The organism is Gordonia sp. NPDC057258, assembly GCF_042668985.1.
Lineage (GTDB): Bacteria > Actinomycetota > Actinomycetes > Mycobacteriales > Mycobacteriaceae > Gordonia > Gordonia hongkongensis.
Genome location: NZ_JBHUXZ010000010.1, coordinates 1 through 115,343, shown reverse-complemented (window position 1 = coordinate 115,343; position 115,343 = coordinate 1). Strand labels below are relative to the sequence as shown.

Annotated in this window: 98 protein-coding genes, 1 tRNA gene, 1 other RNA gene and 2 pseudogenes (1 of these 102 running past the window's edge); 40 read left to right on the top strand and 62 right to left on the bottom strand. The window is 67.0% G+C overall.

Translation table 11 applies throughout. The features are described from left to right. On the top strand, nt 1-339 hold the 3' end of the coding sequence (locus tag ACFUEJ_RS10035; RefSeq protein WP_388029013.1) for a PucR family transcriptional regulator. It extends 984 nt beyond the left edge of the window; 339 of the gene's 1,323 nt are visible here — the last part of the coding sequence; its start codon lies beyond the left edge, outside the window; it ends in the stop codon at nt 337-339. Nucleotides 340-360: 21 nt separating this feature from the next. On the opposite strand, the gene ACFUEJ_RS10030 is transcribed toward ACFUEJ_RS10035, so the two are convergent. The 3 genes from ACFUEJ_RS10030 to ACFUEJ_RS10020 form a co-directional block, all read right to left on the bottom strand. Next, complete coding sequence (locus ACFUEJ_RS10030; protein WP_388029011.1) at nt 361-2,097, bottom strand: SulP family inorganic anion transporter; 1,737 nt, start codon at nt 2,095-2,097, stop codon at nt 361-363. A 73-nt stretch (nt 2,098-2,170) separates the two neighbouring features. After that, the gene (locus ACFUEJ_RS10025) at nt 2,171-2,647 is read right to left on the bottom strand and encodes a hypothetical protein (RefSeq protein WP_388029009.1); all 477 of its coding nucleotides are present in this window, start codon (nt 2,645-2,647) and stop codon (nt 2,171-2,173) included. Nucleotides 2,648-2,748: 101 nt separating this feature from the next. After that, nucleotides 2,749-3,345 (bottom strand): TetR/AcrR family transcriptional regulator, encoded by a 597-nt coding sequence (locus ACFUEJ_RS10020; RefSeq protein ID WP_388029007.1) that lies wholly within the window; start codon nt 3,343-3,345, stop codon nt 2,749-2,751. A gap of 36 nt (nt 3,346-3,381) precedes the next feature. On the opposite strand from ACFUEJ_RS10020, the gene ACFUEJ_RS10015 reads away from it, so the two are divergent. Next, nucleotides 3,382-4,338: a DMT family transporter gene (locus ACFUEJ_RS10015; RefSeq protein ID WP_388029004.1), complete on the top strand. Its 957-nt coding sequence runs from the start codon at nt 3,382-3,384 to the stop codon at nt 4,336-4,338. Nucleotides 4,339-4,366: 28 nt separating this feature from the next. Here the strand turns inward: ACFUEJ_RS10015 and ACFUEJ_RS10010 are convergent, their stop codons facing one another. Then, nucleotides 4,367-6,151 (bottom strand): DUF3556 domain-containing protein, encoded by a 1,785-nt coding sequence (locus tag ACFUEJ_RS10010; RefSeq protein ID WP_388029002.1) that lies wholly within the window; start codon nt 6,149-6,151, stop codon nt 4,367-4,369. Between the two features lie 261 nt (nt 6,152-6,412). Here ACFUEJ_RS10010 and ACFUEJ_RS10005 point away from each other — a divergent pair, with 261 nt between their 5' ends. After that, a complete protein-coding gene (locus tag ACFUEJ_RS10005) occupies nt 6,413-9,652 on the top strand; it encodes an SNF2-related protein (RefSeq protein WP_388028999.1) in 3,240 nt (1,079 codons plus the stop codon). Between the two features lie 13 nt (nt 9,653-9,665). Here ACFUEJ_RS10005 and ACFUEJ_RS10000 read toward each other — a convergent pair whose 3' ends face one another. After that, on the bottom strand, nt 9,666-10,637 hold the full coding sequence (locus ACFUEJ_RS10000; RefSeq protein WP_388028997.1) for a hypothetical protein: 972 nt from the start codon (nt 10,635-10,637) through the stop codon (nt 9,666-9,668). Nucleotides 10,638-10,756: 119 nt separating this feature from the next. On the opposite strand from ACFUEJ_RS10000, the gene ACFUEJ_RS09995 reads away from it, so the two are divergent. After that, nucleotides 10,757-11,686 (top strand): hypothetical protein, encoded by a 930-nt coding sequence (locus ACFUEJ_RS09995; RefSeq protein WP_388028994.1) that lies wholly within the window; start codon nt 10,757-10,759, stop codon nt 11,684-11,686. Between the two features lie 16 nt (nt 11,687-11,702). Here the strand turns inward: ACFUEJ_RS09995 and ACFUEJ_RS09990 are convergent, their stop codons facing one another. Continuing rightward, entirely contained in the window at nt 11,703-12,428 is a 726-nt protein-coding gene (locus ACFUEJ_RS09990) for a GNAT family N-acetyltransferase (RefSeq protein ID WP_388028991.1), read from the bottom strand. A 180-nt stretch (nt 12,429-12,608) separates the two neighbouring features. Here ACFUEJ_RS09990 and ACFUEJ_RS09985 point away from each other — a divergent pair, with 180 nt between their 5' ends. Continuing rightward, nucleotides 12,609-13,154 (top strand): hypothetical protein, encoded by a 546-nt coding sequence (locus ACFUEJ_RS09985; protein WP_065631195.1) that lies wholly within the window; start codon nt 12,609-12,611, stop codon nt 13,152-13,154. Nucleotides 13,155-13,284: 130 nt separating this feature from the next. Here ACFUEJ_RS09985 and ACFUEJ_RS09980 read toward each other — a convergent pair whose 3' ends face one another. Both ACFUEJ_RS09980 and ACFUEJ_RS09975 read right to left on the bottom strand, forming a co-directional pair. Then, a complete protein-coding gene (locus tag ACFUEJ_RS09980) occupies nt 13,285-13,803 on the bottom strand; it encodes an OsmC family protein (protein ID WP_388028988.1) in 519 nt (172 codons plus the stop codon). Between the two features lie 254 nt (nt 13,804-14,057). Further along, nucleotides 14,058-14,282: an amphi-Trp domain-containing protein gene (locus tag ACFUEJ_RS09975; RefSeq protein WP_065631193.1), complete on the bottom strand. Its 225-nt coding sequence runs from the start codon at nt 14,280-14,282 to the stop codon at nt 14,058-14,060. A gap of 174 nt (nt 14,283-14,456) precedes the next feature. Here ACFUEJ_RS09975 and ACFUEJ_RS09970 point away from each other — a divergent pair, with 174 nt between their 5' ends. After that, nucleotides 14,457-15,125, top strand: coding sequence for a hypothetical protein (locus ACFUEJ_RS09970; RefSeq protein WP_137849988.1), 669 nt, complete (start codon nt 14,457-14,459; stop codon nt 15,123-15,125). On the opposite strand, the gene ACFUEJ_RS09965 is transcribed toward ACFUEJ_RS09970, so the two are convergent. Genes ACFUEJ_RS09965 through ACFUEJ_RS09955 form a run of 3 tightly spaced genes read right to left on the bottom strand, consistent with a single transcriptional unit; the run spans nt 15,109 to nt 17,608 of the window. Beyond that, a complete protein-coding gene (locus ACFUEJ_RS09965) occupies nt 15,109-16,176 on the bottom strand; it encodes an HNH endonuclease (protein WP_137810112.1) in 1,068 nt (355 codons plus the stop codon). The genes ACFUEJ_RS09970 and ACFUEJ_RS09965 overlap by 17 nt on opposite strands. A gap of 10 nt (nt 16,177-16,186) precedes the next feature. Next, nucleotides 16,187-16,666, bottom strand: a complete 480-nt coding sequence (locus tag ACFUEJ_RS09960; protein WP_065631191.1) for a hypothetical protein — start codon at nt 16,664-16,666, stop codon at nt 16,187-16,189. A 60-nt stretch (nt 16,667-16,726) separates the two neighbouring features. After that, the gene (locus tag ACFUEJ_RS09955) at nt 16,727-17,608 is read right to left on the bottom strand and encodes a hypothetical protein (RefSeq protein WP_159369879.1); all 882 of its coding nucleotides are present in this window, start codon (nt 17,606-17,608) and stop codon (nt 16,727-16,729) included. A gap of 389 nt (nt 17,609-17,997) precedes the next feature. On the opposite strand from ACFUEJ_RS09955, the gene ACFUEJ_RS09950 reads away from it, so the two are divergent. From ACFUEJ_RS09950 to ACFUEJ_RS09940, 3 genes are all read left to right on the top strand, one after another. Next, on the top strand, nt 17,998-20,664 hold the full coding sequence (locus ACFUEJ_RS09950; protein WP_388028983.1) for a PD-(D/E)XK nuclease family protein: 2,667 nt from the start codon (nt 17,998-18,000) through the stop codon (nt 20,662-20,664). A 1-nt stretch (nt 20,665) separates the two neighbouring features. Further along, on the top strand, nt 20,666-23,896 hold the full coding sequence (locus ACFUEJ_RS09945) for an exodeoxyribonuclease V subunit beta (RefSeq protein ID WP_065631187.1): 3,231 nt from the start codon (nt 20,666-20,668) through the stop codon (nt 23,894-23,896). Between the two features lie 211 nt (nt 23,897-24,107). After that, nucleotides 24,108-24,848 (top strand): hypothetical protein, encoded by a 741-nt coding sequence (locus ACFUEJ_RS09940; protein ID WP_388028980.1) that lies wholly within the window; start codon nt 24,108-24,110, stop codon nt 24,846-24,848. Nucleotides 24,849-24,914: 66 nt separating this feature from the next. Here ACFUEJ_RS09940 and ACFUEJ_RS09935 read toward each other — a convergent pair whose 3' ends face one another. From ACFUEJ_RS09935 to ACFUEJ_RS09920, 4 genes are all read right to left on the bottom strand, one after another. Next, nucleotides 24,915-26,021, bottom strand: a complete 1,107-nt coding sequence (locus tag ACFUEJ_RS09935) for a protein kinase (RefSeq protein WP_388028977.1) — start codon at nt 26,019-26,021, stop codon at nt 24,915-24,917. An 84-nt stretch (nt 26,022-26,105) separates the two neighbouring features. Continuing rightward, nucleotides 26,106-26,657 (bottom strand): LppP/LprE family lipoprotein, encoded by a 552-nt coding sequence (locus tag ACFUEJ_RS09930; RefSeq protein WP_137810106.1) that lies wholly within the window; start codon nt 26,655-26,657, stop codon nt 26,106-26,108. Between the two features lie 89 nt (nt 26,658-26,746). Continuing rightward, nucleotides 26,747-28,243: an ADP-ribosylglycohydrolase family protein gene (locus ACFUEJ_RS09925; RefSeq protein WP_388028973.1), complete on the bottom strand. Its 1,497-nt coding sequence runs from the start codon at nt 28,241-28,243 to the stop codon at nt 26,747-26,749. A 43-nt stretch (nt 28,244-28,286) separates the two neighbouring features. Beyond that, entirely contained in the window at nt 28,287-29,555 is a 1,269-nt protein-coding gene (locus ACFUEJ_RS09920; protein WP_159369884.1) for a VWA domain-containing protein, read from the bottom strand. A gap of 144 nt (nt 29,556-29,699) precedes the next feature. Here ACFUEJ_RS09920 and ACFUEJ_RS09915 point away from each other — a divergent pair, with 144 nt between their 5' ends. The 3 genes and pseudogenes from ACFUEJ_RS09915 to ACFUEJ_RS09905 all read left to right on the top strand — a co-directional run bounded on the left by ACFUEJ_RS09915 (nt 29,700) and on the right by ACFUEJ_RS09905 (nt 33,913). Beyond that, nucleotides 29,700-30,419, top strand: a complete 720-nt coding sequence (locus tag ACFUEJ_RS09915; protein WP_065631181.1) for an NUDIX hydrolase — start codon at nt 29,700-29,702, stop codon at nt 30,417-30,419. Nucleotides 30,420-30,544: 125 nt separating this feature from the next. Next, nucleotides 30,545-32,224 (top strand): nuclease-related domain-containing DEAD/DEAH box helicase, encoded by a 1,680-nt coding sequence (locus ACFUEJ_RS09910; protein WP_137810103.1) that lies wholly within the window; start codon nt 30,545-30,547, stop codon nt 32,222-32,224. A gap of 86 nt (nt 32,225-32,310) precedes the next feature. Further along, nucleotides 32,311-33,913: pseudogene (locus tag ACFUEJ_RS09905) on the top strand (alkaline phosphatase D family protein). A 67-nt stretch (nt 33,914-33,980) separates the two neighbouring features. On the opposite strand, the gene ACFUEJ_RS09900 reads toward ACFUEJ_RS09905, so the two are convergent. The 18 genes from ACFUEJ_RS09900 to ACFUEJ_RS09815 form a co-directional block, all read right to left on the bottom strand. Then, nucleotides 33,981-35,753 carry a penicillin-binding transpeptidase domain-containing protein gene (locus ACFUEJ_RS09900; protein ID WP_065631179.1) on the bottom strand — a complete coding sequence of 591 codons (1,773 nt, stop codon included), beginning with the start codon at nt 35,751-35,753 and terminating at the stop codon, nt 33,981-33,983. Between the two features lie 99 nt (nt 35,754-35,852). Further along, the gene (locus ACFUEJ_RS09895) at nt 35,853-36,779 is read right to left on the bottom strand and encodes a serine hydrolase (RefSeq protein ID WP_065631178.1); all 927 of its coding nucleotides are present in this window, start codon (nt 36,777-36,779) and stop codon (nt 35,853-35,855) included. After that, on the bottom strand, nt 36,776-37,654 hold the full coding sequence (locus tag ACFUEJ_RS09890; RefSeq protein WP_388028967.1) for a LysR family transcriptional regulator: 879 nt from the start codon (nt 37,652-37,654) through the stop codon (nt 36,776-36,778). The genes ACFUEJ_RS09895 and ACFUEJ_RS09890 overlap by 4 nt, the downstream gene beginning before the upstream one ends. 191 nt (nt 37,655-37,845) lie before the next feature. After that, nucleotides 37,846-39,618, bottom strand: a complete 1,773-nt coding sequence (gene nuoN / locus ACFUEJ_RS09885; protein ID WP_388028964.1) for an NADH-quinone oxidoreductase subunit NuoN — start codon at nt 39,616-39,618, stop codon at nt 37,846-37,848. Next, nucleotides 39,618-41,222, bottom strand: a complete 1,605-nt coding sequence (locus ACFUEJ_RS09880) for an NADH-quinone oxidoreductase subunit M (protein WP_388028961.1) — start codon at nt 41,220-41,222, stop codon at nt 39,618-39,620. The genes nuoN and ACFUEJ_RS09880 overlap by 1 nt, the downstream gene beginning before the upstream one ends. Continuing rightward, nucleotides 41,219-43,132, bottom strand: coding sequence for an NADH-quinone oxidoreductase subunit L (nuoL, locus tag ACFUEJ_RS09875; RefSeq protein ID WP_388028959.1), 1,914 nt, complete (start codon nt 43,130-43,132; stop codon nt 41,219-41,221). The genes ACFUEJ_RS09880 and nuoL overlap by 4 nt, the downstream gene beginning before the upstream one ends. Nucleotides 43,133-43,142: 10 nt before the next feature. After that, nucleotides 43,143-43,442, bottom strand: coding sequence for an NADH-quinone oxidoreductase subunit NuoK (gene nuoK, locus ACFUEJ_RS09870; RefSeq protein ID WP_058251017.1), 300 nt, complete (start codon nt 43,440-43,442; stop codon nt 43,143-43,145). After that, nucleotides 43,439-44,227 (bottom strand): NADH-quinone oxidoreductase subunit J, encoded by a 789-nt coding sequence (locus ACFUEJ_RS09865; protein ID WP_137810097.1) that lies wholly within the window; start codon nt 44,225-44,227, stop codon nt 43,439-43,441. Before ACFUEJ_RS09865 ends, nuoK begins: the two co-directional genes overlap by 4 nt. Continuing rightward, nucleotides 44,224-44,787, bottom strand: a complete 564-nt coding sequence (nuoI, locus tag ACFUEJ_RS09860; protein ID WP_388028956.1) for an NADH-quinone oxidoreductase subunit NuoI — start codon at nt 44,785-44,787, stop codon at nt 44,224-44,226. Before nuoI ends, ACFUEJ_RS09865 begins: the two co-directional genes overlap by 4 nt. Then, nucleotides 44,780-46,060, bottom strand: coding sequence for an NADH-quinone oxidoreductase subunit NuoH (gene nuoH, locus ACFUEJ_RS09855; protein WP_388028954.1), 1,281 nt, complete (start codon nt 46,058-46,060; stop codon nt 44,780-44,782). Before nuoH ends, nuoI begins: the two co-directional genes overlap by 8 nt. Next, nucleotides 46,057-48,474 carry an NADH-quinone oxidoreductase subunit G gene (locus ACFUEJ_RS09850; protein WP_065631170.1) on the bottom strand — a complete coding sequence of 806 codons (2,418 nt, stop codon included), beginning with the start codon at nt 48,472-48,474 and terminating at the stop codon, nt 46,057-46,059. The genes nuoH and ACFUEJ_RS09850 overlap by 4 nt, the downstream gene beginning before the upstream one ends. Continuing rightward, nucleotides 48,471-50,696: an NADH-quinone oxidoreductase subunit NuoF gene (gene nuoF, locus ACFUEJ_RS09845; RefSeq protein ID WP_388028951.1), complete on the bottom strand. Its 2,226-nt coding sequence runs from the start codon at nt 50,694-50,696 to the stop codon at nt 48,471-48,473. The genes ACFUEJ_RS09850 and nuoF overlap by 4 nt, the downstream gene beginning before the upstream one ends. Beyond that, nucleotides 50,693-52,006, bottom strand: coding sequence for an NADH dehydrogenase (quinone) subunit D (nuoD, locus tag ACFUEJ_RS09840; RefSeq protein WP_065631169.1), 1,314 nt, complete (start codon nt 52,004-52,006; stop codon nt 50,693-50,695). Before nuoD ends, nuoF begins: the two co-directional genes overlap by 4 nt. After that, nucleotides 52,006-52,713 (bottom strand): NADH-quinone oxidoreductase subunit C, encoded by a 708-nt coding sequence (locus ACFUEJ_RS09835; protein WP_065631168.1) that lies wholly within the window; start codon nt 52,711-52,713, stop codon nt 52,006-52,008. The genes nuoD and ACFUEJ_RS09835 overlap by 1 nt, the downstream gene beginning before the upstream one ends. Next, nucleotides 52,710-53,264 carry an NADH-quinone oxidoreductase subunit B family protein gene (locus tag ACFUEJ_RS09830; protein ID WP_004021558.1) on the bottom strand — a complete coding sequence of 185 codons (555 nt, stop codon included), beginning with the start codon at nt 53,262-53,264 and terminating at the stop codon, nt 52,710-52,712. Before ACFUEJ_RS09830 ends, ACFUEJ_RS09835 begins: the two co-directional genes overlap by 4 nt. A gap of 38 nt (nt 53,265-53,302) precedes the next feature. Further along, a complete protein-coding gene (locus tag ACFUEJ_RS09825) occupies nt 53,303-53,707 on the bottom strand; it encodes an NADH-quinone oxidoreductase subunit A (protein WP_004021559.1) in 405 nt (134 codons plus the stop codon). 162 nt (nt 53,708-53,869) lie between these two features. Then, complete coding sequence (locus ACFUEJ_RS09820) at nt 53,870-54,277, bottom strand: hypothetical protein (RefSeq protein WP_211538677.1); 408 nt, start codon at nt 54,275-54,277, stop codon at nt 53,870-53,872. A gap of 75 nt (nt 54,278-54,352) precedes the next feature. Further along, a complete protein-coding gene (locus tag ACFUEJ_RS09815; RefSeq protein ID WP_388028946.1) occupies nt 54,353-55,429 on the bottom strand; it encodes a D-alanine--D-alanine ligase family protein in 1,077 nt (358 codons plus the stop codon). A gap of 69 nt (nt 55,430-55,498) precedes the next feature. Between ACFUEJ_RS09815 and murF the strand changes: the two genes are divergently transcribed. Next, a complete protein-coding gene (murF, locus tag ACFUEJ_RS09810) occupies nt 55,499-56,812 on the top strand; it encodes a UDP-N-acetylmuramoyl-tripeptide--D-alanyl-D-alanine ligase (protein WP_388028944.1) in 1,314 nt (437 codons plus the stop codon). Between the two features lie 43 nt (nt 56,813-56,855). On the opposite strand, the gene ACFUEJ_RS09805 is transcribed toward murF, so the two are convergent. After that, nucleotides 56,856-58,280, bottom strand: a complete 1,425-nt coding sequence (locus ACFUEJ_RS09805) for a glutamate decarboxylase (RefSeq protein WP_211538680.1) — start codon at nt 58,278-58,280, stop codon at nt 56,856-56,858. Between the two features lie 46 nt (nt 58,281-58,326). Next, nucleotides 58,327-59,091 (bottom strand): MerR family transcriptional regulator, encoded by a 765-nt coding sequence (locus tag ACFUEJ_RS09800; RefSeq protein WP_247451047.1) that lies wholly within the window; start codon nt 59,089-59,091, stop codon nt 58,327-58,329. 224 nt (nt 59,092-59,315) lie between these two features. On the opposite strand from ACFUEJ_RS09800, the gene ACFUEJ_RS09795 reads away from it, so the two are divergent. Next, nucleotides 59,316-60,209: an SGNH/GDSL hydrolase family protein gene (locus ACFUEJ_RS09795; RefSeq protein WP_065631162.1), complete on the top strand. Its 894-nt coding sequence runs from the start codon at nt 59,316-59,318 to the stop codon at nt 60,207-60,209. Nucleotides 60,210-60,403: 194 nt separating this feature from the next. On the opposite strand, the gene ACFUEJ_RS09790 is transcribed toward ACFUEJ_RS09795, so the two are convergent. The 3 genes from ACFUEJ_RS09790 to ACFUEJ_RS09780 form a co-directional block, all read right to left on the bottom strand. Next, the gene (locus ACFUEJ_RS09790; RefSeq protein WP_137810090.1) at nt 60,404-61,321 is read right to left on the bottom strand and encodes a hypothetical protein; all 918 of its coding nucleotides are present in this window, start codon (nt 61,319-61,321) and stop codon (nt 60,404-60,406) included. Between the two features lie 10 nt (nt 61,322-61,331). After that, nucleotides 61,332-61,697, bottom strand: a complete 366-nt coding sequence (locus ACFUEJ_RS09785; RefSeq protein ID WP_137810089.1) for a TauD/TfdA family dioxygenase — start codon at nt 61,695-61,697, stop codon at nt 61,332-61,334. Between the two features lie 471 nt (nt 61,698-62,168). Beyond that, the gene (locus tag ACFUEJ_RS09780; protein WP_388028940.1) at nt 62,169-62,672 is read right to left on the bottom strand and encodes a hypothetical protein; all 504 of its coding nucleotides are present in this window, start codon (nt 62,670-62,672) and stop codon (nt 62,169-62,171) included. A gap of 91 nt (nt 62,673-62,763) precedes the next feature. On the opposite strand from ACFUEJ_RS09780, the gene tgt reads away from it, so the two are divergent. Continuing rightward, nucleotides 62,764-64,032 carry a tRNA guanosine(34) transglycosylase Tgt gene (gene tgt, locus ACFUEJ_RS09775; RefSeq protein WP_159369894.1) on the top strand — a complete coding sequence of 423 codons (1,269 nt, stop codon included), beginning with the start codon at nt 62,764-62,766 and terminating at the stop codon, nt 64,030-64,032. Between the two features lie 13 nt (nt 64,033-64,045). On the opposite strand, the gene ACFUEJ_RS09770 is transcribed toward tgt, so the two are convergent. The 5 genes from ACFUEJ_RS09770 to ACFUEJ_RS09750 form a co-directional block, all read right to left on the bottom strand. Next, nucleotides 64,046-65,743 (bottom strand): DUF222 domain-containing protein, encoded by a 1,698-nt coding sequence (locus tag ACFUEJ_RS09770; RefSeq protein ID WP_388028938.1) that lies wholly within the window; start codon nt 65,741-65,743, stop codon nt 64,046-64,048. A gap of 316 nt (nt 65,744-66,059) precedes the next feature. Further along, entirely contained in the window at nt 66,060-66,344 is a 285-nt protein-coding gene (locus tag ACFUEJ_RS09765; protein WP_238995000.1) for a hypothetical protein, read from the bottom strand. 18 nt (nt 66,345-66,362) lie between these two features. Then, complete coding sequence (locus ACFUEJ_RS09760) at nt 66,363-66,977, bottom strand: SDR family oxidoreductase (protein ID WP_388028936.1); 615 nt, start codon at nt 66,975-66,977, stop codon at nt 66,363-66,365. A gap of 49 nt (nt 66,978-67,026) precedes the next feature. Continuing rightward, nucleotides 67,027-67,980, bottom strand: a complete 954-nt coding sequence (locus ACFUEJ_RS09755; protein ID WP_159369895.1) for a carbohydrate kinase family protein — start codon at nt 67,978-67,980, stop codon at nt 67,027-67,029. Continuing rightward, nucleotides 67,977-68,636 carry a class II aldolase/adducin family protein gene (locus ACFUEJ_RS09750; protein WP_078111809.1) on the bottom strand — a complete coding sequence of 220 codons (660 nt, stop codon included), beginning with the start codon at nt 68,634-68,636 and terminating at the stop codon, nt 67,977-67,979. The genes ACFUEJ_RS09755 and ACFUEJ_RS09750 overlap by 4 nt, the downstream gene beginning before the upstream one ends. 265 nt (nt 68,637-68,901) lie before the next feature. On the opposite strand from ACFUEJ_RS09750, the gene ACFUEJ_RS09745 reads away from it, so the two are divergent. Both ACFUEJ_RS09745 and ACFUEJ_RS09740 read left to right on the top strand, forming a co-directional pair. After that, nucleotides 68,902-70,368 (top strand): hemolysin family protein, encoded by a 1,467-nt coding sequence (locus tag ACFUEJ_RS09745; protein ID WP_388028933.1) that lies wholly within the window; start codon nt 68,902-68,904, stop codon nt 70,366-70,368. After that, nucleotides 70,361-71,374, top strand: a complete 1,014-nt coding sequence (locus ACFUEJ_RS09740) for a hemolysin family protein (protein ID WP_137808680.1) — start codon at nt 70,361-70,363, stop codon at nt 71,372-71,374. The genes ACFUEJ_RS09745 and ACFUEJ_RS09740 overlap by 8 nt, the downstream gene beginning before the upstream one ends. Before the next feature lie 27 nt (nt 71,375-71,401). Here ACFUEJ_RS09740 and gluQRS read toward each other — a convergent pair whose 3' ends face one another. Next, nucleotides 71,402-72,310, bottom strand: coding sequence for a tRNA glutamyl-Q(34) synthetase GluQRS (gluQRS, locus tag ACFUEJ_RS09735; RefSeq protein ID WP_078111808.1), 909 nt, complete (start codon nt 72,308-72,310; stop codon nt 71,402-71,404). Nucleotides 72,311-72,448: 138 nt separating this feature from the next. Between gluQRS and ACFUEJ_RS09730 the strand changes: the two genes are divergently transcribed. Both ACFUEJ_RS09730 and ACFUEJ_RS09725 read left to right on the top strand, forming a co-directional pair. Further along, nucleotides 72,449-73,501: an ATP-dependent DNA ligase gene (locus ACFUEJ_RS09730; protein WP_078111975.1), complete on the top strand. Its 1,053-nt coding sequence runs from the start codon at nt 72,449-72,451 to the stop codon at nt 73,499-73,501. Between the two features lie 2 nt (nt 73,502-73,503). After that, nucleotides 73,504-74,604, top strand: a complete 1,101-nt coding sequence (locus ACFUEJ_RS09725) for a DNA polymerase domain-containing protein (protein WP_078111807.1) — start codon at nt 73,504-73,506, stop codon at nt 74,602-74,604. Nucleotides 74,605-74,623: 19 nt separating this feature from the next. On the opposite strand, the gene ACFUEJ_RS09720 is transcribed toward ACFUEJ_RS09725, so the two are convergent. Continuing rightward, nucleotides 74,624-75,472, bottom strand: a complete 849-nt coding sequence (locus tag ACFUEJ_RS09720) for an NmrA/HSCARG family protein (protein ID WP_078111806.1) — start codon at nt 75,470-75,472, stop codon at nt 74,624-74,626. 78 nt (nt 75,473-75,550) lie between these two features. Here ACFUEJ_RS09720 and ACFUEJ_RS09715 point away from each other — a divergent pair. The 5 genes from ACFUEJ_RS09715 to ACFUEJ_RS09695 all read left to right on the top strand — a co-directional run bounded on the left by ACFUEJ_RS09715 (nt 75,551) and on the right by ACFUEJ_RS09695 (nt 81,330). Next, a tRNA-Ser gene (locus ACFUEJ_RS09715) sits at nt 75,551-75,639 on the top strand. Nucleotides 75,640-75,786: 147 nt separating this feature from the next. Beyond that, nucleotides 75,787-75,881, top strand: an RNA gene (gene ffs / locus ACFUEJ_RS09710) — signal recognition particle sRNA small type. Between the two features lie 71 nt (nt 75,882-75,952). Further along, nucleotides 75,953-77,227 carry an aminotransferase class I/II-fold pyridoxal phosphate-dependent enzyme gene (locus ACFUEJ_RS09705; protein WP_058251038.1) on the top strand — a complete coding sequence of 425 codons (1,275 nt, stop codon included), beginning with the start codon at nt 75,953-75,955 and terminating at the stop codon, nt 77,225-77,227. A gap of 88 nt (nt 77,228-77,315) precedes the next feature. After that, nucleotides 77,316-78,824 (top strand): glycosyltransferase 87 family protein, encoded by a 1,509-nt coding sequence (locus ACFUEJ_RS09700; RefSeq protein WP_058251039.1) that lies wholly within the window; start codon nt 77,316-77,318, stop codon nt 78,822-78,824. Nucleotides 78,825-78,867: 43 nt separating this feature from the next. Further along, entirely contained in the window at nt 78,868-81,330 is a 2,463-nt protein-coding gene (locus ACFUEJ_RS09695; protein WP_078111805.1) for a DNA polymerase III subunit gamma and tau, read from the top strand. A 108-nt stretch (nt 81,331-81,438) separates the two neighbouring features. Here the strand turns inward: ACFUEJ_RS09695 and ACFUEJ_RS09690 are convergent, their stop codons facing one another. Next, nucleotides 81,439-82,761, bottom strand: a complete 1,323-nt coding sequence (locus ACFUEJ_RS09690; protein WP_388028928.1) for a class I SAM-dependent methyltransferase — start codon at nt 82,759-82,761, stop codon at nt 81,439-81,441. After that, nucleotides 82,758-84,140, bottom strand: coding sequence for an FAD-binding oxidoreductase (locus ACFUEJ_RS09685; protein WP_058251142.1), 1,383 nt, complete (start codon nt 84,138-84,140; stop codon nt 82,758-82,760). The genes ACFUEJ_RS09690 and ACFUEJ_RS09685 overlap by 4 nt, the downstream gene beginning before the upstream one ends. A gap of 82 nt (nt 84,141-84,222) precedes the next feature. Here ACFUEJ_RS09685 and ACFUEJ_RS09680 point away from each other — a divergent pair, with 82 nt between their 5' ends. From ACFUEJ_RS09680 to ACFUEJ_RS09645, 8 genes are all read left to right on the top strand, one after another. Then, nucleotides 84,223-84,660, top strand: coding sequence for an SRPBCC family protein (locus tag ACFUEJ_RS09680; RefSeq protein WP_058251042.1), 438 nt, complete (start codon nt 84,223-84,225; stop codon nt 84,658-84,660). Between the two features lie 124 nt (nt 84,661-84,784). Further along, entirely contained in the window at nt 84,785-85,705 is a 921-nt protein-coding gene (locus ACFUEJ_RS09675) for a pseudouridine synthase (RefSeq protein WP_189340148.1), read from the top strand. Then, nucleotides 85,702-86,031: a hypothetical protein gene (locus ACFUEJ_RS09670; protein ID WP_058251043.1), complete on the top strand. Its 330-nt coding sequence runs from the start codon at nt 85,702-85,704 to the stop codon at nt 86,029-86,031. The genes ACFUEJ_RS09675 and ACFUEJ_RS09670 overlap by 4 nt, the downstream gene beginning before the upstream one ends. Next, nucleotides 86,009-86,425, top strand: a complete 417-nt coding sequence (locus ACFUEJ_RS09665) for a YbaB/EbfC family nucleoid-associated protein (protein WP_388028923.1) — start codon at nt 86,009-86,011, stop codon at nt 86,423-86,425. The genes ACFUEJ_RS09670 and ACFUEJ_RS09665 overlap by 23 nt, the downstream gene beginning before the upstream one ends. Nucleotides 86,426-86,492: 67 nt before the next feature. Further along, nucleotides 86,493-87,104: a recombination mediator RecR gene (gene recR, locus ACFUEJ_RS09660; protein WP_058251045.1), complete on the top strand. Its 612-nt coding sequence runs from the start codon at nt 86,493-86,495 to the stop codon at nt 87,102-87,104. Nucleotides 87,105-87,148: 44 nt separating this feature from the next. Continuing rightward, entirely contained in the window at nt 87,149-88,780 is a 1,632-nt protein-coding gene (locus ACFUEJ_RS09655; protein WP_058251046.1) for an alpha/beta fold hydrolase, read from the top strand. Between the two features lie 14 nt (nt 88,781-88,794). Then, nucleotides 88,795-89,337: a (d)CMP kinase gene (locus tag ACFUEJ_RS09650; protein WP_091344307.1), complete on the top strand. Its 543-nt coding sequence runs from the start codon at nt 88,795-88,797 to the stop codon at nt 89,335-89,337. Between the two features lie 84 nt (nt 89,338-89,421). Further along, nucleotides 89,422-90,144, top strand: a complete 723-nt coding sequence (locus ACFUEJ_RS09645) for a uracil-DNA glycosylase (protein ID WP_388028918.1) — start codon at nt 89,422-89,424, stop codon at nt 90,142-90,144. A gap of 80 nt (nt 90,145-90,224) precedes the next feature. Here the strand turns inward: ACFUEJ_RS09645 and ACFUEJ_RS09640 are convergent, their stop codons facing one another. Then, a complete protein-coding gene (locus ACFUEJ_RS09640; protein WP_247451078.1) occupies nt 90,225-90,947 on the bottom strand; it encodes a type 1 glutamine amidotransferase in 723 nt (240 codons plus the stop codon). Next, nucleotides 90,944-92,245 (bottom strand): MurT ligase domain-containing protein, encoded by a 1,302-nt coding sequence (locus tag ACFUEJ_RS09635; RefSeq protein ID WP_259935284.1) that lies wholly within the window; start codon nt 92,243-92,245, stop codon nt 90,944-90,946. Before ACFUEJ_RS09635 ends, ACFUEJ_RS09640 begins: the two co-directional genes overlap by 4 nt. Before the next feature lie 75 nt (nt 92,246-92,320). Here ACFUEJ_RS09635 and ACFUEJ_RS09630 point away from each other — a divergent pair, with 75 nt between their 5' ends. Further along, on the top strand, nt 92,321-93,403 hold the full coding sequence (locus ACFUEJ_RS09630) for an alpha/beta hydrolase (RefSeq protein ID WP_078111801.1): 1,083 nt from the start codon (nt 92,321-92,323) through the stop codon (nt 93,401-93,403). On the opposite strand, the gene ACFUEJ_RS09625 is transcribed toward ACFUEJ_RS09630, so the two are convergent. Both ACFUEJ_RS09625 and trxA read right to left on the bottom strand, forming a co-directional pair. After that, the gene (locus tag ACFUEJ_RS09625; RefSeq protein ID WP_388028914.1) at nt 93,392-94,384 is read right to left on the bottom strand and encodes an EamA family transporter; all 993 of its coding nucleotides are present in this window, start codon (nt 94,382-94,384) and stop codon (nt 93,392-93,394) included. The genes ACFUEJ_RS09630 and ACFUEJ_RS09625 overlap by 12 nt on opposite strands. A 75-nt stretch (nt 94,385-94,459) precedes the next feature. Further along, nucleotides 94,460-94,822 (bottom strand): thioredoxin, encoded by a 363-nt coding sequence (gene trxA, locus ACFUEJ_RS09620; protein WP_058251053.1) that lies wholly within the window; start codon nt 94,820-94,822, stop codon nt 94,460-94,462. 103 nt (nt 94,823-94,925) lie between these two features. Between trxA and ACFUEJ_RS09615 the strand changes: the two genes are divergently transcribed. Further along, nucleotides 94,926-95,807 carry a LysR family transcriptional regulator gene (locus ACFUEJ_RS09615; RefSeq protein WP_137808664.1) on the top strand — a complete coding sequence of 294 codons (882 nt, stop codon included), beginning with the start codon at nt 94,926-94,928 and terminating at the stop codon, nt 95,805-95,807. A gap of 83 nt (nt 95,808-95,890) precedes the next feature. Here ACFUEJ_RS09615 and ACFUEJ_RS09610 read toward each other — a convergent pair whose 3' ends face one another. From ACFUEJ_RS09610 to leuA, 6 genes are all read right to left on the bottom strand, one after another. After that, nucleotides 95,891-97,042, bottom strand: a complete 1,152-nt coding sequence (locus ACFUEJ_RS09610; protein ID WP_058251055.1) for an acyl-CoA dehydrogenase family protein — start codon at nt 97,040-97,042, stop codon at nt 95,891-95,893. A 51-nt stretch (nt 97,043-97,093) separates the two neighbouring features. Further along, nucleotides 97,094-97,765 (bottom strand): TetR/AcrR family transcriptional regulator, encoded by a 672-nt coding sequence (locus tag ACFUEJ_RS09605; RefSeq protein ID WP_058251056.1) that lies wholly within the window; start codon nt 97,763-97,765, stop codon nt 97,094-97,096. Then, nucleotides 97,758-98,951 carry an acetyl-CoA C-acyltransferase gene (locus ACFUEJ_RS09600; protein ID WP_068972280.1) on the bottom strand — a complete coding sequence of 398 codons (1,194 nt, stop codon included), beginning with the start codon at nt 98,949-98,951 and terminating at the stop codon, nt 97,758-97,760. Before ACFUEJ_RS09600 ends, ACFUEJ_RS09605 begins: the two co-directional genes overlap by 8 nt. Before the next feature lie 176 nt (nt 98,952-99,127). Then, nucleotides 99,128-99,448: a putative quinol monooxygenase gene (locus tag ACFUEJ_RS09595; protein WP_058251058.1), complete on the bottom strand. Its 321-nt coding sequence runs from the start codon at nt 99,446-99,448 to the stop codon at nt 99,128-99,130. A 137-nt stretch (nt 99,449-99,585) separates the two neighbouring features. Next, on the bottom strand, nt 99,586-100,605 hold the full coding sequence (locus ACFUEJ_RS09590; RefSeq protein WP_058251059.1) for an LLM class flavin-dependent oxidoreductase: 1,020 nt from the start codon (nt 100,603-100,605) through the stop codon (nt 99,586-99,588). A gap of 104 nt (nt 100,606-100,709) precedes the next feature. Next, a complete protein-coding gene (leuA, locus tag ACFUEJ_RS09585; RefSeq protein WP_058251144.1) occupies nt 100,710-102,560 on the bottom strand; it encodes a 2-isopropylmalate synthase in 1,851 nt (616 codons plus the stop codon). 357 nt (nt 102,561-102,917) lie between these two features. Between leuA and ACFUEJ_RS09580 the strand changes: the two genes are divergently transcribed. Next, nucleotides 102,918-104,321: an MFS transporter gene (locus ACFUEJ_RS09580; protein WP_259935289.1), complete on the top strand. Its 1,404-nt coding sequence runs from the start codon at nt 102,918-102,920 to the stop codon at nt 104,319-104,321. Nucleotides 104,322-104,419: 98 nt separating this feature from the next. On the opposite strand, the pseudogene ACFUEJ_RS09575 reads toward ACFUEJ_RS09580, so the two are convergent. From ACFUEJ_RS09575 to ACFUEJ_RS09565, 3 genes and pseudogenes are all read right to left on the bottom strand, one after another. Beyond that, nucleotides 104,420-105,325: pseudogene (locus tag ACFUEJ_RS09575) on the bottom strand (glycoside hydrolase family 16 protein). Nucleotides 105,326-105,384: 59 nt separating this feature from the next. Then, nucleotides 105,385-105,963, bottom strand: a complete 579-nt coding sequence (locus tag ACFUEJ_RS09570) for a nitroreductase family protein (RefSeq protein ID WP_388028905.1) — start codon at nt 105,961-105,963, stop codon at nt 105,385-105,387. Between the two features lie 40 nt (nt 105,964-106,003). After that, a complete protein-coding gene (locus ACFUEJ_RS09565) occupies nt 106,004-107,620 on the bottom strand; it encodes an MFS transporter (RefSeq protein WP_388029052.1) in 1,617 nt (538 codons plus the stop codon). Nucleotides 107,621-107,741: 121 nt separating this feature from the next. Between ACFUEJ_RS09565 and ACFUEJ_RS09560 the strand changes: the two genes are divergently transcribed. Then, complete coding sequence (locus ACFUEJ_RS09560; RefSeq protein WP_388028902.1) at nt 107,742-108,404, top strand: TetR/AcrR family transcriptional regulator; 663 nt, start codon at nt 107,742-107,744, stop codon at nt 108,402-108,404. A 247-nt stretch (nt 108,405-108,651) separates the two neighbouring features. Here ACFUEJ_RS09560 and ACFUEJ_RS09555 read toward each other — a convergent pair whose 3' ends face one another. Continuing rightward, the gene (locus ACFUEJ_RS09555; protein ID WP_388028899.1) at nt 108,652-109,953 is read right to left on the bottom strand and encodes a hypothetical protein; all 1,302 of its coding nucleotides are present in this window, start codon (nt 109,951-109,953) and stop codon (nt 108,652-108,654) included. Between the two features lie 148 nt (nt 109,954-110,101). On the opposite strand from ACFUEJ_RS09555, the gene ACFUEJ_RS09550 reads away from it, so the two are divergent. Together ACFUEJ_RS09550 and ACFUEJ_RS09545 are read left to right on the top strand one after the other, a co-directional pair. Then, nucleotides 110,102-111,367 (top strand): aspartate kinase, encoded by a 1,266-nt coding sequence (locus tag ACFUEJ_RS09550; RefSeq protein WP_065630659.1) that lies wholly within the window; start codon nt 110,102-110,104, stop codon nt 111,365-111,367. Nucleotides 111,368-111,401: 34 nt separating this feature from the next. After that, nucleotides 111,402-112,424 carry an aspartate-semialdehyde dehydrogenase gene (locus ACFUEJ_RS09545; protein WP_137808657.1) on the top strand — a complete coding sequence of 341 codons (1,023 nt, stop codon included), beginning with the start codon at nt 111,402-111,404 and terminating at the stop codon, nt 112,422-112,424. On the opposite strand, the gene ACFUEJ_RS09540 is transcribed toward ACFUEJ_RS09545, so the two are convergent. Further along, nucleotides 112,421-113,140 carry a FadR/GntR family transcriptional regulator gene (locus ACFUEJ_RS09540; RefSeq protein WP_137808656.1) on the bottom strand — a complete coding sequence of 240 codons (720 nt, stop codon included), beginning with the start codon at nt 113,138-113,140 and terminating at the stop codon, nt 112,421-112,423. The two genes, ACFUEJ_RS09545 and ACFUEJ_RS09540, sit on opposite strands and share 4 nt — an antisense overlap. Nucleotides 113,141-113,265: 125 nt before the next feature. Here ACFUEJ_RS09540 and ACFUEJ_RS09535 point away from each other — a divergent pair, with 125 nt between their 5' ends. Then, a complete protein-coding gene (locus ACFUEJ_RS09535; RefSeq protein ID WP_165630715.1) occupies nt 113,266-113,784 on the top strand; it encodes a gluconokinase in 519 nt (172 codons plus the stop codon). Next, nucleotides 113,784-115,178, top strand: coding sequence for a GntP family permease (locus ACFUEJ_RS09530; RefSeq protein WP_165630714.1), 1,395 nt, complete (start codon nt 113,784-113,786; stop codon nt 115,176-115,178). The genes ACFUEJ_RS09535 and ACFUEJ_RS09530 overlap by 1 nt, the downstream gene beginning before the upstream one ends. The last annotated feature ends 165 nt before the right edge of the window (nt 115,179-115,343 follow it).

Here is a 115,343-nt window from a genome sequence, read left to right as displayed (position 1 = left end):
GCGGCGAGTCGGGTGATCGGATTCGGCGACCGAGGTGTGGCCGTGGTGTCCCTGCTGGCGCAGGACCTCGAGTCGACGCGGGCGTGGGTCCACGAGGTCCTCGGCGGACTCGCCGAGGACTCCCCGAACGCGAACATGCTGCGGGAGACGCTGTCGGTGTATTTCGCCACCAAGGAAAGCCACCTCCACACCGCTGAACGGCTCAACCTCCACCGCAACACGGTGAAGTATCGCGTCGGCAAGGCGCTCGCCGAGGTCCCGGCGGACCGCGACCGCCTGGATCTCGCTCTGGCGCTGACGGTGTGTGAATTCCTCGGGCCGGTGATCTTCGCGCACTGAGGGGCGTCCGATGTCGCGGTGTCAGATCCCGTCGTTCGACTTCTGGACGTCTCGGCGGGGTTGCCCGGTGATCTCGTCGATCTTCGCTCCCGTCGTGGGCGCGAAACGCGAGTCGTCGAAGCGAGGCCTGCCGTCGACGCGTAAGTCGTACCGCCGGAGTTTGTCCCGCACCGGATCTTTCATCTCCGCGAAGACGAGTTCGATGTCGTGGGTGCGGAGGTAGTCGTCGAGTTCGACGAGTTCGTCGACAGCGGTGGCGTCGATGTCGACGATGGGCTCGGCAGCGAGGATCACGGTGTGCAGTTGCCGCCCGGCCGCCCTTGCGTCGCGGACCATGCCGCGGACGTAGTCGTCGAACATGCCGCCGTTGGCGAAGAACAACGGGGCGTCGAATCGGATGATGAGCACACCGTCGATGCGTTCGGCCTCGGGATGGCGGGTCACATCGTGGTAGCCGCGCAGTCCCGGAACCCGCCCCAACTCTGTCCGGTACGGTCGCCACGCGAGATTCACGAAGGCGATGAACGACAGGCCGATCGCAACCAGGATGCCTTGCAGGACACCGATCAGCGCGACACCGAGGAACGCGGCGATCGACAGCGCACCCTCGACCCAGTTTGCGCGGAACAGCGCCACCACGCCGGAGATGTCGATCAGCGAGATGGCCGCGGCGATCACGACGGCGGCCAGCGCTGCTGACGGAAGGTAGGCGGTGACTCCCGGTGCGACGAAGATGAACACGACGATCAGAAGCGCCCCGACCACCGCGGCGAGTTGGGATTTGGCGCCGGCCTGTTCGGCCACCGGGGTGCGGGAGGACGACGCCGAGATCGCGAAGCCGCTCAGGAAGCCGGTGGCGATGTTCGCGGTGCCGATGGCCGCCATCTCCTGGCTGCCGTTGACCTGGTCACCCGCACGCGCGGCGAATGTTCGCGACAGCACGCTGGTGTCCGCGAACGCGATCAGCGCGATACCGACGGCCGGGCCGATCAGGCTGATGACGTCGTCGAGGGTCACGCCTTCCAGGGACGGCGACGGGAATCCGCGGGGCATCGCTCCGACGACCGGCATGTCATCGGACCAGCCGAAGACCGCGACTGCGATGATCGAGGCCACCACGGCGACCAGGACTCCCGGAATGGCTTTGCGCCAGAACTTAAGTGCGAAGATCAGGACCAGGCACGACACCCCGATGACCGTCGGCAGCAGTTCGGCCTCCCCGGACGCGACACCCTTGACGATGTCGATCGCCTCCTGGATGACCGAGTCACCGTCGACGCTGAAGCCCAGCAGCTTAGGCAGCTGGCTGAGCACGACGACAAGTGCGATGCCGTTGAGGTAGCCGATGCGGATCGGTTTGGACAGCAGGTCGGTGACGAAGCCGAGCCGGAGGAGGCCGCCGATCAGGAGGACCAGACCGACCTCGATGGCGAGCACGCCGGCCAAGGCGATGCGCTCGGCGTCGAACGCGGCGAGCGGAATGATCGACGCCGCGATGATCGGGGCGAGCGACGAGTCGGGCCCGAGGACCAAGATGCGGGACGGTCCGACGACGGCGTAGACGAGCAGCGGTATGACCGTCGCGTAGAGACCGGTGACCGGCGGCAACCCGGCGACTTCGGCGTACCCCATGCCGGCGGGAATGAGCAACGCCGTCAGCACGATCCCGGCGACGATGTCACCCTTCAGCCACGACCGCTCGTAGCTGCGGAGCACTCCCAATCCGGGCAGGAATCGTGAGACCGTTTCCGGTTGCATCAGGCGATTATGAGCTCTGGCGGCGGTTTCGGCCTCTCTTTGCCCAGTAGTTGTCGTGCCGTGTGCGATCGTGTCAGGCGGTGACCGCCCGGGGGGCGTGTCGCGGGTCCGTTGTCCGCGTCGGGATCACGGGCGACAGGGCCAGGGCGATGGTGCCGGTGACCGTGAGATGCGCGGGGGCCTCGGCGTACAGGGTGCGACGATGCCGGGACAGGTCGACGACGGTGATGTCGAGCATGGTCGCACCCGCCAGATGAGTCCCCGGGAAAGCGACATCGAGCAACGCGGAGTGGAGTGGGAGGGCGGCGTCGACGTAGACGACGACGCGGCCGTGGGCGACGACTGCAGACGTGACCCGGGTGACCAGCGTCGGGAACCACACCCCGGTCGGGCACAGGGATTGGCAGACGGGCTCGCCGTCGGCGTCGAGGTAGAACGCGATCTTGCGGTGCAGTGATTCTGCGCGGAGGGACAGGTCGCCGGCGACCACGTCCGGTCCGACAGTGCGTAACCGTGTTCCCCACGTCGCGGTGTCGAACGATCTGGTCACGGTGACGCCTTTCAAAGAGGGCAGTATGTCGAACAAGGTCACCGGATCAGATGTACTCCGCATCATGTTGCTGCGGAACGCATCCGGGCGCTAAGAGTTCGTCAATTCGACTGCTGGCCGTCGAAGACCTCGAGTGCGAAGTCGCGAGCCGCGTCGAGGGCTCCCGGCTCGACCCCCATCCCGGCGGTCACCAGCGCGCCCTCATGGAGGGTGAACAGTCGCTGTGCCAATGTGCGCGGGTCGGGCGCGCCGGCCTTCGTCGCGATCGAGGCGAAGAGGTCCCGTAGCTGGTGCTTCTGGCCGACGATGATCGAGAACGCGGGATGCCCGGGATCGCTGATCTCGGCGTGCGCGTTGATCATCGCGCACCCTTTGTGACCGCGGTCCGCCGACCAGTCCCGCGTGGCGTCGAAGATCGCGGCGAGTTGTGCGCTCGGCGACGCGTCGGCGGCGTCCAGGCGGGACCGGAGGAACTCCTGCCAGGCGGCGTTGCGGGCACGTAGATACTCGACGACCAGTTGCTCTTTGGAACCGAAGCGGTCATACAGCGTTCGTTTGGTGACGCCTGCGGCAGCGGCGATCGAGTCGACGCCAACGGCGTGGATGCCGTGTTCGTAGAACAGTGCCGAGGCCGCGTCGAGGATGAGTCGGGCCTTGGGCGTCCACTCCACGGTCGAGAGTGTGGTCTCGTCAGTCACATGACAAAGACTACACCGATCGGTAAGGTCGGCGGCATGCAAACTTCACAGATCGGTATACCAGCGCGATGGGTGACAGTTGTCATGTCGGCAGTGTTCGTCGTCTGTTGGTCGTCGGGTTTCATCGGCGCGAAGCTGGGCGCGGGTGAGGCGCCGGTGCTCACGGTCCTCATGTGGCGATTCCTGGTGGTCGCGGTCGTACTCGGGGCCGCGCTGTACTTCCGGTGGCGTCGGCGTGGCCTCGCGCCGATGTCCGGGCGAGCGATCGGTTCCCAGGTCGTCATCGGTGCGCTCTCGCAAGCCGGCTACACGGTCACGGTGTACTGGGCGATCGCTCTCGGCGTCAGTACCGGGACGACCGCACTCATCGACGGTGTCCAACCGCTCGTCGTCGCCGCACTGGCAGGTCCGTTGCTCGGGGCGGTCACCCACCGACGACAGTGGTGGGGTCTGCTCGTCGGGGCGGCCGGGGTTGTACTGGTGACCTGGTCGGACGCGACGTCGTCGGCGGACGCGCCGTGGTGGGCGTACCTCGTGCCGCTGCTCGGTATGGCCGCGCTGGTTGCCGCCACCTTCCTCGAACGACGCGTCGCCGACCCGCCGTCACCCGTGGTCATCCTGGCGATCCACTGCGGCGTCTCCGCGGTGATCTTCACCGCGGCAGGCCTTCTCGCGGGGGTGGCGGTGCCGCCGACCGACCGCACCTTCTGGCTCGCGATCGCCTGGCTGTCGATCCTGTCGACGCTCGGCGGTTACGGGTTGTACTGGATACTCCTACGACGGTCCGGCGTCACCTCGGTGAACACGCTGATGTTCCTGATGCCACCCGTCACCGCGGTGTGGGGCACCGCGATGTACGACGAACCCTTCGGGTGGGCAACGGCTCTCGGGCTTGCCATGGCGGGCGGCGCCACCTGGGTCGTGAATCGGGCGGAGTCGTCGACCGAGGTGCGTGACCGGCGCCGGGCTGCCGAAACTGTGGGGGCATTGTGATTCGCCTGGCGGACCCAATCGCCCCGACTCACCCGGTGGGATCTGCCAGGCCGTCGTCGGCGCGCCAGGTCACCGTGACGGGAACCTGGTCGTCCCACGGCTGTCGCGTGACCAGGTCGGCAACGCGTACGTATCCGCGTTCGAACTCGCCGACGGCCGGGTCGACGAGGCGGTACTCCTGCGTCTGTCGGTGGATCGGTTGCGCGTCGAGCAGTACGATCCGGACCTCCCCGGGCTCGAAATGACAACGCCGCTGCAAGGATTCGATGAGCTGCTCGTTGGAGAGATGGCCGTCGCCGAAGTTCCAGCCCATCGCCGTGCTGCAGATTCGTTCGCCGTCGGTCAGTACATACTCCGACTCCGCAACGCCGTTCTCTTCCGGCCCGCTCGCTCCGCTCCCGGCGCCGGCCATCGCTCGGTGCGCCAACGTGAACAGCGCCCGACCGTGACTGTTGAACGAGCGGAACGCGTATCCCATGTAGAGCGGGATCTGGGCCGCTTCGGGGCTGCCGTAGAACCGTTCGAGTTGTGCGGCCGGCATGGACGCGATGGCGACGATGCCCTGTTCGATCTTCGCCGACGCGGACGGTTTGATGCACCACAGGCCGGTGTCCCAATTGCCGGCGTAGTAGCGCATGCCGGGCAGGAACGAGACCTTGCGCGGCATCAGGTTCCCGATGATCACCGTGCCGGCGGACACTGCGAAGAGCACTATCGGCCAGGGTGATTGGAGGTCGGCGAGTCCGATGTCGGGGTGACCGACGAAGATCGCCAGGATGCCGAACATCATGAAGACGTTCCACTCCAGCGGGACGCCCATCGGGATCGACGACAGGATGCCGAAATGGAAGATCAGCATGATCGTCGCCGCCACCGCGGTCACCCACCCGCCGTGGGAGAAGAACAGGACGAGCGGCACGAGTCCTTCGACCGCAGTGGAGAAGTGCGCGATCCATCGTGATCGACGGCCTGGCCGCAGGTCGTCGGGAAAGTTCTCGAAGAACTTCCGTTTGATCTTCGGGGAACGCCAGATCGGGTTGTTGGACATCATCGTCGCGATGACGAACGGGAAGTGCTTGTTCAGCTTCGACGTCGCCGCCCCGAGCCAGATGCAGAGGAAGACCAGCTTCGCGGCGACGATCATGTCGACACCGCTGAAGAGGAACGCCACGGTGAACGCGCCGTACACCTCACCGCGCGCCGCGAGAAAGACGGTTTTGTCACGCAGACCGATCGCCGCGAGCACACCCAGGACGGCCCAGATCTGCCAGCTGGGGAGGACGCCGACGGTCGTGTCCAGCTCCGGGATCGCGCCGCTACCCGGACTGAACAGCGCGATGACCAGCAAGATGAGCAGGGCGCCATAGAGGATGACGTCGACCGGGTTACGGGAATCGCCGGCAGTCAACGGGATCCGTGGCCATGGTGGCTGCCGGATCGTCTCCGGGCGTAGCCAGTAGAGGATCGAACCCAGTGGCGGGAAGAACCGGTTGTTCAGCGGACCGAACCCGCATCCCAGACCGACGACCTCGAACAGCATCGTGTAGAGCACGACCTTCTGGAAGACGATCGGCTCGTTGTACCAGTCGGTGACGTCGAAGAAGCCGTCGATCCCGGGTGTACTGATCACGACGACCCAGCCGACAAGGGCGTAGAGGAGGATCTTGCCGACGTAGAACAGGTGCAGCGCCACCGGTGTCCCGAACCCGACCTCGGCCCAGTGCCGGGCCATCGGCTTGATCTTCTCCGCACGCGTGCCCTGACTCCATGTCGGGAAGTCGATATCCGGCGTGGTCTGCTTCAGGAATCCCATCGACCGGAAAGTAGCAAACCAAGTGCTTGCTTGGTACCGATTCGGCGAGCCTGTGGAGAAACGCGCATGGCCTCCGGTGCGCTGGAGACGTGGCGTCCCGCTGCCGGCAGCATGGCCTAGCCTCGTCGTGTGGCAGCGTTCGATCAGTTATCGCCCGCAGAGTCGGGCCTGCTCTTGCATTTCGACGTCGCGACGATAGGCCGAGGTGCCGCATACGCACAGCAGGGGCGCGTAGCTCTCGAAGACTGGGACCCGCTATCCATGTCGGCGACCGGGACCTGCGTCGGTTCGAGTGGCGAACTGTATGCACTCGAGATCGCTTTCAGTGAGGGCGCCCGCGGATATGTGGTCGGCGTCGCTGAATGCGACTGTCCGGTCGGTGCCAACTGCAAGCACACCGTTGCTCTGGCGCTGGGGGTGATGCGTGCAGGACTCCTCGGTTCGTTGCCTCGACACATTGGGCATGTGTCGGCGCCGTGGCGGACATTACTGGGCGACCTCGTCGCCGGTGCCACCCCGAAAGAGCCGGGATCGGCTCCCATCGGTCTGCTCGTCGAGATCGACGATCCCGAGTGGATGAGCCTGAAGACGGTGACATTGCGCCTGGTGACCCACGGCAAGAAGGGCAATTGGGTACGCACGGGGATCACGTGGAGTTCCATCGAGCCGGGATATGTGACCGAGTACTACAGATCCACCACCGACCATCCAGCTGAGTACTTCGACCCCGTTCACCTGGCGCGAGTCCGTGCCATCCACCTCTGCGCCGGGGACAAGCACCTGTACGGAACCTCCCAGGTTCACCGGCTGGACCAGGCGTCCGCCGAGATCTGGACCGCTCTACGGGCGGCGGTCGACGATGGTGTCGGACTGGTGGCGCACAAGTCGACGGGCGCGAAGAAGGTCGAGTTGCTTCCACCGGCGACGGCCGCGTTGACCGTCGATCGCGACGACGAGGGTCTCGTGGTGTCGGGCGGTGTCGACTTCCCGACCGTCGGGCCGTCTGAGGACGACGCTCTGATGCTGTTCGGATCGGTGCCTCACGGAGCGAGCCTGGTACGAGGCGGCACGATGTTCCTGGCGCCGCTCGTCGACGACGGGTCGTCGAAAGCCCTCCGGGCACTGCTCGACGCCGGGACGGTCAGAATTCCCGACACCGACATCGCGGAGTTCGCCGACGAGGTCCTCCCCGACCTCGCCGGTCGGATGTCTGTGACCGTGGCCGATGGCGCAGTGACCCGACCGGAGATCACCGGTCCCGACGCGGCAGTCACGCTTCGGGTCGCCGACGACGGCGGCGCGCACCTCGAGTGGGGTGTCGTCTACCGCGTGAACGGGAGCAGACGATTCTTCCCGTCCGGGCAGAGCTCGGGGTTCGGTGACGACGTGGCCGAACGTCGCCTGTGGAAGCAGCTCCGTGGTCACCTCGAAGCTGCGGCTCGGGTGTGTGATCGATGGCAGATCCAGGTCGCCGGGTTTCCGGGAAGCAAGTTCGCAGACGATCCGGAACTCGCCGAGATGAGTCGCGACGAGGCTCTCGCATCGGCATCGGTTGCGCTCCTGACCCGCCGCTACCGTTACTCGCCCGTCGACACTGCGCGTTTCGTCACCGAGGTCGCCCCGGAGCTGCGGGCTGACGGTATCGAGGTGGAGATCGTCGGCGAGCTCCCCGACTACCGCGCCGCCGAGCTCGTCCCCGAGATCGGTTTCGGTGCCGAACGGTCCGATGACAATGACAACGACTGGCTCGGCCTGTCGATCACCATCGAGGTCGACGGCGTCGCGGTGCCGCTGCACCAGGTGCTGACGGCGTTGTCGAACGGAGCGACACACATGCTGTTGCCCGACGGGGCCTATTTCGTGCTCGACACCCCGGATCTGCAACGCCTGGCCGAGCTGGTGGCCGAGGCTCGTGACCTCGGAGAACTCGACCGTGGGCGGGTCCGCCGGGATACGCACAACGCCACTCTGTGGGACGAGCTGCTCGAACTCGGGACGGTCGACGACGATCTCACGAAGTGGCGCGAGCAGTTGCGTCGTCTGGCCGCCGCGACGCCGCCGGCGCCTTGTCCGGTGCCGACCGGGCTGCGTGCGGACTTGCGTGACTATCAGAGGGCCGGCCTCGACTGGCTGAACTTCCTGTGGGAAAACAGGATCGGCGGAGTGCTGGCCGATGACATGGGTCTTGGCAAGACCCTCCAGTCCCTCGCGCTGATCGCGAAGGTCATCGAGGAGGAACCGCAGGCTCGCTTTCTCGTGGTCGCACCGACGAGCGTGATCTCGAACTGGGCGGTCGAAGCAGAACGGTTCGTACCAGGTTTGAGGATTGCAACGGTGACCGAGACGAGCGGACGGGCGAAGATCGCGTTCGCCGATCGTATTGCGGGAGCGCAACTGGTCGTCACCTCGTACGCGCTGATGCGCATCGGGATCGACGAGTTCACATCGGCCAGTTGGGCGGCCGTGTTCTTCGACGAGGCACAGTTCGTCAAGAACCACGCCAGCAAAGCTCATCAGTGCGCTCGCCGTCTTGATGCCGAGGTCAAGATCGCGATCACCGGCACGCCGCTGGAGAACAACCTGATGGAACTGTGGTCGCTGATGGCGTTGACCGTGCCGGGTCTGTTCCCGTCGGCGAAGACCTTCACGTCGTACTTCCGCAAGCCGATCGAAAGTGGCACGGAGCCCGGGCGGTTGGCGCTGCTACGACGACGGATCCGTCCGATCATGCTGCGGCGCACGAAGCATCAGGTCGCCACAGACTTGCCCGCCAAGCAGGAACAGGTACTGTCGATCAGCCTGAACGCGAAGCACGACAAGCTGTATCAGACGCGCCTCACTCGGGAGCGGCAGAGCGTGCTCGGCCTGCTCGACGACTTCGACGGCAACCGGTTCCAGATCTTCCGATCGCTCACCATGCTCCGGCAACTGAGTCTGCACGCCGGGCTTGTCGACGAGAAGCACACCGACATCGACTCGGCCAAGATCGAGTTCCTCGTCGAGCAGATTCCCGAGCTCATCGCCGAAGGGCATTCCGCCCTGATCTTCAGTCAGTTCACCGGGTTTCTGAAACTCTTGGAAAGCGAGCTCGCCGGTGTCGGAATCGATTACAGCTATCTCGACGGATCGATGACCGCACGCCGGCGCTCCGCGGCGGTCAAACGTTTCACAAGTGGGTCGTCGAAGGTGTTCCTCATCAGCCTCAAGGCCGGCGGTTTCGGCCTCAACCTGACCGAGGCGGACTACTGCTTCGTGTGTGATCCGTGGTGGAATCCGGCGGCCGAGGCCCAGGCCGTGGACCGCGCCCATCGCATCGGTCAGACTCGTCCGGTCACGGTCTATCGTCTGGTGTCGGCGAACACGATCGAAGAGAAAGTGGTTGCGCTGCAGGAACGTAAACGCGACCTCTTCAACGCCGTCGTCGATGACGGCGACATGTTCGGTGCGGCCATCGACGCCGACGACATCCGCGAGTTGCTCGGCGGCTCGCCGGGGGTCTGACGAGCGAAGCCGCCTAGGGTCCGACGATGTGCGGCTCAGGTGGGTCGAAGCTGGGATTGTCCGGAAGCGGTGTCTGACCCAGACCGTCACCGATCTCCTTGATGGTCTTCACTCCCGACAGCTTCGACGCGCCGCGGCGGGCGAGCGAGTCGTCGTACCACTCGAACCACGGATAGCCGTATTGCTGGTACTCGGTGATCGTCGGCGGAGCGTGGTGCGGTGCGGACCCGGTGAGATCGTGCCATGCGTCGCTGTTGACGATCCGCAGGGTCGCCTCGATGGTGTCGCCGACCGCCCAGTTCTCCCGCGGTTCGAGCGGACTGGCGATGGACTGGGTGATCGACCCACCCGAGCCGAGGCCCATCGCGGAGCCGGATGTCGGTGCGGGACAGAAGTTCAGGGCGCCGAGATCAAACGGCGGCTCCGGAGTCGCGCGTCGAACAGCCAGGCGCTCGTTCCATGTCGACGCGCGAAGGGGTGTGACCTGGATACGTATCGCGCCGTCATCGGCTCCGACGAGCTGCTCCGAGGCGGTGTAACCGGAGCCGAGTGGCATCGCGACGAACTGACGGACGGATCGTTCGTCGACGCGGAAGCCATCGAGCCACGGTTGTTCGGGTACCTCGAAATAGTCTTCGGCGTCGAAGTCGACGGTCTCGGCGAAATCCTCGCCGGTGATCGCATCGATGCCGCCGACAGACATGCGGACGAGGAACGGGTAGTCGGTCGGGGAGGTGAAGCGAAACCATGCCGCTTCGGCCTGCCACATGGGGAGCAGCGCGTCGGACTCGGACCACTCGGCACGCCGGCTTCGAAGTCTGCCCGCGTTCGTGAGGCGGAAGCGTCCCAGCCCAGGCGGTAGACCGTAGGTGGTCTGGTCGTCGGGGACGCGCAGCGTCCGCTGCACCGAGATGGAAAGACGAGCGTCGGCGTGGACCGCGGGGAATGCGAAGTCCACACAGTCGTCGTCGATGGTCATGGACATAGGGGCCTCCACGGAGTCGGTTGTGGCTCGAGGGTAAGCACGGGGTCCGACATCTCCAGGCGTGTGCTGTCCTGCACCGGAATCGGCCACCACGTCGTCAACCGTGGTGTACTGGATTGATGATGTACGTCGTGATTGCCGTCTTCGCGGTGGTCATGGCGGCGGCGCTCGTCGTCCTGTTGGGAATGGCCATCGGCGCGTTCTCGGCGATGTTCACGGGCATGCGCGACGACCGACGCGCCCGGAGGTCGGCGGCACGGTTGCGGTCTGGCGACGCGGGCCCGGCGTGGGCGTCTCAGGAATCCCCGGCGGATCCGTTCGGCGACCTCGCCGACACGCTTCGACTCGCACAGGCTCGACGCTGGGAGTCGTGTCAGGCAATCCGCGAGCGACTGGACGGCGATTCCGCCGACGGCGGGGAGATCGATGCCGGCGGGTTCATGCTCCGTGCCCTGGGCATCTGGCGCGGGCGGTCGCCCGAGGGGATCGACGTCGGACCCGACACCGGCGCACTCGACCGCTTCGCATCTGACCCGATAGGCCAGATCGCGTGGACGACCGCGGCGGTTGCCGAGCGCATCGGTGAACTACCCGCGTGGCGTCTCGACTTCTTCGATCGCCATTCCGTGCGCGTCGACCTGAGCGGTGAGGTCAAAGCCATCGCACACGCGGCCGTCGGCCTTCGCGACCAGTTCTCGTTGCTCGGCGAGGCGCCGTCGGGGCACCTGGCCGCCGACCCGGAAGTGGTCTCGACCTTCGCCGACAAATCGCTCCTCCTTTCGGGGCGACTCGACGAACTCGTGCGGCGACTCGAGGCGTTCGCCGGGTACGAGCAGATCGTCGCGCAGATTCAACACCGCCAGGAGAAGCAAGCGTGGCTCGACCGTGTCGGTGAAATAGACGATTTCGAGCACGTCGTCGCCACCGAATGGGATCGGGCAGAGGCCGATCGGGTCCGGCACCTGGCCGACGAATCGGATGTACTGGCCTCGATCTACCTCGATGAGATTGCGCCGCTGGCGAAGTCGCTGAAGCGCGACCACCTGTAGGCTTCTGGCGCCGTGATCACTGTGGGGCAGTGACGATCTGGAACAGCACTTCCCGGCGGACCGTGAAGCCCAGCTGCTCGTACAGCCGGATTGCGCCGGCGTTGCGGGCATCAGCATGCAGGATCGGGATATCGCCGCGTGTCCGGATGCGGTGCGCCAGATCGAGTACGAGTCGTGAGGCGAGTCCGAGTCCGCGATAATCGGGGTCGGTGCACACGGCGCTGATCTCGGTGTATCCCGGAAGTCGCAACCGTTCGCCGCCCATTGCGATGAGGCGGCCGTTGCGTCGGATCCCGACGTAGGTGCCCATCTCGATGGTCCGCGGTTGGAAGGGGCCAGGGCGGGTGAGTCGGACCAGTTCGGTCATCTCGGGCACGTCCTCGTGCGCCAGTGTCACGGCTTCGTCGTCTGCTCGAGTGTCGAGTCCGGCGTCGATCATCTGCACGCCGGGCAGATACATCGTCGTATCCCATTCGGCGGGAGCTCGATTCGTGACCACCGGCAGGAACAGGGAGCCACCCGGACCGACGAGTTGGGCGGCGTCCGACCAGTCTTTCGCGGTGGGGGAGTCGGGCAGAGCCGCCATGGGGCATACGTCGGGGTGGTACCGCAGGGCCGCACCGTGGCGCTGCGCGAAGTGGGCATGCGGTCCGGTCAGGGCCGCGAGAGCCGGATTTTCGAGCATCGCGTGACCTGCGACGCCATGTTCGGATGTTCGTTCGTCGGTGATGCGGTCGGTCACACGGTGACGATACGCCCGCGCGGTGGGGGCCGGTGCTCGGGTGTCTTCGCACTTCAGGGTCGTCCGCCGAACCCAGGGCGTCCTGGCCCACGCAGCACCGTGACCCGCATCCAGGTCTCGGTGCCAGATAAGGGGACGTCAGGTCGAGGCTTTGTCGGACCCCTGGGCGAGTATCGACATATGACTGAATGGATACCGCTGATCGGCGGATTGGCTACTGCGTTGATCGGCGCGCTTGCTGTGACTGTGAAAGCGCGCGGCGACATGGCTACCAAGGGGAGCTGGGAGAGAATAATGCTGCTGATAGAGATCAGCGAGAAGCTGCCGGAAGGCAACCTGCGTCTTCGGCTCGACCAGTACAGGGATGTGCTCGTGCGCGGCGCACTACTGAGTTCCACCCGTGTTCGTGCCCGTTGGTTTCTTCTTCTGTTCGTTCCGGGTGGGATCCTCGCTCTCACCGGCAGCGGTATCGGACTCGCGGGAGTGATAGCCGACGACGCTGCAATGGAGTCGATCGCAATGTCGCTGTTCTGGACCGGTTTCGTAGTCATGTTGCTTGCGCTGTTCGTTCCGATGGCGCCGCAACTGCCGCCTGGGGCGCCGCGCCGCAAGGCCAACAGCGAATTGATTGAATTCAGAAGACAGGTTCTCGAGGATTTCCCGAACATCGAATCCGAGAAGGGCCTTTCGATAGCTTCGGATGTCCTCGCGGCGATGAGACGGTAAGTGGTGTAGCCCAAGAGTCTGAAGTTGGATCGTTTGATCACTGGATGACGATGCGCCCGGTTGGGTACGCGAGAATCCGATAGCCGACTCGTAGACCAGACGGTCGCCGAGTCCGAGAACTTCGGAGTCCTCAGGTCAGTACGATCTCCACTGGCACCCCGTTGCCGAGGGTGTGTCCGACAGGTGAGCTGGCCCGGACCTTGGCGTGCAGTTCGTCAAGCTTCTCGCGCGGTGCGTCGGAGTCGAGTGTGACTCTCGCGGTGATGGATTCGAAGCCTGCGTGACCTTCTGCAAGGCCGAGGAACACGTGCAGGTCGAGGTCGCCCTTCAGGTCGATTCGCAGGTCCTTTAGTTCGATGCCCGCAGTGGTGGCGTTCGCGGCATAGCCGACAGCCAGGCAGTTGCCCAGGGCGCCGAGCAACTGCTCGACCGGGTTGGGCGCCGTGTCGCCGCCACCGAGGACGGCGGGCTCATCTGACGCCACAGGCGGGAAGTTTCGAATACGGGCCTCGGATGCGAACGAACCGGTCCACCGGACGTGCGCGGCCCACGTTGTCTGTGCCTTGGTCGCATCTCCTTGGATCGCTGCGACCAATTGGCCGACGGCGTCGATGTCCACGTCGTTGAGGCGGGTGGCGGTCTCGGTCATGGTGCTCCTTCGACGGTCTGGTTGCCGACGAAGCTATCGGGCGCAGCTGAGTACGCCGACAGTCTGCATCACCGTGAGCGGAACACTTGGATGTTGTCGCAGCCAGGAGCATCCTGCACCACAGGGGTCAGTACCCCCGCGACCGCCAGACCTCAACTCGATGGCCAGACCTCGATCGAAGTCCAGGAGTCGAGATGAGGTTCGCCGGTGGCCGGGTCACCCAACGGACTGTTGAGTACAGACGCTGCGCCTGTCTACCAGGAGATCTCGATCTCCAGCTCGGACTCCTCGGTGCCCCGTTCGATCTCGATCTTCAACTGCACCGTGTCCGGGATGTCGACGCGCACTGTCTTGTTGTTCTCCACATACGACACTTCGTTGTGGCGTGCGATCGCGTCGGCGAGTTCGTGAATTCGCTTCGCTGCTTCTTCACGGGTGAGCTGTGTCTTGGTCTTGTGCTCGAACAGTTCGTCGCTCATCAGTCCATCTGAGCCCACCGCTGGAGCGCGGTCAAGCGTGTCGCGTGCCGAAGTCGAGAGTTCACCGCAGCTCAATGCGGTGGCAGTGGACGCGTCCAGTATATTGTTCAGCATGCTGAATAATATGGGTGAACGACGCGCCGTGCGTACGGCAGTGGAAGCTCGGGTGTGAGTGTGACACCCGTGGATCAGGTCTCGGTGCCGCTCGCACTGTTCGACTATGTGCCGGTCGTGCTGGGTGCGGTCGGAGCCTTCCTCGTCGCGCGACGCCTGGGGGCGGCGCTTGCGTACATCGGTGCCGCGATGATCTTCGCGGGTGGGTTTGCCAAGGCGACGGAGAAGCTCTTGTCGGCCACTGGTATCGCGGACATCCCGAGGCTCGCGGATGCCCTGTTCCCTGTGATGGGTTGCGGGTTCCTGCTTCTGGCCGCTAGCGCGTGGGGAGTCCGCAATATTGCTCTCGCGGCGCCCGTAGTGGGTGCGGCTGCCATCGGCGTCGCGGTACCGGATATCGCGGGCCGGTACCTGGTCGGTGTCATCGTCGGAGCCACCGCGCTGTACGCAGCTCTCGCGCGCGACGCATGGCGCGACCGAGATGTGACGACGGTGGCGTTTCTGGTGGTCTGTCTGGTGGGCACTTACACGTTGGGGCCGTTGGCAGGGCAGGAGCAGACGGTCGCGTTGCAGTGGATCGAGCAGTCGATCAACACGTTCAGTCAAGGAGCATTCGCTGTCGCGGCCTGGCGTCTGAGCGTCGGATCACGGAACAGAGTCTCGGTTGGGACGTTCGCCGAGGCGCAGCGAACACGTGTACCGAGACGCGGACCTAGGCGTTCCAGCTGATGTCGGTCCGCGCCAGTAGCGTGATGGTGTTGCGGTCCAGCCAGATTGGCGTGTTGATCGGCTGGGTGGCGTAGAGTCCGCGGCTCGCCGCGACGACGCGGTCGTACTGGCTCGGCCAGTTGATCTCGCTGGCGATGGCGTCGAGCGTGGGCCTCCCGCGACCAAGGGCGCGCCTCACGTGGGTCGGGGCGGGAAGCCGATCGGACTTGCTGGAGTTGCACACCTGGCAGGCCACCACAAGGTTGGTGAGTCCGTCGATACCTACGCGCGACCAGGGAAGGATGTGGTCGACGTGCCGGTTGCGCCGAATTGTGTTGCCGCAGTAGAAGCACACTGCCCCGAACTCGTCGACCAGTGCGTCGCCTGCTCGCTGCAGGGATACGCGGTCGGCGCCGAACAGATGGTGCGCTAAATCGGGGCCGTCGTCGAGGATGTACTTGTTCATGCGTCGAACGTCGTCGATCCAGGCGAGCTGAAAGGCCGGCTTGAGCAGCGGTGCCAAGCGGGCGAGCGCCGTGCATACGCCGGGGAACAAGGTCAGCTTGTCGCCGTGTGCGGTAACCACTTTCCGGGAGTCGGTCCCCATCCAGGAATCGTCGTACAGGAAGCGCGAGTTGGTGTCGCCTGATGTCAGGTTCTGGAGTAGTTTCAGCGGGTACCTCACCAGCGTGCGTTTGACTGTCGAGTGTGCGGCTCGATAAGCGTCAGAGTCGTGGGGCCCGCCGACTCTGAGCCCGCTCACCCGTGGCCCCACATTGGACGAACCCAGAGTCGCAACGACATTGAAGATGACTCCGCGACCGTCAGTGGACTGACGAAGTCGGTGACCGTCGAGCGGTCGCAGCTGTCGCGCGTACAGTTCGATGACGCGGTCGGTCAGGTCGTCGAGGCTGATGTCGACTTCAGCGTTTGCGTCGGCGGGAACCGACTCGACTGCGAGGTCCAACAGTGCGACGAGCACGGCCAGCTTGTACGTTGCCGTCCGCCTACCGCCCTCGAGAATCGCCACGAGTTTCTGCCCGAGCTCGAGCGGATCGGCGGGCGCGGACATGGGGTCGAGTCTATGTCGCTGCCAGCGGACGCATGTGCGCGACGACCTTCTCCCAGTTCTCGTAGTCCGGCTGCCCGAAGTGGATGTGCTCGCCCTGGAATTGCTCGACCCCACGCGCGGTCCGGTCGTCGATGATGTAATGGCCGAGATTCAGATTCTTGTGATGCGAGAGAATCAGGCGTTTGTAGGCGGGCGAGTCTTCGCCTCGACCGAAATGCAACTTCACCCAGAGCAGTTTCTCGGTCCAGGCCAGCGGATTGTCCCACGGTGCGGTGGACAGGATGTAGGTGTCGAACAGCCCGGACAATTCGTGAAACGCTTCGATGGCGCCGGGCATCGGCTCCATCAACGAGAAGATTCCCGGGACGTCATCGAGGTCGCCGTGGAACCGCTGCTGCTCGGCCTCGCTCAGTTTCGCGATGCCGGACTCGAAGTCGACGAGAGTGTTGTCCATGTCGATGTAGAGGACTTTCTTGGAAGGTGTGCTCATGGTTCCTCCTGTGGTGAGAATTGAACTGTCACATTGAGAGTGGGTCGCAGTCCCCGAGCGTCAGTCACTGTTGTGCTGGAGCCGCGGCTGCAGGTTGACGATCCTGTCACCGGCGGGCCTACCCCGTCGAACGGTCTGTAACCGTGGGGCCGGGTGAAGCCGGTCGTTGAGTCGGGGCAGCCCGTTGTCGACGAAGTCGAACCACTGGTAGAGCCCCGTGAACAGATGGTCGCGTCCGAAGCAGCGGGCGTCGACGCGTCGAACAGCCCAAAGGTCGGTTCCGTCGAGGACGAACTCGACGGTGGGGTAGTCACCCGCGAGATCGTCGAGTAGGCCCTGAGTGAATCGCGGGCGCCTGACGTCCGATTCGAGGTGCCCGAAGATGTCGATGCACGGAGCGTCAAGGGAGATGCCGATCGACGACGTGAAATGCGCTGTAGGAAGTGCGATGGTGGCGTCGGAACGGATGGGGAAGGACCCGCCGCAGAAGGTGGCGAGTTCGTCGCGGATCAGCAGGCGGAACCGATCCGGTCCGAGATTTTCGGGGTCGATCACCGGCGCCCGGTCTGGACGGGGCCGACCGACATCACAGATGAAGCTGGGATCCGGGACGTTCCAGACTTCGCGCAGCGTCTGCGCGGCGATCTCCGCCAAGGCGGCGGGTCCCTGGTGCCGTTCGCAGGTCAAGCGCCCGTCAGTTCGTTTCCGCCAACCGGACGTTCGAATGAGATCGTCCAAACCGGTTGTCTCACAGGCGATGGTGGCGTGCAATGACCCGTGTCTCCGCCGGCCGAATCGCAGAGCGAAGCGGAGGCCGGTGTTTTCCGTCGGCATGACGAAGACGATGTCGTCGAGTTCCATCGTTGCCAGCCGAGCTGTCAGCGTGCGTTCGAAGTGAGCCCACGCCGTTTCTACGGCTGCCTCGAAGGTGTCCTTGGCCATGGTTGTCTCCTTTCCGGCCACGTTCGACCTCGACGAGGACCCGAACGCGGGCGAGCTGGGGAGTGCTCTCGAATGGGAGCGGTGAGATGGTCCGCGCCGTAGCCGGCGCAGGATCACTTGACGCCCTCAGGATAGAACGCAGGTCCGACACTCTGTAGCCGGACATCGCGGAGAGGCTCTCGACCGAGAGCACCACGACCCACCGGTCAGTCCAACATCGATGATGTGTCAGACGGACCAGGCATCATGACCCCATGCCCCGGATCGACTTCCTGGCCGAAGCTGTTATGCGGATGAAAGCTGGTGCGCCACTCGCCAAGGTCACTGTCGTCGTGCCCGACCACGGCTCCGGACGGGATGTCCTCCACAGTCTGGCTCGAGCAGGGTCCGTGGCCAGCACTAGCGTTCTCACGCTTCAGCAAGTCGTCTCGAATCTCGCGGGTCCAACTCTCGCACCTCGCCTGGCACTCGCATATCCACTGCTGGAAGCCGCGATTGCGCGAGTCCTCGCCGACGTCCCGGGAGTCTTCACCGACGTCGCCGACCAATCCATCACGGCGCAAGCCCTCGCCGGCGCGGCTTGGGAACTCACCGCAATCGACGAGCCGCGGGTGGACTCACCGACGCCCCTGGTCGCCGACCTCCTCCGCGTATATCGCGCAGCGATCGAGCGTCTGATCACCAGGTACTACCTCCCGCACGAGGCGTATGCGATTGCAGTTGAACGTCTGGCCGACCTCGGCGCGGTGATCGTCTACCACCCTGTCAGCAGGACCCGCGCCGAGCAGAAGCTCCTGCGTGCACTCCAACAACACGGTGAGACCGTCGAACAGGCGGTCACCGTCTCGCCAACCCGGATCATCCACACCTCTGACGCCGACGACGAGGTCAGAGCCGTTGTCCGCCTCGTGCGCAAGCATCTGGCCGGGGGCACACCCGGCCACCGCATCGGCGTCTTCTACGGCAGCGATGACCCATACCTACCACTGCTCCACGAACACCTCACCGCCGGTCACATCGCCTTCACCGGGCCCGAATGCCACACGCTCGTCGACAGACCCACCGGCCGTGCACTACTCGGGCTGCTCAAGCTCGACCTCGACGGGATGCCGCGCCGCGAACTCTTCACCCTCCTCGCCGGGGGTGCAGTCCGGCGCCCCGAAATCGACGACGACCCGATCTCGCAACGTCGGCTCGAACGCCTCACCCGCGAGGACGAACCCATCGTCGGCGGCGCCGACTGGGAACGACTCACCCGTGTCGGTGCACATGAAGAGCATCATGCGATGGCCGTAGCGCTGTACACGTACGTCAGACAGCTGCAAGCCGACCTGCACGCCATCGTCGAAGCGCCCGACTGGACCACCGCGGCCGGACGGCTGGTTGCACTGGTCGACCGCTACTTCCGTACACCCACGCGCGAGGTCGCTGCGGCCGACTTTGCCACTACCCGGGCCGACTGCATCAGCCTTGCCGGCATGGACGGCATCGCACCGCCGCCGAACGCTGCGCGCGTTCTGGATGCGGTCAGCGTGCGCCTGACTGCGCACCGAACAATGCATGGAGACTCCGGCGCAGGCGTGACCATCGGACCGATCGCCGCGGGCGCCGGGCGCGACCTGGACGTCAGTGTCGTCATGGGCAGCGCTGAAGGGATCATCCCCGCACCCCGCCGCGACGATCCGCTGCTACCTGCAGAACTCACCGGCATCACCGCCCGCGAGCGTATGGAACGGCAACGTATCGCCTTTGCGAGTGCGGTCAGCACAGGGCGCACGGAACGGATCGTCACGTTCCCCCGCGGCAACCTGCGCGGTGGCGCGGAGAGGGTGCCGTCACGATGGCTCATCCCGGCGATGGGCGGACTGGCCGGTCGTGACGTCAATGTCGTGAACTGGCAACGCGAAACCGAGAACGTGGAGCCGATCGTCGCGGTCGAATCTTTCGACGTCGCCGCCCAGCGCGCCGACGACCGAATAGGTGCATCAGCCGCATCCGACACCGTATGGCGGCTCCGCGAGCTCGCAGCCGTCCCCGCCGATCAACGCCGCGGCGCCCTCGACGACCCGATCATCAACCTCGGCATGAACCTGCGCAGCGACCGCCTGAACGGCCGCTTCACCCGGTTCAACGGCAACCTGTCGACGGTCAAGGAGCTGATCACCACCTTCGACCGCCCGGTGTCGCCGACCGGTCTCGAACTCTGGGTGCAAAGTCCCTATCAGTACTTCCTCGAACACATTCTGCAGCTCCGTGCGCTGGGCGACCCCGACGAGGTCGCCCAGATCGACGCCCTCACCCGCGGCACTCTCATTCACACGATCCTCGAGCGCTACGTTCTCGACACCATCGACGGCGCCGAACTGGACCTCGCCCGTCTGCACCTCGTCGCCCATGAGGTACTCGACGAAGCGCAGGCCAACAGTCCCGGCTGGCTCGAGCAACTGTGGGCCAAAGACCGCGGCATCATGCTCCGCGATCTCGCCGACTGGCACAAGCACAACCGCGCCGACCAAGACGATGGCTGGCGCCCGACGCACGCTGAACAGACATTCGGCACCGACTCGGCAGCCGAGGTGTCACTGGCGTTCGGCGACAACAGAATCCGCTTCCGCGGCCAGATCGATCGCATCGACCGACACAGCGGCGGCCGCATCCGCGTCACCGACTACAAGACCGGCAAGGGTGACAAGTACAAGGACCTTTCCGACGTCGCTCCCACCAATTCGGGGCTACAGTTCCAGCTCCCCGTCTACGGACTGTTCGCCCGCACGCTAGGAGCCGACGTCGAGGCCCGGTACTGGTTCGTGACCTCCACAGGCAAGTTCGCCTCCATCGGCTATCCCGTCACCGACGACGTCATCGCGACCCTGATCGACGACATGGCCCTCGTCCACCGCTCGATTCTCGCCGGCCACTTCCCGCCCAAGGTCGAGGACACACACTGGGAGCTGCCGGTCATCGACCTCCTCGGCCGCGCCGGACTCCGCCGTGCCTGGGCTGCGTTGGAGGACGTTGACGAAATCGCCGACTATGTACGGAAGTACGGAGGCTGACATGACCGCACTCCCTCTTGCCGACCAAGCAGCCCGCGATCGGATCACCTCCGACACCGCCACCACCCTGTTCGTCGAAGCCGGCGCCGGCAGCGGCAAAACCCACTCCCTGGTCGGCCGCATCTGCCGGCTCGTCCTGCACGACGGCATCGAACTCGATCGGATCGCCGCCATCACGTTCACCGAGAAGGCCGCAGCCGAACTTCGCGAACGAATCCGAGTCGAGTTGGCTGAGCACGACACCGAACGTGCCCGCGGTGCCCTCGAACAGATCGACACCGCGGCCATCGGCACCCTGCATGCGTTCGCCGCCCGCATCATCAGTGAGCATCCACTCGAAGCCGGTGTACCCCCGCGCATCGCGGTCGTCGACGCGATGGGGTCGCAGCTGTCGTTCGAACGCCGCTGGCGACGCATGCGCACCCGCCTTTTCACCGACGCCGCGCCGCCGATTCTCGTCGACGCCATGGGCATCATCATGGCGGCCGGCGCCTCGCTCGATCAGATGCGCGCGCTCGCCGACGCACTCGACCGCAACTGGGACCGCCTCACCCTCGACGACAACCCACAAGGCATCGCTCCCGCACACATCGACCGCATGCTGTGGGAGGCAGACGCGATCGCCGACAACCTCGCCGATTGCCTCGACCTCGACGACAAGCTCGCGCAGAAGCTGACCGAGCTGCAGGAGTGGCGCATCCTTGTTGCGGCAGAACGCGATGCGACAGGATGGATACCTGTAGCGGCTCTCTGTCCAGGCCCGGGAAACGGTGGCGCAGGGAAGAACTGGCGCGGTGGGTCCGCTCAGGTCAAAGAGATCAAGACTCGAGTCAAGGCGTTGCGTGACGAGATCTGTCCCGACATCGTCGGCACCTATGTCGACGGCGCAGTTCGCGTGGTGGTGCGGCATCTGTCCGAGATCGTCCTCGACGAAGCGCGCGAGCGGCAGCGGAGCGGCCAACTCGAATTCCATGACCTACTCGTCCTCGCTCGCGACGTGCTCAGCAAGCACGCCGTCGCCGCGACCACCCACGAGCGCTACCAACGGGTGCTGCTCGACGAGTTCCAGGACACCGACCCGCTGCAACTCGAGCTGGCGCAACGTATCGTCGCCGGCACCGACGAAGCGGGCAGGCTGTTCACAGTGGGTGACCCCAAGCAGTCCATCTACCGCTTCCGCCGGGCCGACATCGCCGCCTACATGGCCGCGCGTGACCAGACCCCTGCCGCCGACGTCGTCCAACTGACGACCAACTTCCGCTCCACACGGCCGGTCATCGAATGGATCAACACGGTGTTCGGTCGGATGATCGTCGCCGACGGTCACGTCCAGGCGACCTACACGCCGCTGGACCCCGTGCCGAGCAGGCCTCGGTGGGACATCGAGTGGGGTCCGGAACCATTCGTATTCCCTGACAACGACGAGCCCGTCGACGATGAGGCTTCGCTGTCGCCGGCGGAGGCGATTCGAGCACGGGAGTCTCGCGATGTCGCCCGGATCATCGCAACGGCTGTCGACAAGGGCTGGTGTCGAGAGTCGCGAGCCGACGACGAGACCTACGAGCATGCGGCATTGACATGGAAAGACATCTGCATCCTCATCCCGTCGCGCACGGTTCTGCCCTTCCTGGAGAAGAGTCTGGATGCGGCAGGGATCGAATTCCGTTCGGAAGCATCGAGTCTCGTCTATTCGACGCAGGAGGTCCATGACCTGCTGGTGACCTGTCGGGCGTTGGCGAACACCGCAGACGAAGCGGCTCTCGTCGCGGCGTTGCGCACACCGCTGTTCGGTTGTGGCGACGACGACCTGCTGCGGTGGAGCACAGCGAACGGCCGATGGAGTATCCACGCCGACGCTCCGACCGAGGTGCTCGGATCCTCACCCGTTGCCGCCGCATATCGGTACCTGCGCGAGCTGTCGTTCGAGCTCGGTGACCTGAATCCCGGTGCCCTGCTGAGTCGGTTGGCGACCGACCGACGCGTTTTCGAGGTCTCGATGGATTCGCCCCGACACCGCGACGTGTGGCGACGACTGCGGTTCGTCATCGATCAGGCTCGCGCGTGGTACGCCGAGGATCGGGGATCGTTGCGCGACTACATCGACTGGGCCGACACCCAGGCCGACGAAAACGCGCGTGTGGCCGAGACCGTCCTTCCCGAGATCGGCGTGGACGCCGTGCGGATCATGACCATCCACGCCGCCAAGGGTCTGCAATTTCCGATGGTCGTGGTCGCCGGGATGAGCGGCGGATTCCGCACGCTGCCGGAGTCCTTGCTCTGGGATGCGAGCGGCACACTGCAGGCATGCGTGTCGAAGTCGGTGACGTCGAAGGGGTACAAGCCGGCAGCCGACGCGGAGAAGGTCCACGCCGAGGCTGAGAAGAAGCGACTCCTCTACGTTGCCTGCACTCGCGCAGAGAGTCACCTCGCCGTTTCCGGATACACGCGCAAAGGTGCCTCGTGGGGTGCGACGCTGGCTCCCGCGCTGGACGGTCTGCCGAACAGGGTGCCCGAGCTGATCGAACCGGTACGACGCGACGACGATCCGATCGAGCAGTTCGAGCGGCAGCCCTGGGATGAGTGGACAGCCGAGACGGCCGCAATCGAGGTGTCGTCGGCGTTGCGTGCGTCGTACTCGGCGACGCGGATAGTGCATGGTGATGATGCCGCCGAGGTTGCGCTGCTGGAACGCTACCGTGAAGCCGGTCTCTTGACTGTCACTGCAGGAGAGCGTGTTTCACCCGGCATTGGAGGCGTCGACAGCGGGGCTTCGCTGGGCACCGCCCTGCACGGGGTCTTGGAGCAGACCGAGTTAGGCGCGGTCCTCGACGAGACCTTCGAGGCGGTCGCCCGCCAGGCTGCTGCTGCCGTCGGCATCGTCGACGTCGACCACTTCGTCGCACTGGCCCGATCTGCACTCGAGTCCGAACCCGTCCATCGCGCGGCTGTCGGCGAGCACTGGAAGGAGATGCAGCTCGCGGGGCTGGGTCCCGATGGCACAACGGTGGTCGAGGGCATCGCGGATCTGGTCTACCGCGACCCCGACGGCGGACTCGTCATCGCGGACTACAAGACCGACGTCGGTGTCGCTGCGCACACGCTCGAGGCCTACTGGGCGCAGCTGGCGATCTACGCCGATCTGCTGCGAAAGGCGACGGGGGAGAGGGTCGTTCGACTGGAGTTGGTGTTCTGTCGGGTGGGAGCGGCAGCTGTAATAGCAAGGAGTGTCTGATGCGCGCCGGTATGGAATCGCGGGGGATCAGCCCACGGCCGCAGTGGACGGACCGGTGGACGCTCTGAGTCCGATAAGTCTCTCGCGCCGGGGCGTGCCCCAAAGCTGGGACGTGCACGCAATGTCCAGATTACTGTCGGCGCGACGGTGGACAAACTGAGTCGGCATGGATCAATGATGGTGGGCACTACGGTAGGAAAATCGAGGTGGCATGATGCAGCTAATTTCTTTTTATGAGAAGGATCCTGTCAAGACCGACGACGCGTCGGTCTTACAGTTTCCGTTCACAGAGGCCAGCGACTATACCATTGGCAACGAACCGACAATAGCGAAGGTCATTTATGTTAGACATCCACGAATCGAGGCGCGGCTAGTTCCCTATGGGCAGTACGACACGTTGGTCATGACGGACAAGTTCAACGAGGCTCTGCGAATCGTCCAGACTCTAGGGGCACAGACTGTCGTCACAAAGAGTTTTCGCGGTGGCGTGTCGCGACTGTCAATTCGGGGACGAATTCCTCAGGCGGGAGGAGGATCTGCAGACCTCTCGAGGACCACTCGAGAAGAAGTGGCGTTCGAACAGTTTGGTACAGGGGGACCGCCTGTTGACCCGGGCCAGAGCGTCTATCCTGATGAGGCAGGCTTTGAGGCTGCTCGTCGTGCTGTGTTGCTGAATGGTGCTCGACGGGTAGCGATCAACATCGAGAGCCAGTCGGCGTTTCGAATGGACTCAGATATCGCCAACCGGTTGACGAAGATCGGGTTCTCGTTAGGCGCGAGTGCTGAACGAACTCAGGTCCGATTACTTCGGTTGGAGGCTGACTTCCCTGAGGAAGGGAAGCTGCACTCCCCTGATGCTGGTAAATTGGGGAGCCTGGTCGATCCAAAAGAGCCGCTCGATCCGGATGGAACATCAGAAGATGGTTCTCGACGCTGGCGCCGAGCTCGCTGATTGAGCACTAACTCGAACTCGTAGGGCGACATGGATCTGCCATTTTTTGAGAATGAACAGCACGGGTCAGCGGTTGAGCAATGTGCTTAACCGCTCCTCGTTGATGACATGGATTCGTTCGCCGCGACGTTTGCGTTCGCGGACTTCGAACAGCTTGCTTCCCTCGCCGACCCCTACCGTATTCGCCATATTGCCGGCCCGGACGAGGACTGTCGTCTTGTCTGTGACCGTGGATTGGACGGTTCCACCGGCGCGACTGATCATCTGCGCCAACTTGCGTTGCGACCCGGTGGCGAACCGACCTGTGAGCGTCACATGATGTCCCCGTATCGATTTCGGCCCGGACTTGTCTCTCATGTCGACATCTCGTAGCTGCCGAAGCGCCTGAGATGCTTGCAACCCGCTCACGTATCGAAGGCCGTGATGTGCGGTGGCGTGCCACATCCAACATTTCAGATCGTCGGGGATGTCCAAGTCGCGGATGCCGGGCACGTGACTACTGTCGAAATCGTCGCCCGTCAACAAGGTACCGGCTAGCAACCCGACCTGGTAGATGTCCACCCACGTTGCCCAGTTCTGTCGTTCGTCCATGTTGTTCGGGGAGTAGGCAGGGGTGTAGGCGTCGATAGCAGAGCGTCTCGGGGTCAGGGAGTGTTTGGAGATACCGAAGTCGCCCAGCACAAGATGCCCATCTCGGATGAAGACGTTGGCGGGCTTGATGTCACGGTGAGTCACGCCACTTGCGTGCATGAGTGCGAGCACTTTCAACAGACGGCTGATCTCGCGACGGACTCGACCTGGAGTCCAACCGTGCCAGTCCCGGTCGTCTGCCAGATCGGCGACGGTCCCTTCGGGCATGTACTCCGTCACAAGGACATAGCGAGTGCGCCGGCCCGCCCCGGTGCCGAACGCAAACGAATCGAGAAGCTCGACCACCTCCGAGTATCCGGACAGCAGGTTGCCGAAGTGTGCCTCGCAATGCCAGTCGTCAGCGGACGCACAAATTTTGACGCAGACGGTGGTGGCTTTGCGTTGTCCGCGGCCCGACATTGCCGTCGCGCGGTACACAGAGCCGTAACCTCCACCGGCGATGTACGCCTGAATACAGTACTTCCGGCCATCGTCGTTGGTGATCGTCTGACCTGGGCGGAGCCGGGGTGAAGTCGACGCCATCGTTCAACGATAGGCGTCGCCGGCAGACGTGAGACCGAGAATCGAGAACCTTCGCATTGGTACCCAAGCCATGAAAGTCGCTTGTCACACCCCCGGCGGCAACTCCCCGAACCTGAACACGCGGTCGAAGACCTGTACGAAAGTCGATGAGACCGGGCCACCCGTCGGATTGGCATTGGCGTCCGCGGCACGTGGCCAGCGGTAGGTCACGGTGACGCTCACCGGAGTGAATCCGCTGACCCGGGTGTGTCCGGTCGGGCGGTTGGTGACACCAAGGTACTTTCCGGGCCGGAAGAGCAGCACCACGGCCGGCGACGAGACGGTGCCGCCCGCGACGTCGAACGTCGCCCACATCAGGGACGGGCAGTTAGGCGCGCGATCCAGCGATCGCGCCATCGGTGCGCGACGCGCTACCCATCGCAGTCCGGGCTGCCCGAAAGGGGGACCGACCGCGCGGAGGCCGAGCTTGACCTCCGACGAATTCAGATCGAGGCATAATCCTTGCCCCGCTGTTCCGGCCACCGGTTGGCTCCGTTGCGGAGCAGCTGATGCTGCGGGCGCGGCCAGGGTGATGGTCAGTAGCGCAACCGCGACCACGATCAGTTGATGGACGGCACGTAGGCGTGAGCCGGACATGGTTGTCTCCCCTGGGAGCGTCGGACGGTGGATGCAGTTGCGAAGCTACGCCGGTGAGGCGCCGCGGTTGCTGGATTCGGCCGAGGCGGTCAAATAACTGCGATCGAAGACGAGCCGGCGTCCCACACGAGTCCGCGACCCCGTGCCGCCGGTAGTAGTTCGAGCACCTTCTGCTGTACCTCAGCGACCGGATGGCCGAGCAGGACACCGTAAGCGACAGCCACGCTGGGTGTTCGCTGGTGTCCGGCCACGCAGTGCAACAGCACGGTTCTGCCCTGGGCGCGCAGACCACGAACCGCGTCTGCGGTGTCGGCGATCACGAACTCCAGGTTCGGGTTGTCGGCTGGATCGTCGGAGTCGATCAACCGTGATTCGACGATGTCGGCAGCGCCCGCGAAGCAAGTCTGACGTCGACCGACCCGGCACATCGACACCACTGCGTCAGCCCCATGGTCGACTGTGGCGTGCGTCCCCAACAACACGCCGTCGTCGTACGGATGCGCCACCACCTCGGTGGCGACATGCTCCCGATAGCGGACGTCTTCGACGGTCGGCCATCCCTTCGGATCTGCGCGCCCGTCGCGCGCGGCCAAGGTGCCGAGGCTCACCAGGTCCCGCGCATCGCTCGGCCGGTCCTCCGGTGAGCAACCCTGCCGAGGCCAACCGTGTACCGCGCGCCTCCAGGACCAGGGCACCGCGCTTGCGCCCCAACGGGCACCGAGTAGACCGCCCGCGATTGCTGCGACGGTGTCCGTGTCGTTCCCGATGCGGATGGCGGTATCGAGCGCGTGCTGCAGGTGGCGGCACGGAACGTCGTCCGGGATCGGCGTCTGCATGATCGCGGCGACGGCGGCCTGGAGCGCGGTCACTGTGAAACCGTTGGGAGTGAACGTTTTCGGATCTGCGGTCGTCGCCTCGTCGAGCCATTGCGACCACCGCGACCTGCGGTCGGAGGGCAACAGGTCGAGGCCGGTGGACACATCGACCCGCCCGGTGAGCACGGCTGTGCGGATGGCTTCGGACCACAGCACACACGAGTCGCCGGCCAGCGGGTCGGCGTGGGTCAGCTCCGCTACGGCGCGGGTGGCGATCGCCAGTCGGTCCCGGTCGTGGAGGTGCGCCAGCGCGACCGGTGCGGTTCGCATGAGCGCTCCGTTGCCTGCCGACCGCGGATGTGTCTGCGCAAATCGCGCTGCCTCTTCCCGCATGAGGGACCCGACGCGCTCATGGTTGGAAGCTGACCCGCGTCGAACGGCGCTCAGCACCGCGCGGGTCTGTACTCCGACATCTGGTGGGTTGCCGTCGAACCAACTCAGAAAGTTCGTCGCGATGGCGTCGATCGCGTCCTCAGAGGTGAGATCGGCGCCCTTGGCAGCAACGAGTGCGATCGCCATGGCCATCGACGTGTCGTCGCTCCACTCGCCGGGTGCGATGTCGCCCAGTCCGCCGCCGAGCATCATCGGTCTCTCGTCAGAACCCAGACTTCTGCTTTCGAACTCGTACGGAACGCCGAGCGCGTCCCCGGCGGCTGTACCGAGGAGAACCCCTGCGGCTCGGTCGAGTTGGGCGATGGTGAGTCGACTCACGTGAGGTCCTTTCAGTCGGATGGGTGGGAACAAGCGGACATCCTCAATGGCGTCGGCCACGCTTGCGGTTCGTCCGGTGGTACGAGGCGCGCATCGCCTTGGATGCATACACGCTGTCCAGGGCGCCTGCGCTGATTCCGAAGCGGTCAAGCATCGCGATCTCGTCGGCGATGGCCGCACGGTCCTCGGGACGAGCCTCCTGCATGGCGTACTCGAGCTTCTGACGCGATCGTGCGAGGCGCCGCGTACCGCCGTCGATGTCGCCGGCCTCGTACGCTCGGGAGGCCTCCAGCTTGTCCTGCTGACCTTCTTGGTAGAGACGCTCGGAGTACACCTTCGGGTCAGGGACACGGCCTGCAGCCTCGTCGCCAGGGACGACGTTCGCGACGACGGGCAGCGACACCGTATGTTCCACGAGGGACGCGGTCTCGACGTAGCGCAGCTGCAACGTTGCCAGTTCGGTCAGGCCAAGGGCGGCAATAGAACCGACCTTCATGCGCAGCAGCAGTTTTCGTTCCTCGAGTGCGTAGAGATCACCCAGCTCGATCATCACCTCACCATCGCCGATCTGGTGTGCGGGAAGATCATTGAACAACGCGAGCTCTTGGACGCGCTGGTCGTATCGAACGGTCAAGGTGGCCGCTTGCGCCGACTTCGAGAGCAGGCCGTCGACCTCACCCGCGATGGCAGCACCGGCGGCATCCGGATTATCGGCGAACACATGATTTCCGTTGCCGGCGCGCGAGATCGCCGACAACAACGTTTCGTCGTACCCGCGGCCGTAGCCCATGGTGGAGGTGACGATCCCTTTGGATCCTGCTTTCGCCGTGATGCCCGCGAACTCGTCGACGTCGCGGATCCCGCTGTTGATGTGACCGTCGCTGATCACCAGGACGGTCCCGCCGCGGATGCCGGCAGACTCGCCGGCGCGCCGTATCTCCTGCAGGCCGCGTAGATAACCCGACGACAAGTCGGTGCAACCGCCGGTTTCGATGGCCCTGATCGCGTCGGCGGCGCGCTGCTTGTCCATCAACGTCGAAGCAGGCAGCGCCACCTGGGCCGTGTCGTCGAACGTGACGACGCCGAACACGTCAAGCGGGTCGAGTTGGGCGACCACCCCGGCCAGCGCCTTCTTGGCGCCGTCGAGCGGCGCGCCGGACATGGAGCCGCTGCGGTCGAGAACGACCTGCAGGGCCGTCGGGGGCCGGTTCGCAGTCGGCGCCTCCGGTGCTACCAGCTCCACGAGAACCGTCAGCTCATCGGCGGATTCCAGGGCGACGACGTCGACATCGAGTGCGGCAGAGAGCTTCATGATGCTCCTTCGGTGGTGAGGTGGGCGCGTGTGCCCTGGAGAGGTGAGGCCCGTGCTGCGGACGGCGGGGAAATGGGCCTTGAGACACCCTTTACGCAGTAATGCGATTAGTAGTTTGCGCAAATTATCGCATAGTGTCAAGCGGTGGCTTCGAGATCGTCCGAACAGTTGTCTGACTATCCGCGCCCCAACGTCGCCGTCGACATCGCCGTGCTGACCGTCGCTGCAGGTGCTGTGCACGTTGTCGTACAGCGGCATCCCGACTCGGGGCGCGTGGCTTTGCCAGGTCGGTTCGTGAGGGAGCGACGTTCGGTCACTGACACCGTGCGTGAGGTACTCGAGCTGAAGCTGGGGCTCTCGCCCGATCACGTTCATCCGCATCTTCTGGCGGTGTTCAGTGATCCTGATCGAGATCCACGGGGCTGGACGATCTCGATCGCGCATGTGGTCGCGTTGCGAGCCGACGACCTGGGTGGGGTGACCGGAGAACTCGTCGAGGTGACGCCGGACGGGGCTCTGGCTTCAGGGGAGCGGCTGCTGTACGACCACGACGCCATACTGGCAGCAGCCACCGACAATCTGCGCGAGCGCTACGAGGACAAGCCCGACCCGGACAATCTGCTGCGGGAGCCGTACACCCTGTCAGAACTGCGAGAGCTTCACGAGGCGATCCTGGGGCGACGCTTGATGCGGGATTCGTTCAACCGGCGGGTCCAGCCTCTGCTGGCGCCGCAGACCGACGGCGACGGAAACCCGGTCACACGTGTCGCCGGCGGCCGTCCGGCGCGGCTGTTCGCGAAGGAGGCGCCGCCGACGGCAACCTTCGGATGGCGGTTGCCGAGTGCGGATCCGCCGGCTTTCTGATGCGAAAGAGTCTTCAAATCGCTGGTCCCTACCTGCGAGTCCTGCGCCCTGGTCCTCAGTGGGGGCAGGATGAGTAACAGTCGAGGTGTCGACGTAGATGAACCGCCTGGTGGAAGGGGAACGCGGTGGTGACAGTACTTCCTGCGACTCCGCGATTCGCGGCGTCGAGTGAAGAGACTGTGTTCAAGGCGATCGTCGGACAGTTGCTTGAGGACGACCTGCTGATCGTCGGACAGCGCGTCACCGACCACGCGAAGGATCACGAGATCGATTTCCTCGTTGCCGTCGCCGGCGCCGGAATCGTCTGCGTCGAAGTGAAAGGCGGTGAAGTGTGGCACGACGGAACATCGTGGTGGCAGGAGCGGGCAGGGCAGTCTGCCAAACGTATCGACCCCGTCGGGCAGGCCCGCGGCGGCTGCTACGCACTGCGAGAGTTCGTCGAATCGGATCCGAGATGGACTCAGGGGCGGGTGAGATGGGATCACATGGTCGTGTTCCCGCACTCGGAAGTCGGGCCCGCGTTCGCGCTGGCGGACTGTCCGCGGTGGAAGATCGTCGACCGCAATCAGATTGAGCAGATATCGCCGCTGATTCGAGAGGTTCTGCTGCAGAAAGTCGGGAGCCTTCCGGTCCTCGACGGTCCCGGGATCGAGCAGCTCGCCACGGTGCTGAGCGGGCGTGGCCTGCCGCAGCGCGACGTTGTGGCCCGCGCGCTGGAGAACGAAGAGGTGGCCGACGCTCTGACCTCTCAGCAGGCTGTCATCCTACGGGCCGCCCATCAACTCCGTCGCGTCGAGATCCGGGGTGGCGCCGGAAGCGGCAAGACGTTCCTCGCCATCGAACAAGCTCGGCGTCTGGCGCGTGACGGACAACGTGTTGCGCTGGTTTGCTATTCACACGGACTCGCTTCGTATCTCGAGCGGCTCACCGCAACCTGGAGTCGCAAGGAACGACCCGCCTATGTGGGCGAGTTCCATGAACTGGGAATCACGTGGGGAGCCGCAAGCGGACCCGACGAGCAGGAGCGCACCAAGGCCGCGTCGGACTTCTGGGAGTACACGCTGCCGCAGCAGATGTACGAACTGGCCCAGGCGCTTTCGCCGGGCAGGCGATTCGACGCGATCGTGGTCGACGAAGCGCAGGACTTCGCCGACGAATGGTGGAAGCCGATGCTCGCCTGCCTGCGTGACGAGGACACCAGCGGGATCTTCGTGTTCAGCGACGAGGCCCAGCGTGTGTTCGCTCGGCAGGGGTCGCCGCCCGTCGACCTGGTGCCACTCGTCCTCGACCACAATCTGCGCAACACCAAACAGATCGCAGAGGCGTTCAAACCGCTCGTCGGACAACGGATGAGGCTCAACGGTGGCGACGGGCCGTCGGTCCGGTTCATCGCCTGCACGGCTGAGGAAGCACTCGGTGTGGCCGACGATCAGATCGACCCGCTGCTCGAGGACGGATGGCGCCCGGAAGACATCGCGCTGCTGACGACCGGCAGCCGACACGAGGAACAGAAGGCGCGCCAGTCGCAGGGAAACCGGGAGTACTGGTCGTCGTTCTGGGATGCCGAACAGGTCTTCTACGGTCACGTGCTGGGTTTCAAAGGTCTGGAACGGCGCGTCATCGTGCTTGCGCTCAACGAGGAGAAGTCGTGGGAGCGGTCACGCGAGCGGCTCTACGTCGGGCTGTCTCGGGCGCGTGATCAGTTGATCGTTTGCGGAGACCCGCAATTCGTTTTGGAGGTCGGCGGTCCCGAGGTGGCCCGGCGTCTCGTTCCATCAGGGGACGGAACGCGTAGATCTCGCTGATGTGTTGCCGCGCGCGAGCCGGACGGACGCCGAGACTTCACCTGCGCTTCACCAGCCATTGGAAGTGCTACGCCACGCTGGCGCCCATGGCCCGACCTCATCGAGCAGACCGTCCCACGTCCAGGCGCACGATTCTGCGGACTGCCGCTACGGGGGCGCTCCTCGTCCCGGTCGGGTCCGCGCTGGCAGCCTGCGGGTCGTCGAATCCTGGTTCGGCGACGCCCGAGTCTGGTCAGAAACCGGCCGGTCCTCACCCACGGGGTGGCCACCGGCGAGGTGACCAGCGGAGGGGCGCTGGTGTGGGCGCGGTCGGACCGGCCGGCGACCATGATCGTCGAGACCGCATCGAGCGAGTCCTTCGGCGCTGCACGGAAATTCCGCGGACCGCAGGTGACGCCCGCCGGCGACGGGACCGGCCGACTGCGGGTGGCCGGCCTGGAGCCCGGCCAGACCGTGCACTATCGCGTCACCTTCGAAGGTGAGGACGGCGCGCTCTCCGAACCGGCGACCGGAATCTTCACGACAGCTCCGGTACGAGACGGCGACATCAGGTTCCAGTGGTCCGGCGACGTGGTCGGGCAGGGGTGGGGCATCAACCCCGATATGGGCGGGATGACCATCTTCGCCACCATGGCCGACCGTGATCCGCAGTTCTTCATCCACTCCGGTGACGCCATCTACGCCGACAACCCGGTCGAGGCGACTCAGGAACAGAACGACGGCAAGACCTATCGGAACATCACCAGTCCGGCGAAGGCGCAGGTGGCGCAGACCGTCGATCAGTTTCGTGGAAACTACGCGTACAACCTGACCGACGACCACTTCCGACGCTTCGTCGGATCAGTCCCGCAACTGGTGCAGTGGGACGACCACGAGGTCGTCAACAACTGGTTCCCCGGGGAGAGTCTCGAGGGGCAGGGCCGCGAGGGATACACCGAGATGAGCGTCGACGTGTTGGCGCGCAACGGACGTCAGGCCTGGCAGGAATGGCAACCCGTCGAGATCGGTGCCTCGGATCGTCTGTACCGCAGGGTGTCATACGGTCCACTGCTCGACGTCTTCATCCTCGACATGCGCAGCCACAAGGACCCGAACCCCGATGCGTGGTCGGGGGACAACGTCGACGGCTTGCTCGGTCCGGAACAGACCCAGTGGCTCATCGACGGACTGCGGGGTTCGACGGCGACCTGGAAGATCGTCGCCAATGACCTGCCGCTGAGCATCGTCGTGGCGGACAAGAACACGACACCGCCGGACGGTCCGAAGGCAATGGAAGCGGTGGCCCAGGGTGATGCCGGCGATCCGCTTGGTCGTGAGATCGCGTTCTCCCGCATCCTGTCTCAGACGAAGAACGTCCGGAACGTGGTGTTCCTGACCGCCGATGTCCACTACACCGCCGCGATCTCCTACGAGCCTGACCGCGCCGGCTTCAAGGATTTTGCGCCGTTCTGGGAGTTCGTCGCCGGACCGTTGCACGCCGGTGCGTTCCCGGAGAGCCCGTTGGACAGCACATTCGGTGCCGAGTACCAATTCGTCCATGCACCTACCGGGTCGAATGTGTCACCGGCGGAGGGGTTTCAACACTTCGGCGAGGTGACGATCGACGGCAGGACCAAAGTGTTGAGCGTGGATCTGGTCGACGCGTCGGGCAAGACCCTGTACCGAAAGGACCTCGAGCCGGCGTCGTGACGACCCGTTGACAGAGTGCGGGATTCGTCCCGGAATCCGGTACCTTTCCCGCACTTTGCGGAAGCGCTCACTCGCTCAGCGGCCGCAGGAACTCTCCGGTCACCTCGACAGCGGGTGCGGACGACCCGCCTCCGACGACGAGCGTCGCGAACGCGAGGTCCCCGACGATGCCGGCGAACCAGCCGTGCGGGTTCTTGTTGTCGCCGTACTCCGCCGTGCCGGTCTTTCCGCCGAGACCGGGGATGTCGCGGAGTGCGGTGGCCGTGCCGCGAGTGACCGTGTCGCGCATCATGCTTCGGAGTGCACGAGTGACGTCGCCCGGGATCTGTTGCGGTTCCACGTCTCCCGTCGTGTCCCTTCCGCGAACCAGGCCGGGGGTCACGGTCTCACCGCGCGCGAGGCTCGCCTCGGCCAGGGCGAGACCGAAGGGGCTGACGGTCACCGTACCCTGACCGATGCCGTTCTCGACCCGCAACGCTGGTGAATCGGCGCGGGGCACCGACCCGGTGACGGTCGTCAGGCCCGGAACGGTGTAGTCCGCGCCGATGCCGAACCGTCGTGCCATGGCGGTGAGCGCGTCGTCGGGCAGCCTGTTCGCGAGGGCGCCCATCGTCGTGTTGCACGAGCGCGCGAAAGCTGTTGAAAGTGCCACGGTCCCGAGGTCGAAGTCGTCCTCGTTCGGGATCGTCCGACCTTCGATCGTGGTGCGGCCAGGACAGCGGACCTGTGACGTCGGTTGCACGGCTCCGGCGTCCAGTGCGGCTGCGGTCGTGATGGTCTTGAACGTCGAACCCGGAGGGTAGAGCCCGGACAGCGAGACCGATCCCGACCTGTCGGCGGCATCGTTCTGCGCGACGGCGACGATGCCTCCGGTCGACGGTTCGATGGCCACGACCATGGCAGGGCGTCGTTCGCCGTCGACGGCGAGTTGTGCTCGGGTCTGGACATCGCGATCGAGGGTCGTGTGTACCGGTGGCGTGACACCGGGTTGCGCTGAGTCGACGAGATGAGTGGGTGTGCCGTCGGCGCCGACGATCTGGACGGACCACCCCGCCGTGGCGTCGATGTGCTCGCGCCAGATCTCCTCGAGTCCCGACATCGCCGGCGAATGCAGTGCTCTGGTGGCGCTGAGCAGCGCGCCTTGCTCGCTGAGCGCGACACCCGGAATCGACTCCACCGAGCGCCGGACGCGCCGGAGATCGGACTCGCGGAGCCGGATCACCGTGTGCTGCGGCGCATTGTTGCCTGCGAAGGCCGCGCGGATACCGGCGGCGGTCATACCGGGTTCGACGGGTCGGAGGGCGCGGGCGAGCATCTCCGCCGAATCGAGTTGCGTGCGTTGCAACGCGACCAGGGTGACGGCCTGCCAGGTCATGAGCGGCCGATCGTTGGTGTCGAGGACCGGCGTCCGGTAGGCGCGATCGTCGCTGTACGAGAACGATTCCCCGGCACGGAGTTGCCGGTGCAGGACGGAGGGCTGCCACCTTATCTTCCAGTGGGAATCCGACTCGGCGAGAACGACAGAGGTCTGATACTCGACGCTCCGATCGCGGATCTGCCAGCGATGGTCGAGTGTGCCGCTGACCTCCTTGTCGTCGACCAGGTCGGCCGCGACCGAGAGCTTGGGCGTGCGGCCCATGCCATCGAACATGGCGGTGATCGCCGCGCCTGCCGCGGTCGGATCGTCGGTGAGCGCCGCGGCTCTGGTGGCATCGCCCTCCTGCAGCGCGGCCGCGAACGACCGTAGCGCGTCCTCAGGTGATTCTGAGGACAGGAAGCAACCCGACATCGTGCCCACGATCGCCATACATGCACTCACCAGTGCCCACCATCGACGCATGACCCGAGCCAACCCATCGGGACGCCGTGATGCCAAGTTTCGGCACGCGATCGGCCGATAGCGGTTCGCTATCGTCGCTGTTCCTGGTCCGGTTTCCGGTCAGTCGTCCGGTCTTCGGAGTTCGGTGACGATCACGCGGGCCACCTCTCCGATGGCGCGGTCGACCTCGGGTAGTGCCATCTCAGATCTCGCGCTCATCGTGAACACCGCGACCGCGATCGGCACTTCGCCGGGGAACTCGATGACGCCGATCTCGTTGCGAACGGCGACGAGCGTGCCCGTCTTACCCGCGACGCTCACCCGGCGGAACGGAAAGCCCGAAGCGAGGCGCGAGGTGAAGACCTGTTTCCTCATCGTCTGGCGAATGAACTCGCACGACGTCGCGGACGCTGCGCGATCGGTCCATATCGCGTCCAGCAGCGTCGTGCAGTCGCGCGGTGTCGCGGCACTGGAGTAGGCGGCGTCGTAGGCGCTGACCGAGGCGTCGAAGTCGGGATCGGCCAGGGCGGCGAACGCTTCGGCGACGGTGCTCGTGCCGGTCTCCCGCTGCAGACGTGCGTGCGATTCGGCGACACCACCGACGATGCGGGTGTGCGTGAGGCCGAGGTCGACCAGGTCGTCGTGGATCTGCGGCAGTCCGATGTGGGCGAGTATGACGTCGGCGGCGACGTTGTCCGAGACGGTCATCATCGAGGTGGCGAGGTCGCGCCAGGAAATGGTGACCGGGTCCGAGAACAGTGCGAGCCCGGTCGGGCCCTGAGCCCACCGAGTGGGATCGACCGAGATCGACGCCGTGAGATCGATGTCGCCGCGATCTGCCATGCGGCACAGGGAGACCAACACCGCGAGTTTGTAGACCGACGCGAGGACGACCGGGGTGTCGGCGTCGTGGCAGTACTCGACCGGCGTCGGCCCGATCGTCCGTACATGCACGCATCCCGAACAGCCGGCGTCGGCGAAGGTCTCGTGGACAGCGCGGTCGAGCTCGGTGCGGACCGACTCGGGCAGGGGCGCCGACGAGCTCACGTCGCCTTGCCGATCCGGTAGAGGGCGGCGGTGACGACCTCCGCCACCTCGCTGAGGCCGGGTTCGCGGTAGACGACGCGAAGGCGCAGCGCGGTGGCGTCCGGTCCGACGGTGAGACAGCGGACGGCATCGACCGCGGCGAGGACACCGCGATCGACGGTCAGCGCGAAGGCGTGCCCGGCAGCTACTGCGGCCAGTACCTGGTCGGCGGACGTCACCGGATTCAGCTGGGGGTCGAGGCCGGACTCTCGGAGCCGGTCGATCAGCTGGTCGTGCGCAGGCGGGTTGAACGACCGTGGTGTGTGGCAGAAGTGCAACCCCGCGAGTTGACGCAGGCGCGGCCGGTCGGCATCTGCTGTCGGATGCGAAGCGGGCACCACGACGGAACGCTTGAGGACGACAATCGGGCCGGTGGTCAAAGAGCCGGTGACACACGGCGCTTCGACGACCGCAAGGTCGAGTGACCCGGCCGACACCTGTTCGACGAGATTTACCGTCGAGGAGCTGACCGTGTCCTGTCCGGACGCGACTCCGGCGATGCGGCGTGCCAGCGTGGCCGTGACCGTCGGGCCGACCAGTGATGGGGTACCCCAACGCAATACCCCTGTGCGCTCGTGGAGCCGCCGGGCCTCGCCGACGAATCTCGAAGCGTCGTCGACGAGTAGACGTGCGCGCGGAAGCAGTTCGCGTCCGGCATCGGTGAGTTCGGCGCCGCGAGTTGTACGTCGGATGAGTTGGAGTCCCAGCTGCTTCTCCAGGCGACGCAGACCCTGCGACACCGGCGGCTGCGTCATCTCAAGGCGCGTAGCGGCCTCGCCGAAGTGGCCCTCCTCGGCCACGGCGACGAAGAACCGCAAGTGCCTGATCAGATCCACGGGTTCCAGGATGGCATGGCTGCACCCGCGAAGGGTTCAGCTGAGAAGTGACCACACACAGCGCCTGACGCGGGGGCAGTATGCGTCGCATACCGGACCCAAATGCCCCAACTCGACACGTGACCGTGCACGATCCTGCACAACTCCGCAGTGGTCGACGTTTCGCTGACAGATCCGTTCCTGATCATCTGTCAGCGCAAGAACACCGCCGCCGCGTCGGCGAGGTCGAGTAGCGGCTGTGGGAAGACACCGAGCGCGACCGTCGCCAGAGTGCACAGGGCGATGCCGGTCGTCGTCAGCACGCTGGGTTTCACCACGTGCGGGGCGCCGGCGGTGGGAACGTCGTCGAAGAACATGGCGACGATGATGCGGACGTAGACATAGGCGGCGATGGCGCTGCTGATGACGCCGATGACCACGAGGAAGCCGCCGCCGGAACCGGCCGCGGCGGCGAAGACGTCGAATTTGGCGATGAAGCCACTGGTCAGCGGAATGCCCGCGAAGGAGAGCAGGTACACCGAGAACATGGCGCCCACCAGCGGGTAACGGCGCCCCAACCCCGACCACTGGGTGAGGTCGGTGGCCTCGCGGCCGGACAGGTGCGGGTTTCGCGGCAGCGGTGCCGTGCCGTGGATGGCGACTGTGCGGGCGGAGGGGCCGGAGTCGGTGTCGGGCTCGCGGATGACGGCGACGGTGGCAAAGGCGCCGAGAGTGGTGAACGCGTAGGCGGCGAGGTAGAACAGCGTGGCGCCGAGTCCGGCCTCGTCGAAGGCGATCAGGCCGAGCAGGATGAACCCGGCGTGCGCGATGGACGAGTACGCGAGCATCCGCTTGACGTCGTTCTGGGTCACCGCCATGACCGAGGCGATGACCATCGACGCGATGGCCACCGCCCACAACGCGGGTTCCCATTGCTCACGCAGCCCCGGGAAACCGACGTAGAAGACCCGGAGCAACGCGCCGAAAGCGGCGACCTTGGTGGCGGCGGCCATGAACGAGGTGACGGGCGTCGGAGCGCCCTGGTAGACATCCGGAATCCACGAATGGAACGGCACCGCACCCACTTTGAAGAGCAGGCCGACGGCGAGCAGTGCGAGCCCGATGAGTGCCAGCGTGGTGTCACCGCCGCTGGCGGCGATCGCCGAGATCGACGCACCGATCGTCGAGAGGTTGAGTGAACCGGTGGCGCCGTAGACGAAGGCCGCTCCGAACAGGAAGAACGCAGACGAGAAGGCGCCCAGCAGAAAGTACTTCAGGGAGGCTTCCTGCGAGATGAGGCGCCGACGCCGGGCCAGTCCGCACAGCAGATACAACGGGAGCGAGAACACCTCCAGCGCGATGAACATCGTGAGCAGGTCCCCACACGCCGGGAACAGCATCATCCCGCCCACCGCGAGCAGGGCCAGGGGGAAGACCTCGGTCGTCACCGCTCCGGCGCGGGTGGCCTCGAACTCGGCATCGGTGTTGGGTACCGAGGCACCCGAGGGGGTGAACATGTCGGCGTCCACACCGCCGCCGGCCGGGCCGCCACGCGTGATCGCGTCGTCCCCGCCGCCGACCCCGGCGAGCCTACGCATCGTCACCGGTGCGACCACTCGCTCGAGTCGGCGCTCGGCCATGAATCCGACGGCGATGACGGCGATGATCAGCAGCAGGCCTTGCAGATACAGCGCCGGTCGATCGATCACGACCGCACCCGACATCGCGAACTCGCCGTTCGCGCCATCGTGTGTCTGCGCGACCGCCACCGCGATCAGGGCACCCAATCCGACGACCAACCCGCCGAGTGCGAGCGAGAGTTGCAGGGCATACCGCAGTCTGCGCGGCGCGAAGGCCTCGACCAGGACCCCGACGACCCCCACGCCGAAGACGATGAGCATCGGTGCGAGAGATGCGTATTCGACGCTGGGGGTGTCGATGGCGGCCAGCGTCATCGGACCGTCGACGAGGGTGGTCGATGTCATCAGTTGCCCTCCGGATCAGACTCGGCGACGGCTGGTTCGGGCGCCTCGACGCCGACAGTGGTGAGCGTTGCCTGGACCGCCGGATCGATCAGGTCGATCATCGGCTTCGGATACACCCCCAGCGCGATGAGCAGGGCGAGCAGCGGAGCGACGACGACGAGTTCGCGACCCGCCAGGTCCCGCATCGACGACGAGCGGTCGCCGGCCGGTTTCGACGGCCCGCCCATCATGCGCTGATAGGTCCACAGGATGTAGATCGCCGACAGGACGAGCGCCGAGCAGGCGATCACCGCCGCCACCGGGTAGCGGGTGAAGGTGCCGATGAGAACCAGGAACTCGCTGATGAAGGGGGCCAGACCGGGGAGGGAGAGGGTGGCGAGCCCGGCGACGAGAAAGGTGCCGGCGAGGACGGGCGCGACCTTCTGCACGCCGCCGTAGTCGGCGATCAGGGTGCTCCCACGACGTGATACGAGGAAGCCGGCGATGAGGAACAGTGCGGCGGTGGAGATCCCGTGGTTGACCATGTAGAGCGTCGACCCGGTCTGGCCCTGGTCGGTCATCGCGAAGATGCCGAGGATGATGAAGCCGAAGTGCGAGATGGAGGTGTAGGCGATGAGCCGCATCACGTCGGTCTGGCCGATTGCCAGGACCGCGCCGTAGACGATGCTGACGACCGCGAGTCCGCAGACGAGCGGCGCGAAGTACTGGGATGCGTCCGGGAACAGCTGCATGCAGAATCGCAGCATCGCGAAGGTCCCGACCTTGTCGATCACGGCCATCATCAGCACCGCCGAGGCGGGCGTGGCGGCGACGGCGGCGTCGGGCAACCACGAATGCAACGGCCACAGCGGTGCTTTCACCGCGAAGGCGAACAGGAAGCCGAGGAACAGGAGTTTGGCCAACCCGGTCGAGTCGTCGATCTGTCCGCTCGCGACAGCTGCGGCGATGTCCGGCAGCGCGAACGTCCCGCCACCGTCTGGGCCCACCCCGTCCTGGGCGGTCACCACGTACAGTCCGATGACCGCGGCCAACAGAAGGAGTCCGCCGAAGAGGTTGTACAACAGGAACTTCACCGCGGCTGCCGATCGGTTGGGTCCGGTGCCGAACCCGCCGATCAGGAAGTACATCGGGATGAGCATCGCCTCGAAGAAGATGTAGAACAGCAGCACGTCGAGCGCGACGAAGCTCATCAGCACCATCGCCTCGGTGGCGAGGAACAGCGCCAGGTAGATGTGCGGGCCCTTCTGCGCGCGGCCACCCGAATTGTCCAGCGAGCCCGCCGACTCGGCATCGCGCCAGCCGGCCACGAGCAGCAGGGGCAGGAGCGCCGCGGTCAGCAGCACCAGGACGAGTCCGATGCCGTCGAGCCCCAGCGCATACCGCGTACCCAGCGCCGGTATCCAGCTGACGTCTTCGACGAACTGGTAGCGCTCCCCACCGGGATCGAAACCGGCCGCGAGACCGACCGAGAGGACGAGGACAGCCACGGACACCACGAGCGCGAACCATCTCGCCGCGGTCGCCCGGTGCGCCGGGACCGCGAGGACAAGGGCCGCGCCGACGGCGGGCGCAACCCAGAGGATGGTCAACCAGGGGATGCTCACAGGACGTTCACCGCCATCACCAGGGCCACGATCACGGTGGTACCCGCGAACATCGACAAGGCATACGACCGGACATAACCGTTCTGCCACCCGCGTATTCGACGCGACGCGCCGGTCACCGCATCACCGACACCACTGGTGAGCGCGTCGACGCCGTCGGACTCGACCGCGACGAGGCCGGCGGTGACCCGCTGACCCGGCCGCATCAGCAGCTCCTCGTTGACGGCGTCGCCGTACAGATCGCGGCGAGCGGCGACGGTGAGCACGGATACGTCCTCGGGCGCGGTCACCGGCACCGGTCGAGTCGCGTACTGACGGTAGGCGACAGCCACGCCGACGGCGACCACGAGCAGGATGATCGCCGTCATGGCCCACACCGGGACGAGATGGTGCTCGGTGTGTTCTCCGACAACGGGTTCGAGCCACGTCTCCAGCGATCCGCCGATGGCCAGCAGGCCGCCCGATGCAACGGAGCCGAGCGCGATCAGGATCATCGGTCCGGTCATGACACGCGGCGACTCGTGCGGGTGAGGTGCCGGCGCGTGCGTGCCGTCGTGCCAACGCTTCTCGCCGAAGAAGGTGAGTAACATGACCCGGGTCATGTAGTACGCGGTGATCCCGGCGCCGAGAAGTGCTGCGCCACCGAGGATCAGACCTTTCGCTCCACCCGCTCCGAACGCGGCCTCGATGATGTGATCCTTCGAGTAGAAGCCCGCGAACGGCGGCACACCGATGATCGCGAGATACCCGACGCCGAAGGTGACGAACGTGATCGGCATGAGGGTGCGCAGTCCACCGTAGCGGCGCATGTCGGTCTCGTCGTTCATCCCGTGCATCACCGATCCCGCACCGAGGAACAGCCCCGCCTTGAAGAAGCCGTGGGTGAGGAGGTGCATGATGGCGAACGCGTAACCCGCCGGACCGAGCCCGGCGGCCAGGACCATGTACCCGATCTGGCTCATCGTCGACGCGGCGAGCGCCTTCTTGATGTCGTCCTTCGCGCAACCGATGACGGCACCGAACAACAGGGTGACCGCGCCGACGACCACGACCCCGACCTGGGCGGCGGGGGCGAGGTCGAAGATCGGGCCCGAGCGCACGATGAGGTAGACGCCGGCGGTCACCATGGTCGCGGCGTGGATCAGCGCCGACACCGGCGTCGGGCCCTCCATCGCGTCGCCCAGCCACGACTGCAGCGGCACCTGCGCCGACTTGCCGCATGCGGCGAGAAGCAGCACGAAACCCAGTGCGGTGAGTGTCGTCTCGCCTGCCTGGGAAGCACCGTCGAACACCGCGGTGAAGGCCACTGAGCCAAAGGCGGCGAACATGATCATCAGGGCGACAGCGAGTCCGATGTCGCCGACCCGGTTGACGACGAATGCCTTCTTGGCCGCGGTGGCCGCCGACGGCTTGTGCTGCCAGAAACCGATCAGCAGGTACGACGCGAGTCCGACGCCTTCCCAGCCGAGGTAGAGACCCAGGTAGTTGTCGGCCAGGACCAGGACGAGCATGGCCGCGAGAAACAGGTTGAGGTAGGCGAAGAATCGGCGACGATCTGGATCGTGCTGCATGTAGCCGATCGAATAGACGTGGATGAGCGAGCCGACGCCGGTGATCAGCAGGACGAAGCACATCGACAGCTGGTCGAGGAGAAACCCGAAGTCGACCTGGAGCTCGCCCACCGGTACCCAACTGAACTGGACGTCCGACACGACGCGGTCGTCAGCAGATCGGGACACCATGCCGGTGAACATGATCAGCGCCACCGCGAACGACGCGATCGCGAGGCCCGTCCCGAGCAGATGCCCCCACCGGTCCGTGGCGCGACCACCGAGAAGGAGGATCGCCGCACCCAGGAGCGGCAGAGCCGGGATCAGCCAGAGCAATGACGCAGTGAGTTCGGCGTTCACCAATCCTCCTCTACCTCTTCAGCAGATCCGCGTCGTCGACCGACGCCGAGCGGCGTGATCGGAAGATAGTCATGATGATCGCCAGCCCGACCACCACTTCCGCCGCGGCGACGACCATGGTGAAGAACGCGATGACCTGGCCGTCGAACGACTGGTTCATCCGGGCGAAGGTGACGAAGGCGAGGTTGGCCGCATTGAGCATGAGCTCGACGCACATGAACACGACGATCGCGTTGCGTCGCAGCAGTACTCCGGCCGCGCCGATGGTGAACAGCAGCGCTGCGAGGTAGAGGTAGTTCTCCGGGTTCACCGGTCGGTCCCCGGGTCGTCGGCCGGGCGGGTGCGGAGTGTCCGCGCGGCCAGGATGGCGTTGACCGACAGGTCCGACGGCGACCCGTCGGGCAGACGGGCCGGCACGTCGACCGCGTTGTGTCGCGCGTAGACCCCGGGTGTCGGCAGCGGGGTCAGGTTGACCCCACTGCGGAACCGCGCCTGCGACAGTTCTTTCTGGGTGAGTCGTGGGCCGAAACGCTCCCGGTGCGCGAGCACCATGGCGCCGAGCGTGGCGGCGATGAGGAGGGCTCCGGTGAGCTCGAACGCCCACAGGTAGCGGACGAAGATCAGCTCGGCGATGGCCTCCACACCGGCGTCGCTCTGCGCGGCCACCACGTCGGGGTTGGTGGCACCGGTGACGACACCGACGGTGGCGCTGCCGATCCCGGCGATCAACAGGATCCCGAAGCCGACACCGAGCAACACCGCGGACAGTCGCTGGCCGCGCAGGGTCTCCCGCAGTGAGTCCGACGAGTCGACGCCGATCAGCATGATGACGAACAGGAACAGCATCATCACCGCACCGGTGTACACGACCACCTGCACCACGCCCAGGAACAGCGCCCCCTGCGCGACGTAGAAGACGGCCAGCACGATCATCGTGGTGGCCAGGAAGATCGCCGAGTAGACGGCCTTGGTGGCGAAGACGACACCCAGCGCACCGGCAACCGCGACGGCCCCGAGAACCCAGAACTGGATCGCCTCACCGGTGGAGGTTCGCACCACCTCGTCGGCGAGCCACAGGGTGCCACCGGAAGTCATGACCGCGGCTCGCGTTTGGTCGGGACCGTCGGATCGGGCAAGGTCACGCGGCCGTCGGCGGTCACCTCGCCCCGGTAGTAGTTCTCCTCGGTGGAGCCCGGCGCCATCGCGTGCGGCGGCGCGTCGACGCCGGGTTGCAGCGGGGCCAGCAGACGGTCCTTCTCGTAGATGAGGTCGGCGCGATTGTCATCGGCGAGTTCGTAGTCGTTGGTCATCGTGAGCGCGCGCGTGGGGCACGCCTCGATGCAGAGCCCGCAGCCGATGCACCGCAGATAGTTTATCTGGTAGACGCGCCCGTACCGTTCGCCGGGCGAATAGCGCTCGTCGGGTGTGTTGTCGGCGCCCTCCACGTAGATGGCGTCGGCCGGGCACGCCCACGCGCACAGCTCGCACCCGATGCACTTCTCGAGACCGTCGGGGTGCCGATTCAGTTGATGGCGACCGTGATAGCGCGCTGCGGTCGGCCGTTTCTGCTCGGGGTACTGCTCGGTGATCGTGGGTTGGAACATGCCGCCGAAGGTGACGCGCAATCCGCTCACCGGTTTCAGGAAGTCAGGCATCGGTGGTCTCCCTCACGGTGCTGGGCATCGGCGGCACGGGGAAGCCGCCGGCCATCGGGTCGAACTCGTCGGGTGCGGCGGCCGGGTCTGCGGAGTCCTGCGTCGGGTCAGGGATGTCGGGGACCCGCATCAACCGCCACACCGCGTAGGCGATGAACCCGGTGACGACGAGTCCGGCGCCGGCGGAGACCAGCGCGCGGGTGAGGTCGGCGTCCTCGCCGGCGAAGGCGGCGCGGATGATCGCGACGACCATCACCCAGGTGAGAGAGATGGGGATCAGGACCTTCCAACCCAGATTCATGAACTGGTCGTACCGCAAGCGCGGCAGACTGGTTCGCAGCCAGATGAACACGAACAGGAACGCCCACACCTTGAGCGTGAACCAGAGAACGGGCCACCAACCGGAACTCGCCCAGTCGAACGTGCTCAGCGGCCACGGCGCCTGCCAACCGCCGAGGAACAGAGTGGTGGCGAGCGCGGAGACGGTGACCATGTTGATGTACTCGGCGAGCATGAACATGGCGAACTTCAACGACGAGTACTCGGTGTGAAACCCGCCGACCAGCTCACCCTCGGCCTCGGGCAGATCGAAAGGCGCCCGGTTGGTCTCGCCGACCATCGAGATGGCGTAGATGACGAACGAGGGCAACAGCAGCAACACGTACCAGTGGTGTTCCTGGGCGGCAACGATTCCCGACGTCGACATGGTCGCGGCGTCGAGGAACACCGCGGCGAAGGTGAGTCCCATCGCAATCTCGTACGAGATGACCTGTGCCGTCGAGCGGAGTCCGCCGAGCAGCGGATAGGTCGAGCCCGACGACCAGCCGGCCAGCACGATCCCGTAGACACCCACCGACGTGACCGCCAGGACATACAGCACCCCGACGGGGAGATCGGTGAGCTGCAACGGAGTCTGGTGACCGAAGACCGACACCATCGGCCCGAACGGGATGACCGCGAAGGCCATCACCGCCGGGACGACCGCGATGATCGGTGCCAGCAGATAGATCACCTTGTCGACGCCGGTGGGGATGATCCCCTCCTTGAGTGCGAGTTTCACGCCGTCGGCAAGGCTCTGCAAGATTCCCTTGGGGCCGACCCGATTCGGCCCGAGGCGGGTCTGCATGCGTGCCATGATCTTTCGCTCGAGCAGGATGGCGATGAGCGGATTGAGCACAAGGAACACGAACACGGCCAGCGCCTTGGCGACGACGAGCCAGATCGGGTCCTGGCCGAAGTCGTCGAGGGTCGGGAAGTCGGTGGCGAGGTTCACGCGGCACCCCCTGCGGCGTCGGTGGCGTCGACCGGGGCCGGCGCGAGGGCCACGAGGTCACCCTCCTGCGCGCGAAGCGTGGCGTGGACGTGCGAGCCGGGAGAGAACAGCGGGAGCCAGACGACCCGATCCGGCATGTCGGTGATCTCCACCGGCAGAACGATGGCGCCGTCGGCGGTGCTGACGCGCAGGAGGTCGCCCGACCCGACACCGGCTTCGGCGGCGGTCGACGGCGCGAGCCGGGCCACCGGCGGGCGGGCGGTGCCGGCGAGGTGCGGTTCCCCGTCTTGCATCCGGCCGTCGTCGAGCAGCGTGTGCCACCCCGCCAGCACCGCCTGGCCGGCAGCCGGGTCGGGCTGGGGCCTGTCAGCGGCGTCGATGGGGGCCCGCCGGCCGGACCATGCGCCGATGCGTCGCAGGTCGATGTGGATGGTCGGGACGTCGGCGCACCGCAGGTCGACACCCATCTGCCGGGCGATCGCGTCAAGGATGCGGTGGTCGGACAGGTGGCCCGAGTCCGTCAGGGCGGTGGTGAAGCTCCGCGGGCGGCCCTCCCAGTCGACGAACGTGCCCTCCTTCTCCGCGACGGCAGCCACCGGGAAGACCACGTTCGCGCAGCGTGTGGCGGCGCTGCGGCGTTGCTCGAGGCTGACGACGAACGGTGCGGCGGTCAGCGCCTCGGTCGCCGCGACGGGGTCGGGGAGGTCGTCGACGTCGACGCCGCCGATCACCAGCGAGAGCCCGTGATAGCGCGCGGCGTCGATGATCCCGGCGGTGTCGCGTCCGGGCCGCGGGGCGAGATCGGTGCCCCAGATCTCCGACACCGCCGTACGGGCGTCCTCGTCGTCGAGTGGCCGGCCGCCGGGTAGCAGGCCCGGCAAGGCGCCCGCTTCGAGCGCGCCTCGTTCGCCGGCGCGGCGCGGAATCCAGGCCAGCCGGGCGCCGGTGCGGTCGGCCAGTGCCGCGACTGCGGCCAACGCGCCGGGCCGGGTGGCCAGCCGTTCACCGACGAGGATGACCGAGCCGGCGGGCCGCAGGTGCGCGGTCACCTCCTCCGATTGCAGCACCTGTGCCTCGCTGCCGGGAACGGACCGGAAGACCGCGGCGTCGAGTTTGGTGGCGCCGCGGCTCGCGAACGGGGCGACCGTCGCGACGCGCTGCCCGGCGGTGCGTACTGCCCGCCGGAGACGGAGGAAGACGATCGGGGACTCTTCCTCGGGTTCGAAACCGGCGAGCAGCACCGCGGGTGCGGCGGACAGGTCGTCGTAGGTGGTCGCGAGTCCGTGACCGGCGATACGCGCGGCGAGGAAGGCGGCCTCCTCGGTGCTGTGGCTTCGGGCGCGGAAGTCGATGTCGTTGGTGTGCAACACGGTTCGCGCGAAGCGGGAGTACGCGTAGGCGTCCTCCACGGTCAACCGGCCACCCGTGAGTACACCGACGTTGCCCGGTGAACGGGTCAATCCCTCGGCCGCCGCGCGCACGGCGTCGGCCCACGACACCTCACGGAGATCGCCGTGCCGGTCCCGGACGAGCGGGGCGGTGATCCGGTCGGGCGACGACGTGTAGGCGAACGCCCATCGCCCCTTGTCGCAGTTCCACTCCGAGTTGACCTCGGGATCGTCACCGGCCAGCCGGCGCAGCACCTTTCCACGGCGGTGATCGGTGCGCTGGGCGCATCCACTCGCACAGTGTTCGCACACGCTCGGCGTCGACACCAGGTCGAACGGCCGGGCGCGGAACCGGTACTGCGCCCCCGTCAGCGCACCGACGGGGCAGATCTGCACGGTGTTGCCGGAGAAGTAGGAGTCGAACGGTTCGTCGGCGTAGATGCTGACCTGTTGTAGCGCACCGCGATCCGCGAGCTCGATGAGCGGATCACCCGCGACCTGTGTGGAGAACCGGGTGCAGCGGGCACACAACACACATCGCTCCCGGTCGAGCAGGACCTCCGACGACAACGGGACCGGCTTGGTGAAGGTCCGCTTGACGCCGTCGAACCGCGACTCGGAACGGCCGGCCGACATCGCCTGGTTCTGCAGCGGGCACTCACCGCCCTTGTCGCATACCGGGCAGTCCAGCGGGTGGTTGATCAGGAGGAGTTCCATCACCCCGCGTTGCGCTCCCGCCGCGATCTCCGAGCTGAGCTGCGTCCGCACCACCATCCCCTCGGTGGCCACCGTCGTGCATGATGCGAGCGGTTTGCGCTGCCCCTCGACCTCGACGAGACACTGCCGGCAGGCACCGACCGGTTCGAGGAGCGGATGGTCGCAGAAGCGCGGGATCATGATGCCGATCTGTTCGGCCGCGCGGATCACCAACGTGCCCTTGGGTACCCGGACGGCGCGACCGTCGATGGTGATGCCGACCAGGTTGTCGGTCGCGGCCGCCGGGTCGCTCCCGTGGGTGAGTGTCATCGGACGCCTCCTGCCCAGACGGTCGAGCGTGAATGGTCGAACGGGCACCCGTGGTCGAGGTGGGCGAGGTACTCGTCGCGGAAGTACTTCAGCGACGACACGATCGGGCTGCCCGCTCCGTCCCCGAGCGCGCAGAACGACTTCCCGACGATGCTGTTGGTGACATCGGCGAGGGTGTCGAGGTCCGCGGCGGTTCCGCCCTCGTGCTCCAGCCGGTGCAGCAGTTGCACCAGCCAGTACGTGCCCTCGCGGCACGGGGTGCATTTGCCGCAGGACTCGTGTTCGTAGAACTCCGTCCACCGCAGGACCGCGCCGACGACACAGGTCGTCTCGTCGAAGATCTGCAGGGCCTTGGTGCCCAGCATCGAACCGGCCGCGCCGACGCCCTCGTAGTCGAGCGGGACGTCGAGGTGCTCCGGCGTCAGGAGTGGTGTCGACGACCCGCCCGGTGTCCAGAACTTCAGCTCGTGCCCGGCGCGCACCCCGCCCGCCCGGTCGAGTAGTTGCCGTAACGAAACCCCAAGTGGCGCTTCGTATTGTCCGGGACGCGTCACATGACCCGACAGCGAGTAGAGGGTGAACCCGGGTGACTTCTCGGTGCCCATGGACCGGAACCAGTCGACGCCGTTGCGGATGATCGCCGGGACGCTCGCGATCGACTCCACGTTGTTCACGACCGTCGGACTCGCGTACAGTCCGGCAACCGCCGGGAAGGGCGGGCGCAGACGCGGTTGTCCCCGCCGGCCCTCGAGCGAATCGAGCAGGGCGGTTTCCTCGCCGCAGATGTAGGCGCCCGCGCCGGCGTGGACGACCAGTTCGAGATCGAAGCCGGATCCCAGGATGTCCGTGCCGAGGTAGCCTGCGGCGTAGGCCTCGTCGACGGCGGTGCGCAGTCGACGGAGAACCGAGGCGACTTCGCCGCGCACGTAGATGAACGCGTGGTGCGCGCGGATGGCGTACGCCGCGATGATCACGCCTTCGACGAGGGTGTGGGGCGACGCGAGCATCAGCGGCATGTCCTTGCACGTGCCCGGCTCTGACTCGTCGGCGTTGACCACGAGATAGTGCGGGACGGACGGATCGGTCTGCGTGGAATCCTGCTGGGGAATGAACGACCACTTCATCCCGACCGGGAAGCCCGCGCCGCCTCGGCCACGGAGACCGGAGGCCTTGACCGTCTCGATGATGTCGTCGGGGGGAGTGGTCAGTGCGGTCGACAACGCTCGATAACCGTTGTGGCGCAGATAGTTGTCCAGGGTCCAGGATTGCGGTTCGTCCCAGTGGCGGGAGAGGATCGGCGTTTCCGGGGGTTCGGGTTCGGGGGTGGGTTGTGGTGGTTGCGAGGTGGCTTCGACTCGGCTCCTCGCTGCGCTCGGTGCCGGCTCAACCAGTGGAGAAGGTGCCGGCTCAACCAGCGGAGGGGGTGGTTGCGAGGTGGCTTCGACTCGGCTCCTCGCTTCGCTCGGTGCCGGCTCAACCAGCGGAGGGGAGGGCTCAGCCAGCGGCGGGGTGGGCTGAACCAGCGGAGGGGCGCTCGGTGCCGGCTCAACCAGCGGAGGACGGGCCCCGGCGAGGTCGCGTTCGGTCTCGCGGAACGATCGCACGGGGCCGGTACCGCGAGCCGGGGTGACCTCGACACCGGCGCGAAGGTCCTCGATGAGCTCGATGGTCGACTCCGGGGTCTGGTCGTCGAAGAACTCCCAGTTGACCATCACCACCGGCGCGAAGTCGCAGGCCGCATTGCATTCGACGTGTTCGACGGTGATGCGGTGGTCGGCCGTCGTGTCCCCGGGTTCCACGCCCAGGTGCTCGCAGACCGAACGGAGGATCTCGTCGCCACCCAGGGTCGCGCACAGGGTGTTCGTGCAGACCCCGACCAGGTACTCGCCGGTGGGCGTGCGCCGGTACATCGAGTAGAACGTCGCGACCGAGGCCACCTGTGCGGGCGTCAGATCCAGTTGTGCGGCACAGAATTCGATCCCGGCACGCGTGAGACGACCGTCGTGGGATTGCACCAGGTGCAGCAGCGGCAGCAGCGCCGACCGCACCTGCGGATAGCGGGCGATGATCGGAAGTGCCTCTGCGGTCAGCTGTTCGATGACCACGTCGGGATACCCGGCCGGGCCGTCGAAGGTGATCGGCGGGACCGGGGTGCCGTGTGCCGGCGCCGATCCTTCTGGCGGGGGTGCGGTGCTCAGGTCCACGAACACGGGATCGGTCATCGGTCCACGCCTCCCATCACGGGGTCGATGCTGGCCACCGCGGTGATGACGTCGGCCACCATCCCGCCTTCGCACATCGCCGCGACGGCCTGCAGATTCGTGAACGACGGGTCGCGGAAGTGGACGCGGTACGGCCGGGTGCCGCCGTCGCTGACCATGTGCACGCCGAGCTCGCCCCGCGGTGATTCGACGGCGACGTAGCACTGGCCGGCCGGGACGCGCATCCCCTCGGTGACGAGTTTGAAGTGGTGGATGAGGGCTTCCATGGAGGTGCCCATGATCCGGGCGATGTGCTCGGGCGAGTTGCCCAGTCCGTCCGGTCCGAGCGCGAGGTCGGCCGGCCAGGCGAGCTTGCGGTCGGCGACCATCACCGGCCCCGGCCGGAGCCGTTCCAGACACTGCTCCACGATGCGGATCGACTCGCGCATCTCGCGCACGCGGATCAGGTAGCGGCCGTAGGAGTCGCAGGTGTCCTCGGTGATGACGTCGAACTCGTAGTTCTCGTAGCCGCAGTACGGCTCGGCGCGGCGCAGGTCGTGGGGGTAACCGGTGGACCGCAGCACCGGACCGGTGATCCCGAGTGCCATGCAACCGGTGAGGTCGAGATAACCGACGCCCTGGGTCCGCGCCTTCCAGATGTAGTTGTCGTTCAGCAGGTCTCCGAGTTCGTCCAGGCGGCCGGGGAGCTGTCGGATGACCTCGGCGACCCGGTCGATGCCATCCTCCGGCAGGTCCTGTGCGACACCTCCGGGGCGGATGTAGGCGTGGTTCATCCGCAGGCCGGTGATGAGTTCGAAGAGGTCGAGAATCATCTCCCGCTCGCGGAATCCGAGGAACATCGCCGTCACGGCACCGAGTTCCATTCCGCCGGTGGCCAGCGCGACGAGATGGCTGGAGATGCGGTTGAGCTCCATCAGCATCACCCGGATGACGGTGGCGCGTTCCGGGATGTCGTCGGTGATACCGAGGAGCTTCTCGACGCCGAGGCAGTAGGCGGTCTCGTTGAAGAACGGTGACAAGTAGTCCATCCGGGTGACGAACGTGACGCCCTGCGTCCAGTTGCGGTACTCGAGGTTTTTCTCGATCCCGGTGTGCAGGTAGCCGATTCCGCAGCGGGCCTCGGTGACGGTCTCGCCTTCGATCTCGAGGATCAGGCGCAGGACGCCGTGCGTCGACGGGTGTTGCGGACCCATGTTGACGACGATGCGTTCGTCTCCCGGTTGCTGCTCGGCGCGGGTGCGGACGTCGGACACGATCGAGTCCCAGTCCTGTCCCGACACGGTGTAGGTGTGCGTATGGGTGTCGGTCATCAGTTGTACGACCTCCTCCGGTCCGGCGGGTCGACGCGGGTTCCCTTGTATTCCACCGGGACTCCGCCGAGCGGGTAGTCCTTGCGCTGGGGGTGGCCCTCCCAGTCGTCGGGCATCTCGATCCGGGTCAGTGAGCGATGGCCGTCGAAAACGATGCCGAAGAAGTCGTAGGTCTCGCGTTCGTGCCAGTCATTGGTGGGGTAGATGTCGCAGATGCTCGGGATGTGCGGGTCGGCATCGGGCGCCGCGACCTCGAGACGGACGCGACGCCCGTGGGTCAGGGAGGCGAGCGGATAGATGGCATGGAGTTCGCGGCCCGGGTCGCCGGGATAGTGGACCCCGCTCACGCCGAGGCAGAGTTCGAATCGCAACGCGGGCGCGTTGCGCAGAGTCAGTGCGACGGCGGGAAGGTGCTGTCGTACAACGTGGATGGTCATCTCGCCCCGGAAGACCACGACCTTCTCGATCGCGTCGTCGTAGCCGTCGCCCATCTCGTGGAGCAGACAGTCGGCGATCTCGTCGAAATACCCGCCGTAGGGTCGGGACGTACTGGGCGGCAGCGTCACCGGCCGGACCAGGCCGCCGTACCCCGACGTGTCGCCGGTTCCGGGCGGACCGAACAACCCGTGTCGGACGCCGATCTGCTCCGCGTCGTGCGGTGGGGGTGCCGGGTTCTCGGGGTCCTGATGGCCTGCGGGCGTGGTCATCGGAGCAACCCCTTCAGCTCGATCGTCGGGGTGGCCTGGAGGGCGGCACGTTCGGCCGCCCAGATGGCCTCCTCGCGATTGACACCGAGCGGCATCTCCTGGATCTTCTCGTGCAGCTTCAGGATGGCGTGCAGCAACATCTCCGGGCGTGGCGGACAGCCCGGCAGGTAGATGTCGACAGGGACCACGTGATCGACGCCCTGGACGATCGCGTAGTTGTTGAACATCCCGCCCGACGACGCGCAGACCCCCATGGCAAGAACCCATTTGGGCTCCGGCATCTGGTCGTAGATCTGCCGGAGGACGGGGGCCATCTTCTGGCTGACGCGGCCGGCGACGATCATGAGATCGGCCTGTCGCGGCGACGCCCGGAACGCCTCCATGCCGAACCGGGCGAGGTCGTACCGTCCCGAGGTGGTGGCCATCATCTCGATGGCGCAGCAGGCCAGCCCGAAAGTCGCCGGCCAGAGCGAGCCCTTGCGCATGAACCCGGCCAGATCCTCGACGGTACTCAGCAGGAATCCGCTGGGGAGTCGTTCCTCGAGTCCCATGGGTGACCTCCTTGCCGTATCGGATCGGTGAAAAGTGCTCAGTCCCAACTCAGTCCGCCACGGCGCCACTCGTAGGCGTACGCGACGGAGACGTTGACGATGAACAGGAGCATGGCCATGAGGCCGAACCACCCGAGTGAGTCGAAGGCGACCGCCCACGGGTAGAGGAACACGATCTCGATGTCGAAGATGATGAAGAGCATCGCGGTGAGGTAGTACTTGACCGGTACGCGCTGGATCGAGCCGGTGGCCACCGTGCCGCCGGCGGTGCGTCGCGTCGGGTAGAGCAGACTCTGTTCGACCGGCTCGATGCCGCACTCGTAGGGCTCGAGTTTGGCGCGGTTGTACCGTTTCGGACCGATCGCGATGCCGATGAAGACGCTGAAAACGGCAAACGCCACGCCGATTGCCCCGAGGACCATGATCGGGACGTAGGCGTTCAAAGCGCGGACCCCTCCTCGCTTGTGGCGACCGGAAGGCATCTGTTCGGTGCGGGCCGGCCCGGGTGTTCGTCCTATCCGTGCCGTCGGCCGATCTGGTCCGGCAGTACGAATGTGAGCTGCAACACAAGCCTAGTGTGAGTGTGTGGCGCGAGTCACTGTTTTCTAGAGTTCGGCGTTTCCGATCATGTCGACGAACGCACGTGGAAGAGTGATCGGGTCGACGGGCAGGACGGCCACGGCGTCGGCGCGGGACCAGTCCGCGAGCCACCGGTCGTCGGCACGGCCGAGAAGGACGAGCACGGGTGGACAGGGATCGAGTTCGTCTTTCATCTGCTTGGCCAGGCCCATGCCACCGGCCGGGGTGGCTTCCCCGTCGGCGATCACGGCGTCGACGACACCGGCGTCGAGCTGCGCGAACACCATTGGGGCGGTGGCGACCTCGATGTAGCTGACCGGTGGGATGTCCGGGTCGGGCCGGGTTCCGATCGCGCCGATGACCTGCGCGCGGGTCTGCGCGTCGTCGGAATAGACCAGCACCCGCAGGGCCCGCGCAGACTGGGAGTCGGTCACCGTTGCGATGCTACAACCCGACACCCTCTGGATCGGTGGAAAACATGTCCGCGTTGTCGCTACAGGTCGTCGGCGTCAGTGCTCGGTGGAGAACCCCGTGCGACGCCGGTGCACCTCGAGCGCGAACGTGACGAGCTGATCGATCAGGTCCGGGTAGGGCACGCCGGTCGCCTCCCACAGCTTGGGGTACATCGATCCCGGGGTGAACCCCGGGATGGTGTTGACCTCGTTGAGCAGCCACCCACGGCCGGACTCCTCGTAGAAGAAGTCGACGCGGGCCATGCCGGTGCAGCGCATCGCGGTGAACGTCCTCGCCGCGAGCTCGCGGACCTCGGCGGCCGCCGCGTCGGACACCGCAGCGGGGATGACCAGCTGGGCGGCGCCGGTGACGTACTTGTCCTCGTAGTCGTAGAACTCGCTCCCGGGTTTGATCTCGCCCGGCACCGAGGTCTCGGGCGCCGTGTCACCGAGAACGGCGACCTCGATCTCGCGCCCGGTGACGGCCTCCTCGATGATGACCACGTTGTCGTAGCGGAGCGCGAGATTCACCGCCGCGTCGAGTTCGGCCTCGTCGTGCGCCTTGGTGATGCCCACCGACGAGCCGAGGTTCGCCGGCTTGACGAACACCGGGAGCCCCAGGGCGTCGATCGCGCGGGCGGTGATCGTCTCCGGGTCGTCGACACCGTCGCGGAACTCGACCCAGCGGCACTGCGGGATGCCTGCCTGCTCGGCGACGATCTTGGCCATCGCCTTGTCCATGCACACCGCGGACGACAACACACCCGCGCCCACATACGGCAGCTTGAACAACTCGAGCATCCCCTGGATGGTGCCGTCCTCACCGTGCGGTCCATGGAGAAGGGGAAGCACGACCGTGATGGCCTCGTCCGCGTGACCACGGAGTTCGGTCAGCGGGTCGACGGCGGTTCCGGCGACCTCGAGGGTGTCGGGGAGTGGCGTGCCGTCGGCGATGGCGGCGATCGCCTTGTCGTTGCGCAACCACGTCCCGTCCTTGGCGATGCCGATGGGGACCAGGTCGTACTTGGTCCGGTCGGCCGCGGCCAGGACATGAGCCGCTGTGACCCGCGACACATCATGCTCGGCGGAGACGCCACCGTAGAGAACCACCAGACGCACCAGCCGAGAAGACATGCCTGTCACGATACGGCCCCACGCAATCGGGTTCTCGGCGTGTGTTGGGGACTCGGCTAGCGTGAGACCGTGCATTTCAGAGCAAGCGAGGTCGCGGAGGCCGTGGGCGGGGAGCTGCTGGGCCCCGACGTGCAGATCGACGGGGCGAGCATCGACTCGCGGAGTGTTCGGCCGGGCCAGCTGTTCGTGCCGATCGTCGCCGAGCGCGACGGCCACGATTTCATCAAGTCCGCACTCGACGGCGGGGCCACCGCCTACCTCTCCTCGAGGGTCGACCCGGTCGGCGGTACCGCCATCCGCGTCGCCGACACCGCGCTCGCCCTCGCCGACCTCGGTCGAGCGGTCCGCGCCCGGGTCCCCGATCGCGTGGTGGGCATCACCGGCTCGGTGGGCAAGACCTCGACCAAGGATCTGCTCGCGGGTGTGCTGCGCACCACCTACCGCACCGCGGCGAGCGAGAAGTCGTTCAACAACGAGCTCGGGCTGCCGATCACCCTCGCCGCGGCCGCCGACGACGTGGAGGCGGTGGTCCTCGAGATGGGCGCCCGCGGCGTCGGGCACATCGACCTGCTGTGTTCCATCGCGAAACCGACGGTCGGCGTGATCACCCGCGTCGAGGGCGTGCACCTGGAGCTGTTCGGTGACATCGAGTCCGTCGCGCGCGCGAAGGGTGAACTGGTGGAATCGCTCCCGGCCGACGGGATCGCGGTGCTCAATGCCGACCATCGGTACGTCGCGGCGATGGCGGATCGCACCTCGGCGCGTGTCCTGCGCTACGGGCTGTCGCCGGACGCCGATGTGTACGCGTCCGACATCGTCCTGGACGACGAGTTGCGCGCGACGTTCCGGCTGCACACACCGTGGGGTTCGACGGAGGTCCGACTGGGCGCCCGCGGCGAGCACCAGGTCCCCAACGCGCTGGCGGCGGCGGCTGCCGCCGGCGGGCTAGGGGTGCCGGTCGAGTCGATGGCGGACGGGTTCCTCGCCGCCGAATTGTCCGGTCTACGAATGGAACTCGCCACCTCGTCGCGAGGCGTCACGGTCCTCAACGATGCCTACAACGCCAACCCGACGTCGATGTCGGCTGCGCTGCGGTCGCTGGCGACACTCCCCGCGTCGCGTCGGGTGGCGGTTCTCGGCACCATGGCCGAACTCGGCGCCGACTCGCCAGACCAGCACCGTGCGATCGCACTGGAGGCCAGGGATCTGGGCATCGAGGTCATCGCGGTCGCCGAGGCCGACTACGGTGACACCGCCCGGCACGTTTCCGACGTCGACGGCGTGTCGGCCGAACTCGGCGACCTCGACGACGGGACCGCAGTGCTGGTCAAGGGGAGTCGGGTCGCCGCGCTCGAGCGCGTGGCGCAAGCGCTGCTGGACTGAGGGGGGTTTCGACAAGCTCAACCGGCGGGAAACCGGCGAGAGCTCAGTGGTGGAAGTGTGACCCGTCGCCCTCGCGTGGCATCGGGCTCTCCAGGCGATTGAGGAAGTCGACCTCGGTCCGGATGTCGGCGATGAGTGCACGGGCGAGGTCGTGACTCAGCCCGGCGCGCACGACGATTCGCTGCACGGTCAGGTCGGCGAGGTCGTCGGCCATCGGGTATGCGGGAACCAGCCAGCCCTTCATGCGCAGGCGGTCGGACAGGTCGTAGAGGTTCCAGTTCTCGCTGTGCCCGGCCTTCAGTTTCCAGGCGAAGACCGGGATCGTGTCGCCCTTGCTGACCAATTCGAGGCCGTCGATCTGGGCAATCTGTCCGGAAAGCCATTGCGCCACATCGAGAGAACCCTGCTGGACCTGGGTGAAGCCGTCGCGGCCGAGCCGCAGGAACACGTAGTACTGCAGCAGGACCTGTGCGCCCGGACGGGAGAAGTTGAGTGCCAGGGTCGGCATGTCGCCGCCGAGGTAGGAGCAGTGGAACACCATGCTCTCGGGCAGTGCGTCGGTGTCGCGCCACACGATCCAGCCGACACCCGGATAGACCAGTCCGTACTTGTGGCCCGAGGTGTTGATCGAGACGACACGGTCGACACGGAAGTCCCATTCGAGGTCCGGCTGACAGAAGGGGGCGATCATCGCACCCGACGCGCCGTCGATGTGGATCTTCACGTCGAGTCCGGTGTCGGCCTGGATCTCGTCGAGCTTGGCCGCGATCGCGGTCACCGGCTCGTACATCCCGGTGTAGGTCTGTCCCATGATGGCGACGACCCCGATCGTGTTCTCGTCCACGTACTTCTCGAGCTCGTGACCGTCGAGGACGAGGTGGTCGGGGCTGATCGGTACCCATTTGGGCTCGACCTCGAAGTAGTTGCAGAACTTCTCCCAGCACACCTGGACCGCCGTCGACAGCACGATGTTGGGATTCTCGGTTGACTTGCCCTCGGCGCGGCGCCGGGTCTGCCAGTGCCGTTTGAGCGCGAGCCCACCAAGCATGCAGGCCTCCGACGAGCCGATCGTCGAGGTACCGATCGCGTTGTCGACGTCCGGGTTGTGCCACAGGTCGGCGAGGATGCGCCAGCACCGGTCCTCGATCGCGGCCGTCTGCGGGTACTCGTCCTTGTCGATCATGTTCTTGTCGAAGGTCTCCGAGTACAACTTCTTCGCCTCGTCGTCCATCCACGTCGACACGAAGGTCGCGAGGTTGAGGCGGGCGTTCCCGTCGAGCATCGCCTCGTCGTGGACGATCTGATAAGCCGTGTCGGGCAACAACATCGAGTCGCCCAAGGCGAACTTGGGGAGGTCGGTGGCCTCGCCGTCGCGGTTGAAGACGGTGCGCAGGTTCATCGCATCGCCGATGTTGGTGGTGGCGCGGGCGCCACCGCTCTTGTTGTGGACGCCCGGGTCGGTGGTCATGGACACCGAACCTATCCGACCCGGACGACCGGCGGGTGGCGATCTTTCACCCTCGTCCCGCGTTTGCGTGGATCACCTCCCGCAGGTAGACGGCCAGGCCGGGGGCCTGCGCGTCGTAGTGCTCGGTGAACCGCGGGTCCGCGACGTACAAGTCGGCAAGGCACACCTGCATGGCGTGATCACAGTCGTAGAAGCGCCCGATCTGTGCGCGGTGCTCTTCGGCGAGCGAGTTCGCCTCGGCGGTGCCAGGAGTCACCCCGCGACGCATCGCGTCCGCGAGCCGTCGTTCCAGGTCGTCGGTCTCGTCCTTGATGCGCTGCCAGTCCTCCTTGGAGAACTGCCCGGTCCGCTTCTGGCTCTGCTTCCACGCGTCGGTGTTCCCCCAGCGTTCCTCGGCCTCGGCGGCGTACTCCTCGCCTGGCCATTGGTCGCCGAAGATCTCGGCCTGCTCGGCCGCCGACAGGGCAATGCCTTCCTTCTTGGCGTTCATCATCTCCTCCAGTGCTGCGACCATCCGGAGCAAGCGATCGATCCGGCCGGTCAGCAGCTCGCGCTGCGTCTCGAGGTGACCCATGGGGTCCACATCCGGATCGTCGAGCAGGGTCGCTATCTGCTCGAGGGAGAAGCCCAGCTCACGGTAGGTGAGTACCTGGTGGAGACGTTCGACGTCGGTGTCGTCGTAGACGCGATACCCGGCTGGTGTCCGACCGGACGGCACCACCAGGCCGATCTGGTCGTAGTGATGCAGCGTGCGGATGCTGACGCCGACCATGCCGGCGACGACACCGACGGTCAGCTCCCGGGTGTCCACCTTGGAAGTGTGCTTTTCCTCGCTCACATCGACAACCCTGCTGCCTGACGTCGCGTGAGGGTCAAGTGTGCGGAGCGACCGGTGCCGTCGGCGTCACAGAAACTTGACATGTGTATCAGATTGGAAACTGGGGTACGTGTGCACCGATCTCGGGCCGTCGGCCCGGTACTGTTGGTATCACCTGCAACACCAGTAACACGCGTACCACGATCTGGAGTCACCGCATGTCCGTGCCGTATGGCCGCAGCCCCCGCCGAGGCCTCGGCATCCGAACCCTGCTGACGGCGGCGGCCACCATCCTCGCTCTCCTCGCCGGACTCGTCACGGCCGGCGGGGCCCAGGCAGCGGACGGATACGCATACGTGAATCTCGGTGACAGCTACAGCGCAGGCGCATCGGTGTTCCCCCAGGCGACGAGCGCGGCGACCTTCTGCTCGAACTCGGCGATCAACTACTCCAGCCTCGTTGCCAAACGACGCGGGACCGAGGTCGTCGATGTCAGTTGCGCGGGCGCGACGACCGAAGACCTCACCAAGTCGCAGTATCGGTGGCAGGGACCGCAGATCAGCGCGATCGGACCGGCCACCCGCTTGATCACCCTCACGATCGGCGCGAACAACAACGGACTGTTCAGCAATTCGACCTCGGCCTGCCAGCGGGCGTGGATGGCCGCGCCGTTGTCAGCGACCCCATGTCGCGACGAGTTCGGTACCTCGTTGGTCGACGAGATCAAATCCTCGACCTACCCCGACCTCGTGAACGCCCTGCGCCTCGTCGGCCGCGAAGCGCCGCGCGCACGCGTCGTCCTCGTCGGATATCCGCAGATCTTCCCGGCCACGGGTTCGGCGCTCTGCTCGGCGTCGTTGCTCACCACGCCCGGGGACACCGCGTACCTGCATCGTGTCTTCAAAGCCCTCAACGCCGCCATGCGCCGCGCCGCCGCAGCCACCCGCGTGACCTTCGTCGACATGACCAAGGTCTCCGCGGGCCACGACGCCTGCGCGGGCGAACGGCGATGGGTCGAGCCGACGCTGGGTGCGGTCAGCTTCCCCGCGATGCACGCCAACGCGCGCGGTCAAAAGGCGATGGCCGAGCAGGTCGAAGCCGCGCTGCGCTGAGGGACCGTTGTGTTGGCTGCTCGCTGCCTGGAAACACCTTCGCACTCGGAGGCAGGGATGGAAGTGGCGCGTGGTCGGAAGTTCTGATCGATTTACCGGGCGGAAGCGGACGACGGCTCGCCTCGATCCGACAACCTGAAGTCAAACGCACACCATTCCAATACCCGGAAAGCGGCGGTTATGTCCGACCAAATTCACTCGTCCATATATTCCGGACCGTCGTAATCGGGTTCGACCTGGTATCGCTCATCTAATGACTCGTGCTCTTGCTCGGTCACCTGCTGGGGCACCTGTGCTGCAACAAGTTCAGGGGCGGTCAGGAGCTCAAGTCCGCAAATATGGCATTTAAGTTCGTCGATGAGGTAAATTTCGTCGCGAATTACCGTATCGCCGTCCAAGTGCTCACGGGCGCTGCGGACATAAGTCTTCGGGGCGTAAACTTCGTGCTCACAGGCGGGGCACTTCACGGTTGCAGTCGTACGCTGCCGCGTAAACCACTCCAGACCAGTTGGCTTAGCCGCCGCGACGCGTGCATCGATTTCGTCCTGTCTCAGTTTGTGCAGGAAGCCTTGCGCCGCCTTAATCTTCAAATTGACTTCGTGAGCAACTTTCTTGTCGGCCTCGTCAAGGAGTCGCTCTCCAAGCTTCACGACGTCGTCGTCAAGGATATCTTGGGGATCAATCGTCAACTGTCGGCAAATGATCTTGACGACCCGTACCAGTTTAGGTAGCCAGACGTCATTCGATACTTCACTCACAGCGGCGTTGGACGCATGCAGCTCCGCGTTTCTCAGATTCATGAGAAACAAAGAGTCGGCAACTGCGCCGCCGGCAAACTCTGGCACAATCCGCGCCAAGCGGTCGATCACCACACCGCTCGTTACGCTCTTCGGGTCCTTGGGGGTCGTGACGCCGTTAGCGGCGAGCAAACTGTCATTATCGTTTGTCGCGGCAAGGAGGCTTGGATGTAGTTTCGCTAAGGGCGCCCGTAACAGGAACTCGAACCCTAGAAGGTGCCAGATCGTGAATTCGTCGTCATCGGAGTGCTCGTGCTCCGCACCACGTGTGAAGTAGAGCTTGGCCTTACCGATAAACCCGTCGTAGTCCCACACCTGAAGTGCCTCACTTAATTATGAACGTTCGAACCAGAGCACGCCCAGTGGCGGCGGATACCGATGGCCGCCGGTGCATGACTCGATGATTATCCAGTATGAGAATCCGGCCCGGTTGCCAGGCGACCTCACCGGTCGGATGGGCGCCCTCCACGGCTGCGCGCGCTGAGTCGGGGCCGACGGGTGTTGCTCGCGGGTCCCAACGCAGCTTCCAGGTGTTCGGACCAGAGCTGACGAAGGCTGGTAGATAAGCGTTCCGACCAGACTCTTGGCGGATAAGCAGGGTCAGACGGCGAAGCGCTTGCTTTAAATCATCGGATGGCGAACAGATCTGAGTTGACGTCGGACGTGTGGCCTCAATGCACCTTAGAACCATCCACTGAGGTGGGTTCAGCGCGATCGCCCCATCAGTGTGCCAGGGAAACGTGCCCAGTCCGACACTGGCAGAGTGGGTGCCTTTACGGGCATCAACGGCAACCGTTGGACGAAGCACTTGGCGACGCACCTCGGCACTTCCGAGCCTAGCTGCCAACGTACTGAAGATTCGTTCCTCATCGGTCCACGTCCAGCCTCTTGAGCTTAGGAGCGCCAGGTGCCTAGCTTCTTGCACAGCTCCAAGGCTCGCACTGGCTAGCGGTCAGGTCGAAGCGGGAGCGGACTAACTGCGTCCCCGCCTGCGGGACAGTCATAAGGCCTTTGTCGGCTTATGCGACGGGCAACCGGGTTTGGGCCGAAGTGGACCGCACAATTCTGGAATGCGCGGCCACACAAGCACGTCGTTCTGCGCCGGGCCCAGTTGCAGAACACCAGCAAGCCCGGAAGGGGTGCCTCGATCAGGGCACTCACCTCACGGCGTGAAACCGATGACCGCGGTGCCCTTCTGGCAGGCCGCGAGGACGCCTTCGAGCTGAGACGGCGCGCAGGTCCAGCCGGCCACCGACTGCTGCTGACCGGTGGTGATCTTCGGTCCGTACTGGGTGGCGATGGTCCGTGCCGAATCGCAGGACACGTCACCGGCGAGGATCATGACTCGCAACGCGCCGTCGGGGCCCGGGATGGTGCCGCAACTGGTGTCGGAATCGTCGGACGCGGTCGCACTCGACGCCGTGGTCGACACCGGCTTGCGACCGGGGACCACCGGCGGCGAGGTGGCGGGCTGTTCGGCGGACGGTGATCCCGACTCCGCGGCGCCGGCCTGAGAGGTCGACGAAGCGGTGGTCACGTCCTGTTCCGCGCCGCAGGCCACGAGCGTCGATATCGCCGCCGCGAGTCCGAGAGTCGCCGCCGCGACCCTGATCGGTCGGCGAGTGCGGCTCGTGGTGGGACCGGTGGGACGAGTTCTGCGCGACATGGTTCACCACGGTAGCGAATGCGGTGTCGTCGACCGCACAGGTAGCCGGCGCCGGCCGTCGGTTTGGGGTGGGCGCGCCCGACCTGCGAAGATGCTGGACGTGAGCAGTACCGGAACCGAAGTCGCCGACCCCACCTACGCCGTCGGCACCACCCTCGCCGGCACCCGTGGGCGCACGGGGACGATCACCACACCGCATGGTCCGATCCACACCCCCGCGTTCATCCCCGTCGGTACCAAGGCCACCGTGAAGACGGTCCTCCCGGAATCGGTCTCTGCCCTCGGCGCCCAGGCCGTGCTCGCCAACGCCTACCACCTGTATCTGCAGCCGGGGCCGGAGATCATCGACGCGGCCGGCGGGCTCGGCGCGTTCATGAACTGGCGGGGGCCCACGTACACCGACAGCGGCGGCTTCCAGGTGATGTCGCTGGGTGCGGGGTTCAAGAAGGTCATCTCGATGGAGGCCACCGGCACCCCCGACGACGACCTCACCGCCAACGGCAAAGAACGGCTCTCGCGGGTCGACGACGACGGGGTGACCTTCAAGTCGCACCTCGACGGTTCGGCGCATCGTTTCACGCCGGAGGTGTCGATGCAGATCCAACACCAGCTGGGGGCCGACATCATCTTCGCCTTCGACGAGCTGACCACCCTGATGAACACTCGCGAGTACCAGGTGAATTCGCTCGAGCGCACCCGGTTGTGGGCGATTCGCTGTCTCGCCGAACACAATCGGTTGAGCGTCGAACGCGCACACCGGCCGCAACAGTCGCTCTGGGGTGTCATCCAGGGCGCCCAGTACGAGGATCTGCGGCGCAAGGCCGCCCGTGACCTCGTCGCCTTGAGCGAGGCGGACCGCGCTGCCGGCGGAAAGGGCTTCGGCGGTTACGGCATCGGCGGAGCACTCGAGAAGGACAACCTCGGCACCATCGTCGGCTGGGTCAACGACGAACTCCCAGAGGACTCCCCGAAACACCTCTTGGGGATCAGTGAACCCGACGACATCTTCACCGCCATCGAGAACGGCGTCGATACCTTCGACTGCGTATCGCCGACCCGGGTCGCCCGCAACGGTGCGATCTACTCACTGGACGGCCGGTACAACGTCACGAATGCCAAGTATCGCAGTGACTTCCGGCCGCTCGACCCCGAGGTCGAGAACTACACGTCGCAGTACAGCCGGGCCTACCTGCATCATCTGTTCAAGGCGAAGGAAGGCCTCGGCCCCACGCTGGCGACGCTGCACAACGTGTCCTTCATCGTCACGCTCGTCGACCGGGCCCGCCAGGCCATCGAGAACGGCACATACACCGAGTACCGCGACGAGTTCCTCCGGCGTTACTACGGAGGTCCCCGGTAGGCGTAAAACACTGCTAGAAGGGCGGTGGGTTGGCGTCGTTCCAGCGCTTCTCGGCGCGTTGGTGGCGTCGGAAGTCGTTGTCGCGCTGGGTGTTGAGTCTGTCGCGGGCGGGGTGATCGGGTGACCGTCTGGGGAAGAGCTTGTTGAACAGGTCGCGTCCGCTGAAGGCGTTGCCGACGAACATGTGCTCGGTGGGTGTGGTGAACCAGGCGGTCTGGAATTCGTCTTGGTGGTCCTGCCAGCTGGTGAAGGTCTTGATGCGGTGATGGAACCGGCACAGCGGTTTGAGGTTGCGCGCATCGGTCGGGCCACCGCGACGCGGGTCGGTGTGATCGAAGGGTTCGGTGTGGTCGAGATCGATCTGCCAGACCGGGGCGTTGCAGCCCGGGAAGGTGCAGCACAGTTCGCCGGCACGCACCAGGGCCTGCAGCTTCTTCGACGGGGTGTACCGCGTTGTCGAACTGTCTGCGTCTGGAGCCGGTGAACCGTCGGGTCCGGTAGGAGCGGGGTGGATGTAGGTGCGGCGCGCTTCGGCGAGCAGCTGCCGGGCGGTGTCGGCGTCGATGATGCCGTGGCGGTCGAGGAAGGCGGGATCGTTGTCGAGACCGATCAGGGTCGACAGGTTCACCACGATGTGAAACGTCGCGCGCGGCGCAGCCGAATCCGACGCCGAGGCGGCCGGCTCAGCCGGGTCATCGACAACGACGTCGGCTGACGGGTCGACGATGGTGTCCGCCTCCGTCATCGCAGCAGTTGGTGCAGGCGGCTCGACGGTCCCCACTGTCGCTGCGTCGGAGTCTGTTGCTGTGTCGGGTTCGGTTGCGGCAGGTCGGCAGTCGTCGCATAGGCACGTGATGGCGGCTTCACCGCGAGCGAGCGCTTTCATAGCATCGACCCTGCGGTTGGCCAACTTTCGCGGGTCACCGGCGTGGACCGCGGTGGCCATCGCTGTCAGGCGGGCGTCGAACTCGGCGGCATCAGCGTTGGGAAGCGTGCCGGAGATCCGGGACTGCCCGGGTGTGAAGCGGTCGGGGGTGATGGTCACCTTGCGGTCGGACTTCACCCGCTCCTTGCGTCGACGGACCGCGTCGGGCGCCCACTTGGCGACGATGGAATCGACCATGGCGGTGAACCGCGCCGTCGACATCGGTGCGCGGGCGAAGATCGCCTCGGCGAGATGGGCGTCCACGGTCTGCATCTCTTCGTCGTCGGTGATGAGATCGGTGCGCTTGAGCGCGATGAGGAAGCGCCGCTTGTCGATTCGACCACACGCGAGTGCGTGTCCGGTGAAGGAGAGTCGGTAGCGCAGTGCGTCGCCGGCCTCGATGAGATCTTTCGCCTCGGCCGGTGTCACGGTGAGGGTGGCGCCGACTTCGGCGATGGCCTGTTCGAGACCGTTGGGCCCGAACTGCTCGTAGGGGTTCTCGCCCGCGGCCACTCGCGCGGACAGGTGCTCGAAGGCTTCGAGGGAGTCGAGTTCGCCGCTGTGCGTCTCGGCGCGCCGCTGGGCGTAGTCCATTTCGCGTTCATCGTGAATGAGGCTGGCCACGACCATCATTCGGTGCGCGGACGCTGCTGCCAAGCCGGCGCAGTGGTTGAGGACCTCGACGAGTTCTGAAGCGGAGAGTTCATGGTCGGGACGAAAGCGCGGCTCGACCGACTCCTGTGGTGGGTCCACCGATGTGGATCCGGCCCCCGCCCCCGATGACATACCTCCACAATACTCGAATATATGTTCGAGTCAAGGGTCTGATCTCGGGATCTCCCGGGTTGTCTCGCAATCCAATCACGCCGCACCGACAGGACTGAAGCGTCGCCTCGGTGGCCTCGACGGGCGCGGCGTCCTCGCTTCGCTCGGTCGGCGCTGCTCGACAAGCGGGACTCTGCGGCGCTGCTCGACAAGCGGGACTCTGCGGCGCTGCTCGACAAGCGGGACTCTGCGGCGCTGCTCGACAAGCGGGACACGGCTCCTCTGCTCGACCAGCAGAGAACGGCGGCGCACCACAACGAGCGACGGCGGACGGGTGTCAGCGGGAGTTCTCGGCAACCATCCGTTCGCGGATGCCGCCGGCGACCCCGGTGCTGTTCGGGTTGGGGTCGTGGATCGCACCCGCGTGCGGCTCGACCGGCGTCCCCTTCTCGGTCTCGGACTTCGCCGTCGCCGCCGAGAATCGCTCGGTGATCCCGGGCATGAGGTGATGAGAAGCGTTGGCGGCCTTGGCTTTGTAGCCGACCGGTTGGTCCAGCTTCGGGTCGGTGCAGGCTGCCACGATCGCGTCGACCACGATCTGCGGATCGTCCATCGCGGACATCCGCGGTTCGTGCCCGGTTTAGTTGGCGGCGTGGACCCACCACGGGGTGTCCACGGCCCACGGCATGATGGTGCCGACCTTGATGGCGTCGTCGCCGGCCATGCGCAGCTCTTCGCTGATCGAGTGTCCGAGGCTCCGAACCGCCGCTTTCGTTGCGGCGTAGGTGTTCTGGAGTACGATCGGTACCTCGCTGTCGACCGAGCCCACGTTGATGAGTGTGCCGCGACCCTGCGACCGGAAGACGCGCAGCGCCGCATGTGCGCCGTAGATCAGGCCCTTCAGGTTCACGTCGACGAGGCGAGCGTGGTCCTCGGTCGGGATGTCCCAGAAGTACCCGACCGCGCCGACGCCGACGTTGTTCACCCACACGTCGATCGATTCGAGCCATTCGAGCGCGGCGGACGCGAGATGGGCGACGGCACGCGGATCGCTGACATCGGTGGGCACCGCCAGCGCCGACCCGCCCTTGCCGGTGATCTCTGCGACGACCTCGTCGAGGACCGCGGTTCGACGCGCCGCGACGACGACGTTCGCGCCGAGTTCTCCGAGTCGCACCGCGGCGCCGCGTCCGAATCCGCTCGACGCGCCGGCGATCACGACGGTGGAGCCGTTGATTTCCTTGTTGTCTGTCATGGTGATCGCCTACCCGAGGCGGGGTTCACCAAACCGAGAGGAGGCGCGCTCAGCCCGCGGCGCGGGACTGCCGGAAGGACTCGATCGCGGCGAGATCGTACGAGTTCGCCCCGGTCCCGATGCCCTGGGCGACGTGCGCGGCCACCGCGCAACCGAGTTCGGCGGAGTCGGCGAGACCGAGCCCGCGCAGCCGGCCGGTCAAGAACCCGGCGGAGAACGAGTCGCCGCAACCGGTGGTGTCCACGACGTCCACCTCGAACGCCGGCACCGCGACCACGTCGTCGCCGGTCACGACCAGCGCACCGTCGGCACCGCGGGTGAGCGCGACGCAACCGACACCGCGGTCCAGGAGCGCCCGTGCGCCGTAGGTGAGGTCGTCGGTTCCGGTCAGTCCCCGGGTCTGCTCGTCGTTGGGCAGCAGGTAGTCGAGGTGGGGAAGTGCGTCGGCGATCCACTCGAGAAGGCCGGGGTCGCCAGCCGACAGCAGATCGGCCGACGTCGTGATCCCGCGGTCGCGCGCCCGGCCGAGGAGCTCTGCGGCGACGGCGCCGCCCAGGAATTCCGGGCCGCCGAGGTGCAGGTGGTCGAGCCCGGTCAGCGCGTCTGCACCCAGGTCGTCGGGCGTGAACTGTGCGTTCGCCCCGATGCAGTGCCACGCGGGACGGTCTCCATTGGGTCGGACGGGTATGACCGATGACGACGTCTGGACCCCGGGCTTCGGAACCAGGCCGCCGGTGTCGACGCCTTCGGCGTCCAGCAGTGCGGTCAGCGAACGCCCGATCGTGTCGTCGCCGATCGCTCCGTGGGTCCGGACCGTGGCGCCCAGCCGACTGAGGACGAGCGCGGTTCCGCCCGCGGTACCGGCGGCGGAGAAACCGATGGACTGGACGAGCGCGCCGTCGGACCCCGCCGGGATGGACTCGATCCCGACGACGTGGATGTCCAGCACATGGACGCCCACGGTTGCGATCGTCGGCGGTTCGAGCCGCGGTGAGGGTGTCACGTCCGGTTCTCCTTGGGTGTCCCGTAGTCCAGCCGGATCGCCTGGGCGACAGTGGACTGCTGTTGGTCCTCGGTGAGTTCGCGAGGCCGGCCCATGCTGCTGGTCCGGTGAAAGAGGGTCGCGAGCCACTCCAGCAGCAGGGCGTTCTCCACCGCGTGGGCCAGGCTGGAGCCGCGTGCCACCGAACCGTGGTTCGCCATCAGCGCGACCTGGGTGTCGACCAGCGCGTCGGCGACGATCCCGGCGAGCTCCGGGCTCCCGAACGTGGCGTACGGCGCGACCGGGATGGCACCGCCGAGGCCGAGTTGCTGGTAGTGCAGCACCGGTAACGAGGTCAGTCCGCTGACGCAGGCGACCGCGGTCCCGAAGGGTGCGTGGGTGTGGACGATCGCCTGTGTGCCGGTTTCCTCGTAGACGCGGAGGTGCAGGTCCAGCTCGGACGACGGCGCGATCGGCCCGTCGACGACGTCGCCGGCAAGGGACACCACCGTCACGTCGGTCGCGGCACAGTTCGCGAGCACGACCCCGGTTCCGGTGATCGCGACGTGATCGCCCGCACGCGCCGACACGTTGCCGGAGGTGCCGATCAGCAGACCTTCGGCCGCCAGCCGTCGAGCGGCTGCGGCGACCTCGTCGCGTATCGACGGGTCGCTCATCGGCCGAATGCGTCGGTCCGCACTCCGCGGAGAAGGATCGCCGGGCATGTCGCGGAACTCGGAGCGCATTCGGTACGTTGGGACCACATACCGGACATTTACGCACATGCCTTTGCTCCCGGCACCCGGTATGAAATACCCGAGCACCAGCGAGAGAGACGATGAGACGCGGAAAGCGCCGAAAACGCCGACGACACCAGTCGGCCCCCTGTTGTGAATTGAATGACCCGGGTGTTCCGCCCGGCCCCGACACCGGGACGGTCTCATGCTGACCCTCCTCGGAATCGGACTCGGAATCCTGGTGGTCTTCCTGATCACCGCCCTCACCGGTTACTTCGTGGCCCAGGAATTCGGCTACATGGCGGTCGACCGGTCCCGCCTCAAAGCCCGTGCCGAAACCGGTGACGCCGCCGCGAAACGCGCGCTCGCGGTCACCCGCCGCACGTCCTTCATGCTCTCCGGCGCCCAGCTGGGCATCACTGTCACCGGCCTGCTCGTCGGCTACGTGGCCGAACCCCTGATCGGTTCCGGCGTCGGCGAGCTGCTCGGCGGCGTGGGTATCCCGGTGGGCGTGGGTGTCGCGATCGGCACGATCATCGCGATCATCTTCTCCACCGTCGTGCAGATGGTCTTCGGTGAGCTGTTCCCCAAGAACCTCGCCATCGCCCGGCCCGAGCCGGTCGCACGGTGGCTCGCCCGTTCGACGACGATCTACCTGGCCGTATTCGGTTGGCTCATCGCATTGTTCGACAAGTCGTCGAACCTGCTGCTGCGAGCGCTGCGCATCGAGCCCGTGCACGACGTCGAGCATTCGGCGTCGGTGCGCGACCTCGAGCACATCGTCGCCGAGTCCCGCGACGCGGGTGACCTGCCCGACGAGCTGTCCGTCCTGCTCGACCGTGTGCTCGAATTCCCCACGCGCACCGCAGAACACGCGATGATCCCGCGACCGAACACCGATCATGTCGACGCCGATCTGGCGGCGGGTGAGGTGCTGACACTGATGAGCACCGGCCACACGCGGTACCCCGTGCTGGCCGGCGGTGACGACGAGGTACGCGGCGTGATCCACCTCCAGGACCTCCTGGAGTGGAGCTACGCGCTGAAAAAACAACCGCCGCAGGCTGATTCGTCGGCCACCGCGGTAGACCTGTGTCGTCCCGCGGTGGTGGTGCCCTCGACGCTCCCGCTGCCCGAGGTGTTGGAGACCCTCGCGGACGCACATGACGAGATGGCGGTGGTCATCGACGAATACGGCGGCTTCGCCGGGGTCGTGACCGCCGAGGACATCGCCGAGGAACTGGTCGGCGAGATCGACGACGAACACGACTCCGAGGCGACCGTCGCGATCGAGGAGAGCCCCGAGGGATGGCGCGTGCGGGGTGACGCACACGTCGACGAGGTCTCCCGGACCGTCGGCTGGGACCTCCCCGAAGGCGACTACGAGACGATGGCCGGACTGGTGATCGCCGAATTCGTCGGACTCCCGGAGGTCGGGGACACGGTGACGATCGAGATCGATCCCGATCCGTCGACCCTGCTCGAAGACGACGAGGCGCCACCCCGCACCGTGCGGGCCACGGTGCTCGAAGTCGACAAGCGCGTCCCCGCTCTGCTGTCGATGAGCGTGGCACACAACGACAACAACCCGGGCGAGAAGAGCCCGGACGGCAGGAACCGGGGCGAGAAGAAGAACCCGGCCGAGAACGGAGAGGAGAGCGACAATGGATAACCCGTGGGTCGTCGCGGCCGTCACCGTGGCCCTGATCGCGTCCAGCGCCTTCTTCGTCGCGGTCGAGTTCGCCCTCATCGCCGCACGTCGGCACCGGCTCGAAGACGCGGCCGCGACCAGCGGCAGCGCCCGCGCAGCACTGCGCAGCGCATCGGAACTGTCGGTGTTGCTCGCCGGGTCGCAGCTCGGCATCACGGTGTGCACGCTGGCACTGGGTTCGATCACGAAACCCGCTGTGCACCACTGGCTCACGCCGCTGTTCGCCGGGTGGGGTCTGCCGTACTGGTCGGCCGACGTGATCGGCTTCGTCCTCGCCCTCGTCATCGTGACGTTCCTGCACCTCGTCGTCGGTGAGATGGCGCCGAAGTCGTGGGCCATCGCCCACCCCGAGAAGTCGGCGATCATGCTCGCGATCCCGATGCGCGCCTTCATGTGGGTGACCCGTCCGTTCATCGTCCAGCTCAACCACCTCGCCAACTGGTGCCTCAAGCGTGTCGGCGTCGAACCGGTGGACCAGGTCGCGACCGGGCAGGACAGCGACGCCCTCCGCCACCTGGTGGAGCACTCGGCCACCGTGGGCACACTCGACGAGCGGTACCACGCCCACCTGACGAGTGCTCTGGAACTGGAGTCGTTGACCGTCGGCGACGTCGTGACCCCCAACGACCATCTGGCCGTGGTCGGTCCGGCCGCGGACGCCGATGAGATCCAGACCGCCGGCCGGACCTCGGGCCACCTGCGGCTGCTGGTGCGCGACGATGCGTCCGGGGCGCCGGTCCGCGGTGTCGTGCATGTGCGCGACAGCCTGACCGCGTCGGCCGGCACCACGGCGGCCGATCTCATGCGCCCGGTCCTGAGCGTCGAATCGGCGCAGCCGGTGTACGAGACGCTCACCGCCATGCGGGAACAGCGCGCCCACCTCGCGCTCGTCACCGATGGGGGCCGCGCGGTCGGACTCATCACCATCAACGACGTGCTCCAGCGGTTGCTGGCGACCACGGCGTAGGAGGCGGTCGGGGCGCAGGGTGGGCCGCTAGGTCCACTCGTCGGCCGTCAGGAACCACGGTTCGGCCGGCAGCGCGGCGGGGTCGAACCGGTTCGCCAGTTGCTCTGCGCGCACGGGCTCGTCCCGGCCGCCGAGCCCCAGTGAATGGGCGATGCGGGACAACACGGTCGACGTCGCCACCCCTGCGGCGGCGAGGTCGGCCAGGGTCACCGCCCCGTCCCGCTTGCTGAGCCGGATTCCGTTGGCGTTGAGCACCATCGGGACGTGCGCGTACGTCGGTGGGGCCTTCCCGAGCAGCGCCGCCAGGTAGGCCTGCCGGGGCGCCGACGACAACAGATCGTCCCCGCGGACGACCTGGTCGACGCCCTGCGCGGCATCGTCGACGACGACGGCCAGGTTGTAGGCCGGGGTGCCGTCGTTGCGCAGCAGCACGAAGTCGTCGACCGCGCCCATGTAGGGACCGTGCAGCAGGTCATCGACGCCGTACTCCCGGACGTCGGCCCGCAGCCGGATCGCGGGTGGCCGGGTGGCACGGCGTTCGTCGCGTTCGGCGGCGGTGAGGTCGCGGCACGTGCCCGGGTAGGCGCCCTGCGGCGCATGGGGTGCGGACGGCGCGTCGAGGATCTCTCGGCGGGTGCAGAAACACTCGAAGGTGCGGCCGGCGTCGCGCAGGTCGTCGAGGACGGCACGGTATGCCTCGAGCCGGTCGGTCTGGTGGACGACGGGCGGGTCCCAGTCGAGGCCCAGGGCCGCGAGATCGGACAACTGCCGGGAATCCGCGCCCTCGACGGCTCGGTCGAGATCCTCCATCCGGATCAGGAACCGCCGGCCGGTGGTCCGCGCGAAGAGCCAGGCGAGCAGGGCGGTCCGCAGATTGCCGACGTGGAGGTCCCCGGAGGGGGAGGGCGCGTACCGGCCCGCTCGCTGCGTCGACACCGCGTCGAGATTACCGGTCGGCGATGAGAATCCGCGCCGCGGCCGGTCTGCCTGTAACGGCACGGACGACGACACGCCGGGTGTGCGGCGGCGCGTAGGCGTTGCGGTCCCGTCGACGAGTGAGGAACGATGAGTTTCATGGATCTCCCGGTCATGCCGCCTGTTGCGCCGATGCTGGCCAAGGCGGTGACCAGCGTGCCGCCGCAGCCCGACGGTTCGGTGGCGTGGTCGTATGAACCCAAGTGGGATGGTTTTCGCGCGTTGGTCTTCCGCGACGGCGACGAGGTGACGATCGGATCGCGAGGCGGCAAGGACCTGGCCCGGTACTTCCCCGAGATCGTCGCGGCGGTGAAGGACGAACTGCCCGACAAGGTGGTCCTCGACGGTGAGATCGGGGTGCCGGCGCTGATCGGCGACACGCATCGGCTCGACTGGGATTCGCTCGCGCAGCGCATCCATCCGGCGGAATCGCGCGTCACCATGCTCGCGGAGAAGACACCGGCGATCTTCATCGGATTCGACGCGCTGGCGCTGGAGTCGACGAGCGTGATGGGCGAACCCTTCGAGGTGCGCCGGGAAGCGCTGCTGCGGGCCGTCGGTCCGGGCGGGCGGGACCGTCGCGTGCATGTCAGCCGGGTGACGAGCGACCCCGCGGTCGCCGAGGACTGGTTCTCCGCCTTCGAAGGTGCCGGGCTAGACGGTGTCGTCGCCAAGCGACTCGACGGCGTGTACGTCGAGAACAAGCGGGAGATGCTGAAGCTCAAACACAAACGGACCGCGGACTGTGTGATCTTCGGGTATCGAATCCACAAGTCGGGCACCGGGATCGGGTCGATGCTGCTCGGACTGTACGGCGACGACGGCGAATTGCGGATGGTCGGTGGGGCGGGTGCCTTCTCCGACGCCAAGCGGATCGAGTTGCAGCAGATGTTCGAGCCGATGCGGCTGGACCCGGAGAGGGCGTCGCCGGGCGAGCCCACGCGGTGGCGTTCGGAGAAATCGGGGGAGTGGATCCCGATCCGTCCGGAGCTGGTCGCGGAGTTCGCATATGACCAGATGGAAAACCATCGCTTCCGGCACACGGTGAAATTCCTTCGCTGGCGGCCCGATCGAGAACCGGGGAGCTGCGGCTACGACCAGCTCGACGTCCCGCTGACCTACGATCTCCACGACGTCCTCGAAGGAGAATGACCATGGCATCTCGTTCGCCCGCGGAGGAACTCGACGTCGACGGGGTCGCCGTCCGGATGAGCAACCCGGACAAGATCTACTTCCCCGAACTCGGCGAGAACGGCGGCCGCAAGCGCGATCTCGTCGGGTACTACCGCACCGTAGCACTCGGCGACACGGGTGGCAGGGCCGACGACAGCGGCGACGGACCGCTGATGCGCGCCACCCGCGACCGCCCGACCTTTCTGCAGCGCTTCCCCGACGGCGTCGAGGGCGAGGAGATCTACCAGAAGCACATCGCGAAGAAGCGGCCGGAGCATGTGCGGTCCACCCCGATCGTGTTCCCCTCCAAGCGAACTGGCGATGCGATCCGACCCACGGTGCCCGCGGATCTCGTGTGGGGCGCGAACCTGGGCACCGTCACCTTCCACACCTGGCCGACCCTGCATCCCGACAACGACCATCCCGATCAGCTTCGCATCGACCTCGATCCGCAACCCGGCACGACCTTCGAGGATGTGCGGCGGGTCGCGCTCGAAGGACTGAAGCCGCTGCTCGACGAACTCGGGTTCACCGGTTTCGTGAAGACCTCGGGCGGTCGGGGAGTACACGTGTACGTGCCCATCGAGCCGCTCTGGGACTTCATCGCGACCCGACGCTGCGTCATCGCGATCGCCCGCGAGCTCGAACGCCGCGACCCGGACGCGGTCACCACATCGTGGTGGAAAGAAGAACGCGGAGAACGGATCTTCATCGACTACAACCAGAACGCCCGCGACCGCACGATGGCATCCCCGTACTCCGTTCGACGCAGCGCCCGCGCCCGGGTGTCGACGCCGGTGACGTGGGACGAACTCGCCGACGTCGATCCGGACGACTGCACCATCGCGACCGTCCCGAAGCTCCTGGAAGATCGCGGCGACCCATGGGCCGACATCGCCGACCACCGGCGCGGCGTCGAGAAACTGCTGGAGATGGTCCAGGCCGACGACGCAAACGGCCTGGGCGACATGCCTTATCCGCCCAGCTATCCCAAGATGCCGGGCGAGCCGCCGCGCGTACAGCCGAGCAAGAAGGTCGCCGAGCACTGGGATGAGCAGGGCAACCGACGCTCCGACGGCTGATGCCTGGGTTCCGTATGGGTCAGCGGCGCAGCGCCTCGGCCGCCCAGGTCGCGAAACTCTGCCAGCCCACATCAGGGAACCGGCGGTGCAGCGTCGGGATGTCGACCTCGTACCCGCGGTCGCCGAGGAACGTGAACATCGCCCGCATGTCCTCGGACTCGATACGTTCGGGATCGTAGGACTCCGCCGTGACGGTGGTGCCGAGAACGTCGCCGATGATGCGCGCCATCTCCTCGGGCGTCGGCTGATCGGACGCGAGGTCGATGCGCTGGCCGACGTGGACGTCGGGCGCGGCGAACAGGGTGGCGACGAGTCGGCCGAGGTCGCGCCGCGAGAGTTGTTGCAGCGGCTTGTCCGCGGGCATCGCGATCGGCATCACGCCCGCCGCGAGCGCGTCGGCTCCGCCGAGCAGGTTGTCGAAGAAGTAGGCCGGGCCGACGATCGTGTGCGGGATCTCGGTGGCTGCCAACATCTGCTCGACCTCGAACTTGGAATCGAAATGCGGCACGCCGGTCTGACGATCGGCCGAGGCCACCGAGGAGAACACGAGGTAGGGGATCGACGCGGACGTGGCGGCTTCGATCAGCGCACGACCCTGACCGATCTCGGCCTCGACGCCGGATTCGAACGGGGTGGTGAGCGCGAACACACCCGCGGACCCGGTGAACGCCTCGGTGAGGCCCGACCCGCTCACGATGTCGCCGACGGCGAGTTCGACGCCTCGGTCGGCCAGGCGTGCCGCCTTGCTCGACACCGCGTCCCGCACGACGGCGCGGACCGGGAAACCGGCCTCGAGCAGCGCGTCGAGCACGGCGCCGCCCTGCCCTCCGGTGGCTCCGACGACAACGACAGGGGAGGAATCGGCCATGTCGTCGACCCTAGCGGTCACACTCGACGGCCGGACGGTTTGGGTGAGTGCGCCGTCGGCGGCTATCATCTCGACGTTGGAGGATTCGCCTAGTGGCCTATGGCGCTCGCCTGGAACGCGGGTTGGGTTAACAGCCCTCAGGGGTTCGAATCCCCTATCCTCCGCCACCGAAGGTCCGCTGTGACACCCGTCTTTCCGGGTGACACCGCGGACCTTCGTCGTATCCCCGAGCGTGCGGGCCGAGTGCGATCGAGCCGCGCGGACCGGTTCGAGGACCCCGGCTCCGGCCGCCGGAACCCCTCGCTACACTGGACGACGGATCCCGCGCGGCGTGCATCCTGTGAACTCCCCCAGGGCCGGAAGGCAGCAAGGGTCAACGGGCTCTCTCGGGTGCGCGGGGTCCCCTATTTTCCCGATACGAAGTTTCAGGTCAGGGGCGTCGGCCACCCGCACCGGCGTCGAGCCGCGAGAGGGCCAACGTTGAATTTTCACTCGATGAGTGCCGACCAACTCCGGAACACCCAGACGGAACTGACCAAGCAATACGAGGCGCTGCGCGCGCTGGGTCTCAAGCTCGACCTCACCCGCGGCAAGCCGGCCCCCGAGCAACTCGATCTCTCGAACGGTCTCCTGTCGCTGCCCGGTGACGAGTTCCGAGACGGCGCGGGCACCGACACCCGCAACTACGGCGGACTCAACGGACTGCCCGAGTTGCGCGGCATCTTCGGGGAACTCCTCGCCGTCGACCCCGACAACCTGCTCGCGCTCGGCAACTCGAGCCTCGAGATCATGCACGACCTCACGGTCTTCGGGCTGTTGCACGGCACCGCCGACTCCGACGAGCCGTGGGGACGTCAGACGATCAAGTTCCTGTGCCCGTCGCCCGGTTATGACCGCCACTTCGCGATCACCGAGAGCTTCGGCATCGAGATGATCCCGGTGCCGATGCTGCCCGACGGTCCCGACGTGCGGGTGTGCGCCGAACTCGTCGCCGCCGACCCGAGCATCAAGGGCATGTGGGCGGTGCCCACCTACTCGAACCCGACCGGCGTCACCTTCTCCGAGGAGGTCACCCGCGGGTTGCTCGAGATGTCCGCGGCGCCGGACTTCCGGATCTACTGGGACAACGCCTACGTCGTCCACACGCTGGTGGAGACCCCGCCGACGCCGCTGCCGATCCTGGAGATGGCGGCGCAGGCCGGGCACCCGAACCGCGTGTACGTCCTCGGCTCGACGTCGAAGATCACCTTCGCCGGCGCCGGCGTCTCGTTCTTCGGGTCGTCGCCGGAGAACCTGGCCTGGTTCAGCAAGTACCTGTCGCTGAAGACCATCGGACCCGACAAGGTCAATCAACTGCGTCACCTCAAGTTCTTCGGCGACGCCGACGGTGTGCGCGCGCACATGGCCCGCCACCGGGAGATCCTCGCCCCGAAGTTCAAGCTCGTGCTCGACATCCTCGAGGACCGGCTCACGGAGTCGAAGGTGGCGTCGTGGTCGGAGCCGGAGGGCGGCTACTTCATCAGCCTCGACGTCGTCGACGGCGCGGCCCGACGCACCATCGAGCTGGCCAAAGAAGCCGGTATCGCGCTCACCGCCGCCGGATCGGCGTTCCCGTACAAGACCGATCCGCACGATCAGAACATCCGACTCGCACCGACGTTCCCGAACACCGACGACCTGCGGGCTGCGATGGACGGGGTGTCCACGTGCGTGCTGCTGGCCGCGGCGGAGACCCTGCTCGCCCGCTCCAGCTGACCCGACACGCCGATCCCGGCGTTAGATTGCTCTCATTCTCCGGCGAGTGCGCTGGCGTGCGCGCCACTTTGTGACAGGCTTTCAAATCGTGAATCTGCCCAGGCCGGTTCTTCTCGCAACCGGTTTCGCCGTCGTGGGGGTCATCGCACTGGCACTCCAGGATGTCGTCGTACCCCTGGGCGCCCAATTCTGGGGTTTGCTGCACAACCAGATCGATCTCTCGGTGTATCAGGCGGGTGCCCGGGCGGTCGCCAACGGCGTCAGTCTCTACGACGTCAAGATGATCGGCGACCTGGACTACACCTACTCGCCGTTCTCCGCCTTGCTGTTCAGTCCGCTGGCCTGGATGTCCTTCGACGTCGCCCGCATGTTGTGGTCGGCGGGCATCGTCGTGGCGCTCTATCTGGTGATCATGCTGAGCTTCCGCAGCCTCGGCCGGCCGGTGACCTGGCCGTTGCGCGTGATCGCGGCGTCGCTGGTGGCGGTGGCGATGTTGTTCGAGCCGGTTCGTACGACGATCTGGTACGGGCAGATCAATGTGTTCCTGATGCTCGTGATCGTGGCCGATCTGGCGCGCCCGGACGGTGGACGCCTCAAGGGGTTCTGGACCGGAGTCGCCGCGGGGATCAAGCTGACGCCCCTCATCTTCGCCGGTTACTTCCTCGTGCAACGGAACTGGCGCGCCCTCGCCGGGGTGGTGGGCGGCTTCGCCACCACCATGCTCATCGGGTTCGCCGCCTTGCCCGGGGACTCGTGGTCGTACTGGACGGGCAAACTGTTCGAGTCCGACCGGGTCGGTTCCGCTCAGTTGCGCGGTAACCAGTCCCTGCGCGGCATGCTGGCCAACCACCTCGACACCGACAATCCGCCGACGCTGCTCTGGCTCGCCCTGGTGCTGGCAGTGCTGGCGGTCGGCTTCGCGGTGGCGACGTACGCCCATCGCAAAGGTCAGGAACTCCTTGCCGTCAGCATCGTCGGGATGACCGCCTGCGTGGTGTCGCCGATGTCGTGGGGCCACCACTGGGTGTGGTTCATCCCGATCCTGGTCATCGGAATCCACCTCGTTCTCGACGCCCGGCAGCCGCGGGCACCGCGGGTGTGGGCCGGCGTGGGCGTGGCGGCACTGGTGCTACTCGCGTTCTCGTGGCCGACGCATGTACCGGCGCTGATCCCGGACGGCTATTACACGGGGCTGTACGTCAAGACCCGCATCACGTGGCTCAACTGGTTCACGGTCAGCCCCTATCTGTGGGCCTACCTCGGCGTGCTCGTCGCGACGGTCGTCGGCCTGCGGATGGTCGGCAGCCGTGGCTACTCCACGCCGACGCCCGCCGACCCGATCATCCCGCCCGGCGTCGCGGCTGCGGTGATCGCCGAGGGCGGGCTGCCGACCGGCGATGCGGGCGGCACCGGCAGTGAGGGCACACGACGGCCGGACACGGGTGGCGAGGAGTCCGGGCCGCGCGACTCGCGAGGCACGTCCGGGCACACTTTGCGTCCTTCGGAAGACACCCGCGGGATGGCCGATGACCTGGTCGGAACCGATGGCGAACCCGTCACCGAGACACCCGATCAGGGGCCCGCTGCACCAGTGTGAGGCACACTCATCGACTGTCACGGGTCGCCGGTAGTCTCGACGCGTGGCTCTGTATCGCACCTATCGCCCGGCTACCTTCGCCGACGTCGTGGGGCAGGAGCACGTCACCGATCCGTTGAGCCGTGCCCTGGATTCCGGTCGCATCAATCACGCGTATCTCTTCTCCGGTCCCCGCGGTTGTGGCAAGACGTCGTCGGCGCGGATCCTGGCTCGTTCGCTGAACTGTGTGCAGGGCCCCACCTCCACACCGTGCGGAACGTGTGTCTCCTGTGTGGCGCTCGCGCCGGGGGGTCCGGGCAACCTCGACGTCATCGAGCTCGATGCCGCCAGTCACGGCGGTGTCGACGACACCCGCGAGCTGCGTGACCGCGCCTTCTATGCGCCCGCCGAGTCGCGCTACCGCGTGTTCATCGTCGACGAGGCGCACATGGTGACGAACGCGGGATTCAACGCGCTCCTCAAGATCGTCGAGGAGCCGCCGGAGCATCTGATCTTCGTGTTCGCGACCACCGAACCCGAGAAGGTGCTGCCGACCATCCGGTCGCGCACCCACCACTACCCGTTCCGGCTGCTCGCGCCGCCGGTCATGCGCGGTCTCCTGGAGACGATCTGTGAGCGCGAGGGCGTGACCGTCGCGTCCGAGGTGTACCCGCTCGTCATCCGGGCGGGTGGCGGTTCGCCTCGTGACTCGCTGTCGATCCTCGATCAGCTGCTGGCCGGCGCCGACGACCAGGGTGTCGCCTACGAACGCGCACTCGCGCTGCTCGGTGTCACCGACGTGGCGCTGATCGACACCGCGGTCGACGCTCTCGCCGACGCCGACGGTTCGGCATTGTTCGGCACGGTGGAGAAGGTGGTCGACGCCGGGCACGATCCTCGACGGTTCGCCGTCGACCTGCTGGAACGTCTGCGCGATCTGATTCTGCTGCAGGCTGTTCCGGACGCCGCGGACCGCGGACTCGTCGAGGCGCCGGGTGACCAGCTCGCCCGCATGCGCGCCCAGATCGAGACCCTTGGGCCCGCGTCGCTGACCAGGTTCGCCGAGATCGTGCACAACGCGCTCGGGGAGATGCGCGGCACGACGTCGCCGCGACTCCTGCTCGAGGTGATGTGCGCGCGGATGCTGCTGCCCGCGGTCTCCGACGACGACGCAGCTCTGTTGCAGCGACTCGAACGACTCGAGTCGGGGATCGGCACGACGTCGATCCCGGTACCCGCGAAACCGGCTGAACCGGAACCGGAACCGAAGTTCGTTCGACCCTCGCAGCGCAAGGCGATGGAAGAGGCCAAGGCTGCTGAGGCGTCCGAGCGCGCGGCCGCGGAAGCCGTCGAGGCCGACGCCGCGCAACCCGACGCCGGCCGGGTGCCGGAACCGGTGGTGTCTGAGCCGGTTGCGCCAGAGATGGTGGTGGAGACTCCTGCGCCGGAACCCGTCGTTGCTGAAGCGGTCACGGCAGACGCGGCGCCCGAGGCGGTTGATCCCGACTCGACCGGCGTCGCAACGGGTTCGGGGGCCGAGGCGGAGGCCGTGCTGCCCGCGGAGGAGCCCGCCGACGACGAGTCGATGCTCGACGAACTGATCGCCGACCAACCGAGTGCCGAGGCGGCAGAGGTCGAACCGGCGCCGGCCGCTGACGCCTCATCGGACGACGAGACGGCATCTCTGATCGAGGTGCCCGCCCCGCCGACGCCGCCGACTCAGCCGCCGGCACGGTCCGACCGGACCCCGTCCGCGCCCGAACCGCCGTCGCGCCATCGGACCCCGTCCGCGCCCGAACCGGAACCGATTGCCGAACCGGCGTCGACCGCGGCGTACGACGACATCCCGCTGCCCGATGAGCCCGTCGACGAGGACGACGTCCCGCCACCCGACGCGATGCCGGTCCGTGCCCGTCGGCCCGAGCCCGAGCCGGTGCCCGAACCGGAGCCCGAGCCCGAGGCGACCGCCGGGCTCGACGCCGACTCGGTTCGCAAGCGGTATCAGGACATCCGGGCCGCGGTGCGGGAACGGTCGAAGAGTCTCGAGCCGATGCTGTCGGCGGCGGTCATCGCCGACGTCGACGGGACGACCGTCGTGCTCTCGCATCCGGTCGAGGTGCTGGTCGGGCGGTTGTCCGCACCGCACGCCGTGACGATCATCCGCGAGGCGCTCACCGAGGTCTTCGGCACCGAACTCGACGTGCGTACCGTGCACCAGGCGCCGGGCGCCGCCGCACCCTCCGCCACGTCGACCGCGCCGCCGACGAAGCAAGCGGCCAAGGCTCGGCAGTCGTACTCACGTCCGAGCCGCGCGCGTGACCAGTCGGCGACGCCGGCCCCCACACCGGAGCCGGTCGCCGAACCGGAGGAGCCCGAGCCGCCACGTGCCGACGAGGACATCCCGCACGACGAACGCGCGGAGATGGTGGCCGATGCACGCACCGGCAGCCCCGAGCAGCGGCTCGACCCCGACCAGGTGGCGCTGGAACTACTCAAATCGGAGCTGGGGGCACGGCCGCTCGAGTGACCGGGTGCGCTCGGGAAGCTTTGTCTGAAAACCGCCCCGCGCAACAGGTTCGACGACGATACGCCGCGTGTCCGATTTCTGAGGGCGGTTTTCAGAGGCGGGTCGGGCTCAGGCGTCCCACCACGGCCGGAGTGGCACCTGGTGGCCGCCGTCCTCGTCGAGTTTGGTGGCGAGCACGTGGTGAAGCTGGATGATGTTGCGGTCGAAGCCAATTCGGCAACCGGCCATGTAGAGGCCCCACAGCCGCGCGGTGCCCTCGCCGACCTCGGCCACCGCTTCGTCCCAGTGCTCGACGAGGTTGATGTTCCAGTCGCGCAGCGTCATCGCGTAGTGCTCGCGGAAGTTCTCTTCGTGGATGACCTCCATGCCGCCGATGTCCTGCAGCTTGGAGATGATCTTGCCGGAGCCGGTGAGCTCGCCGTCGGGGAAGACGTAGCGGTCGATGAACGATCCCGCCTTGCTGCGGCTCGCGTTGTCGGGGCGCGTGATGCAGTGATTCAGCAGCATGCCGCCGGGACGGAGCTTGTCGCGCATGAACCCGAAGTAGGACGGGTAGTTGTGGACACCGATGTGCTCGGTGAGCCCGATGGACGACACCGCGTCGAAGCCGCTCTCGGCAACGTCGCGGTAGTCGCTGTGCCGGACCTCGGCGAACTCGCCGAGCCCTTCGTCGGCGATCGCTTTCTGGGCCCACTGTGCCTGTTCGGCGGACAGCGTCGCCCCGATCGCGTGGACACCCCTACGCGCGGCATAGCGGACCATTCCGCCCCAGCCACATCCGATGTCGAGGAGGCGGTCGCCGGGCTTGAGGCGGAGCTTCTCGAAGATGAGGCGGTACTTGTTCTCCTGCGCGGCTTCCAGCGATGCGTCGCGTTCCGGGTAGACGGCGCAGGTGTACGTCATCGAAGGTCCGAGCACCCACTCGTAGAACGTGTTCGAGACGTCGTAGTGGTAGTGGATGACCTCGGCATCACGAGACTTGCTGTGCCGCAGTCCTTCCGCAAATCGACGCCAGCGCGGCAAGGCCTCCTGCGGCGGCGGTGCGATCGGCTTGAAGTGATCGATGCCCAGCGACCGCGCGATGTGGGCGAGCGACAGGGGGGAGGGGCGGTGGAACTGCAGGTTGCTGGCCAGTGCCTTCAGCGCGGGGTACGGATCACCGGGGTGCGCGCCGATGAGTTCGAGATCGCCTGCGGTGTAGGCGCGCGCGAGTCCGAGATCGCCGGGTGCGGTCACCAGATACGTTGTTCCGCGCGGGGTCTTCAGGTCGAGGCCGTACTGGGCGTCGACGGGTCCGGCGCTGCTGCCGTCGTAGGCGGTGATCCGGATCGACAGGTTTCCGCCGAGGAGTGTTTCGAAGATCTCGGCGAGGGTCATCTTGCCGGCGTGCGAGTCCACACTCGACGCCGAACTCTCCTTGAACGTGGTCATTGGCGTTTCACCGCTTTCGAGTAGAGGTCCAGCAGACGACCCCGCGGGTCGTACCGCTTCTTGAGGAGCCGATAACTCTCTCCGCCGTAGAGTTCGTCGAACTCCTCCGGCGTGTAGAAACTCTCTGAATACAGCGACTTGTGGCCGTCGAGTTCGGCGACCTTGCGTTCGATGGTCTTGTTGGTGTGCCCGGGATCGCCCGGGGTGACCGGCACGGCGGACCAGAAGCCTACATTGACGTACGTGCGTTGCGGGGCAAGGGGATACAGCGGCCAGGGGCGTACCGGATCGGCGCCGGGGAGGGCGGGCTCGCGAAGCCGGAGGGGGCACAGCCAGATCGGTTCGATGGGAATCTCGGAGAGGAACCACTCGACGTAGTCGGCGGTCCGGTCGATGGGAACCTCGATGTCCTGCACGACGCGTTCACCCGCCGGTAGTCCCTTGCGGGCGTTCAACCGGTCGCCGATGTCGAATCGCTGGTCGAGACCGATCAGCTTCCAGTAGAAACTGCTGCGGAGGTACCGCTTCGGCCACCAGCGCCGGATTCGCGGATTCTGTGCGCCGAAGGCGCGTGAGCACCAGAACCAGTCGGTGTCCCAGCGCCAGAGGTAGTCGTGGATCGTCAACCTATCGGTCGTCTTCTGTTGGATGGATCGATAGAAGATGTCCATCCCGGTGTAATCGCTGACCGGTCCGTCCTCGCCGGTCTGGCGGCCGAGCGTCAGATAGGACTCGTTGGCGGAGAACACGACTCCGTCGAGGTAGTCGACCGGTTCGCCGTCGTGCGACTTCGTGGTGACGATCGTGTCCATCGCCGACTGGAGGTCGACGATGCTCGTGAACCGAAGATGGCGCAGTGCCACATACGGCTTCACCGGCTCCAGCTCGATGCGTAACCGCACCGAATAGCCGAGCGTGCCATAGGAATTCGGGAAACCGAAGAAGAGGTCGGCATGTTCGTTGGTGGGCGTCGCGGTCAGGATCTCGCCGTCGCCGGTGAGGATGTCGATCTCGAGAACCGACTCATGGGGCAGTCCGGAGCGGAAGGACGTGCTCTCGATGCCGAGTCCGGTGACCGCGCCGCCGAGGGTGATCGTCTTGAGCTGTGGGACTACCAGCGGTGCGAGGCCGTACGGCAGAGTGGCCGCGACGAGGTTCTCGTAGGTGCACATGCCGGCGACGTCGGCGGTCCGCGCTTCGGGATTCACCGAGATGACCCGGTCGAGCCCGGAGACGTCCAGTCCCGGATGCGGATTGGCGGCGCGCTTACGAAAGAGGTTGGACGTCTTCTTCGCAAGACGCACGGTTGCCTGCGGCGGGATGGCACGATAGCTGGCCAGAAGGTCGGCAACCCCCTGGTCGAATGCCGCTCCCCCCATCTCGAGCCCGTTGGTCACCCGGTTAGCCTAGGACTTGATCAGTTCGCCCGCCAATCGTTTCGTAACTGAGGAGTGTCCAATCGTGGGTCAGGTTTCCGCATCGCAGTCGCTCGACATCGCCGCCGCCCCGGACGCCGTGGTCGGAGCTCTCGCCGACTATGAGGTCGTGCGGCCGGCCATCCTCCCGGAGCAGTACCGCGACTACAAGGTGATCAGCGGCGGCAAGGGCGACGGCACCGTCGTGCACTGGATTCTGCAGGCCACGTCGAAGCGGCAGCGCGACGTGCAGGCGACCGTCAGCGTCACCCCGGACACCGTCACCGAGCGCGACGCCAACTCGACGATGGTGACCACCTACTCCGTCGCGGCATCGGGCAGCGGTTCGCGCGTCACGACCACCACCACGTGGCAAGGGGCCGGCGGCATCGGTGGGTTCTTCGAGAAGACATTTGCGCCGAAGGGTCTCAACCGGATTCAGGCCGAGGTCCTCGGCAACCTGAAGAAGCGCCTCGAGAGCTGACGGCTCGGCATCTCCGACCGCGGCGCTCGATGACCTGCTCACCCGACAGCGTGCGATGACCGGCGCGGGATCGACCGATCCCGTCCGGCGCCGCCGTGGCCGGGCAAGGCCGTCGCCCTTGCCCATGCGCGACGGCGTCGACGCCACGCGCGTGGTGTTGCGTTCGGGGCCGGAGCTGACCGTCGGTCAGGCGCTGCTGGCCGCGCCCGTGCTGGCGGGGCTGACCGCCGACGATCTGGGTCGACGCGCCGCCGCGGGCGAGATCGTCGATGCCGACGGCCGACCCGCGGATCTGGCCGCGCCGTCGAGCCGCAATGTCTCGCTGTACCTCTACCGCGACCTCGACGACGAGATCGCGGTCCCGTTCGACCTGCCGGTGATCCACCACGACGAGAACATCGTCGTGGTGGACAAGCCGCACTTCCTCGCCACGATGCCGCGGGGCCGTCACGTGACCGAGACCGCGCTGGTGCGGCTGCGTCGAGAACTGGGCTCCGACACCGTCTCGCCGGCGCACCGCCTGGACCGCCTCACCGCCGGGGTGCTGCTGTTCACTCTGCGGCCCGAGGTGCGCGCGGCCTATCAGGACCTGTTCGCGTCCCGGACCGCCCGCAAGGAGTACCTCGCGCTCGCGCCGGCCGACGAGGCGCTGGCGTCGACCGTGACCGTGCGGGACCGGATCGAGAAGACCGCGGGCGACCTGCGCGCCCTCGTGGTGGACGGGCCGGTCAACGCCATCAGCGACATCACCCTGACCGAGGTCGTCGGCGGCCTCGGCGTCTACCGAATGGTGCCGCACACCGGCCGCACCCATCAGCTCCGGTTGCACATGGCGTCGCTCGGGGTGCCCATCGTCGACGACCCGCTCTACCCCGACGTGCGGCCGGGACTCGCCGCGCTTCCCGATCACGGGGACTTCACCCGGCCGCTACGCCTGGTCGCCCGGGCGCTGGAGTTCACCGACCCGCTGACCGGCGAGGAGCGCCGGTTCGAGAGCCGACGCCCGGTGGTCGGGATAGGGCCACGATCTACCCTGGCGCCATGACCATCCGCGCGTCCTACGAACGGCATCCCGACCTGGGCTGCGAGGCCGTGGTCTTCATCGACGACGAGTCGCTGGCCTGTTTCCAGATCCAGCGCGATCTGGTCGGCGGGCCGCGCGCCGACGAATACTGCGTCACCACGGGAGCCAGTGCGCCTGTCTACGGCGGGATCACGCAGTGGCGTCGCATCGACGACCGATTCGAGTTCGCGCTCACCGCGCGCGCCGGTCGGCTGTTCGGCGACGAGGTCCTGTCCTTCGAGGTGGCCGCCGTCGAGGAGTCGACCGTCGACGACATCGCCGCGCATGTCGATCGGTTGCTGCGCTGACGCTGCGACTACCCTGGGCCGGGTGACGCAACCATTCGATCCCAGCGCGTTGTTCGGCGGCGGTCAGGGCGGGGAGAACCCGATGGCCGGACTGCTGGCCCAGGCGCAGCAGATGCAGGAGAAGCTCCTGTCGGCGCAGAACGAGATCGCGGCGGCGGAGGTGGTCGGCAGTGCGGGCAACGGGCTCGTGACCGTGACCGGCAACGGCACCGGTGAGGTGACCGCCGTGTCGATCGATGCGAAGGTCGTTGATCCCGACGACGTGGAGACCCTGCAGGACCTGTTGCTCGGTGCGTTGGCCGACCTGTCGGAGAAGCGCGAGCAGCTGGCCAGTGAGAAGATGGGCCCGCTCGCCGGGGGTCTCGGCGGCGGCCTCCCCGGATTGGGCGGCTGAGTACGCCCACCCGCGTACGACGCCGAACGACGAGTAGGAATCCCGGACACCGTGGACGCAGATCAGCATGTATGAGGGACCGATCCAGGACCTGATCGACGAGCTGGCCAAACAGCCGGGCCTCGGTCCGAAGGGCGCCCAGCGCATCGCGTTCCACCTGCTGGCCGGGGAGAAGTCCGACATCGATCGACTTGTCGCCGCGCTGGGACGGGTCCGCGACGACGTCGTCTTCTGCGCGGAGTGCGGGAACGTCTCGGCCAATCGCCTGTGCCGGATCTGTTCCGACGCCCGCCGCGACGCCAGCAAGATCTGTGTCGTCGAGGAGCCGAAAGACGTGCACGCGATCGAACGGACCAAGGAGTTCACCGGGCGCTACCACGTACTCGGTGGTGCTCTCGACCCGTTGTCCGGGATAGGCCCGGATCAGTTGCGTATCCGTGAACTGCTGCGTCGGCTGGCCAATCAGGAAGACGGCGTCGACGTCTCCGAGGTGATTGTCGCGACCGACCCGAACACCGAGGGCGAGGCGACCGCGACCTACCTCCAGCGCATGCTGAAGGACTTTCCCGGCCTGTCGGTCACCCGGCTCGCGTCGGGGCTGCCGATGGGCGGCGACCTCGAGTTCGCCGACGAACTCACCTTGGGTCGTGCACTGTCGGGTCGTCGCATCCTGGCGTGAGGTCGGTGGCCGTCGTACCCGGCAAACCGGACGGCTAGGGTCATGTGGTGATCTCGCGTACTGGGTGGCGTCGTCGTGTCCGGGGTGTTGCAGCAGGCCTGACGGTGGTGGTCGCGGGCGGCCTGGTGGGTGCCGTACAAGGCGTGCAGCCGCCCGAAGCATCCGCTGCGCCGGCGCTCGATTGGCAGGCATGCCCCGCGGTGCACGGCGTACCGGCGACGGTCCGGTGCGCGACGGTCGAAGTTCCGCTCGACCACTCCGAGCCGAACGGCGAGACCATCGAGATCGGCGTGAGCCGTATGCAGGCGCGCGACCAATCCCGGCGTCGCGGTGTCGTGATGGGCAACCCGGGCGGCCCGGGCGGCGACGGCATCGCGATGTTCAGTCAGCTGCGCCCGCCGGCGGCCATGCTCGACGAATGGGATCTGGTGGCCGTGCAGCCGCGTGGTCTGGTGTCGGGCACACCGCTGCGCTGCGATCCGATCACCGGCGACGAGCCCGAACTGATGACGGCGCTGGGCAAGCTGAATCGCGATCGCTGCGAGGCGCGTACGCCGGGCCTCGGGGCGACGCTCACCACCGAGAACACCGCCCGTGACATGGAGGTCGTCCGGCGGCTGCTCGGCGAACCGAAGGTCAGCCTCTACGGCATCTCGTACGGCACCCTGCTGATGTCGACGTACGCGACACTGTTCCCGCAGCGCGTCGACCGGATGGTCCTCGACTCCGGTTTCGACCCGGGCGTGGTGTGGAACAGCCTTCTCTCCGTGCAGACACCCGGCTACAAGGCGCGGGTGCACGAGATGATGGCGTGGATCGCGCGCCACGACCGGATCTACCATCTCGGCACGACGCCACTCGCCGTGTACCGGAAGTGGAGCGACCGGGTCAGTGCCGAGGCCGGTGTGCCGCCATCGCTGCTGGCACCTCCCGCGCAGGTCGGGGACGTGCCGCCGGGCCTGCGGGCGGTCGCGCAGCAGTACATCGCGGGAACCGATCTGACCGCCGACGCGCGTGCCAGGTTCGAGAACCTGGTGTTCACCTTGCTCCGGCCCGGGTCGCTACAGCTGACGTCGCAGCTACTGGTGCTCACCCGCGCGCTCGCTCCTGATCGCAACTCCTGGCCGACGGTGGCGCTGATGACCGCGACCCCCGGCCGGAAGCTGCCCACCCCGGGCCCCGCCGCGCTCGAGGCCGCCCAGGTCTCGCAGGACATGCAGGCCGCGGTCCTGTGCAACGAGAACCAGGTCCCCGCGCAGCCGTCGCTCGGCTTCCAGGCGTTCGTCGCGAACTACGTGACCGGGGATCCGTTCGAAGCGCCTGGTCTCGCCTACGAGTCCGGCCTCGCGTGTGCCGGAGCGCCGGCGCTTGCGCGGCCGGTCGAGATCCGCAACCGCGGGCTGGCGGTGGCGCCCCTGCAGATCCAGAGCGTCGGCGACCCGCAGACCCCGTATCGCGGGTCGCTGAAGATGCGTGAACTCATGCGCAGCCACCTCATCACCGTCGGTGGTGGCGACCACGCGCAGCTCGGTCGCGCCAACAAGCCACTCGACGACGCCATCGTCGAGTACTTCCGCACCGGCCGGACCTCGGTGCAGCGCGTCCCCGAAGCCCCGATCACGGCTCCGCTCACCCGGTTGCCCTCGGCGTTCGCGTCCGGGGCGGCCGGTCGGTGACCCACCCTGATCTGGTGAGCCCGCAGACCCGCGCCCGTGTGACCGAACTGGCCGCTCGCCTCGACGCCGGGATCGTCGCGATCGACGGACCGTCCGGAGCGGGCAAGTCGACGATCGCCGATCTCCTGGTCGCGGACCTGCGCGCTCGGGGAGTCGGGGTGACCCTGGTCCGCACCGACGACTTCGCGACGTGGGACGATCCGGTTGCGTGGTGGCCGGAGCTGGAAACCGATGTGCTGCACCCCTTCACCCGACGACGCGACTACCGGTACCGGCCCCGCGTGTGGCAGGACGGCGTCCCGGCCCCCGGGCCCCGCGTGTGGATCGAGTGGCAGCCGCTCCTGATCATCGAAGGGGTGTCGTCGGCGCGGCGCCGGATCGCCGGCCGCCTGTCCCACGCGCTGTGGCTCGACGGCGGGACCCCGAGCGAACGGCTCGAGCGGACGGTCGCCCGCGACGGCGAGGACGCGCGAGGTCATCTTCAGGCGTGGCAGGAGTTCGAGCGCGGCTGGTTCGGCGTGGATCGCACGCGAGAACGGTGCGTCGTACTGGACTGAGCCGGCTTGGACTGAGGGGTCTCGGACTGACGGTCCCGTCGGCCGACCGGGATGCCGAGCGGACGCCGCGGTTAGTGTCGAGGGATGGCCACCCGACGACGCTTCCGTGATCTGGCGGAGCTCGACGCGCAGCTGATCGAGTGCCGTGCATGCCCGCGCCTCGTCGAATGGCGGGAGTTGGTCGCGCAGGAGAAGCGACGCGCGTACGCCGACGAGGAGTACTGGGGGAGGCCGGTGGCCGGTATCGGTCCGGCGGATGCGCGACTGCTGATCGTCGGCCTCGCCCCCGCGGCGCACGGCGGGAATCGGACCGGGCGCATGTTCACGGGTGACCGCAGCGGCGATGTCCTGTTCTCGGCGCTGTATCGCGCCGGCCTTGCGAGCCAGCCGCATTCGGTCGCGATCGGCGACGGGCTGGAACTCTTCGACACACGGATCACCGCGCCCGTGCACTGCGCCCCACCGCAGAACAAGCCGACGGTCGCCGAACGCGACACCTGTTCGTACTGGTTGCACGCCGAACTGGAACTGCTCGCGCCGACGGTCCGCTCGGTGGTCACGCTGGGCGGATTCGGTTGGCAGTCAACGCTTCGCACCTTCGCGAAACTCGGCTGGACGGTGCCGAAGCCGATGCCGAAATTCGGCCACGGTGTCTCCACGACCCTCGTCCGCGACGGTACCGAACTCGAGGTGTTCGGCTGCTACCACGTGAGCCAGCAGAACACCTTCACCGGACGGCTGACGGTCGAGATGGTCGTCGACGTGCTCACCGCCGCGGCACGGTCGGCGGGGATCGAGAGCGGGTGAGGCCCTTCGAGGCTCGTCGCTATCGCTCCTCGCACCTCAGGGAGCGGAGGGGTGCGTCGCCATCAGTGCGGTCCAAGTCCCTACCGACGCCGGCCGGCGGTGAGCCGCTCCCGGCGGAGCCGGTCTACCTCGGGAAGGTCAAGCGGTGCAAGCGTTTCGACGCCGAGCGCGGTGGCCAGGAGGTGATCGGCGAGTTCGGGGTTGCGGGCCAGTGCCGGACCGTGCATGTAGGTGCCGATGACGCTGCCCTGGACGACGCCCTCGGTGCCGTCGCCGACGCCGTTGCCCACGCCGTGCCGTACCCGACCCAGTGGGGCCGCGTCGGACCCGAGAGTCGTTCCGCCGCGGTGGTTCTCGAAACCGGTGAGGGACTGTGACAGTCCTGGGAGGGTCGGATCGACGAGCAATTCGCCGATACTCCGCTCCGCCTGGGGCGCCGTCGTGAGATCGAACAGGGAGATGCCGTCGACGCGTTCGCCCGCCGATGTCTCGTACCAGTGGCCGAGCACCTGGATGGCGGCGCAGATGGCCAGCACCGGCCGTCCGGCCGCCGCCGCCTGCTGCAGACCCGGGTAGCGCGTGAGGTGCCGGGTGGCGAGCCGCTGCGCGTAATCCTCGGCGCCACCGAGGGTGTAGACGTCGAGCGAGTCGGGGACCGGATCGTCGAGGGTGATGTGGATGACCTCGGCGTCGATGCCACGCATCAGTGCGCGGCGCTTCAGGACGAGGGCGTTCCCACCGTCCCCGTAGGTACCCATGACGTCGGGCAGGACGAGGCCGATCCGCAGGGTCGATTCGCTCACTGCTCCGCCTTCCGTGATCGTGCTGCGCGTTCCAGGGCGGTGCCGAGATCGCGGAACGCCGTGTAGTTCGCCAGGACCTCGACGCGTCCCGGCGGGCAGGATGCGATGGCGGCCATTGGGTCCGGGATGGTGGTGTGTTCGGCGCCCGCGTAGAGCAGCCGGACCGACAGGTCGGCGGCGCGCTCGCCGGCCGCGACGACCTGCATGGTCTCGAACGCCTCGAAGCGCACGTCCCACAACCAGGACAGGTCCTCGCCGTCGGGCACCTGGCCGTTGACCGCGATCACCAGCCCGTCGGCGTCCTGGTCGATCATCGACATCGCTTCTTGCCACCCGGCCGGGTTCTTCGCGAGAAGTGTTCGGACCGAGTGGTTTCCGACCTGGTGGATGCCGTACCGGCCGGCGACCTCGCCGACGGTGCCGACGGCGGCCACCGCGTTGCGCGGGTCGGCGCCCATCGCGACGGCCGCGGCCACCGCCTGCGTCGCGTTGCCGCGGTTGGCCCTGCCGGGCACCGCGAGCTCCAGGGGAGCGCTGAAACCGTCGGGGCCGTAGATGTTCTCGTCGTCGAACCACCAGTCGGGGGTGGGGCGGCGGAAGTTGTCGTCGCCGGTCGACCGCCACCCCTCCTCGGAACGGACGATGGGCTCGCCGGTACGGGGGCAGCTGACGGAATCGCCGACCCAGCTCGCGCCGGCGGCGACCCAGACCACGTCCGGGGCGTCGAAGGCGGCCGACGTCACCAGGACGTCGTCGCAGTTGGCGATCACCGTGGTCTCGGGATGACGTGCGATGCCTTCACGCAGCCGACGCTCGATCATGTTGATCTCCCCGACTCGGTCGAGCTGATCCCGGGAGAGGTTGAGCATCACGAGGACCTCGGGGTCGACGGCGTCGCTGACGTGCGGGACGTGCAGTTCGTCGACCTCGAGCGCGCAGAACGGCGCCGTCCGGCTCAGGGTCAGCGTCGCGATGATGCCGGCGTCCATGTTGGCGCCGTCGGCCTGGGTGGCGACCTCGCCGAGTTCGGCCATCGCGGCCGCGGTCATCCGTGTGGTCGTCGACTTCCCGTTGGTGCCGGTGACGATCGCGGTGCGTTTGCCCGCGGCGAGCCGACCCATGATCTGGGGGTCGATCTTCGCGGCGACCAGACCGCCGATCATCGACCCCTTGCCCCGTCCCGCGGTGCGCGACGCCCACCGGGCCGCGGCCGCAGCACCCAGGGCGATGGCGGTACGGGCGGGAACACGGGTGTTCGTACGGGTTGCAGAACCGGCGGAAGAGAGTCGGTCGGGCATGCGCACGAGTGTGTCACAGGCCGATCCGACGGGAGTGGTCGTGCCGTGCGCCGACGCCGCGTAGGCTCGGCGGCTGTGAGTCGCGACACCCATCTGCGCCTGTCCCTGCCCGCCCGAGTGCAACGCGGACTGTTGCTCGGCGTCGCACGAATCCCGGCCGGAGCGTTGGCCGTTCTGGGGCGACGGGCACCGGTCAACTCCGACGGTGAGCGGGTCGCCCCCGAGCTTGCCGCGATCGGCTGGGCCAATGACAACGTGCCCGGGCTGAATCCCTTCCAGGGCGAGGTGGCGCAGTCGCGTGCGCAGACCGACGAGGTCGGCGCCGCCATGGCCGAGGCGCTGCCGCCCATGGCGGTGGAGGAGGACCTCGTCATCGACGGACCCGCCGGCCCGATCCCGGCCACCCGGTATCGCTCCACCACCGACTCGGCCGGGCTGCTCGTCTACTTCCACGGCGGCGGCTTCGTCACCGGCAGCCGGATCAGCCACGACACCTTCGTCCGGCGTCTGGCACATGGCACCGGCCTCGACGTGCTCTCCGTCGACTACCGGTTGGCCCCCGACGCCCCGTTCCCCGCGGCCGTCGAGGACGCGGTGGCGGCGTGGCGCTTCGCTGTCGAGGTGGCGCCGCGGTGGGGTCTCGATCCGGCGCGGATCGTCGTCGCCGGTGACAGCGCGGGCGGAAATCTCGCGACCGTCGTCGCCCGGGAGGTCCGTGGCGAAGCGGTCACCCCGGCTTTCCAGCTGCTCATCTACCCGGTGACGGACCAGGCCGCCGACACACCCTCGCGCCGGGAGTTCGCGTCGGGGTACTTCCTCACCGCCGACGGCATCGACTGGTTCACCGATCGCTACCTGCCCGACGCCGCGCAGCGGAGCGACCCGCGCTGCTCGCCACTGCTTGCCGACGATCTCAGCGGTCTCCCGCCTGCGCATGTCATGGTCGCCGGCTTCGACCCGCTGCGTGACGAGGGCCTCGCGTACGCGCGCAGGCTCGAGGAGGCCGGCGTGCCGGTCACGGTCCGGCGAGAGGGCGCGATGATCCACGGGTTCGTCAACATGACCTTGATCAGTCCGGGGGCCCGGGCCGCGGTCGACCGTCTGTGCGCGGTGGTGCGCGGGGCCCTTCCGCCGGCCGGGTCCAGCTCAGCCGCCTGAGCGCACCGGTGTTCGGGCGCCCTCCCGAGCGCCCGTCACCGCCGACACGGAATCGGCCGGCTTCTGCGTGGCACCTGGAACGGTCGGGCGCCTACGGGCTCGCGGCCGGGCCATCACCCCGGCAGCGCACCCCGCGACGACGATGACCGCACCGACGATCTCCCCGACGCTGGGGACTTCGCCGAGAACGAAGAATGCTGCCGAGATCCCAACCACGGGCACGAGCAGCGACATCGGCGACACCCGGCTTGCGTCGTTGCGTCCCAGCAGCGTGGTCCACAGACCCGCACCGATGACGGTGCCGAAGATCGCGAGGTAGGCGAGGCCACCCAGGGCACGGAGTCCACTCTCGGTACCGAGCGTGGCGAGCGCGTCGAAGCCGGCGGACGGTCCCTCGACGATCAGGCTCACCGCATACAGCGGCGGAGTGGCGACGACGGCCATCCACAACGTCATCCGCAAGGAGTCGTCGGGACGGGCGAGTCTGCCCCCGATGTTGCCCGCTGCCCAGCTCAGACCACCGAGCACGGTGAGACCGATCGGGAGCAGAGCGGCCACGCCGAGGTCGCTGCCGCGCATCCGGTCGATCGCGATGACCGCCATGCCGAGAACCGCGACCGCCAGGCCGAGGATCTGCCCGGCCGTCATCCGTTCCCGGAGGAACAGCACGCCGAGCATGACCGTGAAGGGCGCCGAGGTCTGGAGGACCAGCGAGGCGAGCCCGGTCGGCATGCCCAGATCCATGGCGAGGAACAGCATGATGAACTGCACGCTGCCGAAGCCGGCGACGTACAGCAGGAACCACTTCAGGCGCACCTTCGGGAACCGCACGAACAACATGACCGGTATCGCCATCACCGCGAATCGCATCGCGGCGAGGAAAAACGGCGGGAAGTGGTCCAGCCCGACTCGGATCGCGATGAAGTTCAGTCCCCAGAGCAGGACGACGAACAACGCGAGGAGGCGATCACGAGTGGACATGGCCCCATCGTCGGCGTGGACGATGTGAAGGACAATCGAATTTAACCGGAATAACTATTCAGTTTCTCTGAACGGTTACTCCTGCGCCGCGGCGACCTTCGCCCGCACGTCATCCATGTCGAGCCCCTCGACGGCGCCGATCAGTTCCTCGAGCTGAGCCGCAGGTAGTGCACCGGGCTGGTTGAAGACCAGGATCCCGTCCCGGAATGCCATGAGCGTCGGGATGGAACGGATTCCGAGACTGCCGGCGAGCTGCTGCTCGGCCTCGGTGTCGATCTTGCCGAACACGATGTCGGAGTGTGCTTCGGAGGCCTTCTCGAAGACGGGCGCGAACTGCCGGCACGGGCCGCACCAGCCGGCCCAGAAGTCGAGGAGGACGATGCCGTCCGAGGCGATGGTGTCCTCGAAGGTTTCCAGGGTGATGTCTTGTGATGCCATGCCCCCACCAACGGATCGGACCGCTCGGACATTCCACCCCGAGGGTCATGCCGTGACCCACGGCACCGCCTGACGACGACGTGGGCCTGAGTACCGTTGTCGCATGGAAGTCCGGCGTCTGCGGCTGCTGCGGGAATTCGCCGACCGGGAGTCGATCGGCGCGGTCGCCGAGGCGATGCACATGACCCCGTCGGCGGTGTCGCAACAGCTGAAGGTCCTGGCAGAGGAGGCCGGTGTCGCGTTGTTCGAACCCGATGGCCGCCGAATCCGATTGACCGAGGCGGGGCGTGCGCTCGTACTGCGCGCCGATGACGTGATCGCGGCGGTGGATCGGGCGCAGGAGGAGATGTCGTCGTATCGGTCGGGCAAGACCCGGGTCCGCCTGGCGATGTTCCCGTCCGGTGCGACCCTGCTGCTGCCGGCGGTCCTGGAGCGGGCCACCGCATCGGGCATCGACGTACACGCGGTCCACCTCGACGTCGGATACCACGACGCGGCACCGGCTCTCGCCGATCACGACGTCGTGGTCACCCACCGCGACGAACGGACCCCGGCGATCAACATCCCGCGGGTCCGCGTCACCGAGTTGATGCGTGAACCCGTCGACGTGATCGTCGCCGCCGGCAGCGAACTCGCCGTGCGCGACCAGGTCGCGGTCGCCGAACTCGCCGACCACGACTGGATCAGCGTCGAGGGCGGCTTCCCGGTCGACGATGTGCTGCAATCGATCTCGGCGGCGACCGGGGTGGCGCCCCGGGTGACACAGCGGATGCTGGACTTCACCACCATCGAGGCGCTCGTGGCCCACGGCCACGGCATCGCGCTGATGCCGCGTTTCGCGGTCCGGCACCCGGAGGTGAAACGTCTGGTGCTCAAAGGAGTTCGCGCCGCACGGGTCTACGAGGCGCTGGCCCGGCCGCGTTCGCGGGCGGCCGTGCAGCAGGTCGTCGATCACCTGCGTGCGGTGGGTGCCGAACAGGGCTGACGGCCCGACGCCACCTGAGCGGGCCCGGATACGCCGACAGCCCGGGGCGTGTGCCCCGGGTTGTCGGTGATCGATCGCTGGACTCAGACGCCGAGGCTCTTGCCGACGATGTCCTTCATGATCTCGGTGGTGCCACCGAAGATCGTCTGGATACGAGCGTCGGTGTAGGCGCGGGCAACCCGGTACTCGTTCATGTAGCCGTAGCCGCCGTGCAGCTGGAGGCAGCTGTCGATGACCCGCTTGGCGAGCTCGGTACACCACCACTTGTTCTTCGAGGCGTCGACGGCGTTCAGTTCACCATCGAGTACGCCCTGCAGGCAGCGGTCGATGTAGACCTCGGCGATGTCGAGCTCGGTCGCCATCTCGGCGAGACTGAAGCGGTTCGCCTGGAAGGTGCCGATCGGACGACCGAAGGCCTTGCGGTCCTTGGTGTACTGCAGGGTCTCGTCGAAGATCGCACGTGCACCGGCGATGGCGCCGATGCCGATCGACAGCCGCTCCGACGGCAGGTTCTGCATGAGGTGGTAGAAGCCCATGCCCTCCTGGCCGAGCAGGTTCTCGACCGGGACGCGCACGTCGTTGAAGTGCAGCTCGGCGGTGTCCTGGGCCTTGAGGCCCATCTTGTCGAGCTTGCGACCGCGCTCGAAGCCCTCCATGCCGCGCTCGACGACGAGCAGCGAGAACGCCTTGTGGCCCGCCTCGGGATCGGGGTTGGTCCGGCAGACCACGACCACGAGGTCGGAGTTGATGCCCGACGAGATGAACGTCTTGTTGCCGTTCAGGACATAGTGATCGCCCTCGAGCTTGGCCGAGGTCTTGATGCCCGCCAGGTCGGAGCCCGCGCCCGGCTCGGTCATCGCGACGGCGAGGATCGTCTCGCCGGTGGCGATCCCGGGCATCCAGCGCTTCTTCTGCTCGTCGTTGGCGAGATGCACGAAGTACGGTGCGACGACGTCGTTCTGCAGGCTGAGGCCGGGTGCCGCGCCGTCGAACTTCGCGAACTCCTCGACCACCACGGCGTTGAACCGGAAGTCGTCCATGGCACCGCCGCCGCCGTACTCCTCGGGGATGTTGAATCCGAGAAGACCTGCGTCACCGGCCTTCTTGAATGCGATGCGATCGACCTGACCGGCTCGCGTCCACTCCTCGGTGTACGGGGCGCATTCGCGCTGCAGGAACTGCCGCGCGGTTTCCCGCAGGGCCTCGTGCTCGTCTTCGAAGATGGTGCGTTTCATGGCTTCTGCCTTTCTGCTCTACTCGATCGTCGTTCAGGAGTTGTCGGTCGGTCAGTTGTCGTTCTGGTCGGCGTCGCGCGCGCCGACGACGCGCAGTGAGAGCAGCGCATACGACGCCGCGACCTCGGCCGGTGTCCGGGCACCCGAGGGGCGGTACCAGGTGGTGATCGCCTGGCATGCGCCGAACAGGTAGCGCAGCACGTCTTTCACGTCGTCGTCGAAGTGGAACTCACCGGATTCGACGCCACGCTCGATGACACTGGCGAGCAGCTCCTCGGTCTCGGTCCGCATCGCGACGTAGGTCTCCCGTCGCGGATCCTCGACGTCGAGGTGGCGGAACTCGCTTGCCACGCTGGCGAGTTCGACGTCGTTGGTCATGTGCAGGACGATCGACTCGATCGCGTTGGACAGCTGCTCGCTCGGCGTCCGTCCGGACTCGATGGCCGCACCCACCCACGCGAGCACAGCGGTCATCGCCGCCTCGAGCAGTTCGACCAGGATCCCCAGCTTGTTGTCGTGGTGGTAGTACAGCGTCGGCAGCGACACCCCCGCTCGCGAGGCGATGTCGCGGATCGAGGTGCCGTGGTAACCGCGTTCATAGAACGCGTGTTTCGCCGCGACGAGAGTGGCCGGCAGCGGAACCTGTTCGCGCAGCCGCCAGTCCAGACCGTCGGTCTCGATCGTGAATTTCCGGGCGGGAACCGCCCGGGCCGGCTCAGACACGTTCGATGATGGTGGCGTTGGCCATGCCCGCGCCCTCGCACATGGTCTGCAGGCCGTACCGGCCACCGGTCGCCTCGAGATGGTTGACGAGCGTGCCCAGCAGGCGGGTGCCCGACGATCCGAGCGCGTGGCCCAGCGCGATCGCGCCGCCCCGCGGGTTCAGCTTGGCCGGGTCGGCGCCGAACTCGTGGGCCCAGGCCAGGGGCACGGAGGCGAAGGCTTCGTTGACCTCGTAGGCGTCGATGTCGTCGATGGACAGTCCCGAGCGCGCGAGGATCTTGTGCGTGGCCGGGATGGGAGCGGTCAGCATGAAGATCGGATCGTCGCCGGCGACCGAGAACGAGTGGAACCGTGCGCGGGGGGTCAGGCCCAGCTTCGAGGCCATGACGTCGCTCATGATCAGTGCGCCCGACGCGCCGTCGGTCAGCGGCGACGAGTTACCGGGGGTGATGTGCCAGTTGATCTCCGGGAAGCGAGCCGCGAAGTCCTCGCTGTAGAACGACGGCTTCAGGCCCGACAAGCCCTCGGGAGTGGTGGTCGCGCGCACCGTCTCGTCGGTCTTGTGCGTGAACGTCGTGCCGTCGGCGTCAGCGACGTCGATGGGCAGGATCTCGCGATCGAAGAAGCCCTCGCCGGCCGCCGCGGCGGCACGCTGGTGGGACTGCGCGGCGAAGGCGTCGAGCGTGTCGCGGTCGAACTTCCACTTGGCGGCGACCAGTTCAGCGGAGATGCCCTGTCCGACAAGTCCATCCGGGTACCGTGCTTCGATGCTCGGGCCGTAGGGGCTGCGCCCGGCGGTGGTGAAGCCCATCGGGACGCGACTCATCGATTCCACGCCGGCGGCGATCACCACGTCGTAGGCGCCGGCGATGATGCCCTGCGCGGCGAAGTGGGCGGCCTGCTGGCTCGATCCGCACTGCCGGTCGACGGTGGTGGCGGGTACGGATTCGGGGAAGCCGGCGGACAGCAGCGCGGTCCGCGAGATGTTCAGGGCCTGCTCGCCGGCCTGACCGACGCAGCCGCCGATCACGTCGTCGACGAGTGCCGGATCGAGGTCGTTGCGCTCGACCAGGGAGCGCAGCACATGCGCGAGGAGCTCGACGGGCTTGGTCTCCGACAGCGAGCCACCGGGCTTGCCCTTTCCGGACGCGAGGCGGACGACGTCGACGATGACGGCTTCGGGCATGAGGGTTCCTCTCGGGAGCGGGTCACGGCGCAGCGCACCGCTTCGCGCGGCGTACTTTATCTAACGATCGTTATACCGGTCTAGCACGCGCCCGGCAGGGGAATCAACAACACTGGCCGCGGAAATGCGCGAAGCCCCCACCCGACAGGTCGGATGGGGGCAGATGTCGCGGTGGGTCAGATGGTGCCTTTGTCCGGCTGACCTGCAGGAACGGCGGTGAAGGTCCGGACGTCCAGCGGTCCGGAAAGCAGGCCCCCGATCGCCTTGCCGAGCGCGGTGAGCGCCGGAGCGGAGCCGTGCGTCGCCAGGGCCTCCGTGGATTCCCAGCGCTCGATCATCACCAGGTCGGTCGAGTCGCCGGTGGCCTCGTGCAACGCGTACTTCCCGCATCCCGGCTCGCCGTGGACTTCGGGGATCGCGGCGAGCACGGCCTCCCGCACGGCCTGTTCCTCACCGGGTTTGGGGGAGATGGTGGCGACGACGATGACTTCGGACATTCGTGGAACTCCATTCGCGTCCAGCGGGTCGTGGACTCGGGACATGCCTGGCACGTGGACGCCGGACACCCCGGTGACGTTAGGTCAGCGAGACGACCCGGTGTGGCGGTTTCGTCAGGACCGCGGGTCGTCGGAGGTCAGCGCCAGCCGAGAGCCGGTGCGACGTGCGTGAGGATCGACTCGAGGACGTGTGCGTTGTACTCGACCCCGAGTTGGTTCGGCACGGTCAGCAAGAGGGTGTCGGCCGCGGCGATCGCCTCGTCCTCGCGCAACTGCTCGATCAGCTTGTCCGGCTCATCGGCGTAACTGCGTCCGAAGCGGGCGACGCTGTTGTCGATGACGCCGACCTGATCGGATTCGGCGCCGCCGCGGCCGAAGTAGGCGCGGTCTCGGTCGTCGACGATGGCGAAGATGCTGCGGCTCACCGATACTCGTGGCTCACGCGGGTGTCCGGCATCGGCCCAGGCCTTGCGGAACCGCTGGATCTGTTCGGCCTGTAACTGGTGGAACGGCACCCCGGTGTCCTCGGTCAACAGCGTCGAGCTCATCAGGTTCATGCCCTGCTGGGCGGTCCATTCCGCGGTCGCCCGGGTCCCGGCGCCCCACCAGATGCGGTCCCGCAGGCCGGGGGACTGCGGCTCGATGGGCAGGAGTCCCGGCGGGTTGGGGAACATCGGACGGGGATTCGGCGTGGCGAAACCGCCGCCCTCGATGACCTTCAGGAACACCTCGGTGTGCTGTCGCGCCATGTCCGCATCGGTCGACCCCTCGGGCGGGACGTAGCCGAAGTACTTGTAGCCGTCGATGACCTGCTCGGGGGACCCACGACTGATCCCGAGCTGCAGCCGGCCGCCGGAGATGAGATCCGCGGCGCCGGCGTCCTCGGCCATGTACAGCGGGTTCTCGTAGCGCATGTCGATGACGCCGGTGCCGATCTCGATGCGACTGGTCTTGGCGCCGATCGCCGCAAGCAGCGGGAACGGCGATGCGAGTTGCCGTGCGAAGTGATGGACGCGGAAGTACGCACCGTCGGCGCCGAGCTCCTCGGCGGCCACCGCGAGGTCGATGGACTGCAGCAGCGTGTCCGCGCCGGACCGCACCTGGGACCCGTGGGCGTCCGACCAGTGACCGAACGACAGGAAACCGATGTTCTTCATGCCCTCTAAATGAAACTCTGGTCCGTTTTGTTCCCGTCAGAACGATTCCGTCCCGCCGATCGGCGCGATCGACGGGACGGAATCGGGTCTTCGAAGGGGGAGGGTCAGGGCGCCCAGGTGCCCGGGGCTGCCTCGCCGTCGGCGACCGGAACCGAGGTGACCCGGTAAGCGCGGTTCACCGCCGAGACGACTGCACGCAGGCTGGCGGTGGTGATCGACGACGCGATGCCGACACCCCAGACCGTCTCGCCGTTGACCTCGGTCTCGACGTACGCCGCTGCGCTGGCGTCGCCGCCGGCGGTCAGCGCGTGCTCGCTGTAGTCGAGGACCCGTACCTCGTAGCCGACGGCGCCGAGCGCGTCGACGAAGGCCGCCAGCGGACCGTTGCCGGAGCCGGAGATCTCCCGCTCGTTGCCCTCGACCTTCACCACGGCGGTGATGTGGTCGTCGCCGCCGTCGACCTCGGCCGCGTCCACCTTCTGCCGGATGCGCTCGAGCGGCCAGATCGGGTGCAGGTAGTTCTCCGCGAAGACGTCCCACATCTCCTTGGGATTGACCTCGCCGCCCTCGCCGTCGGTGATCTTCTGGATCTCCCGGCTGAACTCGATCTGCAGACGACGCGGCAGGTTCATGCCGTGGTCGGCCTTCATGATGTACGCGACGCCGCCCTTGCCGGACTGGCTGTTGACGCGGATGACCGCTTCGTAGTTGCGGCCGACGTCCTTGGGGTCGATCGGCAGATACGGGACGGCCCAGATGATGTCGTCGACGTCGGAGTCGGCGTTGTCGGCGTCGACCTTCATCTGGTCGAGGCCCTTGTTGATCGCGTCCTGGTGGCTGCCCGAGAACGCGGTGTAGACCAGGTCGCCGCCGTAGGGATGACGCTCGGGGACGTTGAGCTGGTTGCAGTACTCGACCGTCCGGCGGATCTCGTCGATGTCGGAGAAGCTGATCTGCGGGTCGACGCCGCGGCTGAACATGTTCATGCCGAGGGTCACCAGGCAGACGTTGCCGGTGCGCTCGCCGTTGCCGAACAGGCATCCCTCGATGCGGTCGGCGCCCGCCTGGTAGCCCAGTTCGGCTGCGGCGACGGCGGTTCCGCGGTCGTTGTGGGGGTGCAGGCTCAGGATGACCGAGTCGCGCCGCGCGAGATTGCGGTGCATCCACTCGATCGAGTCGGCGTAGACGTTGGGAGTGGCCATCTCGACGGTCGCGGGCAGATTGATGATCATCGGCCGCTCCGGGGTGGGGGCGATGATCTCGGTGACCGCGTCGCACACCTCCTTGGCGAAGCTCAGCTCGGTGCCCGTGTAGGACTCCGGCGAGTACTCGTACCGCCAGTTGGTGTCCGGGTAGTTCTGCTGTACCTCGAGGACCTTGTGCGCGGCGTCGGTCGCGATTTTGGTGATCGCCGCCTTGTCCGCGCGGAACACGACTCGACGCTGCAGGACCGACGTCGAGTTGTAGAAGTGGACGATCACGTTGGCCGCCCCGCGGCAGGCGTCGAAGGTGCGCTCGATCAGTTCGTCACGACACTGGGTCAGCACCTGGATCGTCACGTCGTCGGGGATGGCGCCGTCTTCGATGATCTCGCGGACGAAGTCGTAATCGGTCTGGCTGGCCGACGGGAAGCCGACCTCGATCTCCTTGTAGCCCATCCGGACGAGGAGGTCGAACATGCGGCGCTTGCGTGCCGGGCTCATGGGGTCGATGAGTGCCTGGTTGCCGTCGCGCAGGTCGACCGCACACCACATCGGGGCGGTGGTGATGACCTTGTCGGGCCAGGTGCGGTCGGGAACCGCCACCTTCTCGACCTCGTCGGCGAACTGGCGATAACGATGAACGGGCATCGCGGAGCTGCGCTGCGGGTTCCATGAGGGTTGTCCGGCGGGAATCGGGCCTGCGGGCTCGACGATTCGGCTGGCGCCGGAAGTGAAGCTGTCTGCTGGTGCCATGGTGGTCATTCTCCGTGTGTGGAAGGAAAGTGACCGGCGCGTGATGAGGCCCCGCGACGGAGGGCCGGTCGTTTCAGACCCCGCCGCGGCAACCGAGGAGGAGTGCGCGCTGCATGCGCTCGACTGTACTCCCCGGCGACGAGGTGGCCAAAGCTGCAGGTGAGGCCGGGTCATGACGTCCCCCTCTTCGGGGGGTGCCGCCTCACCGACACGGGCTCCAGACTATGACATGCCTCTCACCGTGCAGCCGGAGTGACCCAAATCATCCGAGCGGCGGACAGGGGCACCCGGACCGATGATGCCCGGGATCTCGAGCCGCCACCCCGACGCGGCCGTCTGCAGAAAGGGCTAACGCCAGTGACGACCATCCCCGCCGAACCGCCGGTGACCGAACCGCCGGAGGGTAAACGCACGAGCCTTCGACGCGTGGCCGCCGCGAGTTCTATCGGCACGACGATCGAGTTCTACGACTTCTTCATCTACGGCACCGCCGCCGCCCTGGTGTTCCCGACGGTGTTCTTCCCGGCCGCCGACGAGGTCACCGGGACCATCGCGTCCTTTGCCACCTTCGCCGTGGCATTCTTCGCGCGGCCGGTCGGCGCGATGCTCTTCGGTCACTTCGGCGACCGGATCGGCCGTAAACGCACCCTGGTGTGGACCCTGCTCATCATGGGATTGGCGACGGTCGCGATCGGTCTTCTCCCCGGTTACGAGACCGGCGTGTTCGGCTTCGCCGAATCCGGGATCGGCATCGCGGCGCCCATCCTCCTCGTCTTCCTGCGGTTCCTGCAGGGCTTCGCCGTCGGCGGCGAATGGGCGGGCGCAACGCTTCTCACCGCCGAGTACGCCCCACCGGGCAAGCGGGGGCTGTACGCGATGTTCCCGCAACTCGGCCCGGCCTTCGCGTTCTTCCTGTCGAGCCTGACGTTCCTCATCGCGAGCCTGACGCTCGGCGAGACCAGTTCGGCCTTCCTCGACTACGGCTGGCGCATCCCGTTCATCCTGTCCTTCGCGCTCGTCGCCGTCGGGCTGTGGGTGCGGCTCGCGGTCGCGGAGACGCCGGTGTTCCGAGAAGCCCAGCAGCGCAGGGCAATCGACGGTCCCGTGGTCGACGGTCCGGCACTGCCGTTCCTCGACGCCTTCCGCCACCAGTGGCGCGAGATCCTCATCGCCGGCGGCGCGCTGGCGAGCCTGTTCTCGCTGTTCTACATGGGCACGGCGTTCCTCACGAACTACGGCACCAAGTCACTGGAGCTGTCCCGGACCTTCGTGCTGACCGCGGGGATGGGCGCGGCCGTGGTGTTCGGACTGTCCACCGCGGCGTCGGCGGTGTGGTCGGACCGCGTGGGTCGTCGCCGGGTCATCCTCACCTCGTGCAGCGTCGCGATCCCCTGGGCGCTGGTGCTGTTCCCGATCCTGGAGATCGGCGGCGGCTTCGCGTTCGTGGTCGGACTCTTCGGGACGCTGCTGATCTTCGGCATCGCCTACGGTCCGGCCGGTGCGCTTCTGCCCGAACTGTTCGAGGCGCGGTACCGCTACACCGGTGCGGGGATGGGTTACAACCTGGCCGGCATCCTCGGTGGGGCGATCCCGCCGCTGATCGCCGCCCCGCTGATCGCGGGTCCCGGTGCGATCTGGGTGGGTGTCCTGCTCGCCGGTCTGTCGGCACTCAGCGTCGTGTGCACGATCAAGATCGTCGAGACCAAGGACAAGACGATGCGGGCGTCGGTCACCGACGACGAGCAGGTGCCGGTCGCGTAAACGACTGTACCGCAATCAAATACAAGAAATCCGCCCCGGGCCTGTCGGCTCGGGGCGGAGTCGTTGCCACCGTCCGCAAGCTACGGGCGCTCCTCAGCTCAGGGAGCGGGAGTGGACGGCGTGTAGCGCAACCAGTCGACCTTCATGGTTGCCGGGCTCGGAGTCGTCGACGACGGGGGCCCGGGCCAGATGCCGCCGACCGCGACGTTGAGCAGTGCGTACATCGGCTTGTCGAAGACCCACCGTTCGTCGCCGGTGAGCGAGGAGCGGTTGATCGTGTAGACCGCGTTCCCGTCGATGGTGAAACGTATCTGCGACGACGACTTGGTCACCGCGTAGACGTGGAAGTCGCCCGGATCGATGCCGGTGAGGTCGTGGCCTCGCTCCCAGCGGCCGGCGAGCGGACCCGGCAGCGGCAGTCCGGGGAGGAGATCGGCGAGCGAGAGATCGAGTGATCCCATCGCGGTGCCCAGAGCCGTCGGGCCGTGCACGCCCACGTGTACCCAGTCGGAGGAGTTGATCGTCTCGGCGATGTCGACCTCGCCGGCCGCCGGGTACCCGACGGAGTCGATGTCGCTCCCCAGCAGCCAGAACGCCGGGTGCAACCCGCGACCCTGCGGCAGGGAGATGCGCGCGGAGACCGTCCCGTAGGTGAACTCGAAGCTGTCCTTCGTGGTGAGCCGGGCCGACGTCCAGCCGCCGGTCGCCGCGCGGCGCGCCTAGATGAGCAGGTTGCCGTTGCCGTCGAGCCGCGAGTTCAGCCGATCGGCGGTGTAGTTCTGCACCTCGTTGTTGCCCCAGCCGCCGGCGCCGGTCTCGTGCTGCAGCGCCGACGGGAGCGTGCCGGCGGCGCCGTCGAATTCGAGGCTGAACGGCTCGTCGGCGTGGGCGGCCGCCGGCACGGACAGTGCTGCCGCGGCCGTCAGCGCGGTGACGGCGGCGACGGGCGCGAGGTGCGCTCCCAGTCGGCGGAGGAGTCCTCGAGGTTGAGGTGTGACAGTCATGGTGAACAAGTACCACACGTCACTTCTGTCTCATATGCCTCGTTCGTCACATTCGCCGGTCAGGCGTCGGTGGAGCCCGGGAACGCGGGACGTCCCCAGCGGCCCGCGAACGCGACCTCGGACAGCGGGAGCCGGGTGCGAGGTTTCTCGTCGCGGGCGCGGATCTCCTCGGGAAGGGACGCCGGGTCGGCGAGCGCGCCGACCCCGAGCAGCACCAGCGGTCGTTTGTCGGCGGGGATCCCGAAGATGTCGCGGGCCGCGTCGGCGTCGAAACCGGCCATCGGATGGGCATTGAAGCCGAGGGCCTCGGACTGCAGGATCATCTGCGCCACCGCCAGTCCACAGTCGACGGCCCCGTACGTGTGGGCCTTCGCGTCGTCGGGGTCATCGGTGGTGCACACCAGGATCAGGGCTGCCGAGCGCGGCGCCCACGCCGAGTTCCCCCGGGTCAGGGCGCCGGCGAGGGCGTCGAACGTCGGGTCGCCGCGCAGCCCCGCGATGAAGCGCACCGGCTGCACCCGGCCCCATGTGGGAGCCCAGCGCCCGGCGTCGACGATCGTGGTGACGTCGTCGAGTGAGATGGTCGCGGACGGATCGTAGCCGCGGGCGCTACGGCGGCCCGAGATGAGTTCGTGCATCCGCCCGAGGGTAGTGGCGCGGCGACCGCCGGGCTCGCCGTCAGGAGTCGGTGCGTGCGACGCCCACGGGACCGGTCGCCGGGAGCGAAGCGAGGGGGACCGAATCAGCACCGTCGGGCAGTTGCACCTCGGCGACCTCGGCCTGCGGATCGGTGGGCTCGTCGCGCATCACGAACAGCAGGACCGTGCCGAGTACAAGGAGCGCGAGACCGCTCGCCAGCGACGCCGCGTGCATGCCGTCGACGAAGGCCTGCTTCGCGGCGGTGGCCAACCCCTCTCCGGCCGAACCCATGTCGGTCGCCCGGTGCAGGGTCTCGCCCAGGGTGTCGCCGAACGACCAACCCCGGTCGCCGTCTCGGAACACGAGGGTGGCCAGCGATCCGAGAAGGGCCAGGCCCATCGCGGTCCCGAGCTCGAAGCTCGTCTCCGAGATACCCGACGCGGCGCCCGACCGCTCCGGCGGAACCGAGCCGACGACCACGACCGACACCAGGCTGAACTGGATGCCGTAGCCGACGCCCGCGATCGTCGTGCACAGCACGTACACCCAGACCGGGGTCGAGGTGCCGAGGGTCAGCATGCCGAGATTGCCTGCGGCGGCCAGGCCGACAGAACCCACGAAGGCCAGCCGGGTGCCCAGGAGCGCGGCGACCCGGGTCGCGCCGATGGAGAACACCGCCACCGCGACGGCCATCGGGAGCCCGGCGATGGCCGCGGCCAGGACGTCGTGGCCCATGACCGACTGGAGGTAGACGCCGGTCAGGTACGACATGCCGCCGAGGGCCATCATGCCGATCAGCGCAACGGCGACCGCTCCGCTGAACTGCGCGTTGCCGAACAGCTTGAGGTCCAGGAGCGGTGACGTGACCCGGCGCTGGTGCAGCAGGAATGTGATGAGCAGTACGGCACCCACCACTCCGGCGACGACCACGCCGGTCGTGGCGCCTTCGCTCGCGACCGTCTTGACGGCATAGACGAGCGGGAGGATTCCGGCCATCGAGAGCACGACGCCGACGACGTCGAACGGGTCGTTCGTCGCGGCCCGGTACTCGGGGATCAGGCGCGGCCCGAAGACGAAGAGTGCGGCGAGCACCGGGACGTTGATGAGGAACACCACGCCCCACCAGAAGTGGTGCAGCAGAACGCCTCCGATGACCGGACCGACCGCGCTGCCGCCGGCGAACGCCGCGGTCCACACACCGATCGCGCGGCCGCGCTCACGGGCGTCGGGGAACATGTTGGCGATGAGCGAGAGGCTCGAGGGCAGCAGGGTGGCGCCGCCGATCCCCATGAGGGCGCGCGCCGCGATCAGGATCTCGGGCGAGGGTGCGAAAGCAGCGATGACCGACGCGATGCCGAACAGGGCGGCGCCGGCGAGGAGGATGCGTCGCCGGCCGACGCGGTCACCGACATTGCCCATCGTGATGAGCAGCCCGGCGATGAGGAAGCCGTAGATGTCGAGAATCCACAGCTGCTGGGCCGCGGACGGCGCGAGTGCATCGGTGATCGACGGGATGGCGAGGTACAGCACCGAGACGTCCATCGAGACCAGGAACACCGGCAGGGTCAGCACGGCCAGTCCCAGCCACGTTCGCCGGTCGGCGGTACCCGAGGTGGTCGGGCGGAGCCGGTTCGACGGGTCGAGCTGGGCGGACATCATTCCTCCTTCGCGGCAGACGGCAGCTACCTACGCGTACGGTGTACGCGGATCAGCGTACGGGGATGAGTACGCTGTACGCAATCGGATTATTCCCGCCCTGAGCAGGAGGAACGAGAACGTGACGGCCGACACCTCGAAACTGTCGACGGCGACGATCGTCGATGCCGCCATCGCCCTGGCCGACGATGCCGGGATCGGCTCGCTGTCGATGCGGCGGGTCGCAGAGAAGCTCGGGGTCGGGGCCATGTCGCTGTATCGCCACGTCGAGGACAAGGACGCGCTGCTGCAGGCGATGTCGACCGAGGTCGGACGGCGGTTCCCGTACCCCGTCGACACCGCGCCCGAGTGGCGGACACGGGTCGGGATCGCCGTCGACGTCGACTGGGACCTCTACACCCGGCATCCGTGGGTGGTCCTGGCCTACTCGTCGCCCCGGCACAGTTACGGCGAGGATTCGCTGGCGTGCCTCGACTGGCTGGCGGCCGGATTCCTCGAGCTCGGCGTCGGCATCGAACGCGCCACCGACATGGCGCTGTCGGTCTGGAGCTTCGTCCACGGCGTCGCCCTTGTCGCGGTGAGCGATCAGTTGCTTCACGACGACGCCCTGCTGCCGTCCGCGGGACTGGCCGAGGTGATCTCGGGGGAGTCAGAGGTCGAAGTCCCGTCGCATCTCGCCCGCCTCGCCGGCCGTCGCGATGCCGGCCGGCTGCTCGATCCCCGGGCGCGCCTCGACGCCGGAATCGATTACCTCTGCCTGGGATTCGCGGCGTCGGCGGTGTGACAACCTTCGGCTCCCTGAGAGGCGAGCGAAGAGGGTTTTTCTGCTCCCTGAGGTGCGAGCGTAGCGGGTCGTCTCCTGCTCCCTGAGGTGCGAGCGTAGCGAGCCTCGAAGGGTCTCGCACGGCATCTCACCAGGCCCTTCGAGGCTCGTCGCTATCGCTCCTCGCACCTCAGGGAGCAGAGGGGGTCCGCTCGTCGCGCTTTGGGGTAGAGGGGTCGCGCTCCTCGGGGAGCAGGGCAAGCGGTTGTCACATGGCGTGGGGGAACACGGTGAGCATGTGCGCGCCGAACCACGAGCTGCCGACCACGATCGGCACGACGATCAGTCCCGCGACCACCGGCCGCATCCGGGCGAGCGCCATCGCCAGCGGGATCAGCAGGACGAAGGCGGGCAGCAGCAACCGGGGCCGGCTCATCATCAGTCCGCTCGACAGCACGATCTGCGCGACCAGCAGCGAACCGTAGAGCAGGACCGGCCACGGCACCCGTGACCAGACGGCGACGCCCAGCATCACCAGCGTGCTCAGCACGATCCACGACGTGGCCACGGGGGCGATCTCGGCCGAATGGACGAGCATTTCGTTGATGAACTCGAAAGCGGCCACGCCCCAGTCGAACTGGGTGTCCCAGCCCTCGGTCTGGATGCGGAACCACCCGGTCGGCGACCCGGTGTGCGCCCACACCACGCAGAGATAGGCGAGGTAACCGAGCGGGCTGATGACGATGGCGACGACCGCGCGAACGCGTGCCGCTCTCGGGACGTCGGTGCCGCGCGCCTGCCACAGGAACACGAGGGCGGCGAGCATCACGACCCCGATCAGGACCGCCGCCGTCGGCCGGCACAGCCCGCAGAGCCCCGCGACGACGCCGGCGAGGAGCCAGCGCTTCTCGAGGACCCCCACCAGCGCCCACACCGCGAGCGCGCAGAACAGCGCCTCGGTGTAGGCCATGTTCAGCACGATCGACATCGGCGTCGCCGCGAAGAGCACCACCAGGAACAGTCCGGTTCCGCGTTCGGGTGCCGGGCCGATCGGGGACCGTCGTGCCATGAGTCGGGCGCACACCATTCCGAGACGTGCTGCACCGATCGCCGCCACGCATCCCAGGATCAGGTTCACCGTGATCGCCGCACCGAAGGGACTCAGGCCCGGCAGCTTCGCGATCAAGCCCACCAGGTACGGGTAACCGGGAAAGAAGGCGTACGCGGTGTCGACGGTGTGCAGACCCCGGGCGTCGGTGAGCGTGTAGGGCACGCCGTCGTAGCCGTGGGTCACGATCGCGATCATCCACTGCCCGTCCCAGACCGCCAGGGAGTCGCCCAGCGTGGTGCCGCGGAGATCGGCGAAGCGGGCCAGGACGAGGATGCCGACGGCCCGGATGACGAGGAAGACGAGGAGAGCGTCGAGCCACCAGCGATGACCACGGACCGCGGCGGGCGACGAACCGAGCGGACCGAAATAGCCGCGGGTCATCGACGCCAGTCGACGGCCGTAGCTGTTCGTACCGACGGGACCGGTTCCGGTGTCACCGACGTCGGTTGGGGAGGCCACGCGAGCGATCCTAGGGCGGATCACCTCGGTCCGGTCCCGTCGGGTGGGGCGGAGACCAGGTCAGAGCGGTCGCGGCGGTCCCGGTAAGGTTGTCCCGGCAAGTTGACGTCTATCGACCGGCACACTGGCCGGCGGGAGGTAACTCGACGTGGCCCTCGTGGTGCAGAAGTACGGCGGATCCTCGGTCGCAACGGCCGAACGCATCCGTCGCGTCGCCGAGCGGATCGTCGAGACCAAGAAGCAGGGCAACGACGTCGTCGTGGTCGTGTCGGCGATGGGCGACACCACCGATGAGCTCCTCGACCTCGCCCAGCAGGTCAACCCGGCGCCGCCGGCCCGTGAGATGGACATGCTGCTGACCTCGGGTGAGCGGATCTCCAACTCGCTCGTCGCGATGGCGATCAGCTCGATGGGCGCGCAGGCGCAGTCGTTCACCGGATCGCAGGCCGGTGTCATCACGACGAGCAGCCACGGCAAGGCCAAGATCATCGACGTCACGCCCGGGCGCGTTCGCAGCGCACTCGACGAGGGCAAGATCGTGCTGGTCGCCGGCTTCCAGGGCGTCTCGCAGGACACCAAGGACGTGACCACGCTGGGACGCGGCGGCTCCGACACCACCGCGGTCGCGCTGGCGGCCGCGCTCGAGGCCGACGTCTGCGAGATCTACACCGACGTCGACGGCGTCTACTCGGCCGATCCGCGGATCGTGCCCGACGCCCGCCGTCTCGACACCGTCTGCTTCGAGGAGATGCTCGAGCTGGCTGCCTGTGGCGCCAAGGTGCTGATGCTGCGGTGCGTCGAATACGCGCGCCGATACAACGTTCCCGTTCACGTGCGCTCGTCGTACTCGACCAAACCCGGCACCATTGTGACCGGATCGATGGAGGACATCCCCGTGGAAGAAGCCATTCTCACCGGCGTCGCACATGACCGCAGCGAGGCCAAGATCACCGTCGTCGGCCTCGACGACAAGCCCGGTTACGCCGCGCGGGTGTTCCGCGCCGTGGCCGACGCCGAGATCAACATCGACATGGTGTTGCAGAACGTCTCGAAGGTCGACACCGGCAAGACCGACATCACCTTCACCCTGCCGCGCGAGCTCGGGCCGCTCGGCGTTGAGAAGCTCACCAAGCTGCAGACCGAGATCGGGTTCACCGATCTGCTCTACGACGATCACATCGGCAAGGTGTCGCTCGTGGGCGCGGGCATGAAGTCGCACCCCGGTGTCACGGCCACCTTCTGTGAGGCCCTCAGCGAGGCCGGCGTGAACATCGAGCTGATCTCCACCTCGGAGATCCGGATCTCGGTGCTGTGCCGGGACACCGAACTCGACGACGCGGTGCGCGCTCTGCACGCCGCCTTCGATCTCGGCGGCGAAGAAGAAGCCGTCGTCTACGCCGGAACGGGGCGGTAGCAGTGACGGGGCGAGCGAAGCGACGGGAGATGTAATGGTACGTATCGGAGTCGTGGGCGCGACCGGTCAGGTCGGCGCCGTCATGCGAACCCTGTTGGCGGAGCGCAACTTCCCGGCCGACGAGGTGCGCTTCTTCGCGTCCTCGCGCTCGGCGGGCAAGAAGCTGCCGTGGGGCGACGGCGAGATCGTCGTCGAGGACACGGCCACCGCCGATCCGTCCGGACTCGACATCGCGCTGTTCTCGGCGGGTGCCACCATGTCGCGCGAACAGGCGCCGCGGTTCGCCGAGGCCGGCGTGACCGTCATCGACAACTCGTCGGCCTGGCGCAAGGATCCCGATGTGCCGCTGGTGGTCTCGGAGGTCAACGGTGAGCTGGCGAAGAACCCGCCCAAGGGCATCATCGCCAACCCGAACTGCACCACGATGGCGGCCATGCCGGTCCTCAAGCCGCTCCACGACGAGGCCGGTCTGCAGCGCCTGATCATCTCGAGCTACCAGGCGGTCTCGGGTAGCGGTCTGGCCGGTGTCGACGAATTGGCCACCCAGGTGCGTGCGGTCGCCGGCGACGCGGAGAAGCTCGTGCACGACGGTTCCGCCGTGGACTTCCCCGCCCCGAACAAATACGTCGCGCCGATCGCGTTCAACGTCGTGGCGCTCGCCGGTTCGCTCGTCGACGACGGTTCGGGTGAGACCGACGAGGACCAGAAGCTGCGCAACGAGTCGCGCAAGATCCTCGGGCTGCCCGGATTGCTCGTGAGCGGAACCTGCGTACGCGTGCCGGTGTTCACCGGCCACTCGCTGTCGATCAACGCGGAGTTCGCGAACCCGCTGTCGGCGGCACGTGCACAGGAGATCCTCGGTGGCGCAGCGGGTGTGGAGCTCGCGGACGTGCCGACGCCACTGGCCGCCGCCGGCAAGGATGCCTCGCTGGTCGGCCGGATCCGGCAGGACCCGGGTGTTCCGGACGGCCGCGGTCTCGCGCTGTTCGTCTCAGGGGACAACCTCCGGAAGGGCGCTGCCCTCAACACGATTCAGATCGCCGAGCTGCTCGTCTAGAGCACCTCAGGTGGCGGGGGCGATACAGCAGCCGCCGCTTCGGTGATGATCGCGCGCATCGACGCCTCCGCGACCTCCGGGTCGCGGAGGCGTATTGCTCTGGCGACGTCGTCGTGCAGTGCGATGGCCACCGGATTCGGTGTCGCGGGCATCATTCCGTGGTGGGTGCGGCCGGCGAGGACCTCGTTCACCACCCCGGTGAGCGACCGGAACATCTCGTTGCCGCTGGCCTCCAAGAGCGTTCGATGAAAGACCTTGTCGGCCAGCAGGTACGACTCGAGGTCGCCGTTGCGCCCGTGTACCGACATGTCCGACACGGCTGCCGCCAGGATGCGGCACTGGTGCTCGTTCGCGCGCTCGGCGGCGAGGGCCGCCGCCACCGGCTCGAAGCCGCGTCGTAGCTCCGAGAGGGTGGCGAGGAACTCGGCGCGGTCGGCGCCGTCGAGGCGCCAGCGGATCAGCCGGGCGTCGAACACGCTCCATCGGGTCCGCGGCTGGATCGTGATGCCGACGCGGCGCCGGGATTCGACGAGGCCCATCGACTCGAGAACCCGGATCACCTCGCGGGATACCGTCCGCGACACCCCGTGGTCGGCGCTGATGGCGTCGAGGGTCAGCACGCTGCCGGCCGGCTGCGCTCCCGAGACGATGCGTCGGCCGATCGCCGCGAGGATCTCGTCGTGCCGCTCGCCTGTGCTCCGTGTGCCCTGACTCACCGTTTCATCTTCTCATTCATCGAGGTACGGACAAATGTGCGTACTTAATGGCCGCGAGGGCTTGCAAAAGTATTACTATTGAGGCAGCCTACGTGATCAGCAGCACAGCGTGGTGAGGAGTGAACATGCGATCGCCGATCGTCGTCATGGGGGTGTCGGGGTCCGGGAAGTCGACCGTCGGAGCGGCGTTGGCACAGCGCCTGCGGGTGCCGTTCGCCGACGCCGACGACTTCCACCCCGCCGAGAACATCGCCAAGATGTCGGCGGGAGAACCGCTCGACGACGACGACCGCCGACCCTGGCTCGAGTCGATCGGCGTCTGGCTCGCCGAACACGCCGACGGCGGTGTCATGAGCTGCTCCGCGCTCAAACGGCATTACCGCGACCATCTTCGTGATCACGCACCGACGACGCTGTTCGCGCATCTGGCCGGGTCGGTCGAGGTCATCTCGCGACGGCAGGCATCTCGCCCGGGGCATTTCATGCCACCGGCCCTGCTCGCCTCGCAGTTCGAGACCCTCGAGCAGCTGACCCCCGACGAACGCGGCCTGACCGTCGACGTGGACCAGAGCGTGGACGCCATCATCGACGAACTGGTCGAGGCCCTCTCGCACGGTTCCGATCTCGACGCCGAGGAGAACTGATGTCGCCGACCACCACGATTCTCGCCGTGAGCACAGATCTGCCGCAGCCGGTCGCGCCCGGCTGGCAACTCATCGTCGCGGCGCTGGCGGGTATCGCCGTCATCGTCGTGGCGATCACGATCGCCAAGGTCCATCCCTTCCTGGCGTTGGTGGGCGGCGGCGCGACCGTCGGCATCGTCGCGGGTGAGTCGATCCCGACGGTCCTCGAGTCGTTCACCGCCGGGTTCGGCACCACCGCAGCGGGAGTCGGCATCCTGATCGCACTCGGCGCCATGTTCGCCAAGCTGCTGGCCGACTCCGGTGGTGCCGACGAGATCGTGGACACGATCGTCGGTCACGCCTCACCGCGGATGCTGCCGTGGGCGATGGCGCTCGTCGGCGCGATCATCGGTCTGCCGATGTTCTTCGAGATCGGTCTCGTGCTGTTGATGCCGGTGATCTACCTGGTGGCCCGACGCTCGGGTCTCGGCCTGATCCCGATCGGCATCCCCGCGCTGGCCGGGTTGTCGGCGATGCACGGGTTCGTCCCGCCGCATCCCGGCCCGCTCGTGGCGATCGACGCCCTCGGCGCCGATCTCGGCATGACACTCGGACTCGGTGTGCTGGTTGCCATCCCGACCATCATCGTGTCCGGGCCGCTCTTCGGCGTGCTCGCCGGGCGATGGGTGACGGTCGAGGCCCCGACAACCTTCGACGTCGATCCGTCCGACGGCCCGACCACCAAGCGACCGTCCTTCGCGATCACCATGTTCAGCGTTCTGCTGCCCGTCGTGCTGATGCTCGGCAAGGCACTCGCCGAGATCTTCATCGCCGACGAGGACCAGCCCGTGCGCAAGGTCCTCGACATCCTCGGCACGCCTCTCATCGCGCTCCTCATCGCGGTGATCGTCGCGATGTTCACCCTCGGCCGCGGTTCCGGGATGGACCGCGAGACCATCTCGAAGTGCACGGGCGCGGCACTCCCCGCGATCGCGGGCATCCTGCTGATCGTCTCGGCGGGTGGCGGATTCAAGGAGGTCCTGGTCGACACCGGGATCGGCACCCTGCTCGCCGACTGGGCGACCGGCGCGAACGTCTCGGTGCTCCTGCTGGCCTGGACGCTCGCGGCACTGATCCGCCTGGCGACCGGATCGGCGACCGTTGCCACGATCACCGCGTCGTCGCTGATCCTGGGTCTGGTCGACGGGATGGGTTCGGGAGAACTCTCGCTGGTCGTCCTGGCGATCGGTGCCGGGTCGGTGTTCCTGTCCCACGTCAACGACGCCGGTTTCTGGCTGGTGAAGGAGTACTTCGGCATGACCGTCGGACAGACCTTCAAGACCTGGTCGATGATGGAGACGGTCCTCTCGGTGACCGGATTGATCGTGGTACTCGCACTCGGCCTGGTCATCTGAGCCGGCCCCTGCTCTGAGGAACGGCCGGAGCCCAGCCCCGCTCCCTGAGGAGCGAGCTTGCGAGCCAACCCTGCTCCCTGAGCAGCCTATGAGGGTTTGTGTCAACAGGGTCCTGTGATGGGTGTGGGCGTGGGGGTGTGGCCCGGCGGCCGGTGGTGGCTGCGG

What these genes read in the sequence shown, in the direction of transcription:
- ACFUEJ_RS10030 (WP_388029011.1), bottom strand. Translation starts at nt 2,097, where the DNA reads ATGCAACCGGAAACGGTCTCACGATTCCTGCCCGGATTGGGAGTGCTC.
- ACFUEJ_RS10015 (WP_388029004.1), top strand. Translation starts at nt 3,382, where the DNA reads ATGCAAACTTCACAGATCGGTATACCAGCGCGATGGGTGACAGTTGTC.
- ACFUEJ_RS10010 (WP_388029002.1), bottom strand. Translation starts at nt 6,151, where the DNA reads ATGGGATTCCTGAAGCAGACCACGCCGGATATCGACTTCCCGACATGG.
- ACFUEJ_RS10005 (WP_388028999.1), top strand. Translation starts at nt 6,413, where the DNA reads ATGTCGGCGACCGGGACCTGCGTCGGTTCGAGTGGCGAACTGTATGCA.
- ACFUEJ_RS10000 (WP_388028997.1), bottom strand. Translation starts at nt 10,637, where the DNA reads ATGTCCATGACCATCGACGACGACTGTGTGGACTTCGCATTCCCCGCG.
- ACFUEJ_RS09995 (WP_388028994.1), top strand. Translation starts at nt 10,757, where the DNA reads ATGATGTACGTCGTGATTGCCGTCTTCGCGGTGGTCATGGCGGCGGCG.
- ACFUEJ_RS09985 (WP_065631195.1), top strand. Translation starts at nt 12,609, where the DNA reads ATGACTGAATGGATACCGCTGATCGGCGGATTGGCTACTGCGTTGATC.
- ACFUEJ_RS09980 (WP_388028988.1), bottom strand. Translation starts at nt 13,803, where the DNA reads ATGACCGAGACCGCCACCCGCCTCAACGACGTGGACATCGACGCCGTC.
- ACFUEJ_RS09975 (WP_065631193.1), bottom strand. Translation starts at nt 14,282, where the DNA reads ATGAGCGACGAACTGTTCGAGCACAAGACCAAGACACAGCTCACCCGT.
- ACFUEJ_RS09965 (WP_137810112.1), bottom strand. Translation starts at nt 16,176, where the DNA reads ATGTCCGCGCCCGCCGATCCGCTCGAGCTCGGGCAGAAACTCGTGGCG.
- ACFUEJ_RS09960 (WP_065631191.1), bottom strand. Translation starts at nt 16,666, where the DNA reads ATGAGCACACCTTCCAAGAAAGTCCTCTACATCGACATGGACAACACT.
- ACFUEJ_RS09955 (WP_159369879.1), bottom strand. Translation starts at nt 17,608, where the DNA reads ATGGCCAAGGACACCTTCGAGGCAGCCGTAGAAACGGCGTGGGCTCAC.
- ACFUEJ_RS09945 (WP_065631187.1), top strand. Translation starts at nt 20,666, where the DNA reads ATGACCGCACTCCCTCTTGCCGACCAAGCAGCCCGCGATCGGATCACC.
- ACFUEJ_RS09940 (WP_388028980.1), top strand. Translation starts at nt 24,108, where the DNA reads ATGATGCAGCTAATTTCTTTTTATGAGAAGGATCCTGTCAAGACCGAC.
- ACFUEJ_RS09935 (WP_388028977.1), bottom strand. Translation starts at nt 26,021, where the DNA reads ATGGCGTCGACTTCACCCCGGCTCCGCCCAGGTCAGACGATCACCAAC.
- ACFUEJ_RS09930 (WP_137810106.1), bottom strand. Translation starts at nt 26,657, where the DNA reads ATGTCCGGCTCACGCCTACGTGCCGTCCATCAACTGATCGTGGTCGCG.
- ACFUEJ_RS09920 (WP_159369884.1), bottom strand. Translation starts at nt 29,555, where the DNA reads ATGAAGCTCTCTGCCGCACTCGATGTCGACGTCGTCGCCCTGGAATCC.
- ACFUEJ_RS09900 (WP_065631179.1), bottom strand. Translation starts at nt 35,753, where the DNA reads ATGCGTCGATGGTGGGCACTGGTGAGTGCATGTATGGCGATCGTGGGC.
- nuoN (WP_388028964.1), bottom strand. Translation starts at nt 39,618, where the DNA reads ATGACATCGACCACCCTCGTCGACGGTCCGATGACGCTGGCCGCCATC.
- ACFUEJ_RS09865 (WP_137810097.1), bottom strand. Translation starts at nt 44,227, where the DNA reads ATGACTTCCGGTGGCACCCTGTGGCTCGCCGACGAGGTGGTGCGAACC.
- nuoI (WP_388028956.1), bottom strand. Translation starts at nt 44,787, where the DNA reads ATGCCTGACTTCCTGAAACCGGTGAGCGGATTGCGCGTCACCTTCGGC.
- ACFUEJ_RS09850 (WP_065631170.1), bottom strand. Translation starts at nt 48,474, where the DNA reads ATGACACTCACCCACGGGAGCGACCCGGCGGCCGCGACCGACAACCTG.
- nuoF (WP_388028951.1), bottom strand. Translation starts at nt 50,696, where the DNA reads ATGACCGATCCCGTGTTCGTGGACCTGAGCACCGCACCCCCGCCAGAA.
- nuoD (WP_065631169.1), bottom strand. Translation starts at nt 52,006, where the DNA reads ATGACCGACACCCATACGCACACCTACACCGTGTCGGGACAGGACTGG.
- ACFUEJ_RS09835 (WP_065631168.1), bottom strand. Translation starts at nt 52,713, where the DNA reads ATGACCACGCCCGCAGGCCATCAGGACCCCGAGAACCCGGCACCCCCA.
- ACFUEJ_RS09830 (WP_004021558.1), bottom strand. Translation starts at nt 53,264, where the DNA reads ATGGGACTCGAGGAACGACTCCCCAGCGGATTCCTGCTGAGTACCGTC.
- ACFUEJ_RS09815 (WP_388028946.1), bottom strand. Translation starts at nt 55,429, where the DNA reads ATGTCTTCTCGGCTGGTGCGTCTGGTGGTTCTCTACGGTGGCGTCTCC.
- ACFUEJ_RS09805 (WP_211538680.1), bottom strand. Translation starts at nt 58,280, where the DNA reads ATGACCACCGACCCGGGCGTCCACAACAAGAGCGGTGGCGCCCGCGCC.
- ACFUEJ_RS09795 (WP_065631162.1), top strand. Translation starts at nt 59,316, where the DNA reads ATGTCCGTGCCGTATGGCCGCAGCCCCCGCCGAGGCCTCGGCATCCGA.
- ACFUEJ_RS09785 (WP_137810089.1), bottom strand. Translation starts at nt 61,697, where the DNA reads ATGGTTCTAAGGTGCATTGAGGCCACACGTCCGACGTCAACTCAGATC.
- ACFUEJ_RS09780 (WP_388028940.1), bottom strand. Translation starts at nt 62,672, where the DNA reads ATGTCGCGCAGAACTCGTCCCACCGGTCCCACCACGAGCCGCACTCGC.
- tgt (WP_159369894.1), top strand. Translation starts at nt 62,764, where the DNA reads ATGCTGGACGTGAGCAGTACCGGAACCGAAGTCGCCGACCCCACCTAC.
- ACFUEJ_RS09770 (WP_388028938.1), bottom strand. Translation starts at nt 65,743, where the DNA reads ATGTCATCGGGGGCGGGGGCCGGATCCACATCGGTGGACCCACCACAG.
- ACFUEJ_RS09765 (WP_238995000.1), bottom strand. Translation starts at nt 66,344, where the DNA reads ATGTCCGCGATGGACGATCCGCAGATCGTGGTCGACGCGATCGTGGCA.
- ACFUEJ_RS09760 (WP_388028936.1), bottom strand. Translation starts at nt 66,977, where the DNA reads ATGACAGACAACAAGGAAATCAACGGCTCCACCGTCGTGATCGCCGGC.
- ACFUEJ_RS09750 (WP_078111809.1), bottom strand. Translation starts at nt 68,636, where the DNA reads ATGAGCGACCCGTCGATACGCGACGAGGTCGCCGCAGCCGCTCGACGG.
- ACFUEJ_RS09745 (WP_388028933.1), top strand. Translation starts at nt 68,902, where the DNA reads ATGCTGACCCTCCTCGGAATCGGACTCGGAATCCTGGTGGTCTTCCTG.
- ACFUEJ_RS09740 (WP_137808680.1), top strand. Translation starts at nt 70,361, where the DNA reads ATGGATAACCCGTGGGTCGTCGCGGCCGTCACCGTGGCCCTGATCGCG.
- ACFUEJ_RS09730 (WP_078111975.1), top strand. Translation starts at nt 72,449, where the DNA reads ATGGATCTCCCGGTCATGCCGCCTGTTGCGCCGATGCTGGCCAAGGCG.
- ACFUEJ_RS09725 (WP_078111807.1), top strand. Translation starts at nt 73,504, where the DNA reads ATGGCATCTCGTTCGCCCGCGGAGGAACTCGACGTCGACGGGGTCGCC.
- ACFUEJ_RS09720 (WP_078111806.1), bottom strand. Translation starts at nt 75,472, where the DNA reads ATGGCCGATTCCTCCCCTGTCGTTGTCGTCGGAGCCACCGGAGGGCAG.
- ACFUEJ_RS09690 (WP_388028928.1), bottom strand. Translation starts at nt 82,761, where the DNA reads ATGACCACGTTCAAGGAGAGTTCGGCGTCGAGTGTGGACTCGCACGCC.
- ACFUEJ_RS09685 (WP_058251142.1), bottom strand. Translation starts at nt 84,140, where the DNA reads ATGGGGGGAGCGGCATTCGACCAGGGGGTTGCCGACCTTCTGGCCAGC.
- ACFUEJ_RS09675 (WP_189340148.1), top strand. Translation starts at nt 84,785, where the DNA reads ATGCGCGACGGCGTCGACGCCACGCGCGTGGTGTTGCGTTCGGGGCCG.
- ACFUEJ_RS09670 (WP_058251043.1), top strand. Translation starts at nt 85,702, where the DNA reads ATGACCATCCGCGCGTCCTACGAACGGCATCCCGACCTGGGCTGCGAG.
- ACFUEJ_RS09665 (WP_388028923.1), top strand. Translation starts at nt 86,009, where the DNA reads ATGTCGATCGGTTGCTGCGCTGACGCTGCGACTACCCTGGGCCGGGTG.
- recR (WP_058251045.1), top strand. Translation starts at nt 86,493, where the DNA reads ATGTATGAGGGACCGATCCAGGACCTGATCGACGAGCTGGCCAAACAG.
- ACFUEJ_RS09645 (WP_388028918.1), top strand. Translation starts at nt 89,422, where the DNA reads ATGGCCACCCGACGACGCTTCCGTGATCTGGCGGAGCTCGACGCGCAG.
- ACFUEJ_RS09635 (WP_259935284.1), bottom strand. Translation starts at nt 92,245, where the DNA reads ATGCCCGACCGACTCTCTTCCGCCGGTTCTGCAACCCGTACGAACACC.
- ACFUEJ_RS09625 (WP_388028914.1), bottom strand. Translation starts at nt 94,384, where the DNA reads ATGTCCACTCGTGATCGCCTCCTCGCGTTGTTCGTCGTCCTGCTCTGG.
- trxA (WP_058251053.1), bottom strand. Translation starts at nt 94,822, where the DNA reads ATGGCATCACAAGACATCACCCTGGAAACCTTCGAGGACACCATCGCC.
- ACFUEJ_RS09615 (WP_137808664.1), top strand. Translation starts at nt 94,926, where the DNA reads ATGGAAGTCCGGCGTCTGCGGCTGCTGCGGGAATTCGCCGACCGGGAG.
- ACFUEJ_RS09610 (WP_058251055.1), bottom strand. Translation starts at nt 97,042, where the DNA reads ATGAAACGCACCATCTTCGAAGACGAGCACGAGGCCCTGCGGGAAACC.
- ACFUEJ_RS09600 (WP_068972280.1), bottom strand. Translation starts at nt 98,951, where the DNA reads ATGCCCGAAGCCGTCATCGTCGACGTCGTCCGCCTCGCGTCCGGAAAG.
- ACFUEJ_RS09595 (WP_058251058.1), bottom strand. Translation starts at nt 99,448, where the DNA reads ATGTCCGAAGTCATCGTCGTCGCCACCATCTCCCCCAAACCCGGTGAG.
- ACFUEJ_RS09590 (WP_058251059.1), bottom strand. Translation starts at nt 100,605, where the DNA reads ATGAAGAACATCGGTTTCCTGTCGTTCGGTCACTGGTCGGACGCCCAC.
- leuA (WP_058251144.1), bottom strand. Translation starts at nt 102,560, where the DNA reads ATGGCACCAGCAGACAGCTTCACTTCCGGCGCCAGCCGAATCGTCGAG.
- ACFUEJ_RS09570 (WP_388028905.1), bottom strand. Translation starts at nt 105,963, where the DNA reads ATGCACGAACTCATCTCGGGCCGCCGTAGCGCCCGCGGCTACGATCCG.
- ACFUEJ_RS09565 (WP_388029052.1), bottom strand. Translation starts at nt 107,620, where the DNA reads ATGTCCGCCCAGCTCGACCCGTCGAACCGGCTCCGCCCGACCACCTCG.
- ACFUEJ_RS09545 (WP_137808657.1), top strand. Translation starts at nt 111,402, where the DNA reads ATGGTACGTATCGGAGTCGTGGGCGCGACCGGTCAGGTCGGCGCCGTC.
- ACFUEJ_RS09535 (WP_165630715.1), top strand. Translation starts at nt 113,266, where the DNA reads ATGCGATCGCCGATCGTCGTCATGGGGGTGTCGGGGTCCGGGAAGTCG.
- ACFUEJ_RS09530 (WP_165630714.1), top strand. Translation starts at nt 113,784, where the DNA reads ATGTCGCCGACCACCACGATTCTCGCCGTGAGCACAGATCTGCCGCAG.